Source organism: Bradyrhizobium sp. USDA 4510, from assembly GCF_054059095.1.
Window position 1 is genome coordinate 2,178,405 of the sequence record NZ_JBSSBT010000001.1, and the last position, 113,312, is coordinate 2,291,716.

General features: G+C 64.4%; 99 protein-coding genes (2 of these 99 cut by a window edge). 51 read left to right on the forward strand and 48 right to left on the reverse strand.

Going from position 1 to position 113,312, the window contains the following annotated elements:
- On the reverse strand, positions 1 to 180 hold the beginning of the coding sequence (locus ACVMDN_RS09615) for a methyl-accepting chemotaxis protein (protein ID WP_456815852.1). It extends 1,527 nt beyond the left edge of the window; 180 of the gene's 1,707 nt are visible here — the first part of the coding sequence; its start codon is at positions 178 to 180; its stop codon lies off the left edge, out of view.
- A 338-nt stretch (positions 181 to 518) separates the two neighbouring features.
- On the opposite strand from ACVMDN_RS09615, the gene ACVMDN_RS09620 reads away from it, so the two are divergent.
- The 4 genes from ACVMDN_RS09620 (at position 519) to ACVMDN_RS09635 (ending at position 6,998) form a co-directional block, all read left to right on the forward strand.
- Complete coding sequence (locus ACVMDN_RS09620) at positions 519 to 1,901, forward strand: ethanolamine ammonia-lyase subunit EutB (RefSeq protein WP_076833024.1); 1,383 nt, start codon at positions 519 to 521, stop codon at positions 1,899 to 1,901.
- Positions 1,902 to 2,030: 129 nt separating this feature from the next.
- The gene (locus ACVMDN_RS09625; RefSeq protein WP_076833026.1) at positions 2,031 to 3,617 is read left to right on the forward strand and encodes a B12-binding domain-containing radical SAM protein; all 1,587 of its coding nucleotides are present in this window, start codon (positions 2,031 to 2,033) and stop codon (positions 3,615 to 3,617) included.
- A 4-nt stretch (positions 3,618 to 3,621) separates the two neighbouring features.
- Positions 3,622 to 4,416, forward strand: a complete 795-nt coding sequence (gene eutC, locus ACVMDN_RS09630) for an ethanolamine ammonia-lyase subunit EutC (protein ID WP_076833029.1) — start codon at positions 3,622 to 3,624, stop codon at positions 4,414 to 4,416.
- A gap of 197 nt (positions 4,417 to 4,613) precedes the next feature.
- Positions 4,614 to 6,998 (forward strand): efflux RND transporter permease subunit, encoded by a 2,385-nt coding sequence (locus ACVMDN_RS09635; protein ID WP_076833031.1) that lies wholly within the window; start codon positions 4,614 to 4,616, stop codon positions 6,996 to 6,998.
- A gap of 95 nt (positions 6,999 to 7,093) precedes the next feature.
- On the opposite strand, the gene ACVMDN_RS09640 is transcribed toward ACVMDN_RS09635, so the two are convergent.
- A complete protein-coding gene (locus tag ACVMDN_RS09640; RefSeq protein WP_028331723.1) occupies positions 7,094 to 7,597 on the reverse strand; it encodes a hypothetical protein in 504 nt (167 codons plus the stop codon).
- A 406-nt stretch (positions 7,598 to 8,003) separates the two neighbouring features.
- Here ACVMDN_RS09640 and ACVMDN_RS09645 point away from each other — a divergent pair, with 406 nt between their 5' ends.
- The 11 genes from ACVMDN_RS09645 to ltrA all read left to right on the forward strand — a co-directional run bounded on the left by ACVMDN_RS09645 (position 8,004) and on the right by ltrA (position 21,219).
- On the forward strand, positions 8,004 to 8,240 hold the full coding sequence (locus tag ACVMDN_RS09645; protein WP_057015701.1) for a hypothetical protein: 237 nt from the start codon (positions 8,004 to 8,006) through the stop codon (positions 8,238 to 8,240).
- A gap of 194 nt (positions 8,241 to 8,434) precedes the next feature.
- Positions 8,435 to 9,313, forward strand: a complete 879-nt coding sequence (gene hpnC, locus ACVMDN_RS09650) for a squalene synthase HpnC (RefSeq protein ID WP_076833033.1) — start codon at positions 8,435 to 8,437, stop codon at positions 9,311 to 9,313.
- Positions 9,310 to 10,146, forward strand: coding sequence for a presqualene diphosphate synthase HpnD (gene hpnD, locus ACVMDN_RS09655; protein ID WP_076833035.1), 837 nt, complete (start codon positions 9,310 to 9,312; stop codon positions 10,144 to 10,146). The genes hpnC and hpnD overlap by 4 nt, the downstream gene beginning before the upstream one ends.
- Positions 10,146 to 11,396: a hydroxysqualene dehydroxylase HpnE gene (gene hpnE / locus ACVMDN_RS09660; RefSeq protein ID WP_076833038.1), complete on the forward strand. Its 1,251-nt coding sequence runs from the start codon at positions 10,146 to 10,148 to the stop codon at positions 11,394 to 11,396. Before hpnD ends, hpnE begins: the two co-directional genes overlap by 1 nt.
- A 164-nt stretch (positions 11,397 to 11,560) precedes the next feature.
- Positions 11,561 to 13,522 (forward strand): squalene--hopene cyclase, encoded by a 1,962-nt coding sequence (shc, locus tag ACVMDN_RS09665; protein WP_076833041.1) that lies wholly within the window; start codon positions 11,561 to 11,563, stop codon positions 13,520 to 13,522.
- Positions 13,519 to 14,277, forward strand: coding sequence for a phosphorylase (locus ACVMDN_RS09670; RefSeq protein WP_076833044.1), 759 nt, complete (start codon positions 13,519 to 13,521; stop codon positions 14,275 to 14,277). The genes shc and ACVMDN_RS09670 overlap by 4 nt, the downstream gene beginning before the upstream one ends.
- 351 nt (positions 14,278 to 14,628) lie before the next feature.
- Entirely contained in the window at positions 14,629 to 15,273 is a 645-nt protein-coding gene (locus tag ACVMDN_RS09675) for a TetR/AcrR family transcriptional regulator (protein ID WP_057015695.1), read from the forward strand.
- Complete coding sequence (locus ACVMDN_RS09680; RefSeq protein ID WP_076833046.1) at positions 15,270 to 16,958, forward strand: acyl-CoA dehydrogenase family protein; 1,689 nt, start codon at positions 15,270 to 15,272, stop codon at positions 16,956 to 16,958. The genes ACVMDN_RS09675 and ACVMDN_RS09680 overlap by 4 nt, the downstream gene beginning before the upstream one ends.
- A gap of 11 nt (positions 16,959 to 16,969) precedes the next feature.
- Positions 16,970 to 17,812, forward strand: a complete 843-nt coding sequence (locus ACVMDN_RS09685; protein ID WP_168856429.1) for a class II aldolase/adducin family protein — start codon at positions 16,970 to 16,972, stop codon at positions 17,810 to 17,812.
- Positions 17,809 to 18,711, forward strand: a complete 903-nt coding sequence (locus ACVMDN_RS09690) for a Rossmann-like and DUF2520 domain-containing protein (RefSeq protein WP_168856430.1) — start codon at positions 17,809 to 17,811, stop codon at positions 18,709 to 18,711. Before ACVMDN_RS09685 ends, ACVMDN_RS09690 begins: the two co-directional genes overlap by 4 nt.
- 1,125 nt (positions 18,712 to 19,836) lie before the next feature.
- The gene (gene ltrA, locus ACVMDN_RS09695; protein WP_456835857.1) at positions 19,837 to 21,219 is read left to right on the forward strand and encodes a group II intron reverse transcriptase/maturase; all 1,383 of its coding nucleotides are present in this window, start codon (positions 19,837 to 19,839) and stop codon (positions 21,217 to 21,219) included.
- A gap of 144 nt (positions 21,220 to 21,363) precedes the next feature.
- On the opposite strand, the gene hpnH is transcribed toward ltrA, so the two are convergent.
- Together hpnH and ispH are read right to left on the reverse strand one after the other, a co-directional pair.
- Entirely contained in the window at positions 21,364 to 22,524 is a 1,161-nt protein-coding gene (hpnH, locus tag ACVMDN_RS09700; protein WP_028331712.1) for an adenosyl-hopene transferase HpnH, read from the reverse strand.
- Positions 22,525 to 22,568: 44 nt separating this feature from the next.
- Positions 22,569 to 23,495 carry a 4-hydroxy-3-methylbut-2-enyl diphosphate reductase gene (gene ispH / locus ACVMDN_RS09705; RefSeq protein WP_076833051.1) on the reverse strand — a complete coding sequence of 309 codons (927 nt, stop codon included), beginning with the start codon at positions 23,493 to 23,495 and terminating at the stop codon, positions 22,569 to 22,571.
- 449 nt (positions 23,496 to 23,944) lie between these two features.
- On the opposite strand from ispH, the gene hpnN reads away from it, so the two are divergent.
- Entirely contained in the window at positions 23,945 to 26,557 is a 2,613-nt protein-coding gene (gene hpnN / locus ACVMDN_RS09710) for a hopanoid transporter HpnN (protein ID WP_057015691.1), read from the forward strand.
- Between the two features lie 86 nt (positions 26,558 to 26,643).
- Here the strand turns inward: hpnN and ACVMDN_RS09715 are convergent, their stop codons facing one another.
- The gene (locus ACVMDN_RS09715; protein ID WP_057015690.1) at positions 26,644 to 27,273 is read right to left on the reverse strand and encodes a DUF2147 domain-containing protein; all 630 of its coding nucleotides are present in this window, start codon (positions 27,271 to 27,273) and stop codon (positions 26,644 to 26,646) included.
- 102 nt (positions 27,274 to 27,375) lie between these two features.
- Between ACVMDN_RS09715 and hpnO the strand changes: the two genes are divergently transcribed.
- Positions 27,376 to 28,767: an aminobacteriohopanetriol synthase HpnO gene (gene hpnO, locus ACVMDN_RS09720; protein ID WP_057015689.1), complete on the forward strand. Its 1,392-nt coding sequence runs from the start codon at positions 27,376 to 27,378 to the stop codon at positions 28,765 to 28,767.
- Positions 28,768 to 28,869: 102 nt separating this feature from the next.
- On the opposite strand, the gene ACVMDN_RS09725 is transcribed toward hpnO, so the two are convergent.
- The 4 genes from ACVMDN_RS09725 to ACVMDN_RS09740 all read right to left on the reverse strand — a co-directional run bounded on the left by ACVMDN_RS09725 (position 28,870) and on the right by ACVMDN_RS09740 (position 31,551).
- Positions 28,870 to 29,640, reverse strand: a complete 771-nt coding sequence (locus tag ACVMDN_RS09725; RefSeq protein WP_168856431.1) for an anti-sigma factor family protein — start codon at positions 29,638 to 29,640, stop codon at positions 28,870 to 28,872.
- Positions 29,637 to 30,194 (reverse strand): sigma-70 family RNA polymerase sigma factor, encoded by a 558-nt coding sequence (locus ACVMDN_RS09730; RefSeq protein ID WP_168856432.1) that lies wholly within the window; start codon positions 30,192 to 30,194, stop codon positions 29,637 to 29,639. Before ACVMDN_RS09730 ends, ACVMDN_RS09725 begins: the two co-directional genes overlap by 4 nt.
- A gap of 94 nt (positions 30,195 to 30,288) precedes the next feature.
- Complete coding sequence (locus tag ACVMDN_RS09735) at positions 30,289 to 30,612, reverse strand: cupredoxin domain-containing protein (RefSeq protein WP_028331706.1); 324 nt, start codon at positions 30,610 to 30,612, stop codon at positions 30,289 to 30,291.
- A gap of 12 nt (positions 30,613 to 30,624) precedes the next feature.
- Positions 30,625 to 31,551 carry a metallophosphoesterase family protein gene (locus ACVMDN_RS09740; protein ID WP_456843635.1) on the reverse strand — a complete coding sequence of 309 codons (927 nt, stop codon included), beginning with the start codon at positions 31,549 to 31,551 and terminating at the stop codon, positions 30,625 to 30,627.
- Positions 31,552 to 31,828: 277 nt separating this feature from the next.
- Here ACVMDN_RS09740 and ACVMDN_RS09745 point away from each other — a divergent pair, with 277 nt between their 5' ends.
- The gene (locus tag ACVMDN_RS09745) at positions 31,829 to 32,236 is read left to right on the forward strand and encodes a GFA family protein (RefSeq protein ID WP_076833057.1); all 408 of its coding nucleotides are present in this window, start codon (positions 31,829 to 31,831) and stop codon (positions 32,234 to 32,236) included.
- A gap of 98 nt (positions 32,237 to 32,334) precedes the next feature.
- Here the strand turns inward: ACVMDN_RS09745 and ACVMDN_RS09750 are convergent, their stop codons facing one another.
- Positions 32,335 to 32,889: a Spy/CpxP family protein refolding chaperone gene (locus tag ACVMDN_RS09750; RefSeq protein WP_233475477.1), complete on the reverse strand. Its 555-nt coding sequence runs from the start codon at positions 32,887 to 32,889 to the stop codon at positions 32,335 to 32,337.
- 181 nt (positions 32,890 to 33,070) lie between these two features.
- Between ACVMDN_RS09750 and cax the strand changes: the two genes are divergently transcribed.
- A complete protein-coding gene (gene cax, locus ACVMDN_RS09755) occupies positions 33,071 to 34,174 on the forward strand; it encodes a calcium/proton exchanger (protein WP_076833060.1) in 1,104 nt (367 codons plus the stop codon).
- Between the two features lie 78 nt (positions 34,175 to 34,252).
- Here the strand turns inward: cax and ACVMDN_RS09760 are convergent, their stop codons facing one another.
- Positions 34,253 to 34,486 carry a hypothetical protein gene (locus ACVMDN_RS09760; RefSeq protein ID WP_028331701.1) on the reverse strand — a complete coding sequence of 78 codons (234 nt, stop codon included), beginning with the start codon at positions 34,484 to 34,486 and terminating at the stop codon, positions 34,253 to 34,255.
- Positions 34,487 to 34,652: 166 nt separating this feature from the next.
- Positions 34,653 to 35,099, reverse strand: coding sequence for a hypothetical protein (locus tag ACVMDN_RS09765; protein ID WP_076833062.1), 447 nt, complete (start codon positions 35,097 to 35,099; stop codon positions 34,653 to 34,655).
- Between the two features lie 14 nt (positions 35,100 to 35,113).
- Here ACVMDN_RS09765 and ACVMDN_RS09770 point away from each other — a divergent pair, with 14 nt between their 5' ends.
- Positions 35,114 to 35,605 (forward strand): hypothetical protein, encoded by a 492-nt coding sequence (locus tag ACVMDN_RS09770; protein ID WP_233475478.1) that lies wholly within the window; start codon positions 35,114 to 35,116, stop codon positions 35,603 to 35,605.
- A gap of 254 nt (positions 35,606 to 35,859) precedes the next feature.
- Here ACVMDN_RS09770 and ACVMDN_RS09775 read toward each other — a convergent pair whose 3' ends face one another.
- Both ACVMDN_RS09775 and ACVMDN_RS09780 read right to left on the reverse strand, forming a co-directional pair.
- Positions 35,860 to 36,726 (reverse strand): hypothetical protein, encoded by an 867-nt coding sequence (locus ACVMDN_RS09775; protein WP_456835882.1) that lies wholly within the window; start codon positions 36,724 to 36,726, stop codon positions 35,860 to 35,862.
- 62 nt (positions 36,727 to 36,788) lie between these two features.
- Positions 36,789 to 37,841 carry a helix-turn-helix domain-containing protein gene (locus ACVMDN_RS09780; protein WP_456835290.1) on the reverse strand — a complete coding sequence of 351 codons (1,053 nt, stop codon included), beginning with the start codon at positions 37,839 to 37,841 and terminating at the stop codon, positions 36,789 to 36,791.
- Between the two features lie 217 nt (positions 37,842 to 38,058).
- On the opposite strand from ACVMDN_RS09780, the gene ACVMDN_RS09785 reads away from it, so the two are divergent.
- The 6 genes from ACVMDN_RS09785 (at position 38,059) to ACVMDN_RS09810 (ending at position 43,037) form a co-directional block, all read left to right on the forward strand.
- The gene (locus ACVMDN_RS09785; RefSeq protein WP_076833065.1) at positions 38,059 to 38,445 is read left to right on the forward strand and encodes a helix-turn-helix domain-containing protein; all 387 of its coding nucleotides are present in this window, start codon (positions 38,059 to 38,061) and stop codon (positions 38,443 to 38,445) included.
- Positions 38,446 to 38,551: 106 nt separating this feature from the next.
- Positions 38,552 to 39,220 carry a hypothetical protein gene (locus tag ACVMDN_RS09790; RefSeq protein ID WP_225163358.1) on the forward strand — a complete coding sequence of 223 codons (669 nt, stop codon included), beginning with the start codon at positions 38,552 to 38,554 and terminating at the stop codon, positions 39,218 to 39,220.
- Between the two features lie 106 nt (positions 39,221 to 39,326).
- Positions 39,327 to 39,668: an HdeA/HdeB family chaperone gene (locus ACVMDN_RS09795; RefSeq protein WP_057015680.1), complete on the forward strand. Its 342-nt coding sequence runs from the start codon at positions 39,327 to 39,329 to the stop codon at positions 39,666 to 39,668.
- Positions 39,669 to 39,759: 91 nt separating this feature from the next.
- The gene (locus ACVMDN_RS09800; protein WP_456835289.1) at positions 39,760 to 41,193 is read left to right on the forward strand and encodes a DUF1254 domain-containing protein; all 1,434 of its coding nucleotides are present in this window, start codon (positions 39,760 to 39,762) and stop codon (positions 41,191 to 41,193) included.
- A 210-nt stretch (positions 41,194 to 41,403) separates the two neighbouring features.
- Entirely contained in the window at positions 41,404 to 42,405 is a 1,002-nt protein-coding gene (locus ACVMDN_RS09805) for a SphA family protein (RefSeq protein WP_456835288.1), read from the forward strand.
- Positions 42,406 to 42,641: 236 nt separating this feature from the next.
- Positions 42,642 to 43,037, forward strand: a complete 396-nt coding sequence (locus ACVMDN_RS09810) for a DUF2721 domain-containing protein (protein WP_456835287.1) — start codon at positions 42,642 to 42,644, stop codon at positions 43,035 to 43,037.
- 26 nt (positions 43,038 to 43,063) lie between these two features.
- Here ACVMDN_RS09810 and ACVMDN_RS09815 read toward each other — a convergent pair whose 3' ends face one another.
- The 5 genes from ACVMDN_RS09815 to ACVMDN_RS09835 all read right to left on the reverse strand — a co-directional run bounded on the left by ACVMDN_RS09815 (position 43,064) and on the right by ACVMDN_RS09835 (position 48,187).
- Positions 43,064 to 43,966 carry an alpha/beta fold hydrolase gene (locus tag ACVMDN_RS09815; RefSeq protein WP_456835286.1) on the reverse strand — a complete coding sequence of 301 codons (903 nt, stop codon included), beginning with the start codon at positions 43,964 to 43,966 and terminating at the stop codon, positions 43,064 to 43,066.
- Between the two features lie 7 nt (positions 43,967 to 43,973).
- Positions 43,974 to 45,593 carry a GMC family oxidoreductase gene (locus tag ACVMDN_RS09820; protein ID WP_456835285.1) on the reverse strand — a complete coding sequence of 540 codons (1,620 nt, stop codon included), beginning with the start codon at positions 45,591 to 45,593 and terminating at the stop codon, positions 43,974 to 43,976.
- A gap of 99 nt (positions 45,594 to 45,692) precedes the next feature.
- Positions 45,693 to 47,000 (reverse strand): MFS transporter, encoded by a 1,308-nt coding sequence (locus ACVMDN_RS09825; protein ID WP_456835284.1) that lies wholly within the window; start codon positions 46,998 to 47,000, stop codon positions 45,693 to 45,695.
- Positions 47,001 to 47,231: 231 nt separating this feature from the next.
- Complete coding sequence (locus ACVMDN_RS09830) at positions 47,232 to 47,684, reverse strand: MaoC family dehydratase (RefSeq protein ID WP_057015675.1); 453 nt, start codon at positions 47,682 to 47,684, stop codon at positions 47,232 to 47,234.
- Positions 47,685 to 47,695: 11 nt separating this feature from the next.
- On the reverse strand, positions 47,696 to 48,187 hold the full coding sequence (locus ACVMDN_RS09835) for a MaoC family dehydratase (RefSeq protein ID WP_028331684.1): 492 nt from the start codon (positions 48,185 to 48,187) through the stop codon (positions 47,696 to 47,698).
- A gap of 170 nt (positions 48,188 to 48,357) precedes the next feature.
- Between ACVMDN_RS09835 and ACVMDN_RS09840 the strand changes: the two genes are divergently transcribed.
- Both ACVMDN_RS09840 and ACVMDN_RS09845 read left to right on the forward strand, forming a co-directional pair.
- Positions 48,358 to 49,128, forward strand: coding sequence for an IclR family transcriptional regulator domain-containing protein (locus tag ACVMDN_RS09840; protein WP_076833082.1), 771 nt, complete (start codon positions 48,358 to 48,360; stop codon positions 49,126 to 49,128).
- A 164-nt stretch (positions 49,129 to 49,292) separates the two neighbouring features.
- On the forward strand, positions 49,293 to 49,919 hold the full coding sequence (locus ACVMDN_RS09845) for a pyridoxamine 5'-phosphate oxidase family protein (RefSeq protein WP_253587398.1): 627 nt from the start codon (positions 49,293 to 49,295) through the stop codon (positions 49,917 to 49,919).
- A 43-nt stretch (positions 49,920 to 49,962) separates the two neighbouring features.
- Here the strand turns inward: ACVMDN_RS09845 and ACVMDN_RS09850 are convergent, their stop codons facing one another.
- On the reverse strand, positions 49,963 to 50,388 hold the full coding sequence (locus tag ACVMDN_RS09850; protein ID WP_057015672.1) for a hypothetical protein: 426 nt from the start codon (positions 50,386 to 50,388) through the stop codon (positions 49,963 to 49,965).
- Between the two features lie 262 nt (positions 50,389 to 50,650).
- Here ACVMDN_RS09850 and ACVMDN_RS09855 point away from each other — a divergent pair, with 262 nt between their 5' ends.
- The gene (locus ACVMDN_RS09855; protein ID WP_057015671.1) at positions 50,651 to 51,823 is read left to right on the forward strand and encodes a M20 aminoacylase family protein; all 1,173 of its coding nucleotides are present in this window, start codon (positions 50,651 to 50,653) and stop codon (positions 51,821 to 51,823) included.
- Positions 51,824 to 51,826: 3 nt separating this feature from the next.
- On the opposite strand, the gene ACVMDN_RS09860 is transcribed toward ACVMDN_RS09855, so the two are convergent.
- Positions 51,827 to 53,008, reverse strand: a complete 1,182-nt coding sequence (locus tag ACVMDN_RS09860) for a cytochrome P450 (protein ID WP_456835283.1) — start codon at positions 53,006 to 53,008, stop codon at positions 51,827 to 51,829.
- Between the two features lie 139 nt (positions 53,009 to 53,147).
- Between ACVMDN_RS09860 and ACVMDN_RS09865 the strand changes: the two genes are divergently transcribed.
- Positions 53,148 to 54,056 (forward strand): LysR family transcriptional regulator, encoded by a 909-nt coding sequence (locus ACVMDN_RS09865; protein WP_057015750.1) that lies wholly within the window; start codon positions 53,148 to 53,150, stop codon positions 54,054 to 54,056.
- A 91-nt stretch (positions 54,057 to 54,147) separates the two neighbouring features.
- On the opposite strand, the gene ACVMDN_RS09870 is transcribed toward ACVMDN_RS09865, so the two are convergent.
- Together ACVMDN_RS09870 and ACVMDN_RS09875 are read right to left on the reverse strand one after the other, a co-directional pair.
- A complete protein-coding gene (locus ACVMDN_RS09870) occupies positions 54,148 to 55,770 on the reverse strand; it encodes an inorganic phosphate transporter (protein ID WP_057015669.1) in 1,623 nt (540 codons plus the stop codon).
- A 533-nt stretch (positions 55,771 to 56,303) separates the two neighbouring features.
- On the reverse strand, positions 56,304 to 57,752 hold the full coding sequence (locus ACVMDN_RS09875; protein WP_168856438.1) for a UdgX family uracil-DNA binding protein: 1,449 nt from the start codon (positions 57,750 to 57,752) through the stop codon (positions 56,304 to 56,306).
- 329 nt (positions 57,753 to 58,081) lie between these two features.
- Between ACVMDN_RS09875 and ACVMDN_RS09880 the strand changes: the two genes are divergently transcribed.
- From ACVMDN_RS09880 to ACVMDN_RS09890, 3 genes are read left to right on the forward strand one after another with little or no spacing between them, the layout of a single operon-like run.
- Entirely contained in the window at positions 58,082 to 58,915 is an 834-nt protein-coding gene (locus ACVMDN_RS09880; RefSeq protein ID WP_057015667.1) for an ImuA family protein, read from the forward strand.
- Positions 58,806 to 60,455, forward strand: a complete 1,650-nt coding sequence (locus ACVMDN_RS09885) for a Y-family DNA polymerase (RefSeq protein WP_168856439.1) — start codon at positions 58,806 to 58,808, stop codon at positions 60,453 to 60,455. Before ACVMDN_RS09880 ends, ACVMDN_RS09885 begins: the two co-directional genes overlap by 110 nt.
- Positions 60,452 to 63,889, forward strand: coding sequence for an error-prone DNA polymerase (locus tag ACVMDN_RS09890; protein WP_456815857.1), 3,438 nt, complete (start codon positions 60,452 to 60,454; stop codon positions 63,887 to 63,889). Before ACVMDN_RS09885 ends, ACVMDN_RS09890 begins: the two co-directional genes overlap by 4 nt.
- A 415-nt stretch (positions 63,890 to 64,304) precedes the next feature.
- Here ACVMDN_RS09890 and ACVMDN_RS09895 read toward each other — a convergent pair whose 3' ends face one another.
- Together ACVMDN_RS09895 and ACVMDN_RS09900 are read right to left on the reverse strand one after the other, a co-directional pair.
- Positions 64,305 to 65,390 (reverse strand): IS4 family transposase, encoded by a 1,086-nt coding sequence (locus ACVMDN_RS09895; protein WP_456835017.1) that lies wholly within the window; start codon positions 65,388 to 65,390, stop codon positions 64,305 to 64,307.
- A gap of 451 nt (positions 65,391 to 65,841) precedes the next feature.
- Positions 65,842 to 66,129, reverse strand: coding sequence for a hypothetical protein (locus tag ACVMDN_RS09900; RefSeq protein WP_018270628.1), 288 nt, complete (start codon positions 66,127 to 66,129; stop codon positions 65,842 to 65,844).
- Positions 66,130 to 66,251: 122 nt separating this feature from the next.
- Between ACVMDN_RS09900 and ACVMDN_RS09905 the strand changes: the two genes are divergently transcribed.
- From ACVMDN_RS09905 to ACVMDN_RS09915, 3 genes are all read left to right on the forward strand, one after another.
- On the forward strand, positions 66,252 to 67,658 hold the full coding sequence (locus ACVMDN_RS09905; RefSeq protein ID WP_168856441.1) for a CoA transferase: 1,407 nt from the start codon (positions 66,252 to 66,254) through the stop codon (positions 67,656 to 67,658).
- Between the two features lie 151 nt (positions 67,659 to 67,809).
- Positions 67,810 to 69,057: an efflux RND transporter periplasmic adaptor subunit gene (locus tag ACVMDN_RS09910; RefSeq protein ID WP_057015665.1), complete on the forward strand. Its 1,248-nt coding sequence runs from the start codon at positions 67,810 to 67,812 to the stop codon at positions 69,055 to 69,057.
- A 115-nt stretch (positions 69,058 to 69,172) separates the two neighbouring features.
- Positions 69,173 to 72,301, forward strand: a complete 3,129-nt coding sequence (locus ACVMDN_RS09915) for an efflux RND transporter permease subunit (RefSeq protein ID WP_456835282.1) — start codon at positions 69,173 to 69,175, stop codon at positions 72,299 to 72,301.
- 11 nt (positions 72,302 to 72,312) lie between these two features.
- On the opposite strand, the gene ACVMDN_RS09920 is transcribed toward ACVMDN_RS09915, so the two are convergent.
- Complete coding sequence (locus ACVMDN_RS09920; protein WP_456835281.1) at positions 72,313 to 73,281, reverse strand: amidohydrolase family protein; 969 nt, start codon at positions 73,279 to 73,281, stop codon at positions 72,313 to 72,315.
- Between the two features lie 138 nt (positions 73,282 to 73,419).
- Positions 73,420 to 74,838 carry a TolC family outer membrane protein gene (locus ACVMDN_RS09925; RefSeq protein ID WP_143271176.1) on the reverse strand — a complete coding sequence of 473 codons (1,419 nt, stop codon included), beginning with the start codon at positions 74,836 to 74,838 and terminating at the stop codon, positions 73,420 to 73,422.
- A 242-nt stretch (positions 74,839 to 75,080) separates the two neighbouring features.
- On the opposite strand from ACVMDN_RS09925, the gene ACVMDN_RS09930 reads away from it, so the two are divergent.
- Positions 75,081 to 76,952, forward strand: coding sequence for an acetyl-CoA hydrolase/transferase C-terminal domain-containing protein (locus ACVMDN_RS09930; protein WP_456835280.1), 1,872 nt, complete (start codon positions 75,081 to 75,083; stop codon positions 76,950 to 76,952).
- Between the two features lie 75 nt (positions 76,953 to 77,027).
- On the opposite strand, the gene ACVMDN_RS09935 is transcribed toward ACVMDN_RS09930, so the two are convergent.
- A complete protein-coding gene (locus ACVMDN_RS09935; RefSeq protein WP_016843234.1) occupies positions 77,028 to 77,807 on the reverse strand; it encodes an enoyl-CoA hydratase in 780 nt (259 codons plus the stop codon).
- Positions 77,808 to 77,931: 124 nt separating this feature from the next.
- Positions 77,932 to 78,891 carry a hypothetical protein gene (locus tag ACVMDN_RS09940; protein WP_456835279.1) on the reverse strand — a complete coding sequence of 320 codons (960 nt, stop codon included), beginning with the start codon at positions 78,889 to 78,891 and terminating at the stop codon, positions 77,932 to 77,934.
- Positions 78,892 to 78,940: 49 nt separating this feature from the next.
- Here ACVMDN_RS09940 and ACVMDN_RS09945 point away from each other — a divergent pair, with 49 nt between their 5' ends.
- Together ACVMDN_RS09945 and ACVMDN_RS09950 are read left to right on the forward strand one after the other, a co-directional pair.
- Positions 78,941 to 79,486, forward strand: a complete 546-nt coding sequence (locus tag ACVMDN_RS09945; protein ID WP_057015660.1) for a sigma-70 family RNA polymerase sigma factor — start codon at positions 78,941 to 78,943, stop codon at positions 79,484 to 79,486.
- A gap of 2 nt (positions 79,487 to 79,488) precedes the next feature.
- Entirely contained in the window at positions 79,489 to 80,127 is a 639-nt protein-coding gene (locus ACVMDN_RS09950) for an NrsF family protein (protein WP_456835278.1), read from the forward strand.
- On the opposite strand, the gene ACVMDN_RS09955 is transcribed toward ACVMDN_RS09950, so the two are convergent.
- Positions 80,124 to 81,230: a DUF2336 domain-containing protein gene (locus tag ACVMDN_RS09955; protein ID WP_028331661.1), complete on the reverse strand. Its 1,107-nt coding sequence runs from the start codon at positions 81,228 to 81,230 to the stop codon at positions 80,124 to 80,126. The genes ACVMDN_RS09950 and ACVMDN_RS09955 overlap by 4 nt on opposite strands.
- A 56-nt stretch (positions 81,231 to 81,286) precedes the next feature.
- On the reverse strand, positions 81,287 to 82,435 hold the full coding sequence (locus ACVMDN_RS09960) for a GGDEF domain-containing protein (RefSeq protein WP_057015657.1): 1,149 nt from the start codon (positions 82,433 to 82,435) through the stop codon (positions 81,287 to 81,289).
- Positions 82,436 to 82,852: 417 nt separating this feature from the next.
- Here ACVMDN_RS09960 and ACVMDN_RS09965 point away from each other — a divergent pair, with 417 nt between their 5' ends.
- From ACVMDN_RS09965 to ACVMDN_RS09980, 4 genes are all read left to right on the forward strand, one after another.
- Positions 82,853 to 83,422, forward strand: a complete 570-nt coding sequence (locus ACVMDN_RS09965; RefSeq protein ID WP_016843228.1) for a sigma-70 family RNA polymerase sigma factor — start codon at positions 82,853 to 82,855, stop codon at positions 83,420 to 83,422.
- Positions 83,419 to 84,138, forward strand: a complete 720-nt coding sequence (locus ACVMDN_RS09970) for a hypothetical protein (protein WP_050387103.1) — start codon at positions 83,419 to 83,421, stop codon at positions 84,136 to 84,138. Before ACVMDN_RS09965 ends, ACVMDN_RS09970 begins: the two co-directional genes overlap by 4 nt.
- 37 nt (positions 84,139 to 84,175) lie before the next feature.
- A complete protein-coding gene (locus tag ACVMDN_RS09975) occupies positions 84,176 to 85,858 on the forward strand; it encodes a S8 family serine peptidase (protein WP_456835277.1) in 1,683 nt (560 codons plus the stop codon).
- 553 nt (positions 85,859 to 86,411) lie between these two features.
- Positions 86,412 to 86,906 (forward strand): TIGR03809 family protein, encoded by a 495-nt coding sequence (locus ACVMDN_RS09980; RefSeq protein ID WP_456835276.1) that lies wholly within the window; start codon positions 86,412 to 86,414, stop codon positions 86,904 to 86,906.
- A 77-nt stretch (positions 86,907 to 86,983) separates the two neighbouring features.
- Here ACVMDN_RS09980 and ACVMDN_RS09985 read toward each other — a convergent pair whose 3' ends face one another.
- The gene (locus tag ACVMDN_RS09985; RefSeq protein WP_141339551.1) at positions 86,984 to 88,357 is read right to left on the reverse strand and encodes a TIGR03808 family TAT-translocated repetitive protein; all 1,374 of its coding nucleotides are present in this window, start codon (positions 88,355 to 88,357) and stop codon (positions 86,984 to 86,986) included.
- A 529-nt stretch (positions 88,358 to 88,886) separates the two neighbouring features.
- On the opposite strand from ACVMDN_RS09985, the gene ACVMDN_RS09990 reads away from it, so the two are divergent.
- The gene (locus ACVMDN_RS09990; RefSeq protein WP_456835275.1) at positions 88,887 to 89,177 is read left to right on the forward strand and encodes a hypothetical protein; all 291 of its coding nucleotides are present in this window, start codon (positions 88,887 to 88,889) and stop codon (positions 89,175 to 89,177) included.
- Between the two features lie 32 nt (positions 89,178 to 89,209).
- Here ACVMDN_RS09990 and ACVMDN_RS09995 read toward each other — a convergent pair whose 3' ends face one another.
- The 11 genes from ACVMDN_RS09995 to ACVMDN_RS10045 all read right to left on the reverse strand — a co-directional run bounded on the left by ACVMDN_RS09995 (position 89,210) and on the right by ACVMDN_RS10045 (position 99,313).
- The gene (locus tag ACVMDN_RS09995; RefSeq protein WP_456835274.1) at positions 89,210 to 89,857 is read right to left on the reverse strand and encodes a pyroglutamyl-peptidase I family protein; all 648 of its coding nucleotides are present in this window, start codon (positions 89,855 to 89,857) and stop codon (positions 89,210 to 89,212) included.
- A complete protein-coding gene (meaB, locus tag ACVMDN_RS10000; RefSeq protein WP_076833131.1) occupies positions 89,854 to 90,846 on the reverse strand; it encodes a methylmalonyl Co-A mutase-associated GTPase MeaB in 993 nt (330 codons plus the stop codon). The genes ACVMDN_RS09995 and meaB overlap by 4 nt, the downstream gene beginning before the upstream one ends.
- 319 nt (positions 90,847 to 91,165) lie before the next feature.
- Positions 91,166 to 91,930: an RsiV family protein gene (locus tag ACVMDN_RS10005; protein ID WP_141339584.1), complete on the reverse strand. Its 765-nt coding sequence runs from the start codon at positions 91,928 to 91,930 to the stop codon at positions 91,166 to 91,168.
- 73 nt (positions 91,931 to 92,003) lie between these two features.
- The gene (gene scpA, locus ACVMDN_RS10010; protein ID WP_141339555.1) at positions 92,004 to 94,160 is read right to left on the reverse strand and encodes a methylmalonyl-CoA mutase; all 2,157 of its coding nucleotides are present in this window, start codon (positions 94,158 to 94,160) and stop codon (positions 92,004 to 92,006) included.
- Positions 94,161 to 94,215: 55 nt separating this feature from the next.
- Complete coding sequence (locus tag ACVMDN_RS10015) at positions 94,216 to 94,686, reverse strand: GFA family protein (protein ID WP_057015646.1); 471 nt, start codon at positions 94,684 to 94,686, stop codon at positions 94,216 to 94,218.
- Complete coding sequence (locus tag ACVMDN_RS10020) at positions 94,683 to 96,557, reverse strand: methylmalonyl-CoA mutase family protein (RefSeq protein WP_456835273.1); 1,875 nt, start codon at positions 96,555 to 96,557, stop codon at positions 94,683 to 94,685. Before ACVMDN_RS10020 ends, ACVMDN_RS10015 begins: the two co-directional genes overlap by 4 nt.
- Before the next feature lie 105 nt (positions 96,558 to 96,662).
- Positions 96,663 to 97,154: a 2-amino-4-hydroxy-6-hydroxymethyldihydropteridine diphosphokinase gene (gene folK / locus ACVMDN_RS10025; RefSeq protein WP_028331647.1), complete on the reverse strand. Its 492-nt coding sequence runs from the start codon at positions 97,152 to 97,154 to the stop codon at positions 96,663 to 96,665.
- 6 nt (positions 97,155 to 97,160) lie between these two features.
- Positions 97,161 to 97,541 carry a dihydroneopterin aldolase gene (gene folB, locus ACVMDN_RS10030; protein WP_016842351.1) on the reverse strand — a complete coding sequence of 127 codons (381 nt, stop codon included), beginning with the start codon at positions 97,539 to 97,541 and terminating at the stop codon, positions 97,161 to 97,163.
- Entirely contained in the window at positions 97,538 to 98,395 is an 858-nt protein-coding gene (folP, locus tag ACVMDN_RS10035) for a dihydropteroate synthase (RefSeq protein WP_456835272.1), read from the reverse strand. Before folP ends, folB begins: the two co-directional genes overlap by 4 nt.
- An 87-nt stretch (positions 98,396 to 98,482) precedes the next feature.
- The gene (locus ACVMDN_RS10040; protein ID WP_018270650.1) at positions 98,483 to 98,890 is read right to left on the reverse strand and encodes a DUF4332 domain-containing protein; all 408 of its coding nucleotides are present in this window, start codon (positions 98,888 to 98,890) and stop codon (positions 98,483 to 98,485) included.
- A 57-nt stretch (positions 98,891 to 98,947) separates the two neighbouring features.
- Positions 98,948 to 99,313: a hypothetical protein gene (locus ACVMDN_RS10045; RefSeq protein WP_016841849.1), complete on the reverse strand. Its 366-nt coding sequence runs from the start codon at positions 99,311 to 99,313 to the stop codon at positions 98,948 to 98,950.
- A 352-nt stretch (positions 99,314 to 99,665) separates the two neighbouring features.
- Here ACVMDN_RS10045 and ACVMDN_RS10050 point away from each other — a divergent pair, with 352 nt between their 5' ends.
- Positions 99,666 to 101,288, forward strand: a complete 1,623-nt coding sequence (locus tag ACVMDN_RS10050; protein WP_076833148.1) for a helicase HerA-like domain-containing protein — start codon at positions 99,666 to 99,668, stop codon at positions 101,286 to 101,288.
- A gap of 95 nt (positions 101,289 to 101,383) precedes the next feature.
- Positions 101,384 to 102,784 carry a M20/M25/M40 family metallo-hydrolase gene (locus tag ACVMDN_RS10055; protein ID WP_253587382.1) on the forward strand — a complete coding sequence of 467 codons (1,401 nt, stop codon included), beginning with the start codon at positions 101,384 to 101,386 and terminating at the stop codon, positions 102,782 to 102,784.
- 103 nt (positions 102,785 to 102,887) lie between these two features.
- On the opposite strand, the gene ACVMDN_RS10060 is transcribed toward ACVMDN_RS10055, so the two are convergent.
- Both ACVMDN_RS10060 and ACVMDN_RS10065 read right to left on the reverse strand, forming a co-directional pair.
- The gene (locus tag ACVMDN_RS10060) at positions 102,888 to 103,667 is read right to left on the reverse strand and encodes a class II aldolase/adducin family protein (protein WP_456835271.1); all 780 of its coding nucleotides are present in this window, start codon (positions 103,665 to 103,667) and stop codon (positions 102,888 to 102,890) included.
- A gap of 147 nt (positions 103,668 to 103,814) precedes the next feature.
- Positions 103,815 to 105,464, reverse strand: coding sequence for a glycosyltransferase family 39 protein (locus tag ACVMDN_RS10065; RefSeq protein ID WP_076833154.1), 1,650 nt, complete (start codon positions 105,462 to 105,464; stop codon positions 103,815 to 103,817).
- Between the two features lie 339 nt (positions 105,465 to 105,803).
- Here ACVMDN_RS10065 and ACVMDN_RS10070 point away from each other — a divergent pair, with 339 nt between their 5' ends.
- Positions 105,804 to 106,694, forward strand: a complete 891-nt coding sequence (locus ACVMDN_RS10070) for a DUF308 domain-containing protein (RefSeq protein WP_316394547.1) — start codon at positions 105,804 to 105,806, stop codon at positions 106,692 to 106,694.
- A gap of 177 nt (positions 106,695 to 106,871) precedes the next feature.
- On the forward strand, positions 106,872 to 107,285 hold the full coding sequence (locus ACVMDN_RS10075; protein WP_057015640.1) for a MucR family transcriptional regulator: 414 nt from the start codon (positions 106,872 to 106,874) through the stop codon (positions 107,283 to 107,285).
- A 4-nt stretch (positions 107,286 to 107,289) separates the two neighbouring features.
- Here the strand turns inward: ACVMDN_RS10075 and ACVMDN_RS10080 are convergent, their stop codons facing one another.
- Together ACVMDN_RS10080 and ACVMDN_RS10085 are read right to left on the reverse strand one after the other, a co-directional pair.
- On the reverse strand, positions 107,290 to 107,721 hold the full coding sequence (locus tag ACVMDN_RS10080) for a SufE family protein (RefSeq protein ID WP_141343262.1): 432 nt from the start codon (positions 107,719 to 107,721) through the stop codon (positions 107,290 to 107,292).
- Positions 107,722 to 107,865: 144 nt separating this feature from the next.
- Positions 107,866 to 108,246, reverse strand: coding sequence for a DUF5330 domain-containing protein (locus ACVMDN_RS10085; RefSeq protein WP_168856462.1), 381 nt, complete (start codon positions 108,244 to 108,246; stop codon positions 107,866 to 107,868).
- A gap of 433 nt (positions 108,247 to 108,679) precedes the next feature.
- Between ACVMDN_RS10085 and ACVMDN_RS10090 the strand changes: the two genes are divergently transcribed.
- Positions 108,680 to 110,491 (forward strand): PAS domain-containing sensor histidine kinase, encoded by a 1,812-nt coding sequence (locus tag ACVMDN_RS10090; protein ID WP_200844492.1) that lies wholly within the window; start codon positions 108,680 to 108,682, stop codon positions 110,489 to 110,491.
- The gene (locus ACVMDN_RS10095) at positions 110,484 to 111,224 is read left to right on the forward strand and encodes a peptidoglycan-binding domain-containing protein (protein ID WP_199805192.1); all 741 of its coding nucleotides are present in this window, start codon (positions 110,484 to 110,486) and stop codon (positions 111,222 to 111,224) included. The genes ACVMDN_RS10090 and ACVMDN_RS10095 overlap by 8 nt, the downstream gene beginning before the upstream one ends.
- A 31-nt stretch (positions 111,225 to 111,255) precedes the next feature.
- On the opposite strand, the gene ACVMDN_RS10100 is transcribed toward ACVMDN_RS10095, so the two are convergent.
- Entirely contained in the window at positions 111,256 to 112,989 is a 1,734-nt protein-coding gene (locus tag ACVMDN_RS10100) for an ankyrin repeat domain-containing protein (RefSeq protein ID WP_456843636.1), read from the reverse strand.
- 225 nt (positions 112,990 to 113,214) lie between these two features.
- Here ACVMDN_RS10100 and ACVMDN_RS10105 point away from each other — a divergent pair, with 225 nt between their 5' ends.
- On the forward strand, positions 113,215 to 113,312 hold the beginning of the coding sequence (locus ACVMDN_RS10105) for a DUF1491 family protein (RefSeq protein WP_456784350.1). The gene runs 247 nt beyond the window's last position; only the first 98 of its 345 coding nucleotides appear in the window; it begins with the start codon at positions 113,215 to 113,217; its stop codon lies off the right edge, out of view.

Genomic DNA, 113,312 nt, shown 5'->3' on the forward strand with positions numbered 1-113,312 from the left:
GACCAGTGAATTGACCCGCTCGACATTGAGTGCGGCACGGCTTGCGAGGTCGACGGCCTCGGTCAGCTCGGCATTACGCCGCGCATTGTATTCGGACAGGAAGGTGATGGCCGCGGTCAGCGCCGCAATCAGCGCAAACGTCGAGTACAGCCTGGCAGCAAGCGAGAATCGGGATGCCATTGGAGGCCGGGACATGGAGATGGGGGATGTGACGGGGGCGGGCATTGCGGGGCACTCCAAGAGGCCGGGGAGTACCTTCGGCCGATTAAAGCTTATGCAAAATTTTCATGGACAATTTCTTAACGCGCGAGATTTGTGCAGCCGCAACCGTTAAAATCTGTAAATAATCCCAATGCCTTATGGGCCGCTTTGAGTCTGCCGGGTGCTCGCGGCTTGCAGTCGTGCCGAGGCTGCGCCGCCGTTACCGGCAAAGGCGCCAGCACGCGGGGCGAAGCCGATGGCACGCCTTTCGCAAAGAGGTGCTAGATTGCGCTGCCCCAGCCCGCGACGAACCCCTCATGCTCTATCGTCACACCATCGACGCCACCAATTACGCATTCGACGATCTGCGCATCCTGCTTGCCAAGGCCTCGCCGCCGCGTTCAGGCGACCGCTTGGCCGGCATCGCCGCCGACAGCGCGGAGGAGATGATCGCAGCGCGGCTTGCGCTGGCCAATGTTCCGCTCAAGCAATTCCTCGATGAGCCTGTCATCCCCTATGAGGCTGACGAAGTCACCCGCCTGATCCTCGACAGCCACGACGTTGCCGGCTTTCTGCCCGTGTCGTCGCTCACCGTCGGCGGATTCCGCGACTGGCTGCTGTCGGATGCCGCCAGCGGGGAAGCGATCAAGAAGATCTCGCGCGGCATCACGCCAGAGATGGTTGCGGCGGTGTCGAAGCTGATGCGCAACCAGGATCTGATCCTGGTCGCGAAGAAATGCGAGGTCACGACCCGCTTCCGCAACACCATCGGTTTGCGCGGGCGAATGAGCACGCGACTGCAGCCGAACCATCCTTTCGACGACCCCAAGGGCATCACCGCCTCGATTCTCGACGGGCTGCTGCTGGGAGCGGGCGATGCCTGCATCGGCATCAATCCGGCGAGCGACGACCCGAACGTCATCGGCACCCTGCTGCGGCTCCTGGACGACATCATCACGCGATTCGAGATTCCGACGCAGGGCTGCGTGCTGACCCATGTCACGACCACGCTCGGACTGATCGGGCAGGGGCTGCCGGTCGATCTCGTGTTCCAGTCGATCGCCGGCACCGAGGCGGCCAATCGCAGTTTCGGCGTCGACCTCTCGCTGTTGCGGGAGGCCCGGGAAGCCGGGCTGTCGCTGCGCCGCGGCACGGTCGGTGACAATGTGATGTATTTCGAGACCGGGCAGGGCTCGGCGCTGTCCGCCAATGCCCATCACCAGGTCGACCAGCAGACGTGCGAGGCGCGGGCCTATGCGGTGGCGCGCGCGTTCGATCCACTGCTCGTCAACAGCGTGGTCGGCTTCATCGGTCCTGAGTACCTCTATGACGGCAAGGAAATCATCCGCGCCGGGCTCGAGGACCACTTCTGCGGCAAGCTGCTCGGCCTGCCGCTCGGGATCGACGTCTGCTACACCAACCACGCCGAGGCGGATCAGGACGACATGGACAATCTCCTGACGCTGCTCGCGGCCGCCGGCGTGAACTTCATCATGGGCGTGCCAGGCGCGGATGACGTCATGCTGAACTATCAGTCGACATCGTTTCACGATGCGCTCTATGTCCGCGACTTGTTCGGCTTGAAGCGGGCTCCCGAATTCGACGACTGGCTCGCGCGCGTCGGCCTTGCCGGGCAGGACTTCCGCCTCGTGGCCGGTGCGGAGCGGCTGCCCGACCTCGCTGCCAGGCTGCTGACCTGAGGGGGATAGCGAAATTCTGCAGAGCAACTATCTCGTCGTTATGACGTTAAGTAGTGCCACAATGTTGAAGAATTTCTGGCCCAGCGTTCCGCGCCGTGGTTAGATTTGCCGGTGCTTCGGGGTCGTTTGATGAGAGCTGAGGGCATAAAGACAGTACGACGTATCCTCTGCGTTTTTCCGCGCTATACGTCGTCGTTTGGGACCTTCGAGCACGCCTACCCCCTCACTGACGGCGTCAAGGCGTTCATGCCGCCGCAGGGCCTGCTGCTGATCGCCGCATACCTTCCCGAGAACTGGCCGGTGCGTTTCGTCGACGAGAATCTGCGTCCGGCGACGGCGGAGGATTTCGAGTGGGCGGATGCCGTGTTCGTCAGCGGTATGCATATCCAGCGCCAGCAGATGAACGACATCTGCCATCGCGCGCATGACCATGACCTGGTGGTCGCGATCGGCGGCCCGTCGGTCAGTGCTTGCCCGGACTACTATCCTTCATTCGACTACCTCCACGTCGGCGAGCTCGGCGATGCGACCAATGAGCTGATCAAGCGTCTGGCTCATGATACCAGCCGTCCCGACGAGCAGGTGGTGCTTAAAACCATCGACCGGCTGCCGATGACGGAATTCCCGCTGCCAGCCTATGAGCTCGCCGAAACCAAGAAGTATTTCCTCGGCAGCATCCAGTTCTCCTCGGGCTGCCCCTATCAGTGCGAGTTCTGCGACATCCCCGGGCTCTATGGCCGCAATCCGCGCCTGAAGTCGCCGCAGCAGATCATCGCCGAGCTCGACAAGCTGCGCGCCTGTGGTGCCACCGACACCGTGTATTTCGTCGACGATAATTTCATCGGCAACCGCAAGGCGGCGAGCGAGCTGTTGCCGCACCTGATCGAGTGGCAGAAGCGGACCGGATATGTCACGCGCCTCGCTTGCGAGGCGACGCTCAACATCGCCAAGCGTCCCGAGATCCTGGAGAAGATGCGCGAAGCCTACTTCGTGACGATCTTCGTCGGCATCGAGACGCCCGATCCCGACGCGCTGAAGGCCATGCATAAGGATCAGAACATGATGGTTCCGATCCTCGAGGGCGTGCGCACCATCAACTCGTTCGGCATGGAGGTCGTCTCCGGCATCATCATGGGGCTCGATACCGACAAGCCCCAGACCGGCGACGCGTTGCTCTCCTTCGTCGAGGAGTCGCGGATTCCGCTGCTCACCATCAACCTGCTGCAGGCGCTGCCGAAGACGCCATTGTGGGATCGGCTCGAAAAAGCCGGGCGCCTGATCGATGACGAGGGCCGCGACTCCAATGTCGAGTTCCTGCTGCCCTACGAGGACGTGGTCAGTTCCTGGCGCAAATGCATGGAAGTTGCCTACGAGCCGAAGAAGCTGTTCGCGCGCTATTTGCATCAATGCAACTACACCTATGCCAATCGCATCAAGGTGCCGGTTAGCCCGGAGATGAAGAGCTGGGCCAACATCCGGCGCGGCCTGATCATGCTCCGCAACATCTTCTGGAAGGTCGGCGTGCTCGGCGACTACAAGCGCGTGTTCTGGAGGTTTGCGCTCGGCCGGCTCAAGCGCGGCGACATCGAGGGGTTGATCTCGGCGACACTGGTTGCGCATCATTTGATCACCTTTGCGCGTGCAGCCTCCAGCGGCCGGCAGAACGCCTCGAACTACTCGATCCGGCTGCGCGAGGCTTCCGTCCCCGCCGAATAACAGCATGACGACACCGCCGGCGCCCACGTCCCCTTCGCTCGCCGATCTGCGCGAGCTCACGCCGGCGCGCGTCGGCCTTGGCCGGTCCGGTGCCAGCCTGCCGACCGATGCGCTGCTGTCGTTCACGCTCGACCATGCCCGCGCCCGCGACGCCGTCCACGCCGCCTTCGATGTCAGCGGGATCGCGGCCGGTCTTGCCGGCCTCGGCATCACGCCGCTTGAGGTGTCGAGCCAGGCGCACAGCCGGCGCGACTATCTGCGGCGGCCCGATCTCGGGCGCATGCTGGATTCTGCGTCGCGGCGGTCGCTGGAGAAGTGTGGCATCACCGCATGCCCCTGCGCCATCGTGATTGGCGACGGCCTGTCGCCGACGGCGGTCAATGTGCATGCCGTCGAATTGATCCGGCATCTCGTGCCGCGCTTGGCGGCCGACAAGATCGAGGCCGGCGCGGTGATCGCAGCGTCCGGGGCGCGGGTCGCGCTCGGTGACGAGATCGGCGCCATCGTCGGCGCGCGCATGCTGGTGATGCTGATCGGCGAACGGCCGGGCCTGTCCGCTCCCGACAGCCTCGGCGCCTATCTCACCTTCGCGCCGCGAATCGGTCTCACCGACGCCGACCGCAACTGCATCTCCAACATCCACCATGCCGGGCTGAGCTATGCGGAGGCCGCATTCAGGATTTCGTGGCTTGTGCGCGAGGGCCTGGCACGCCAGATCACAGGGGTCGCCTTGAAAGATGAAAGCGGCGGTGGATCGTCGAGGAATGCGCTACCAGGGTGTGACAAATCAGATACTTAATGGCGGGGATCGGCGGTTCCCTGTCGATTTGGTCAGCCCCTCGCGCTTGCGAGCAAAGGGTCGGGCAGGTAAAACCGGCGCCGGTCAATATTCGCGTGTTTTCAAGGACTAGCGCCGATCAGTTGCGCTCACCCGCCTCATTCGCGCCCCTAGACCCAAGCTAGACAGATTGAGCCGTTTTCAGAACTGGACAGGGCATGCTCGAAAAGAATTCCGAAAGTCAGGTCCACGTCGAGAAGATCGAAGAGCCGCGGTCGGGCCTCAGCATCGCGTTCGGGATCGAGCGTCTCGGCCTGATCCCGATGCGGGCGCCGATCCTGTCCTGCATCGTCCTCGTTCTGTTGCTGATCGGCGCCGTGTTCGGCGTGCACCGGATCAAGATCGACGACTCGCTGTCGCAGCTGTTCCGTTCCGAATCCAAGGACTACAAGCAGTATGAGGCGGTGACCAAGCGCTTCCCGGCGACCGAGTTCGACGTGCTCGTCGTGGTCGAAGGCAAGACGCTGCTCGAGCGCGACAATCTCGGCAAGCTGCGTGACATGGTCACGGATCTGCAACTCGTCGAGGGCGTGCGCGGCCTGGTGTCGCTGTTCTCCGCGCGCCAGGCGCCGGAGCGAGGCAAGCTGCCGGCGGCGTTGTTCCCGAACGAGCTGCCCGAGGGCGCGGCCTACGACAAATTCGTCGAGACCGTCAAAAGCAACGAGATCATCCGCGGCAAGCTGCTGTCGGAGGACGGAACGCTCGCGCTGATCGTGCTATCGCTCGAGCCCGAGGTGGTCGGCAGCAACAAGCTCAGCAAGGTGGTCGGCGACATCAGGAAGATTATGGCCGACGACCTCGGCGGCAGCGGGCTCAATGCGCAATTGTCCGGTGTGCCGGTCATGCAGCTCGAGATCCGCAACGCGGTCGAGCGCGACGGCCTGACCTACAACATCCTCGGCATCCTCGCCGGTTGCATCATCGCGATCATCTTCTTCCGCAAGATATCCTTCATGGTGGCGGCGGCATTCCCGCCGATGATTGCGATCCTGCTCGCGCTCGGCGGCCTCGGCTGGGCCAATTTCAATCTCAACATGTTCCTCAACGTGATGACGCCGCTCATCATGGTGATCAGCTTCTCCGACTCGATGCAGCTGACATTCGCGGCGCGCGACCGGCTGATCGCCGGGCAGGACAAGTTCACCGCGTTCAAGAATGCGGTGCTGGTGGTCGGCCCGGCCTGCGTGCTGACGCACGGCACGGCCGGAATTTCCTTCATCGCGCTGCAGTTTTCGGATTCCGACCTGATCCGCAAGTTCGGCGAGGCCGGGCTGGCGGCGACCATCATCGCGCTGATCGCGGTGCTGTCGCTGGTGCCGGTGTTTGGCGTCCTGTTCGTGCGCAACGAGAAGATCTTTGCGGTCAAGTTCCAGAGCGCGGATGCCGGCGTACAGGCGCTGCGCAATTTCTGCTACTGGATCGCGGTGCGCATGGTCGGCCGTCCCGGGCTGTTCAGCCTGCTTGCGCTGATCGTGGTCGGCGGCCTCGGCATCATCTACGCCAATCTCGAGCCGCGCTACCGGCTCGCCGATCAGGTGCCGGACAAGCGGCAGGCGGTGGCGGCGTCGAGCCGGCTCGACGCCAAGCTGACCGGCGCCAATCCGGTCGATGTGCTGATCGAATTCCCCAAGGGGCAATCGCTGTACTCGCCGGAGACCTTGAAGACGATTGCCGATGTCCATGCAATGGTCGAGGACTCTGCCGGCGTCGGCAACGTCTGGTCGCTGGAGACCTTGCGGCGCTGGCTCGCCGAAAAGGCCGGCAGCAATGATGTCGCGACGCTGAAGGAATATGTCGACCTGATCCCCGAACACCTGGTGCGCCGGTTCATCGACAAGAATCAGGATGCTGTCGTGGTGTCGGGCCGCGTCCCGGATGTGGACTCGAGCCAGTTGCTTCCGGTGGTGAACAAGCTCGATCATTCGCTGGACAAGGTGCGCGCCGAGCATCCCGGCTACGAGATCGCGGTCACGGGTCTGTCGGTGATTGCCGCACGCAACAGCGCCAGCATGATCGAGAAGCTCAACCACGGCCTCACTATCGAATTCCTGCTGGTCGCGATCTTCATCGGGCTCGCATTCCGCTCGATCGTGGTGATGTTCTCCTGCATCCTGCCGGGCATCTTCCCGGTGGTGCTGTCGGGCACGGTGCTGTGGCTGCTCGGGGAGGGGCTGCAATTCGCCAGCGTGGTGGCTTTGACGGTGTCGTTCGGCCTCGGCCTCAGCGCCACCATCCACTTCCTCAATCGCCTGCGGCTCGAGACCAAGCCGGGTGTCACGCCGGAACTTGCGGTGGAGCGCGCCACCGTCCTGGTCGGCCCAGCGTTGATCCTGACCACGGTGGTGCTGGCCTGCGGTCTCGTCGTCACCGTGTTCTCCGACCTGCCGTCGCTGCGCCTGTTCGGCTGGCTCAGCGCGTTCTCGATGGTCGCAGCCCTGGTCGCGGACCTCTTCATCCTGCGGCCGACCTCGATGTTCCTGATCAACCTGTCGCAAAAGCTCCGCGGCAGGGGCGGCCAGCCCGCGCCGATCGAAAAGGCCTGATCGACGAGCGATCAAAAAGCTGCAGCAAAAAGGCCCGGTTCCGAAGCGTTCGGAACCGGGCCTTTGTGTCTTGTGGGCGCAATCGGCCGGGAGCGTCAGCTCTTCGTCATCGTGATCGAGACGCCGCGGATCTCGCCCTTGGAGTCGATCTGCACGACCTGCTTGGAGCCGTTGGTCTGCAGGTTCAGGTTCGCGGCAAAGCCGGACGCCTCGACGAACACGTCGATCCGCCCGCCGCCGGCGGTGCCCTGCAGATTGCCGAAGATGTTGCGGCTCGCCTCGCTCCAGTTGCCGGAGATCCGGTCGCCCTGGCTGGTGACGTCGCTGGAGAGGTCGAACTTGTAGCTGTCGCTGGCGCAATGCAGGGACTGTTTCAGGCTCATGCCCGAGGGTGCGACCTTGTAATCCGCCTTGCAACGAATCCGTTCAGTCGTGCCGTTGGACAGCGCCACCGTGCCCGTTCCGGTCCACGAGCCGGCAAAACCGGCAAACGGCCCGCTGGCCTGGGCGTGGACGGCGGAGGCAGAGAGCATCAGTGCGGCGCCGACGCCCACAGCCCTGAGAGCCTGACCATAAAGGCTGGAACCAAACCGTTTCATCGTGAATTTTCCCATCAAAATCAACGCTTCCTACGCAAGAAAGCGTCTCGCCGCATCGAAGGTTTAGTGTCACCGAAGAATGTTAGGTTCAAACGACAGAAACGGCGCGCGGCGCCCATATTGTCATCGAACAGAATCAGAAACCGTCGGCTTCGTGACGGCATGTAGCTTTGCGCAACTGCTATCCGCAATAGCCGAACGCGACAAAGTGATGGCACAAATCGTCATTGCGAATCAATAACTTATGTAGGGGTTTACAGCGCCGCAAATTTAGCCGCATTTAGCGGTGCTTGTCGTCAATCCGTTGCCGCGTTACGTGGCGTCTGCAAATCCCCAAAATCCGTCCCGGCCATGCCGAAGCGCTTTTCGGGAACAGATTTTCTGCTGTCGGAAATGAAGGAATACGATGCGTAAATTTCTCTTGGCTCTTGCCCTGTTGTCGATCCCGCTCTCCTCCAGCGCCTTCGCCCAGCAGCAGACGCGCGGGACACCCGATGAGCAGAAGGCCTGCACGCGCGACGTGCAGCGTCACTGCCGCGCCGTGATCGATCAGGGCGATTTCACCATTCTCGCCTGCCTGCAGCAGAACCGCAGCAAGATCAGCTCCGCCTGCGACCAGGTGCTGAAGACCCACGGCCAGTAAGGCCGGTTCGGGCCCCATGGATCGCCGCAAAGCCCGTGCTCGGCATGTGTGCCGGCCACGGGCTTGGTATGCTGGCGGTCACGGACAGCATTGGTTTTGGTGGCGTATTCCCCTATATGGGGCTCGCAAATCCCCCGCATGCGCTGACCTTTCGCGCCTGCGTCGTGCCATGACCAGTGTAGCCCAAATTTCCCATGACCACCGCGAGCGACCTGCGATCCGGAAAGACCCACCGCGACGAGAATTTCCCGGTCGCGTCGTGGATCATTCATCCGCGGCATCGTGCCCTGATCCTGGCCTTCTATAATTTCGTCCGCACCGCCGACGATATCGCCGATCACGCCACGCTGCCCGCCGAGGAGAAGCTGCGCTACCTCGACCTCATGGAGGCCGAGCTGCTTGGCAATGGCGACACCCAGAAGGAAGCGGTCAATCTGCGCCGCGCGTTCGCCGAGCGCAGCATGCCGCCGCGGCACGCGCTCGACGTGCTGGTGGCGTTCCGCCTCGACGTCACCAAGCTGCGTTACGAGAACTGGGACGATGTGATCGATTATTGCCGGTACTCGGCAATGCCGGTCGGGCGGTTCATGCTCGACGTGCACGGCGAGGATACCTCGACCTGGGCGGCGTCGGACGCGCTCTGCGCCGGGCTGCAGATCAACAACCATCTGCAGGACTGCGGCAAGGACTACCGCAACCTGAACCGTGTCTATTTGCCGCGCGATGCCCTGGCCGCCGCGGGCGCGACCGTCGAGATGCTCGGCGAGGCGAAATCGCAGCCGGCCCTGCTCAAATGCCTGCAGGCGCTCGCCGTGCGCACCGAGGCGCTGCTCGACCAGAGCAAGTCGCTCGCCGCCGAGGTGAAGGATTTCAGGCTGGGGCTCGAGATTTCCGTGATCCAGGCGTTCGCCGACAAGATCGTCAACATGCTGAAGGTGCGCGATCCGCTCAGCGAGCGCGTGCATTTGAGCCCGCTCGAACTGCTGCTGCAGAGCCTTGGCGGCGTGGCCGGCGAGACGGCGCGGCGTGCGACCGGACGGCGTGCGGTCTCCAAATCGGCGGCTGGCGCATGAGCGTGGAGGCGGCGGCCAACGCAAATTACGGAAGCACCGCGTCGGGCAGCTCGTTCTACGCCGCGATGCGCATTCTGCCGCGCGCGCAGCGCGAGGCGATGTTCCAGATCTACAGCTTCTGCCGGCAGGTCGACGACATCGCCGATTCCGACGGCCCGCGGCCGGAGCGGCTGGCCGCGCTGCAGCAGTGGCGCGACGATATCGACGCGCTCTATGCGGGGCATCCGCCGGAGCGGCTGAAGGACTATGTCGCCTCGGTGAAGACCTTCGGCCTGAAGCGCGAGGATTTTGTCGCGATCGTCGACGGCATGGAGATGGACGTGCCGCAGGACATCCGCGCGCCGGATCTCGCGACGCTCGATTTGTATTGCGATCGCGTCGCGAGCGCGGTCGGCCGGCTGTCGGTGCGCGTGTTCGGCCTGCCCGAGGACGACGGCATCCAGCTCGCCTATCACCTCGGCCGCGCGCTGCAGCTCACCAACATCCTGCGCGACATCGACGAGGATGCCGGCCTCGGCCGGCTCTATCTGCCGCGCGAATGGCTCTGGCACGCCGGCATCACCAATAACGATCCGGCCCGCGTCACCGCCGACCGCGCGCTGCCGAAGGTGTGCGCGCCGCTGGCCGAGCGGGCGAAGATGCATTTCCAGAAATCCGACGAGATCATGAAGCGCAATTCGCGCCGCGCCGTGCGCGCGCCGCGGATCATGTCGAAATACTACCGCGCGATTCTCGATCTTCTGATCGCGCGCGGCTTCACCGCGCCGCGCGCGCCGGTACGTGTGTCCAAGGCCGCCAAGATCGGCATCCTTCTTCGTTACGCGATCATCTGATGCAAAAGACCGTTCATATCATCGGTGCCGGCATTTCCGGCCTCTCCGCGGCCGTGCGCCTCGCCAATGGCGGCTACAAGGTGTTCGTCCATGAGGCAACGCAGCAGGCCGGCGGCCGCTGCCGCTCCTATTTCGACGCGGCCACCAGTCTCACCATCGACAATGGCAACCATCTGTTGCTGTCGGGCAATCGCCATGCGCTGAGCTACGCGCGCGCGATCGGCACCGAGGCCGGTCTCGTCGGGCCTGCGCGCGCGCAGTTTCCGTTCGTCGATCTTGCCAGCGGCCGGCGCTGGCAGCTCGACCTCGGCGATTCCCGCCTGCCGCTGTGGGTGTTCGACGAGGCGCGCCGCGTCCCGGACACTAGCCTGCGCGACTATCTCGCCTTGGCGCCGCTGGCTTGGGCCGGCACCGGTGCGCTGGTCGGCAACACTATTCCCTGCAAGGGCACGCTGTATGACCGCCTGGTGCAGCCGCTGCTGCTCGCCGCATTGAACGTCGATCCGCCGGAGGGCTCGGCCGGGCTCGCGGGCGCGATCGTGCGCGAGACGCTGCTCGCGGGCGGGCAGGCCTGCCGTCCGTTGATCGCGCGCGACGGCCTGAGCTCGGTCCTGATCGAGCCGGCCGTGAAGCTGCTGCAGGAGGGCGGCCACAGCGTCCAGTTCAGTCACGAATTGCGTGCGCTCGGCATGTCGGGTGATCGCATCAGTGAGCTCGATTTTGGCAATGGCGACAAGGTCGCGCTGGGAGCCGACGACGCCGTCGTGCTTGCGGTGCCGCCGCGGGCCGCGGCCGCGCTGCTGCCCGGCCTGAAAACCCCGACCAAATTCCGCGCCATCGTGAACGCGCATTTCCGCGTCGATCCGCCGCGCGACGCTGCGCCCATTCTCGGCGTGGTCGGCGGCCTCGTGGAGTGGCTGTTCGCGTTCCCGCAACGGCTGTCGGTGACGATCAGCAACGGCGACCGCCTGGTCGACATGCCGCGCGAGGAGCTCGCGCTGGCGATCTGGCAGGACATCTGCGAGGCCTCGGGGGTTTCCGGCGACCTGCCGCCCTGGCAGATCGTGCGTGAGCGCCGTGCCACATTTGAGGCGACGCCGGAACAGAATGCCCTGCGTCCGGGGCCCGCGACGGCGCAAAAAAACCTGTTCCTTGCCGGCGACTGGACTGCTACCGGGTTGCCGGCAACCATCGAGGGATCGGTGCGATCGGGGGATCGCGCCGCCGATCTGGTTCTGGCCAGACGTTAGATTCGACCTGTTGGCGCGTTTTCGAGCGAAGTGGCTACCGGTTCGCGTGAAGAAAACGCGACCAAACAGAAGGACAAGAACGTGATCCGAAGCAATCGGATCATGCTCTGGAGCGGCCGCGGCTTTCGATCAGCCGGCCCGCGATGAAGAGGATATCGAGCGAAATGCTTGCGAGAGATCACAGCGTTGCAGTCGACCCGGTCGCGCTGGAGAAGAGCATCTCCAAGGCAACCGAAGCGCTGCTCGGCTACCGTCAATCCGACGGGCACTGGGTGTTCGAGCTCGAGGCCGACAGCACCATTCCGGCCGAGTACATCCTGCTGCGTCACTACCTGGCCGAGCCGATCGATGCCGGGCTCGAGGCCAAGATCGGCAACTATCTGCGCCGCGTCCAGGGCGCCCATGGCGGCTGGCCGCTGGTGCATGACGGCCCGTTCGACATGAGCGCCAGCGTGAAGTCGTACTTCGCGCTGAAGATGATCGGCGATTCCGTCGACGCGCCGCACATGGCGCGGGCGCGCGAGGCGATCCGTTCGCGCGGCGGCGCTTCGGGCAGCAACGTGTTCACGCGATTCCTGCTCGCGCTCTATGGCGTCGTGACCTGGCGCGCGACGCCGGTGCTGCCGATCGAGATCATGCTGCTGCCGATGTGGTCGCCGTTCCACATCAACAAGATCTCCTACTGGGCGCGCACCACCATGGTGCCGCTGATGGTGCTTGCCGCGCTGAAGCCGCGTGCGAAGAATCCGAAGGGCGTCGGCATCGACGAACTGTTCCTGGAGGATCCGAAATCGGTCCGCATGGCGCCGAAGGCGCCGCATCAGAGCGCGAGCTGGTTCTATCTGTTCCGCTCGCTCGACGCCGTGCTGCGGGTAATCGAGCCGATGTTTCCGAAGAGCCTGCGCCAGCGCGCGATCGATGCCGCGCTCGCCTTCACCGAAGAGCGGCTGAACGGCGAAGACGGCATGGGCGCGATTTATCCGCCGATGGCCAACATCGTCATGATGTACGAGGCGCTCGGCAAGGACGAGAATTTCCCGCCGCGCGCCACCACCCGCCGCGGCATCGACAAGCTGCTCGTGATTAGCGAACACGAGGCCTATTGCCAGCCCTGCGTTTCGCCGGTGTGGGACACCGCGCTGGCCTGTCATGCGCTGCAGGAAGCGGGCGGCGACGACACCCTGGCCAAGGCCAGGCAGGGCCTCGACTGGCTGAAGCCGCGCCAGGTGCTGGACCTGAAGGGCGATTGGGCGGTCAAGGCGCCGGACGTCCGCCCGGGCGGCTGGGCGTTCCAGTACAACAACGACCATTATCCCGATCTCGACGACACCGCGGTGGTCGTGATGGCGATGGATCGCGTGCGGCGTCATACCGGAACCAGGGAATATGATGAGTCCATCGCGCGCGGCCGCGAGTGGATCGAGGGGCTGCAGAGCCGCGATGGCGGCTGGGCCGCATTCGACGTCAACAACCTCGAATATTACCTCAACAACATCCCGTTCTCCGATCATGGGGCATTGTTGGATCCGCCGACCGAGGATGTCACCGCGCGCTGCATCTCGATGCTGGGCCAGCTCGGCGAGACCGCCGAGAGCAACAAGGCGATGGCTGACGGCGTCGCTTATTTGCGCCGCACCCAGCTTGCCGAGGGCTCCTGGTACGGCCGCTGGGGCCTGAACTACATCTACGGCACCTGGTCGGTGCTCTCGGCGCTAAATGTCGCAGGGGTCGATCGCAACGACCCGATGATTCGGAAGGCGGTCGACTGGCTGGCGTCAGTCCAGAATCAGGACGGCGGCTGGGGCGAGGACGCCGTCAGTTACTGCCTGGATTACAAGGGTTATGAAGTTGCGCCTTCGACCTCCTCGCAAACGGCATGGGCTTTGCTTGGATTGATGGCGGCCGGAGAGGTCGAAAATCCCGCTGTTACGCGCGGGGTGGAGTACCTAAAGGCAACACAGACGGAAAAAGGGCTGTGGGACGAGCAGCGATACACAGCTACGGGGTTTCCGCGGGTATTTTACTTGCGATATCATGGCTACTCGAAGTTCTTTCCGCTCTGGGCGCTGGCGCGGTATCGAAATTTGAGAAGCACCAATAGCAGGGTGGTAGGGGTCGGGATGTGATTGTTGAGGCGGGGGCCGCCGAGACCGTGGGCAGTAGAATTGATCCTCGGCCGGTATTGATTGTGACTGGATTGGTGCAGGAGGCTCGCATCGCGGCAGGCCCCGGCATGATCGTAATCTGCAGTTCGAGCGATCCGCAGCAGCTGCGTGAGTTGCTGGCGACGCTGGATCCGAGCACCTTCCGTGGCGTGATTTCGTTCGGCGTGGCCGGCGGGCTCGATCCGTCGCTCAAGTCAGGCGACGTCGTGGTTGCGACCGAGGTGATGTCGGGCGATACCCGTTTCCTGGCCGCATCCGCGCTGAACGAAGAGATGATCGCCAGCGCCGCGCTGAAGCGCCGCAGGATCGTCCGCGGCAGTCTCGCCGGCGTGGAAGAGGTGATCGCGGCAAAGGCCTGCAAGGCCGCTCTGCGCTCGATGACGGGCGCAGCCGCAGTCGATATGGAGAGCCATATCGCGGCGGCCTATGCCGCCAAGGCCCGCATTCCGTTTGCCGCATTGCGCGTAATCAGCGATCCCGCGCACCGGGCGCTACCGGAACTTGCGAAATCCGCGGTGAAGCCGAACGGCGACATCGACCTGCGCAAGGTGCTGCGCGGCATCGCCCGCAATCCACGGACGCTGCGCGCGCTGGTGTCGACCGGAATTGACTTCAACCGCGCGCTGCGCTCGCTGCGCAGCTGCCGCGGCTTCCTGCTCGGCAACGAGGTGTTGATGCCGGTAGAAGACGTTCTGATCACGGCGAAGGCGGCCTGATCCGCTGCGCCGGGCAGGGACCGGGTTTCTCACCGCATCAAGCTCAACTCACAGGCCCGGTCGCATCGCGATCGGGCCTTTTGCTTTGATGCCCAAAGGTTTCGCTCGATGCCACGCTGTTCCGGTTCCACGCGGTCAGCGGACTTGCGCGTCGGCTGTGCGGTGAGAGACCCCGCATATCCGTGTCCCTCGGGCCGGTGGGGTCGCGCGGCCAGCCTCTGACGACTTGCCAGCAGCGCGCCGGCGCCCCGGGAAGGGCCCTACGCGGACCGCGCTGGGTCGACGCTTGACAGCTACGGCTATTCATCCGAAAATGAACTATGATCCTTTATTCATGAATTAAGGTTCACTATGGCAATCGCTGCCGTTCGCCTCAACCAACTGGTCGAAACCAAAGCGCGTATTCTCGATGCCGCCAGGGAGGCCGTGGCGCTGAGTGGCTGGAAGGACGCCCAGATCGCCCTGATCGCCTCACGGGCCGGCGTGGCCACGGGCAGCGTGTATCGCTACTTCGACTCCAAGGCGGACCTGTACGCGCAGGTGCTCGCCCTGGTGTCCGAGCGCGAGGTGGCTGTCGTCGCCGCGATCGTCGAGGCGGAAGGCTCGGCGTCCCAGTGCCTGGTCGACGCGATCTACACTTTCGCGGTCCGGGCGATGCGCGGCCGCCGCCTGGCGTACGCGTTGATCGCCGAACCCTGTGAACCCGAGATCGACGCGGCGCGCCTGAAATACCGGGCGGCCCTGGCCGATCAGATCGCAAGGCTGGTTCGGCGCGGTATCGCCGGCGGTGAGTTCGTCGAGATCGACGCGAACGTCGCGGCATCCTGCGTGACCGGCGCCTTCATGGAGGCGCTGGTCGGTCCCCTTGCGCCCGAAGCGGCCCCCGATTCCGACGCGGCGAAGGCGATCGCACAGTCGATCGCGGGGCTTTCCGCGCGCATGCTGTTTCGCCACGCCACGCCTGAACTCATCCCTGTATCGCGAGTCTCCGCATGAACGCGCGCGTCCAGCCGGTTGCCGTCGCTGAAGCGAAAGCCGCTCCGTTTGCGACCCATGAAGTACGCAATCAGGCGCGGCCGGCGCTCGGCTTCAATGCGTTCGATGACGACCGCGCGCTGAGTGGCCTGATCGCGACGATCGCGCCGTGGGCGAAAGACAAGCTTTCCGCACTCGGAGCTCATGCCGGCAGCGAATCCGTGCAGGAGGCGGCACGGCTGGCCAACGAGCACGAACCGAAGCTCCTGACCCATGACCGGTATGGCAACCGCAATGATTGGGTCGAATTTCATCCGGCCTGGCATCAATTGATGGCGCTGGCGTTCCGGAGCGAGGTGCATAGCCTCGCCTGGTCGACGCGCGAACCACACGGCCATCTGGCGCGCGCGGCGCTGAGCTATCTCTGGAACCAGATCGAGAACGGCGTCGGTTGCCCCACCGGGATGGCGTACGCCGCGATCGCCGGGTTCTCCGGCAAGCCGCAATTCAATTTGTGGCGGGAGCGAACGCTGGCGGCGGACTACGATCCGCGGCGGCTTCCGATCGAGGCCAAGCGCGCCGCGGTCATCGGTTACGCCATGACCGAAAAGCAGGGCGGCTCCGATCTGCGTGAGACCCAGACCACCGCGCGCTTTGTCGAGCGCGGCGCGCATGGCGAGATCTATGCGCTCACCGGCCACAAATGGTTCTTCTCGGTGCCGGTGGCCGACGGATTCTACACGCTGGCGCGCACCCAGTCCGGCGTCAGCTGCCTGTTCGTGCCGCGCCTGCTGCCCGATGGCAGTGCCAACCGCATCCACATTCAGCGTCTGAAGGACAAGTGCGGCAACCGGTCGAACGCGTCGAGCGAGATCGAGTACCACGATACGTGGTCGATCCTGGTTGGCGAAGAGGGCCGCGGCATCGCGGAAATCCTTTCGCATGCCCATCTGACGCGGCTGGATTTCGCGGTCGGCTCCGCCGGGCTGATGCGCCAGGCGCTGAGCCTCGCCCTCAACCACGCGCAAACGCGAACGGCGTTCGGCAAGCCGATGTCCGAGCTTCCGATGCAGCGCAACGCGCTCGCCGACCTCGCGCTCGAGAGCGAGGCGGCGATGCTCGGCGCGTTTCGGGTCGCGCGCGCGACCGACGGCCTGCAGACAAGCGAACACGAGCGATTGCTGGCGCGGGTCGCGACACCCGTGATGAAGTTCTGGAACTGCCAGCGCGCGCCGGCCTTCACCTATGAATGCCTGCAGGTGCATGGCGGCAACGGCTTCATCATGGAGAATCCGATGGCCCGGCTCTATCGCGAGGCGCCGTTGAATTCGATCTGGGAAGGTACCTCGAACATGATGTGCATGGACGTTTTGCGCGCCATGCAACGCGATGCGAATTGCCGGGACGCATTCGTCGACGAGTTGCGTGCGAGCAGGGGCCTCAATCCGGTCTATGACCGAAGCACGGACGATCTCGCCGATCGCTTGCGTGCTCGATACCCGGACGACGGGCATGCGAGAGCACTCGTCACCCGCATGGCGCATGCGCTGCAGGCCGCCGAGATGCTGAAGCATGGCGACGCCGCTGCCGCCGAACTGTTCGTGAAATCCAGGCTTGGCGCGGACGGGATGCAGGTATTCGGCGGGCTTCCATCGACGGAAGGTCTTGGCGCCATCGTCGAACGTGCCTCCGTCATCCATCACTGAGGGTCCAAGTCATGCGTCAGACCGAAGTTTGTGCCGTCAGCGATGTCAGGGCCGTCGTCGGAGACGAGGAGTGGGCAACCCGCGTCGACCTTGCGGCGTGCTACCGCCTGGTCGCGCTCTACGGAATGACCGACCTGATCTACAATCACATCAGTGCACAGGTCCCGGGGCATCACGATCAGTATCTGATCAATCCCTATGGCATGCTGTACGAGGAGATCACGGCGTCGAGCCTCGTCAAGATCGACATCGAGGGCCGGACCCTGCTGCAGCCCGACCACGGCTACAACGTCAACGTGGCCGGCTTCTATCTGCACGCCCCGATCCATCGCGCGCGGCCCGACGTGAACTGCGTTCTCCATACCCACACCAGGGCTGGCACCGCGGTCAGCGCGCTTGCCGAAGGGCTGTTGCCGCTGTCGCAGACGGCGATGCGGTTTCACGGTCGGATCGGTTATCACGATTTCGAGGGGCCGGCGATCGATCGGGAGGAATGCGACCGGGTCGTCGCTGATCTCGGTCGCAACAATGTGCTGGTGTTGCGCAATCATGGCCTCCTGGTGTGCGGCAACACGATTCCGCAGGCGTTCAACGCGATCTACTGGCTGGAGCAGGCCTGCCGGATCCAGGTCGACGCGCTCGGCTGTGGCCGGCCGCTGCATGCGCCGACCGAGATGGCGATCGGCAACACGGTGACCTGTTTTGCCGGCACCGAGATCACGCTGGACAATGAGCGCGACACCAATCCGGTGCTGAATGAAGCGGCGCAAAATCTGCAAGCCGGGTACGGCCTGCTGGAACGGCCGGCGCTGCGGCGCAGGCTCGACCGCATCGACGGGAGCTACGCGCAATGAGCACGGCGCTGGCGGCGTTGCGGATCGGCTTCATCGGCGCCGGCCGCGTGGCGCAGACGCTCGCGCCGGCCTTCGCCTGCGCGGGGCTGAACGTCGCGGCGTTCTACAACCGCGGTGCCGATGCCGCGCAGCGGCTCGGATCCCGCATCCCGTCGGCGCGGCCGATGACGGATGCGCAGCAGGTCGTCGACCGCTGCGACATGGTTTTCCTGACCGTGAGCGACGATGCGATCCTGCCGGTCTGCCGCGACTTGCGCTGGGAGCCGCGTCACCGCGTGGTTCATTGCAGCGGCGCGACCGAACTGGCCGCGCTCGATCATGCGAAATCCGCAGGCGCCGCGACCGGCGGATTTCATCCGATGCAGATGTTTGCCAATCCCGACGTCGCGCTCGAGGGGTTGCGCGGATGCACCGTCGGCATCGAGGCAGAGGGCGACTTCAGGCGTGACCTGGAATTGCTTGCGACCCGCATCGGGTGTGAACCGCTCGCGCTGCCGGCCGGTGCGCGGGCGCTCTATCATGCGTCCGCCTATTACGTCGGTCCGTTCCTGATCGCGCTGCTCAAGGAGGGCGTCGAGCTCTGGAAGAGCTTTGGCGCCAGCGAGACCGACGCGTTGCGCGCGATGATGCCGCTGCTGCGGGGGACGGTCGCGGCTGTTCTCGACGGTGGCCTCGCCAACGGCATGGGCGGCTGCGTGGCGCGCGGCGACGTCGGAACGATCCTCAAGCATCTCCGGGCGCTGGATGAGCGCTTTCCTCCCTCCGGCGCGCTGTATCGCGAGCTCGCCCTGCGCAACGTCCCGCTCGGGATCGAGCGCGGCACACTCAGTGCACCGCGCGCGGCAGAGATCGAGAGATTGCTTCTGCGCACGAGATCGGAAGAGCATGCGGCATCCTGATTCAAAGAAAAAAGCCCCGGTTCGCTGAACCGGGGCTTTCATGTGTGTGCCGAGCATGACCGGCAGCTTGGAGGTGGAAGTCCTCTATCCAACCTGATGACGGTGAAGGATTAGCGAAGCGCAAGGGCGTCATCGCGAGGTGGGGTCTGAAGGAAGCGTGGAGCAAAGCCGCGGCCCGATGGACAAAAACCGGATAACGAGGCCTACCCGGCCGGACGAGCGAGCACGTGATCGCGAAGTCCACGGTCATCAAGGGGCGGGGTGGTAAATCCGGCGGGCGTGCGGCGAAGGCGGTCGATCTTACCTCGGGAGATCTGCGCTGCGTCTCGGCAACGAGACTGAGGTCGTCGTAAGGCGATCTGACCGCAGTGCAGAAGTCAGCAGAGGGCATAGTAGGCGGAACGAGTTTCGCCGAAGGCCTGAACGCTGGAAGTGACGAGTAGATGCAGCGATATCGCATCGGCCATGCGACTGAATTCCGGGCAACTGGCCTCGGAACGGCGGGAAGGGGTGAAACCCTGACTGACGCTGATCAGAGGAGTCGAAGCTGGCGCGACGATTGCTGACACCCAAACTACGGCGGCAACAGAACAACTCTTGCCGCTTAATCCAGCGAACCGCCGTATACGGACCCGTATGTACGGTGGTGTGGGAGTTGCGCCTTGCAAGCGCGTTGAAGTCTGCCGTCTGAGATGACGGCCGCGGCAAAGCCTAGCGAGCAGCCGCGAACCGAGTCTTGCGTGGCGTCCGGTAACGGCCGTTGCGAAGCGTAGACAGGGAGGTTGTAGGCCGGAATGAAGTGAACGGGAAAATAGCCCCGAAATCGAACGTGATCGGAGTAGCCGACCCTGTCTCTCAAAGGGGAAGGCGGAACCGCAGGCCGCGACAACGCGAGCGGTCAGAGGTGCTCCCGGGGTTCGTACCGCCAGCATGCAATCAAAGGAAGCAGCGTGAACAAGGGAGATCCATCCGGTTCAAGCGCAAGCTTGTAAGACCTGCCAAGCCGCTGAGGTGAGAAGGGTCTGACGACCGGGTGGAAGTCAGACTGACCGATAGTACTCCGAGGACGGGAGAGCCGGCCACATGGGGAAGCGGTCAGCGGTAGTTGAATTGTTCTTGGGCGACATGGGCTCCATTCAACGGGAGTTACGGCCTTCTATGCAAAGAGAAGATCAGCTGACCATGGAAACGAAACTTGAACAAATAGCAGTGAAAGCTCGGCGCGAGACAAATCTTCGCTTCACCTCGTTGGCCCATCACATCACGCGCGACCGAGTGCAAAAGAATCTATTACAGATTCCGAAGCGCTCCGCCGCCGGGGTGGACGGACAGACGGTGGAGGCGGCGAAGGAGAGCTTCGAGGACTGGATAGGGCCAATGCTCCAATCCATCCATCGCCAGGGATATCGGGCGCCGAACATTCGGCGGGTCTATATCCCCAAGCCCGGTAAGACGGAGAAGCGCCCCCTCGGGGTTCCAACTGTCGCCGACCGGGCGCTCCAGCGCAGCACGGCTGAGGTGCTGGCCGCTATTTACGAGCAGGACTTCTTACCCTGCTCGTTCGGCGGCAGGCCGAAGCTCAGCGCCCATCATGCCTTGGCGACCCTCAATGAGGTGATCGCCGGCGGCATGATCAGCTGGGTGTTGGAGGCGGATTTGAAGAACTTCTTCGGGAGTCTCGATCATGATCGGGTCCTCCGGTTTGTCGAACATCGAGTCGGTGATCCGCGCCTGATCAGCTTGATCCGGCGCTGGTTGAAAGCGGGCATCCTGGAAGACGGAGCGGTGCACCCGAGCGAACAAGGAACGCCACAAGGCGGATCGATCAGTGTGCTTTTGAGCAACCTCTACCTTCATTACGTTCTCGACCTCTGGTTCGAACGCGTGGTGAAGGGTCGGTTGCGGGGCGAAGCCCGACTGGTGCGCTATATCGACGACTTTGTGATCTGCTTCCAATATCGATCGGACGCCACCCGCGTACAGGAGGCCTTGCGTCTTCGGTTGGGGAAGTTCGGCCTCACTCTAGAGCCGACCAAGACCAAGTTGGTCGAGTTTGGTCGGTTCGCGCAAAGACATGCGGGCAAACGCGGCAGAAACCGCCCGGAAACAATCTACTTTCTGGGGCTGACGCTCTATTGCACGCGAAACCAAAAAGGCAACTTCAAGGTTGGGATGCGCACCGAGAAATCTCGGCTAAAGCGCAGCCTTATGTCTCTGCAGGAGCTGATGCGGCAAATACGGCATTACAAGATCAGTGACCAGGCCGATGAAATCAACCTCGTCCTGCGCGGCCACTATGGCTATTACGGCGTCGCCGGAAATCTCCGGAGCCTCGTAAAAGTCTATCGGGCCGTGGAGCGTTACTGGCGCGGAATGCTGCGCAGCCGCAGCTGGGCAGGCCGACGCCTCACTTGGGACGCCTTCAACCAAATCAAAGAACGGACACCGTTGCTGAAGCCTAAGCTGCGCCTCCCTTATCGGGAGCTGCAAGCGCTTGCAGTGCTGTGAACCAACTGTCGAAGAGCGTCGGTGCGGGAAATCCGCACGCCACGTTCTGTGGGAACCGGGGGCGGGCGACCGCCTCCGGTGACCCGGTGGGAGGGCTGCGAGGCTCCCCCCTATCCCGATTTCTGCTTTCGCTCACATCGCGCGTCAGGCGGCGGTCGAGGCCTTCGCTTGCTGCTTGGCGGCGGCGGCCGCAGCCTCGTCGCGGCGGATCTCCGAGAGCTTCTTCTGCACCTGCTCGGCGAAGATGTACTGCGCCGGACGCTGCTTCGACATGTCGATCTCGGGCGCCATCGGGCCCGATGTCCTGATGCCGCGCAGCGCAACCCACATCGCCTTCAGCGGATTGTTGATCGCGGCGGTCGCCGCGGTCGGCTCGTAGCCGCAATGGGCCATACAGTCGGCGCACTTCTCGTACTTGCCGGTGCCGTAGGTGTCCCAGTCGGTGGTGTCCATCAGCTCCTTGAAGGTCTTGGCGTAGCCTTCACCGAGCAGATAGCAGGGCTTCTGCCAGCCGAAGATGTTGCGCGCCGGCATGCCCCAGGGCGTGCACTCGTATTCCTGGTTGCCGGCGAGGAAGTCGAGGAACAGGCCGGAATGCATGAAATTCCACTTCTTGCCCTTGCCGAGCGCAAAGACGTCGCGGAACAGCTTCTTGGTCTTGGTGCGGTTGAGGAAGTGCTCCTGGTCGGGCGCACGCTCATAGGCGTAACCCGGCGACATCGAGACGCCGACGCCGAGCTCGGTGGTGAAATCGAGGAACTTGGCGATCTCCTCGGCCGGATGACCATCAAAGATTGTGGCATTGACGTTGACCGTGAAGCCGCGCGCCTTCGCCGCCTTGATCGCCGAGACGGCGCGATCGAACACGCCCTTCTGCGACACCGCCTTGTCGTGATGATCCTTCAGGCCGTCGAGATGCACCGAGAAGAACAAATAGGGCGACGGCTCGAACAGATCGAGCTTCTTCTCGAGCAGCAGCGCATTGGTGCACAGCGAGACGAACTTCTTGCGGGCCACGAGGCCGCGCACGATCTCGCCGATTTCCTTGTGGATCAGCGGCTCGCCGCCGGGGATCGCCACCATCGGCGCGCCGCACTCATCGGCCGCATCCCAGCATTCCTGCGCCGTCATGCGGCGATTGAGGATCGCATCGGGATAGTCGATCTTGCCGCAGCCGACGCAGGCGAGGTTGCAACGGAACAAAGGTTCCAGCATCAGCACGAGCGGATAGCGTTTGCGGCCAAGCAGCTTCTGCTTGATCAGATAACCGCCGATACGCATTTCCTTGAAGAACGGTATAGCCATTAGACGATTTCTTTCTGCACTTATCAAAGGGATGTGGGTTCAGATCAGCCCGCAGTCAGTTCGGCTGGCAGCCGGAATTCGATATTCTCTTCTCGGCCCGGAACGACCGAGACCGACACCGGTCCGATCCGCCGCAGAGCCTCGATCACATCGTCGACCAAAACTTCGGGCGCAGAAGCGCCCGCGGTAATGCCGACGGCCTTCGCATCCTTGAGCCAATCCGGATTGAGTTCGCTCCCATCGGCAATGAGATAACTCGCGACGCCGACCTCGGTGCCGATTTCACGAAGCCTGTTCGAGTTGGAACTGTTGGCGGCCCCCACCACCAAAATGACGTCAACCAGTTTGCTGAGGTCCCTTACCGCAGATTGGCGGTTCTGTGTCGCATAGCAGATATCCCTGATATCCGGGCCTTGAATATCTGTAAATTTTGCCTGAAGGGCCGCGATGATGTCCCTGGTGTCGTCCACGGACAGGGTGGTCTGGGTGATGTAGGCGACCGGCGTATCGCTCGGCAGCCTCAGTTCCGCCACGTCCTGGACACTCTGGACTAGGAGGACCGGCCCCGGAACCTGGCCCATGGTTCCCTCGACCTCGGGATGGCCGGCGTGCCCGATCAGGATCAGGGCGCGGCCCTTCGAGATATAGCGCTTGCCCTGGTTGTGGACCTTGGTGACGAGCGGGCAGGTGGCATTGAGCACCGGCAGATCGCGGGCTTCCGCCTCCTCCTCGACGCTCCTAGCAACGCCATGGGCACTGAAGACGGTCACCGCCTTGGCCGGCACTTCCGAGAGGTCCTCGACGAAGATCGCGCCCTTCTTCTTCAGGCTCTCGACGACGTGTTTGTTATGCACGATCTCGTGGCGGACATAGACCGGCGGCCCATACTTCTCGAGCGCGCGTTCGACGATCTCGATCGCGCGCACAACGCCCGCGCAAAAGCCGCGCGGCTGAGCAAGAAACACTTCCATCTGACGTCCGTTACGCAAATTGCACCAATCTCGTTCAATGCCCTGCGGCCTTTTCGGCAACGCACTCCACAGGTCGGACGTCGCAACGTCAGTTGCAATGTCTGAGCCATCACAGTTCCTGGACGGGATCTGCGCCCCAAGCGCATGGAAATACAGCGATTTGTGGCAAAAAGGTAGCGGTTCGATGGGGGCGTGGTCACGGACGAGGGGTGTTAGAGGTAGTATGGTGTGGATTTCGACCCCTGCGACCGTCCGTCTCCCTCACTTGTTCGTCACTTTATCGCCCACTGATGCGGTTTATACCGGCCATTCGTGGCCGTTCCTGTGGTTTGGAACCTCCTCGCCGTCCCGTCGAGGAAGATAACCAAAACAACATTAGATCGGTCCCGGGAACTCCGCTACAGAGCGGGCGTTTTCGGCCATGCTTCCCCGAGATAGAAAGAAACGAAGTGCTGACAAATATTGTCGTCTCCGTTGTTAGAACCTGTACGCGTTTTGCCCTTCCGGTTGTGATTATCTCTGTCCTGTTGTCGATCGGCGCCGGCTTCTACACGGCCCGCAACTTCTCGATCAACACCGACATCAACAAGCTGATCTCGCCGGATCTCGATTGGCGCAAGCGCGACAACCAGTTCGAGGAAGCATTTGATCGCGAGCGGCTGATCCTGGCGGTGGTCGAGGCAGCGACGCCGGAGCTGACCAGCTCGGCCGCGAAGGCGCTCACCGCGAAGCTGCAGGCCGACAAGAAGAACTTCGAAGCGATCACCGCGCTCGGCTCCGGCGAATTCTTCGAGAAGAATGGCCTCTTGTTCCTGCCGACCGAAGAGGTCGGCAAGGTCGCGGGCCAGCTCGAATCGGCTGCACCGTTGATCGAGATCATGGCCGGCGATCCCTCGATACGCGGCCTGACCGGCGCGCTCGAGACCGGCCTTGCCGGCGTCAAGCGCGGGCAGGTCAAGCTCGACAATGCCGCGCCGCCCTTCAACCTGATCTCCGAGACGGTCGAGACCGTCCTCGCCAAGGGCAACGCGACCTTCTCGTGGCGCGAGCTCACCAGCGACAAGCCGCTGACCGATTCGGACAAGCGCGCCTTCATCGAGATCAAGCCGATCATCGACTATTCGGCGCTGGAGCCGGGCAAGGCCGCGACCGATGCGATCCGCCAGGCGGCGGCCGATCTGAAATTCCCGACTGAATATCACGCGCGCGTTCGCCTGACCGGACCGGTGCCGATCGCCAACGAGGAATACGCCACCGTGCAGGACGGCGCGATCACCAACGGCATCGGCACCGTGGTGATCGTGCTGGTCATCCTCTGGATGGCGCTGCATTCCGGCAAGATCATCTTCGCCGTGTTCGTGAACCTGTTCATCGGGCTTGCCATCACCACGGCGGTCGGCCTGATGATGGTCGGCTCGCTGAACCTGCTCTCGATTGCCTTCGCCGTGCTGTTCATCGGCCTCGGGGTCGACTTCGGCATCCAGTTCAGCGTCCGCTACCGCTCCGAGCGCTTCAAGAACGACAATCTGACGCTGGCGCTGGAAAACGCGGCGCGCCGCTCGGCGGTGCCGTTGTCGCTCGCCGCGATGGCGACCGCTGCCGGTTTCCTCTGCTTCCTGCCGACCGACTACAAGGGCATCTCGGAGCTCGGCAAGATCGCCGGCGCCGGCATGCTGGTGGCGTTCGTCACCAGCATCACGGTGCTGCCGGCGCTGCTCGATCTGCTCAATCCGCCCGGCGAGAAGGAGCCGGTCGGCTACGCCTTCCTGGCGCCGCTCGATAACTTCCTGGAGAAGCATCGCGTTCCGATCATCGTCGGCACGCTGCTGGTCACGGTCGCGGGCCTGCCGCTGCTCCATTACATGAAGTTCGACTTCAACCCGATCAATCTGCGCAATTCCAAGGTGGAATCGATCGCGACCTTCCTCGACCTGAGGAAGGATCCGAACACCGGCGCCAATGCCATCAATGTGATGACGCGCTCGGAAGCCGACGCCAAGAAGATCGAGGCCAAGCTCGAGAAGCTGCCGGAAGTGTCGCGCGTGATGTCGCTCGACAGCTTCGTGCCCGACGACCAGCCGGCCAAGCTGAAGCTGATCGCGCAGGCGGCCAAGACGCTCGGCCCCGCGCTCAACCCGGATTCGGTCGATCCGGCGCCGTCGGATCAGGAGAATGTCGAGTCGCTGAAGAGCTCGGTCGACGGCCTGCGCAAGACCGCGGGCGACGGCAAGGGGCCGGGTGCGCTGGCCGCGCGCCGGCTCGCCGACGCGCTGCAGAAGCTCGCCGATGCGAATGAGGCGACCCGCGACAAGGCGCAGGACGTATTCGTCGCGCCGATGAAGATCGTGTTCGATCAGCTCCGCAATACGCTGCAGGCCCAGACCGTCACGCTGCAGAACCTGCCGCCGGAACTCGTCGCCAGCTGGAAGACCAAGGACGGCCTGATGCGTGTCGAGGTGGAGCCGAAGGGCGATCCGAACGACAACGACAATCTGCGCCGCTTTGCCGACGCCGTGCTCGCCGCCGAGCCGACCGCGATCGGCGGACCGGTCTCGATCCTGAAGTCGGGCGACGTCATCGTGAAGGCGTTCATCCACGCCGGCATTCTGGCGCTGGTCACGATCAGCCTGCTGCTGTGGCTCACGCTGCGCCGCGTCGTCGACGTGCTGATGACGCTGGTGCCGCTCCTCGTCGCCGGCATCGTCACGCTGGAGATTTGCGTCTTGATCGGGCTGCCGCTCAACTTCGCCAACATCGTCGCGCTGCCGCTGCTGCTCGGCGTCGGCGTGGCGTTCAAGATCTACTATGTCACGGCGTGGCGCCAGGGCAGGACGAATCTGCTGCAGTCGAGCCTGACACGCGCGATCTTTTTCAGCGCGCTGACCACGGCGACCGCGTTCGGCAGCCTGTGGCTGTCGAGCCATCCCGGCACCGCCAGCATGGGCAAGCTGCTGGCGCTCTCGCTGGTCACCACGCTCGCGGCGGTGTTGCTGTTCCAGCCGGCGCTGATGGGCAAGCCGCGCGAGGTCAAGGAGGAGGACATCGCCAACGACGTCACCTGACGCGTTGGCGATTCGCTGTCGAACCGGCTTGGCGGCAGGCGCCGCCGAGCCGCGATGTCAGCGGACGGTGTTCCCGCAGGTTTCCGCTAATGCGTCGGTCGCGCGATGTCGGGGAGCAGGCAGATATCGCCCACGGCGTCAGCCTGCGCATTGGCATTGCCCGGGGCCTGCTTTTGCCCCGGCTTGGTGGCCGGCGCCACGGCACCGGTGGTTTTCTGCGGTGCTGTTGACTTGGGCTGGGTGCCCTTCGCCGCCGGGCTGCCGGCGGCGCTCACCGGAATCGGCGGACCGACGCGGGTCCAGGTCTCGCCGCCGCACAGGAAGCCGAGCACGCAGCCCTGGATTTCGAGCTGATCGGTGCCGACGGGCTTGATGGTCGAGCTGTAGAGCTGTCCGTCCTTGGCGTTGTAGACCTGACCTTCCCACGCATCCGCGCCGGCCTTCTTCTTCATGTCGATCAGGATCGGCATGCCGAGCGTCGGCCTGCTCTGCTTCGCAGGATCAGGATTGTTCTTATCCTTGCCGCCTGGGGTTTTTTCCCAAGACACCGCACCCCACATGTTGCCATTACACTGGGCGACGCGGATGGTGGCGACACCGTCAGCGACCTTCCAGTCGCCGGTCGGGTCCGCTGCAAGTGCCGGTGATAATACGGTGGCCAAAAATAAACCTGAAAAGGCTATTGTACGCGCGAAAGTTCTTGGGCAGTGCAACATGGTCCAAACCTGTGCTTAACTGGACGATCCGAGCGGGGGTCAAAACGCCGCTAGCGAGCGTTTTAAGTTGACGAGATGGCCATCAACCGACGTATGTAACGAATGGTAAGTTCCAATTTAGACGTTTCCGAGATTTTTGTGGAGCGCGAGGGGCAGCGCGGTGCCATGCACACGCGTCACCTCAACGAGCAGCTCGTTCGCGTTCTCAAGACCATCGGCTACGACGTCGGCTTCCAGAAGGGGCAAGGCCAATACCTCTTCGATCGTCAGGGGGCTCGTTACCTTGATCTATTGAGCGGATTTGGCGTTTTTGCGATTGGCCGCAATCATCCGGCCCTGCGCCAGGCGCTGAAGAGCGTGCTCGACGCCGATCTGCCCAATCTCGTGCAGCTCGATGTCTCGACGCTCGCCGGCGTGCTCGCTGAACGTCTTCTGGAACATGTTCCATACCTGGACAAGGTGTTTTTCGCCAATTCCGGCGCCGAAACCGTCGAAGCCGCGATCAAGTTCGCGCGTGGCGCGACCGGCCGCCCCGGTATCGTCTATTGCGGGCATTCGTTCCACGGCCTGTCCTACGGCGCGCTGTCGCTGACGGATGATTCGAATTTCCGCGGCGGATTCGAGCCGCTGCTGCCGGGCTGCACTCCGATTCCCTTCAACGATCTCGAAGCGCTGGAGAAGGCGCTGTCGTCGCGCCAGGTCGGCGCCTTCATCGTCGAGCCGATCCAGGGCAAGGGAGTCAACATGCCCACCGACGAGTTCCTGCCCGGCGCGCTGGCGCTGTGCCGCAAATACGGCACGCTGTTCATCGCCGACGAGATCCAGACTGGCATCGGCCGCACCGGAAAATTCCTCGCGATCGAGCATTGGGGCATCGAGCCGGACATGGTGCTGCTGGCGAAGGCGCTGTCCGGCGGTCACGTGCCGATCGGCGCGCTGCTGACGCGCAAGAACATCTTCGACAAGATCTTCAACCAGATGGACCGCGCGGTCGTGCATGGCTCGACCTTCGCCAAGAACGATCTCGCGATGGCCGCCGGCATTGCCACGCTCGACGTCATCAAGGCCGAGAAGCTCGTCGAGAACGCCGCCAAGCGCGGCGCCGAGCTCCGTCTTGCGCTGACGCGCATGGTGCCTGGCTATGAACTGATGAAGGAAGTTCGCGGCAAAGGCCTGATGATCGGCGTTGAGTTCGGTCCGCCGAAATCGCTGCGGCTCAAGGCGTCGTGGAATCTGCTGGAGACCGCCAACAAGGGCCTGTTCTGCCAGCTGATCACGGTGCCGCTGTTCAAGGATCACAAGATCCTGACCCAGGTCGCCGGCCACGGCCTCCACACCATCAAGCTGCTGCCGCCGCTCATGATCACCGAAGAGGACTGCACCTGGATCGAGAAGTCGTTCGACGACGTGATCGCCGGCAGCCACAAGGTGCCCGGCGCGATCTGGTCGCTCGGCAAGACGCTGGTCGACAACGCGGTGCGCAAGTCGGCGTAGTTTCGAACCTGTAGCCCGGATGGAGCGAAGCGAAATCCGGGATTCTCGCAACTGGCAAGACCGTTCCCGGATTGCGCTTCGCTGCATCCGGGCTACAAGATTTCACCCCTCCTTGTTGGCGCGCATTGCGCCCTCGAACTTGTCGCCGAACTCGGAGAGCTCGTCGGCGCCGAGATCGCTGACCGCCCAGTAGTTCAGGCCGCGGTCGCTCCAGCGGCGGATGTTGAAGCCCTGCAGTGTCGAGATCTTCGCCGCCTTGCGTTCGGTGTTCGCGGTCTGCGCCACGAACAGGTTGATGACGTGCTGGCGCCGCTTGTAGACCACGGCGCCGATCTCGCGGGCGTTGACGTAGTCGAGCCGGCCGCCGATCAGCGTGAAGCCCTGCGCGGTGAGATCGATCACCGGCGGCGAGACGTCGAGCTTGCCGTTGAACCAGGGCTTGACCGTATGCTGATCCGTCGAGATCACGTCGGTGAGGTGGCCGGCCTGCAGCGAACGCAGATGCGCCGACACCACCTCGTTCTCGATGCGCTGCTCGTCTTCGTTGCGCAGCACGATCGCGACAAGGCCGGTCGCTGCCATCGCCGACACCGCGGAGCCCAGCGCGAAGCCGCGCAGCACCGAGCGCCGGGTCGGCGCCGCCTGCGCTTGCGGTTGCGGCAGTGACTTCTCGATCTTGCGGCGCAGCTCGAGCGGCGCCTTGTAGCGCAAATCGCTCTCGGCGATCGCCTGGCGGATCTCCTGATACTCCTTCATGAGCGCGGCACAATGCGCGCACCCCTCGACATGGGCTTCCACTTCGCGCGCATGGCCGGCGTCGAGTTCGCCGTCGATCAGCGCGTGGATCAGCACTTCGGCTTCCTCGCAGGTCATTTCACTTGCTCCTGTTCCGCAAGCCAGGCCGATCGCAGCATGGCGCGGGCGCGCGCGAGGCGGGACATCACGGTACCGACCGGCACGGCGGCGACATCGGCGATCTCGCGGTATGAAAGATTCTGGATTTCCCTGAGCACGAAGGTCTCGCGGAACGGCTCGGCAAGCGCCGCGACCAGCTTGCGCACGGTCTCGCCGTCGAAGCGGCGCAGCAGCTGCTTTTCCGGGGTCTCCGGGGCTTCATTCCACAACGGGGTCTGCTCGCCGCCTTCGGGCAACTCCTCGACCGCGGTCGGGGCGGTCTTGCGCCTTGCATATTCGGCCCGGCAGACATTGCGCAGGATCGCGAACAGCCACGGCTTCATCGCAGGTCCGCGGTAGCTGTCGAAATGCTTGTAGGCGCGCAGATAGCATTCCTGCACCGCATCCTCGGCGTCGGCGGCGTCGCGCAGCAGATAGCGGGCCAGCGTATAGGCGTCGTCAAGGTACGGCAGCGCGGCCTCGCGGAAGCGCCGCGCCTTTTCGGGATCGTCTTGCGACGCGTTGACAACCATCGTGTCCTGCCCGGCATGTCGAGAGACGGCTCGTGCCCGGCCGGGGGCGGAGGGCCACCGGCCGGGCATGGTTGTGATTGTATGGGTTGTCACGTTAGCCAACCTTGACACTGCCTGTCATGTGCGGATGCAGCGAGCAGAAATACTTGTACTCGCCGGGCTCCGTGAAGGTGAACGAGAAGGTGCCGTCGGTATCCATGGTCTTGGAGCGGAATTTGCCCGCGCACACCACGGTGTGCGGGATGTCGTCGCGGTTGGTCCAGGTCACGGTCGTGCCGACCTTCACCTCGAGCTGGGGCGGGGTAAACGAGAAGTTGTCGATGTGAACCGCGGTATCTTCGGCGCGGGCCGCCGTGACCGGCAGCAGCATGGTCGCGACCACGGCGATCCCGAAGTCGCGTCGATTGATCGAACTCATCGGTCTTGTCCCTCAGCCTTGCAGCGGCGTGTCGATGATCGCCAGCGGCTGGCTGTTCTGCTTGAAGTTGATGCTGGCGACGCCGAGCATGCTGCGCAGCTTGGCATCCTCCACCTTCATCGGGCCGGGCGAGGGGGCGGAGCCCGGCGCCGGCTGCGGGAAGGCGGTCGAACGCGCGGTGTGGAAGGTGACGTTGCCCTCGACCTTCTGCATCACCTGGTGGATGTGGCCGTTAAGCACTGTGACCGAGCCGAAGCCCTTGACGTATTCCAGCGCACGGGCGCCGTCCTCGGTGCCCCAGCCCCATTGCGGATAGACCGTCCACAGCGGGATGTGAGCGAACAGCACGATCGGCGTCGACTTCGAGCGGCCCTTGAGGTCGTTCTCCAGCCATTCGAGCTGCTCGTTGCCGAGATTGCCGAGGCCGCCGCCCTTGAGGTCGACGACGTTGACGAGGCCGATGAAATGCACGCCGCCGGCATCGAACGAATAGTAGCCCGGACCCTTGGTGCCGCGGCCGTAGCGCTCCTTGTAGAGCTTGACCTCCTCGTCGATGAAATCGTGCTCGCCCGGCACGTAGTGCACGTCGAGCTTGGCCTGCGAGATGATGCGATCGGCGTCATCGAATTCGGATGCCTTCGACAGATGCGTGATGTCGCCGGTGTGGATCATGAAGGACGGCTTGACCTGCATCGCCCGGACCTTGTTGATGGCCTCTTCCAGCGTGCCGATGGCGTTCGGGTTGGCCGGCTTGTCGAAGCCGACATGACTGTCGCTGATCTGCATGAAGGTCATGCCGGGCGCAGCTTCCGCAGCCGCGGCCGAGCCGACGATGCCGAGCGAATGCGGCACGCCGCCGGTGACGGTCCACAGCACGCCGGTGCCGGCCCAGGTCATGCATTCCAGCACCTTGCGTCGGCTAACGCCTTTTTTCCTCATCGCGATGGTCGTGATCGTGTCCGCTCATGGCAAGTCTCCCGTGGGCCCAGGGATTGGGTTTCCGGGGAGATGATCGGCGGGGCCGGGGCTTTATTCCCGACGCTTTGGCGGGGCCGAGGGCAGGGATGACGATTTCGTGAGGTACGACGCCGGTCTGCATGATCGGTGGGCGCAGGGGACCGCGCGACAGCTCGACGCAAGGGCAAGATGCGCAATTGAAGCATTGCTGCTCGCCGCGTTATCGATCCGGCAAACCACTGATCCAGCGGAGGAAAACATGGCGGACGTCACCGGCGGCTGTCACTGCGGCGAGATCCGTTACGAGGTGACCGGCGAACCGGTCGTCCATGCTTTGTGCCACTGCACCGATTGCCGGCGCCACGCCGGCGCGCCGATGGTTGGCTGGATCATGGTTGCCGAGGACATGGTCAAGGTGACCAAGGGGCAGCCCAGGATCTACCGATCCTCGGAGCATGGCCGGCGGCACTTCTGCGCGAACTGCGGCAGCGGACTTTTCTATACCAATGGCAACATGCTGCCCGGGTTCATCGACATCCAGAGCGGCACCTATGACGATCCCGACGCGGTGCCGGCCACGATGCATATCCAGGTCGCGGAGCGGCTGCGCTGGATGGAGGATGCACACGAGCTGCCGACCTTCGATCGCTTTCCGCCGCCGGAATGACCGCCGGTTGATGAACGCGGCGCTGCCTCTGGCGAAGCGGCGATGCGCGCCGCGACATGGAATCGCCCCGCAACGTGGACGCCTGCGCCCGTTTGGCTTTACTCGTCCTCGTCTTCCGGACCGCCGCGCTGCTCGATCGCATTTCGCACGCTACGCATGACAGCGAACGACACGAACGCCATCCTTCTCTTCTGATCATCGCTCAATGTCTTGTAGAGCGGCTCCCAGGCATCGGCGAGCTTCTTGAGGTCGGTCCCGCGCTGAATCAGCCGATCCGCCCTGCGCTGCATGAATTCGACCGGATTGCCTTCATGCATTCCGTCCATCGGTCCGTTTTCGTGCAATTCGGCAATGCGCTCCAACCGAGCCTGCCGATTTTTCGCTCTGGTGCGGATCGCATCCTCGATGGCCGGCCAGTACTTCTCCTGATCCGGAGTCAGCTGCAAGGCGGCCTTGACGATGCCGACGCGCATGTCGGTCAGGCTCTTCAGGTCGGCGGCGCTGGGTGGCGCAACGCCGACAGTCGGGGATGTCTCCGCTGCGATGGCGAGAGACGAGGTTGTCATCAAAAGTGCAATCGCTGCGGCGGCTGCGTTCCTCGTCATTGCAAACTCCTGAGCTGCTTTTCTTGGACGTCCCGAGAAGGAAAACATAGCCGGATCGGCTGCCGGTTGATCTAGGTCAAAGGGGCAGGGAGCCGGAGGCAGGAACGCTCTTCTGACCGTTCGCAAAATACCGAGCGACGTCGGCTGTTTGCGGGTTGAGCTAGATCAAGCGCGGGCGGTCCATGGTGTTCAGAAATTGCTGTCCAACTCCCACCGACCGGGCGGTCCCATGCACCTTCTGCTCAAGGAAATTCGTCACAATCCATTATTCTGGATGCTTGTCTTCGTGCCGATTGTGCTGGTGGTCGAGACGGCAGCTCCGTCCGCCCACACCGCCCTGTTTGTGCTCGCCGTGCTGGCCATCGTGCCGTTGGCTGCCCTTCTCAGCCACGCGACGGAAAGCGTCGCGGAGAAAACGGGCGACGCAATCGGAGGCTTGCTCAACGCAACCCTGGGCAATCTGACCGAGCTGATTATCGCGATCGCTGCGCTGCATGCCGGCGAATACATGCTGGTGAAGGCATCGATCGCTGGTGCCATCGTCACCAATTCACTCTTCATGCTCGGCGCATCGTTCCTGCTCGGGGGGCTCCGCCATCACGTTCAGGAATATAACCGGGCCGGCGGGAGGATGTATGCAGCGCTGCTGCTGATGGCGACGATTGCGCTGCTTGCGCCCTCGGCTGTCGCCGACCTCGATCCGGCGCGCGGCGAGGCCATGGCGCTGGCTCTCAGTACGGGCCTCGCTGTGCTGCTGATATGCGCCTATGGGCTCGGCTTGCTGTTCTCGCTCAAGACACACAAGGAGCTGTTCGCAAGCGAGGAGCATGGCGAAACCGGCGGCGCCGGCTGGCCGATCGGACTTGCGTTAGGCACCCTTCTCGTCGTCACGGTGCTGGTTGCGCTGGTCAGCGAAATATTCGTCAGCTCGGTGCAGAAAGCGGGCGAGACGCTGGGATTGAGCCCGGCGTTCGTCGGTTTCATCATCGTCGCGCTGGTCGGCGCCGCGGCAGAAATGGCGGTCGCGTTTTCTGCGGCGCGCAAGAACCGTCTCGATATGAGCGTCAGCATTGCGCTCGGCAGCGCGTCTCAAATCGCCTTGTTTGTCGCGCCGGCACTGGTGCTTCTGAGCTACGTCGTCGGTCCGAAGCCGATGGATTTGCAGTTCTGGCCGGGCGCCGTGACGATGGTCATGATCGCCTCCGTGACGTCCTGCTTCATCACCAACAGCGGACGGTCGGCATGGTTTATCGGCGCCTTGCTCGTGCTCATCTACGTGATTTTCGCCATGACCCTGTACATGGTGCCACCTGGATCGCACGGCCCGGTTTGATCAACGGCGAGCGTTGCCGGCACCAATCCGGACGAGGGCGCGTGTTCTTCGTCGCGTTCACGCGGACCCCTGATGGCTTTAGAGCGGTAGCTCGCTCTGACCGCGCGTCCAGTCGATGATGTCGATCTGGAGCCCCCGTTTCAGAATCTCGGCCTCAAGATTGCTGGCATGCCGCTTCCATTCGGCCGTCGACCGGACCCGGAATTTTGGATCTTCACCGTTTGCCTCGAACTCATCGTCGGCTTCGAGCGCGCCGCGAACAGCCTCGTACATCATCTTAAGGCTCGCGTCGGTGAAGGCGTCGTACTCCATCGAGCCGTCTCCTTGGAAAAGCAAAATTCAAGGGACCGCCACGATGGCGATCATGGCGTCTCTTTGCGATCGATCCATTCAAAATGGACATGCCGATGCCTGACCGAAGCTCGACAGCGAGCCGGTGCGGTGCAACCGCACGTCCATCCATTGCAGCTCAGCCGGATCAATACTGCGGGCAGACCATTTGCCCGTATTCATTGTAGTAGCAGCTTTGGTTGCCGTAGTAGCCATAGGCGCCATACGCGCCGGCTGCGGCTGCAGCGCCGACGGCGGCAGCACCATAACCCCAGCCCGGCCGATAGTAGCCTCTGCCGTAGCCGGGATAGCCGGCGACCGGGCGGCCAGGGCGCCCTGCAATCGGTCGACCGGGATAGCCCGGACGCCCTGCAATCGGTCGGCCACCTGGACGGCCGGCAACGCGATATCCTCCACCGTGAACTCTTCCGCCGCCTACATGCATGCCACCGCCGCGCATCCCGCCGCCGTGAAAGCCGCCTCCGCCGCCGCGGAAGCCGCCGCCTCCTCCGCGACGGGCATAGGCGTCATCAGGAATCAGGCAGACAGCGACGAGAACCAGAGCCGCCAGAGCGGCGAGGATGCAACGAAGCATGGCGTGTCCTCCCTATGGGACAATTTGCGAACGGCGACACTGCGACAATTTCGCCTCGCGAGATTGACGTAGATCAACGGAATGCAGTAGGGCGCGCATTCCAAAAGGGTCAGGCAGCTGTCATCAACCCCAGGCACAATCTGTACTTTGCTGCCGAAGCATCTTGCCTGGAATGCGAACGTGAGTTCCATGGCATTTGCTTTTCGCCTCAGTCAGGCGACAGCCATCGTTTCATTGCCGAGTTCACCTGGTGTTTTTACGTCCTGCGGAACGCAGCCAAGAGGATCAACGTGCGCAAAGCGGATGTGACGTGCGCGTGCTGTGGCGCAGGTTTCCGGCGGTTGGAGCTATGGTCCGAACCTGGCGCCAAGGGTGAGTATCGCTGTCCCGTTTGCGACTACTTGCTCGAGGCCTTCGATGGCACCAACCTGATCGCCTATCGGCTGACGATCCAGCCGGTGCGCGCGCCGGCCTACTCGGTCAAACCGATCGACGATCAACAATAGCCGGACGATTGGTTGCCGCGAGCGCGCTTCGGTTTTTGAGGTAACGGCTGACGCCATGACTGTTTGGCCGTGTCACTGCACCGATTGGCGCAGCATCCCGGCGCGCCGATGGCCGACCCGGTGACGGCCGCAGAGGACGCAGTCAAAGTGACCGGGGCAGAACTACCTGTCGTAGGAGCACGGTCGGGGGCGGGTCGCTCGCACCCTCGTCGGATGGTCTCGGTGCTTGCTTGCTCGGGCGGCCGGGGCGCCGGCTAGTTCTTGACGGCATACAGAGGCGTTCTGAACGTCAGTTGATAGGCCGGTTTCGGCACCCACATGATTTCGGCTGTGACGCCAAACAGTCGGTTGTCATTATCGTCCACGCGGTCGAGATCGATCCGCACGATCGGTTGCGCAAAGGGCTGAATGGATGCGAGGTTCAGAAGCTGCGCGCCCTCGAAGGATTGCACGCCCACGCGGCCGGTAAATTTCCAATTGTTCGGCCATTGATAGTAGCCGCCGACATAGGCAATCGTGTTCGGGTTGATCCTTCCCAGCGCACCGTCGACGTCGGTTTGCGTGTATTGGAAACCGCCGAGGAAGCCTCTGGTCTCATCGGAATCGAGCGCATAGTCAAATTCGAGAATGTTGTTGAAGGAGGTTGTGCTCAGTGGACCATCGGGAATCGACTTTGTGATAGTCGACTGCAGCGTCACGGTAGGAAAGGTTCCACCGTTCTGCTCGTAAAGGTCGGCCTGGAAGCCGATGTTCCAGCTTGTGATTTGAAAGGACGAAAAGCCGGCGCTTCCAAAGCTCGTCGAACTACCGGAGACGCCGGCATAAAGCGAGGCGCTCTCGGTGACATCGACCGTCAGCGGAAAATCCATATTGAGAGATTTCGCTGCTGGCAGGCCGACCGGAAATGCCGCGCCGCCTGATGTCGCAAGCGTCTGCGTATTGAACAGCGTCGGATGGCCAAAGCCGAACGCGAGCGATCCTGCCGGAACCTGTGCGTAGATCGTCCTGAGGTCGAGATAGATCGTCGGCACCGAAGCATTGGCAAGGCCATCATCGTTTGCGGCAAAGGCCTGCGCAACCGGGACGGCGATAAGCAGCGCGCACAATGCCGCGCTCAAGATCGATCCGGGAGCCAGGAGCCCCGCGTTGTTACGTGGCGGCGCGTTCAAGGCGAGAACCTTCCCTAGGCGCGGCGATTGCCATTGGATCGGGAGGCAGGCCGATCGATCGTGGCTTGTCCGTTGCTCGACCTTTGCCGAAACTCCCGTGGGGTGCAGCCGGAAATCCGGCGGAAAGCCCGCGTGAAGTGGGCAGGGTCGGCATAGCCCGACGAGAATGCAACGTCGATGATCTTGATTTCTGTGCTGCCCAGAAGCTTGGCCGCATTGTTGAAGCGAGCCTGCTCAAGCAGACCCGAATATGTCAGACCAGCGAGCGAAAGTCTCCGCTGCAGACTCCTGGTGCTCACGCCCATCATCTCGGCGGCCTGCATGATCGTGAGGCCTCCTTGATCAAGGTAGGAGGGCAAGCTTAGCTTCAGTGCGCTGACGACGTCCTTTCCGAATGACTGCGGCTCGTGATCGGCGGGCGTCGGCCGAACGTCGTTTGCGGGATTTGCAAGACTGAGGAGTTCTGCCGGCACTTCGATCCATGACGCCTTTTGACCCGACATGAAGCGCGTGTTCGGCCAATGCGACTGGACCTCCGGGCTCGGCGTATAGAGTGCTTCAAACGCAATCACTCTCGGAGACCAACTGATCCCGGCGAACTGACGGACGATGTGCAGGACGAATATGTTCTGAAGCCACTGGGATATCTCAAGATGGGAAATGCCCTCCGTTCCAGTAAGCTTGCTGCAAATCTTCAAGCTCTCGCCGCTTGGCTCGAGCCATAGCTGGAGGATCGTATCTTCGCACGGCGCCCACCGGCAAATTTGCTGCAGGGCAACCAGAAGCGTTGGCGCATGGCGCACCCGCGCCCGCATGGCTTCGCTCAAATGTTCGAACGAGAGCCGCTGGGCTGCGCGAAAGGCGATTTCCGATAGGCCCTGCTTTTGCTGAGCGGTCGTCGCGAACCGAACCGCCGGCAGCAAAGGCACGTAATGATCCGCTTTTTCTTCAAAGGACGTCGGGAGTTGAAATCTGGCGAGAAGTGCTGCCGTCGGGCCGCCTATTTCAGAATGGAGCTCAGCGAACGGGATCAGAAATTGACAACGGGTCAATGGAATGACGGTCATTACTACCTACCCAAGAAGTTTTGCCGCGATCGCAGCTTAGCAGGCCGGAACTCGTCTTGCGTTGTCTTTATCGCGAAACCAGCTGCGACGACGCGTTCGACGAATTCCGGTTCGCGAAAGTTTTGGCGGCCGATGGCCAGATCGGTGGACGCAGCTGCTTTATCTTGAAGCGTCGTTTTTCTTGCAGGAGCACGGGCTTCACGCCTCAAACCAACCGATGAGAGCTGTCCGATTGCCTTCAGCCCAGGCGGTCCGCGCAGTCATTGTCGCGTCGCTGCGACACGGTGACGCAACTCTTGATAGCACCGCTCGCGCCCTCAAGATCAGCTCGCGCACGTTGCAGCGACACCTTGGTCGCCTGGGCACCAGCCACAGCGACATACTCGCGGAGGTTCGCTTGAACATCGCTTGCCGCTTGCTCGTAGACTCAAGCAAGCGGCTGTCGGAAATCGCGAAATTCGTCGGCTACAGCAACGCCAGCAGCTTCAGCCGCAGGTTCGTGCGTTTGATGAAAATCCAACCTATCGTTTACAGGCAGCGGCAACTTGCCGATCGGCAGGGCCAAGCGGGCCATCGCAAGAGATCCCACACCGCTGGGCCATGACAATTCCGATCATTGGCGCGAAATGGCAAGACGCGCGATTTGAATTGGCGCGAAATGCTTAGCGAAGCTGATTGCCGAGATAGCGCTCCCTAAAGGAATAACAAACATGACCCTTCGCTCAGCTCTGTTGGTATTTTGCGTCGCCGGATTGATTGCCGCTCCCCATAAGGTGCTTTCCCAAACTGCACCCGAGAACAAACCACACGTACCGCTCGAGAAGTCGATAGGTCAGGCAAAGCCGGAAGTCGTGCCATCGCTCTTCGTCCTCAACTCGCGCGGTGCGAGCTTGAAGGACGGGAAGCTTGTGCTGACGGGGGTTTCACCGAATGCGATCGTGTTCGCCGATCGGCCCGTGAGGGCAGCCGGTCATGATCTCACATCGCGCATTGTCGAGGATTGGGGCAATGGCAGTGACAATTTCGCAAAGGACCCTCCAAACGCCACGGTGTCCGGGTTCAGGAAAGACGGATCATCGGTAGCGGACGCCGTCGTCGTCTTGAAATCGCCCAAGCTCGAAGGCGACAGGCTGACTTTCGATGTCGATATGCTCGAAGGCGACCTTGCGGGGGCTGATGGACCGGCGTCGATCTTTATCGACATCATCGGTCGTCCATTCACGCCGCTGTCTTTTGCCGGCGTTGCCCGCCGCACCGCCTGGCGAGGTGCTTACTACCGCGGCGCTGCAGTCGCGGGTGCGGCCGCGCTTGGAGCTGCGGCAGCCTATCCGTACTACGCCCCCCGATGCGGATACTATCCTTATCCGCCTTGTTACTGAGCAACGCGACCGTCGCGTCGAAGCCGCCGGGCCGACAGGTGGAAGATCGGCCGCGATCTAAGCCGGGCACGCGAGCTCACAGGAGAGCATCATGAGACGAACCGCTATGATCGCAGCATCGCTGATCGTCGCCGGCATTCAGTCGGCCCACGCGCAGACAGACCTCAGCGCCTACGCCAACGCCGAAGGCTATCTGGACGTTCAGAAGCTGACCTGCGCGCAACTCGCCGGAACATGGCAGGGAGACGCCGACCTTCTCACTGCCTGGTACAGCGGTTGGTACAACGGGCTTGCGCGCAAGCACTACCTCGACATCAAGAAGTCCCGCGAGGCCGAGCACGAAGTAATCCAACATTGCAAGGCGCATCCTGATCAACTCATCATCGAGGCGATCGCGGCGGTCTTCAAGGATATGAGAGCGGCGCTCGGGATCAGGATGCAGCCCTGACCCGCGGGATCGGACACCTTTTACGGCAGGCCGACAGTCGGAGCAGCCTGACGATTGTTTGAAGACCATTCGATTTGCAAAGGAGAGAACAATGGAGATCACGCGTCGCAATCTTGCGCTCGGCGGAATGGGTCTGCTCACCGGAGCGGCGATAGGTCGACCAGCCGTCGCCGAGGAGGGAGCTTTCCTGGGTGTCGGTCAGGGCTTGGAGGACTTCTGGCTCGCGAGCGACGCCTATATATTCGGCTATCCGTTGGTGACGATGGAGATGACGCGGAGGATCATCACCAACGTCGCGGAGCCCGTGGGCACGCGGGGGCCGATGGGCCATATCATCAAGCTGCGTCAATATCCGGACGCGTCGTTCCGTGACGTCACTGCGCCCAACGCGGACACGCTCTACACCACGTCCTTCTTCGACGTCGGCAAAGAGCCGTGGGTCCTCAGCATCCCGGACATGAAGGGGCGCTATTTCCTGATGCCCATGCTTGATGGCTGGACGACGGTGTTCCAGGTGCCCGGAAAGCGCACCACCGGCACCGGTGCACAAACCTATGCCATCACCGGGCCCGGCTGGAAGGGCACGCTGCCGGACGGCGTGAAGGAGTACAAATCGCCCACCAATATCGTGTGGCTGCTCGGCCGCATCTATTGCACCGGAACGCCGGAGGACTACGCCGCCGTCCACAAGCTGCAGGATGAGTGCAAGCTCGTTCCGCTCAGTGCTTACGGCAAGCCGTACACACCGCCTCCAGGAAAGGTCGATCCTTCGATCGACATGAAGACGGCCGTCCGCGAACAGGTCAATCGCATGGACCCGGTGTCGTATTTCAAGCTGCTATGCGAGCTCATGAAAAGCAACCCGCCGAACGCGGCAGACGCGGCCCAGCTCGCCAAATTTGCCCGCATCGGCATCGTACCCGGGCGGGACTTTGACGAGACCAAGCTGAAGGCGGACTTCCTGAAGCGTGTGCCCGAGGTGTCATTCGACAGGATCATGCTTCAGTTCAAGGTCAACAAGGCCATCACGGATGAGAACGGCTTTGCGTTCACGACGAAAACCGGCATCTACGGGACGGACTACCCGATGCGGGCCCTGGTAACCGCGATCGGACTCGGCGCCAACCGCCCGCAGGATGCCGTCTATCCGACCTCGCAAAAGGATGCGGATGGCCGCAAGTACAATGGTGCGAACAAATACGTCATGCGGTTTCCCAAAGGCCACTTGCCTCCGGTCGAGGGATTCTGGTCGCTCACCATGTACGACAGCAGCTACTTCTTTGTGAACAATCCGCTCAACCGATATTCGATCAGCGCGCGGGAAAATCTGAAGGAAAATCCGGACGGCTCGACCGATCTCTATATTCAGAAAGACTCGCCCGGTAAAGACAAGGAATCGAACTGGCTTCCTGCGCCCGAGGGAGATTTCATACTCATGCTGCGGATGTATTGGCCGCAGGAAACCGACCCTTCGATCATCAACGGCACTTGGACGATTCCGGCCGCCAAGAAGATCGGGGCCTGAGAAACTGGATTCATGCCGGCTCCAACCGGGCCGGCATGAATCAATGTGACAATTTGCGCGGGCGAATCGTGCGCTTGAGCGAGCCGTACAGGTCGTTCCGCACCGCACCAAAGGGGGCGCGACATGCGGCTTCGCGGTCTTTCGATGAGGCGGCGACCAAACGGACGAGGCAAGACACTCAGGGATGTCGGCATCGCCATGATACTGGTCATGGCGTCAGTTTCGTCTGAGACCGCGCGTGCCGACGAGGCCGGCGTCTCATACTGGCTTACCGGCCGCTTCGGCAGCCTCGCTGCGACCCCGCAGGTCCCTGGCTGGTCGATGGCGGAGGTCTACTATCACACCAGCGTAAGTGCATTCGGCAATGCCGCGGCCGCCAGGGAGATCCAGGTCGGCAGAATCCCCGCCGCGGCTAACGTCAACCTAAACCTGCATCTCAACGCGCAGGCGGATCTCATCCTTCTCAATCCCACTTATACGTTCGCAACGCCGGTGCTGGGTGGCCAACTTGCCATCGGCGTGACCGGGCTGTTCGGACGGTCGAGCGCGGATCTTGCGGGGACGCTGACGGCGGCCGTCGGTCCGCTGGCGACAACCCGCACCGGCAGCTTCGGCGATTCGATCACATCGGTCGGCGACCTCTACCCGCAGGCGACGCTGAAGTGGAACGCCGGGGTGCACAATTTCATGAGCTATGTAACGGGAGACATCCCGGTCGGAGCATACAGCCCGAGCAGCCTTGCCAATCTCGGCATCGGTCACGCGGCCATCGATGCCGGCGGCGGCTACACCTACTTCAACCAGCAGGCGGGCCACGAATTTTCCGCGGTCGCGGGCTTCACCTACAATTTCAAGAATCCGGATACCCAGTACCAGAGCGGGGTCGACTTCCATCTGGATTGGGGCGCCTCCCAATTCCTGTCAAAGCAGGTTTTCGTTGGCCTGGTTGGATATGCCTATCAGCAGGTCACCGACGATTTCGGCCAGCACCCTGTCCTGGGAGGCTTCCGGTCCCGCGTGCTTGGCGTTGGTCCGCAGATCGGCTTCCTGTTTCCCGTAGGCGACATGCAGGGTTATCTGAATCTCAAAGGGTATGGAGAATTTGCAGCAGAGAATCGCCCGGCCGGCTGGAATACCTGGTTGACGTTCTCGATCTCTCCGATGGCGCCGACCAGCACCGTGACGCCGACCCGACGGGTCGTGACAAAATAGCAGCGCTGCTGGCGCCTTCGATTGTGCCGAGATCACGCCACTATGGGCCGCAACCGTGTCGATGCCCGCCGTTCGGACGCCGCCCGGCAATTTTAGCCGACGCCGGTTCGATACGCGGGCGTCGTGATTGTCAGCAGGGTCCACGCTGCCAATCCTCGGCCGATTGGTTTCAGCCGCGCCAACCCGAAAGTGGAGTCGATGTTACCGGATACGCCGTCGGTCAGTCAGTCTCTCAAGTGATTTCTCAAGCGGCCGCGCCCGCATTTCTGCTTGGCGCATTGGCGGCCTTTATCGCGGTGCTGATTTCCCGCCTGAACCGGATCATCGACAGGTCGATTTACCTGAACCAAATTTCGGATCAGGATCAGGCGAGATGCCGGCTCAAGGCAGACCTGCCGCGTCTTGCTCGGCGCGCCACCATGATCAATCGCGCGATCTTCTGGTCCATCATGGGAAGCATTTCGATCAGCGTTGTCATCGTCGTCGGCTTTGTGAGTGCGTTCCTTCACATCCAGCACGAGCGGGGCGTTGCCATTCTCTTCATTGTTGCCGTTGTGGCTTTCATCGTGTCGTTGGTCGATTTCGCGCGAGAGGTCCGAATTGCCCTGAGCGAGTTCGATCACTACGGCTAGACGCAACGCATTGATACGTGCATGCCTTAACGCGCACGCGCGGCAAATGTCGTGAGCGCTGCCACCATCAACTCCGGCGCTTCCTGCGCGACGCAATGTCCGACACCGTCGAACGTCCAGCGGCTCGCATGCGGGATCAGCGCCGCGGCGCGGTCGGCCATTTCCTTGTAGATTGGCCATGACTGCTCGGTGGTCGCGATGCAGACCGGGCAGGCAATGTCGGAGAACCAGGGGAACGGATTACCGCGGGCGTCGCCGGTGTAGATTTGCTCCATGGCCTGGAAGATCGGCCCGAGCAGGGCCGACTCGATTTCCGGCGTACAAAGCAGCCGCATGCGGCCGTCGCCGAGCCGCGCAAAGCCGTGATGGACATAGGCCCACAGCGACCGTTCGGTCCATGGTGCGAAGGCCGGCGCGGCGCGCAGCCGCTGGAACAGATCGTCGGCGCTGTCGAACTCGGCCCGGCGGCGCAGCACGCCCTGCACCGAGCCGTTCGCGATGTCGCTGAGGTCTCCGGCGCGCGGCGCGCGCGGATCCATCGCGGTCGGCTCCGTGACATGCAGGCGCGCGAAGCGACCGGGCATCAGTCTGGCTGCGAGCAGCAGGTCGGTTGCGCCGGCACTGTGACCGATGCCGTAGATGTCATGGAGGTCGAGGCGCTCCACCACCATGCGGACGTCTTCGGCAAAATCCTGGAAGTGATAGCGATCGGCCGGCGGCTTGTGGCTCAAGCCATGGCCGCGGCGGTCGAGCGCGTAGACCGTGTAATCGGCCGCCAGCGCCTCTGCGACCTCGGTCCACACCTCCGCGACAAAGCCTGTACCGTGCAGCAGCAGCGCCGGCGGCTTGTCCGAGGCCGGCTCGCCCCATTGCGCCACCGCAACCTGTGCACCGGCATCGCCAACCAGGAAGCGCTTCGGGGCGTTCATCGTCGCTCTATCGCGCATCCTGCAGGATCATCGCCGCCGCCTTCTCGGCGATCATCGCCGTCGGCGTATTGGTGTTGCCCGAGGTGATGGTCGGCATCACGGAGGCATCCGCGATACGCAGGCCGTGCAGGCCGTAGAAGCGCAGCCGCTCGTCGACCACGGCCATCGGATCGTTGGCCGTTCCCATCTTCGCGGTGCCGACGGGGTGGAAGATCGTGGTGCCGATGTCGCCGGCAGCCTTGGCAAGCGAGGCATCGTCGTCGCCAACCGAGGGGCCGGGCAGGAATTCCTCGGGATGATATTTCTCCAGCGCCTTTTGCTTCATCAGTCTGCGCGTGGTGCGGATTGCGTCGGCCGCGACCTGGCGGTCGTCGTCGGTCGACAGATAGTTCGGCGCGATCGACGGCTTGTCGTCGGGAACGGACGATTTGATGCGCACGGTGCCGCGCGAGCTCGGCTGCAGATTGCAGGCGCTCACCGTGATCGCGGGGAAGCGGTGCAGCGGATCGCCGAACTTGTCGAGCGACAGCGGCTGCACGTGGAACTGGATGTTGGCGCGCGAGCGCGTCACGTCCGAGCGCGTGAAGATGCCGAGCTGCGACGGCGCCATGGTCAGCGGCCCGCGGCGGCGAAATGCGTAGTCGAGGCCCATCAGGCCGCGGCGAACCAGATTGTAATAGGTCTCGTTCAGCGTGCGCACGCCGGAGACCTTGTAGATCGCGCGCTGCTGCAGATGGTCCTGCAGATTATGGCCGATGCCCTGCACGTCGAGCACGATGTCGATGCCGAGCGGCGACAGCCATTCTGACGGACCAATGCCGGAGCGCTGCAGCACCTGCGTGGTTCCGATCGAACCGGCGCAAAGGATCACTTCACCCCGGGCGCGCGCCTCCACCGTCTCATTGCCCTGCCGGAACAGCACGCCGGCGGCGCGGCCGCTCTCGATCACCAGGCGGTCAACCAGCACGTCGGTTTCGAGCCTGAGATTGCTGCGGTTCAGCACCGGCTTGAGGAAGCCGCGCGCCGACGACCAGCGCCGGCCGCGCTTCTGGTTGACGTGGAAGTAGCTGGTGCCCTCGTTGTTGCCGGTGTTGAAATCCGGGATGCGCTTGATGCCCATCTCCTCGGCGGCATCGCCGACCGCGTCGAGGATCTGCCACGACAGCCGCGGCGCCTCGATGCGCCAGCCGCCGCCGACACCATGATGCTCGCTTTCACCGAGGAAATGATCCTCCAGCCGCCTGAACGCCGGCAGCACGTCGCTGTAGCTCCAGCCGGTGAGGCCGAGCTGCCGCCAGTGGTCGTAATCCGCGGCCTGGCCGCGCATCGAGATCATGGCGTTGATGGCGGAGGAGCCGCCGATCACCTTGCCGCGCGGATAGGCGAGCGCGCGGCCGTTGAGGCCGGGCTCGGCCTCGGTCTTGAACATCCAGTCCGAGCGCGGGTTGCCGATCGCGAAGAGATAGCCGACCGGGATGTGAAACCAGATCCAGTTGTCCTTGCCGCCGGCTTCCAGCAGCAGCACGCGCTTCTTCGGATCGGCCGACAGGCGGTTGGCCATGATGCAGCCCGCCGTGCCTGCGCCGACGATAATGTAGTCGAAATCACCCTCGAGCCTTCGCGGCATGTCCTCGTTCCCGGCAAGCGTCTTTTGTTGGGTTCTTATTAGTCAGACGCAGCGGGCCGACACAAGCCCGGCAGTGGATGCCGGGCGTGCGCTGGATGATCAGGGGCGGCTCGGTTCGGCCAGTGTGACCTCATGGCTCGCGCGGGGAACACAGACGATCAGCGTCAGCATGCCGATGCCGAGCACGGCGCCGACGAGGGCGAGCGGTGCGTAGATGCTCCCGGTTGCGGCAGTCATCCAGCCGATCAGGGCAGGGCAGACCGCGCCGCCGAACGAGCCGATCGCCGAGATCAGCGCGATGCCGCCGGCCGCGGCGCTGCCCTCCAGCATCGCGTTCGGAATCGTCCAGAACAGCGACAGGATCGCGAAGATGCCGATCGAGGCGACGGCGAGCAGCGTGACGGTCAGGAGCACGCTGTCTTGCGCGGCCTGCAAGGCGATGAAGCAGGCCGCTGCGACGAGGCCGCAGCAGACCACGTGCCAGCGCCGTTCCCGTGTGCGGTCGGAGCTGTAGCCGATCAGCACCATGCCGATCGCGGACGCAACCGAGATCGCGCCGCTCAGCCAGCCGATCTCGGTGGTGGTCGCCACGCCGACGCGTTTCAGCAGCGTCGGAGTCCACAGCAGGATGGTGTTGAGCGAGCAGAAGAACGCGAAGTAGATGAAGGAGAGCAGATAGACGCGCGGCTCGCGCAGCGCCGCCGCGAAGCTCCGCGTGGTGCCGGGAACAGCGGCGCGGTCGCGGGCGAGGTCGCTTGCGACCTGCCGCCGCTCGTCGGCGCTCAGCCAGCTCGCGACCTGCGGTCCGTCGGCGAGGTAGAAATAGGCGCCGATGCCGAGCAGCACGGCCGGGCCGCCTTCGAGGATGAACAGCCACTGCCAGCCATGCAGGCCATGGACGCCCTGCATGTGATCCATGATCAGGCCCGACACGGGACCCGCGATGACGCCGCCGAGCGGCACCGCCATCACGAACAGGCTCGTCATGCGGCCGCGTACGCGATCCGGGAACCACAGCGTCAGATAATACAGGATGCCGGGGAAGAAGCCGCCCTCGGCGGCGCCGAGCAGGAAGCGCAGCAGATAGAGATGATACTGGTTCTGCACCAGCGCGAGCAGGATGGTGACAGCACCCCACAGCACCATGATCCGCAGCAGCGTCTTGCGGACACCGACCTTGACCAGCAGGAGATTGCTCGGCACTTCGAGCGCGACATAGCCGACCGAGAAGATGCCGGCAGCAAGCCCGAACACGGCGTCGTCGATCTGCAGGTCGTGCAGGAATTGCAGCTTGGCAAAGCCGATGTTGAAGCGGTCGATGATCGCAACCGTGTAGCAAGCCAGCAGGAACGGGATCAGGCGCCAGGCGATCCGTCCATAGAGCCGCGAATGGGCCGCATCCTGCATGAAAGTCTCCTCAAGTGATTATTTGATTGTTTGTTGGTGCCGCGACGGCGGTAGGCTCCCTCGCCCCGTTCTTAGGGGGAGAGGGTTGGGGTGAGGGACCGTCTCCCCATAGACGGTGACAGCAACCCTCGCGGAGGCTCGCCCTCACCCGGAATGCATCTAGCGATGCATTTCCGACCTGTCCCCGCAGGCGGGGCGAAAGAGCCCGTTGCTCCGATCGAGTGCGCGCGGCTAGCCTGCCTTCGCGTTCGGCGGGAACTCCAGCATCGCTTCGCCGGCCGCGACCGTCTCGCCGCGTTGGTTCTGTACGGCGACGTCGACCAGCACCCAGCGCGACTTCGCGGTCGTTTGCTTGGCTTTGATGGTGCCGGCCGGGCGGATGGTGTCGCCGGGCTTCACCGGCTTCAGCCAGCGCGTCTCGAGCCTGCGATGGATCGCGCCGGCAGGCGTTGCCCAGTCGGTCAGCATGCGCGAGATCAGGCCGAAATTGTTCATGCCGTGCATGATGATGCCGCCGAAATTGGTCTTGCCGAAATCGCCCTTCATGTAGTTGTCGTCGAGATGCAGCGGGTTGTAGTCGAGCGACGCGTCGCAGAACAGGCGGATCGATTCGCGCGAAACCGCAAATGCCGGGCCGTCGATGGTGTCGCCGGCCTTGAGAGATTCGAAATTCGCCGTGGTCATGGTGATCCTCCTTACATCGGACGGATGGTCTGGCCGCGACCCGAGCAGATCACGTCGCCATGCTGGTTGAAGAAGACATTGTCGTGCACCACGAACAACCGCTCACGCTTGATGAACTTGTCGAGCGCGCGCGCCTGCAGGGTGATGGTGTCGCCGGGGCGTGCCGGGATGTTGTAGCTCCACGACTGCCCGGCATTGACGGTGCCCGGCGAGCGCATCCAGTCGTCGGCCGGCGTGCAGGCGAACATCAGCAGGATATGGATCGCGGGCGGCGCGATCAGCCCGCCATAGGGCCCGGCCTTGGCGGCTGCTTCGTCAAGATAGAGCGGATTGGTCTCGCCGACTGCGCGGCAGTACAGCGCGATCGCTTCCTGCGTGAGCTTGTAGGGCAGCGTCTTGCGCGGCTCGCCGGGGACGATGTCGTCCCACACCTTGCGCAGCTTCGCGTCTTTCCAGAAATCGGTTTCGAACGGGGTGGCCGCAGAACTTTCTGCTTGCGCCATCGTGCATCCTCCTGCTATTGAGTTCGCCAGGCGAACAATTCATTCGCTATATGAATTCACGCTAGCGCGGTCGGGAGCCCCTGACAAGCGCGCAGGGCCGCGTCATGTGCAGGCAGCCATGCGGGCTGCGATGTCATGAGCGCGATGACGGAACCAGCTGGGCGCCCGCCATGAGCAAAGAGAGTGACGGCTTCGTGCGCGCGATTGCGCGCGGCTTCTCGATCATCGAGGCACTCGGCAAGCCGCCGGGGCGGCACACGCTGGCGGAGGCCGCCGATACTGCCGGCCTCAACCGCGCCACCGCGCGGCGTATCCTCGCGACCCTGATCGCGCTGAAATATTGCGCCTCCGACGGACGCTATTTCAGCCTGCGGCCGCGCGCGCTCGGGCTCGGCCTGTCGTATCTCAACGCGCTGCCATACTGGGGTCATGCGCAGCGCGCGCTGGAAAATCTGCGCAACGAGATCGGCGAGTCCTGCGCGATGGCGGTGCTCGACGAGGACGAGATCGTCTATGCGCTGCGCCTGCCTGCGCGGCGGATCCTCTCGGCCAATCTCGGCGTCGGCAGCCGGCTGCCCGCGCATCTGGTGTCGCTCGGCCGCGTCATGCTCGCGGCGCTGCCGCCCGGCACCCGCGAGGCTTATCTCGCGACCGGGGGCTTCAGGCAGGTCACGCCGCGCACGGTCACCGATCCGGAGCGTCTCGGCGAGTTGCTCGCACGGGTCGAGAGCGACGGCTATGCCTGGGTCGATGGCGAGCTCGATCCGGCGATCTGCGGCATCGCGGTGCCGTTGCGCGATCCCGCGGGCGCGGTGGTCGCCGCGCTCAGCGTCAACACGATCTCGGGAACGGTGAGCGAAGCCGGCGCGCGCAAGAAGTTCCTGCTGCCGCTGCGCCGCACCGCGCAGGAGATCCGCAGCCAGATGCTGACATCAGGGTAGGGGACGGCCGTTATCGACGCCTTTTCACCCGCTCCGGACCTGGATGGCTTTCCACGCCCATGCCGAATGAATAGTCTTTCGCCTTGCTGGCCGGGTGAACTGCCAAGGAAAATCGCGGCCACGTCAAAGTGCAGATCGATTGCTCAACTTGCCGGAGGATTGCCGTGGCCGACCCAGTCCGCGCCCCTTTCTATCACGACGGAATGCGTGAGTTGCAGGACCGCTTCGACGGTCGGCGTGTCGCCGACGGCCTCGAGAAGCATCGCCTCCACTTCGAGTTCTGGGAACAGGACCGCAAGCTCATCGAGGAGACGCGCTTCTTTTTCATCGCGACCAGCTATCAGGACAACGTCGATTGCTCGATGCGTTCCGGCGATCCCGGCTTCGTGAAGATCACCGGGCCTGATACGCTTGAATTCCCTGAGTACGACGGCAACAACATGTACCGCACGCTCGGCAATATTCACCGCAACCCGAACGTCGGATTGTTGTTTGTACGGCTCGACGGCAAGACGTTTCGCACGCGCATCCGAGGCAAGGCAACGATCCACGACAGCGCCGAAGTGCTTGCCGGGCATCACGGCGCGAAGGTCGTCGTGCGCGTCAAATGCGAGATCTTTCCAAATTGCCCGCGCTACGTTCCGGACCTGATGGGCGCCTCAGCGGACGTACCGGCGAATCTGTACGTGCCTCGGCCCGGGTACGAGCCGCCCGCCCCGGAATGGAAAAGCCGGGATTATCTCAAGGACGTGCTTTCGAAGTACGATCCGCATCGGAAACGTGACGCATAGCGGACAGCCGGGAACCGCATCCGGACGAGCGAGCAAACCGCGATCAGGGCAGCGGCGCCATGTAGGGAATGCTGCCGACCAGAGCGAACACCTGCACCGCGTTGCACAGCATGCCGCCCCAATGCAGCTGGCGCAGCCGCCGCACCGCGGTAGGATCACCCGAGTCTCGCGCGTCCGCCTCAGCATCGAGCCGCCGCAAGAACCATCGGCGCGCCAGCACCGCGAACGCCGCGATCAAGGCGATGCCAAGCGCAACGGCGAACCGGCCGGCCGTGGCAAAGGCGAGCGTGCCGATCACGCCCGAAACAGTGAGCACCAGGAAGTAGGCATTGAACATGCCGCGCAGCAGCCGTGTGACCGGCGGGACGTCGAGCTTCACGAGCAGGAACGCCGGCGCCGCCAGCAGGAAGTATCCCATCGGCACCAGCAGGATGATGGTGGAAAACAACACCGCCTGATCCGGCGTCATGCAGCCGCTCCCTGTTGGAAGGCGAGAGGATTTCGGTGCGGAAAACCTGGGGTAGTATCCGCGCCGGATATGTCCCGCACTATTAGGCTTTGGTCGGATGCGATGATATCAGGCCCGAGGTCTGCGCAAAGTCCAGCGAGGGACGGCCCGCATCCCGATTGCGAATGCAGGCCCCAGCCGCGAGCATGCCACATCCGTTTGGGTGGACCGGCTCTTGCATGCTAGAGATGACTTACGTCCAACCTTTGAGGCCAGAATTCTCATGCCCATCGTGAACCGCGTCGCCGATCTGCAACCCGATATCCAGGCCTGGCGCCGCGACATCCATGAAAACCCCGAGCTGCTCTACGATGTGCACCGCACTGCATCATTCGTCGCCGACCGGTTGCGCGAGTTCGGTTGCGACGAGGTCGCGACCGGGCTCGGCAAGACCGGCGTGGTCGGGGTCATCAAGGGCAAGAAGGGGCCGGCGAAGGGCGACGTCAAGGTGATCGGCCTGCGCGCCGACATGGATGCGCTGCCGATTCACGAACAGACCAATTTGCCCTACGCCTCGAAGACGCCGGGCAAGATGCACGCCTGCGGCCATGACGGCCACACCGCGATGCTGCTGGGGGCGGCGCGCTATCTCGCCGAGACGCGCAATTTCGCCGGCGAGGCGGTCGTGATCTTCCAGCCGGCCGAGGAGGGCGGAGCGGGTGCCGCCGCGATGATCAAGGACGGCCTGATGGACCGCTTCGGCATCGAGCAGGTCTACGGCATGCACAACGGTCCGGGGATTCCGATCGGCTCGTTCGCGATCCGCACCGGCCCGATCATGGCCGCGACCGATGCGATCGACATCAAGATCGAAGGGCTCGGCGGTCACGCCGCGCGTCCGCACAAATGCATCGATTCCGTGCTGGTCGGCGCGCAGCTCGTCACCGCCTTGCAGCAGATCGTCGCGCGCACCGTCGATCCGCTCGACTCCGCCGTGATCTCGATGTGCGAATTCCACGCCGGCAACGCCCGCAACGTGATCCCGCAGACCGCGGAGTTGCGCGGCACCGTGCGCACGCTGACCCGCGAGGTGCGCGACCTCATCGAGAAGCGCGTGCGCGAGGTGGTCGACGGCGTTGCGAAGATGACCGGCGCGAAGATCGATCTGACCTATGAGCGCGGCTACCCGGTCACCGTCAACCATGAGGCGCAGACCGAATTCGCGAGCCGCATCGCGCGCGAGGTCGCGGGCGCGTCCAACGTGCACGAGATGCCGCCGCTGATGGGCGCCGAGGATTTTTCCTACATGCTGGAAGCGCGGCCCGGCGCCTTCATCTTCTGCGGCAACGGCGACAGCGCCGGCCTGCATCACCCCGCCTACAATTTCAACGACGAGGCGATCGTCTTCGGCACGTCGTATTTCGTGAAGATCGTCGAGAACGCATTGGCGGCGTGAGGCTCACGCGTCCCATCGCACCGGCAGCGTCACCGGTCCGCGGAACACCCAGCCGCGCACGACCGGCGGCGCCTCCGCGCGGAGGCGCAGATTGCGCAGGCGCGCGAACAGCATCGGCGCCACGATCTTGCCGACGGTGAGCCGTGACACCCAGGTGCCGGCGCAGAAATGCGGTCCGGCGCCGAATGCCAGATGCGATTGCTTGGGCCGCGTCACGTCGAAGCGATCGGGCTCGACGAAGCGGCTGCCGTCGCGGTTGGCGGCGCCGACGCAGAGGCCGATCTGAAGGTCTTGCGGCAGCGTGGTGCCGGAGAGATCGACGTCGCGGGTGACGCGGCGCGGATACATGCCGATCGGCGAGATCCAGCGCTCCGCTTCCTCGAGCGCGGCCGGCCACAGATCCGGCTTTGCCAGCACGCTGTTCTTCTGCGGCGGGTTTTCCAGGAGGCCGAGCACGAGCGTCAGGATCGCGTCGCGCGGCTCGTTCAGGCCGCCGCCGATGATCACCTTGATGTTGGCGCGGATGGCCTCGATCGGCATCGGCGGATCGGCATTGATCATCGAGGACAGGACCGAAGGATTCGGCTGGCGGCGGTGATCGTCGAGCACCGCGTCGATCGCGGCATCGACCTCGGCGCTCGCCTGCATCGCCTTGCGCTCGATCTCGGCGTCGGCGGCGTAATTGCCCGCGCCGTCGATCAGCGCCTGCGACCACTCGGCGAGGGTTTGCCACGGCATCTTGCGAAACCCGATCATTGCCATCAGGCTGAGCGAGGCCATCGGCGCGGCAAGGGCGGAGAACAGATCGGCCTCTTCGGTCGCCAACAGATCATCGATCAGTTTTTCTGCGATCGCGGTGAATTGCGGCGCCCAATGCTCCTTGATTGTGGCCGGACGGAACGAGGGCTCGATCGCCTTGCGGCCGATCGCATGCTCGGCGCCGTCCTTGCGCATGAAGGTCGGCCCCATCACCTTGTTGACCAGCGAGGCCGGATTATCGGCCGAGTAGGTCGCGGGATCGCGCTCGATCCGCATGATGTCGTCGAAGCGCGTCACCAGCGTCAGCTTCGCGGGCGCGACGAAGACCGCCGGCGCGATCTCGCGCAGCCGGCGGAAGATCGGATAGGGGTCGTCGAGCAGATCCTGATACGCGATATCGGTAACGACAGGCACGGCGCTGGTCATTGGTCCTCCCGGAAGCGCTTTTTCGCCAAGGCTAGCTCCGGGTGCACGATCGCTCAATTCGATGGGATTGATCCGGACCATCGAAATATTCCATGACCTTGTGCTAGGCTGGGCCGCCAGCAATGCGGGAGGTGCAAGGGTGGCGGCCAATTCCTCGATCGATCCGATCGACATCGGGACTCTGCGGACCCTTGTGCTGGTCTATGACCTGCAGTCGTTCTCCGCCGCGGCCAAACGGCTCGACGTCAACCAGTCCACCATCAGCTATGCGATCGAGCGGCTGCGCGGCGCGCTGCATGACCCGCTGTTCGTTCGCAGCGGCAATGGCGTGACGGCGACCAAGCGCTGCGCGACGCTGGTTACCTGGGCGCGGGAGATGATCGGCGAGATCGACGGGCTTGCCTCACCGGCGGAATTCGATCCGGCGACGACGCAGGGCAGCGTGACGATCTCCTGCAACTATCACGAACGCCAGACCCTGATCCCGCAGTTCAGCACGCGGCTGCGCGCCGGCGCGCCGCAAGTCCGTCTCGTCCTGCTCGATGCCGCGGGCCACGGCGATGTCCATCTCAAGCAGAACCAGTGCGACATCGTGCTTGGTCCGGTCGGCATCGCCGGCGAAGGCTTCTTCCGGCGCCATATCCTCACCGACCACTACGTCTGCGTGATGGATCGGGCCAATCCGCTGGCGCGCGGCCGGATCGCGCTGTCGGCCTATGCCAGGGCCGAGCATGTCTTCATCACCCACAGCGGTGAGTGGCAGCCGCTCTATCTCGCGGCGCTGAGGGCGAGGAAGATCGAGATCGAGCCAGTGGTCAGCCTGCCCAACCACGACAGTCTGGAGCGCATCATCACAGGCACCAGGCTCGTCGCGACTATCCCGCATCATCTGGCGCGGGCGATGCGCGGCGGCCTCCATGTCGCTGCGCTGCCGTTCCGCGTGCCGATCTCGATCGACATGCACTGGGGCGCCAGGACGGCCAAATCCGGCTTGCACAAATGGGCGCGCGGCCTGCTGGCCGAGGTTGCGAAGGCCTGCGCCGCCTGAGCAAGGAGCCGGGCTGCAGGTCCAAAGCAAAAGGCCCGCACCGGAGTGCGGGCCTTTGTCCGGCGCGTTGCTGCGCCGAAAGCGTGGGGCGTCAGAACAGGTGGTAGAACACGTAGTACAGAACGCCCGAGATGATCATCGCGGCCGGCAGCGTCAGCACCCAGGCCATCGCGATGTTGCGGATCGTGGCCCATTGCAGGCCGGAGCCGTTGGCGGCCATGGTGCCGGCGATGCCTGACGACAGCACGTGCGTGGTCGAGACCGGCAGGCCGTAGCCGTCGGCCGCCGCGATCGTCGCGGCCGCCGTGATCTCGGCGCAGGCGCCCTGCGCGTAGGTCAGGTGGGTCTTGCCGATCTTCTCGCCGACGGTGACGACGATACGCTTCCAGCCGACCATGGTGCCGAGGCCGAGCGCGATGGCGACGGCGAACTTCACCCAGCTCGGGATGAACTTCGTCGCGGCATCGAGCGAGCCCTTGTACTGGTTCAGCGTGGCGATGTCGGCAGCGGTCAGCTCGGCTTCCTTGTCCTTCATCAGGAAACGGATCGCCTCGGACGCCAGGTACATGTCGTTACGGGTGTTGCCGACCGCGTCAGCGGGGAACTTGGCCAGCGATCCATACTGGGCAACCTGCTGGCCGATGTCGCGCACCAGCACCGCAAGCGACGGAAAGGTGCCTTCGTTGATCTGGTGCTGCGCGACATAGTTGGTCACAGCCGGGCGCGGGTTGCCGATCACGTTGTAACCGGCGGCCTTGCCTTCGATGACCTTGCTGGCCGCGGTCGAGTGCGCCGTGAACAGCTCGATCTGGCTCGAGGGCATTGCGCGGTTCAGCGCATAGGCGGTCGGCACGGTGCCGATCAGGATCAGCATGATCAGGCCCATGCCCTTCTGACCGTCATTGGAGCCGTGGAAGAAGCTGACCAGTGTGCAGGTCAGGATCAGGATGCCGCGGATCCACCACGGCGGCGGCTGGTCGCCGACCGGTTCGCCGAACAGCGCCGGCGTCGCGCGCTGCAGCGCGATCTTGAGGAGGTAGAGCAGGCCGGCGGCGAGCGCGAAGCCGAACAGCGGCGACAGCAGCAGCGCCTTCGCGATGTTGGTCGCCTGCGACCAGTCGACGCCCGAGGTGCCGTCACGGCCGCGCAGCAGCGCGTTGGTGATGCCGACGCCCATGATCGAACCGATCAGGGTGTGCGAGCTCGAGGCCGGCAGGCCGAGCCACCAGGTGCCGAGATTCCAGATGATGGCGGCGATCAAGAGCGCGAACACCATGGCAAAGCCGGCACTGCTGCCGACCTGCAGGATCAGTTCGACCGGAAGCAGCGAGACGATGCCGAACGCGACGGCGCCGCTGGAGAGCAGCACGCCGATCAGGTTGAACATGCCCGACCACACCACGGCGACATGCGCCGGCAGCGAGCGGGTGTAGATCACGGTGGCGACCGCGTTCGCGGTGTCATGGAAGCCGTTGACGAATTCGAAGCCGAGCGCGATCAGCAGCGCGACGAACAGCAGGATATACGGCAGGAACGAGGTGATGCGCGTGCCGGTGGCGTCGACATCGGCATAGATGCTGTAGGCAACGAACAGCAGCGCGGCCGCAACCACGCCCAAATAGATAACCCCGGTGAGAGGATGAAAGCCCTTGTCGAGGTCCGGACCCTTTTTCAGGGCGGGCTCGATCGAGCCGGGTAACGCCATATCGCTCATGGTAAACTCCTGTCCCAATGCTCCCGATTTTGATCGATGCATATGACAAGCAATTGAAATCCGGCCCGCGAGACGCGCGGTCTCCCGTGGCGGTGGACATCGAGCCGAAGTTTTGTGCAACGCATTGAGCGCGCACGTGGCTTCGCGGCCTCGTGGCAATCTTCAGCAAAAAGGGATTGCCGATCGCGACGGAAACCTCTGGCCTGCGTTTCGCGGGACGAGACAATGTGCGGAGGACATCACACCGGCATCCGGCCGGCCGGGCAGCCGGAGAATTCGGCGGGCGCCTGCGAGTGGAAGGTTGCGAAATGAGGGAGGGGGATTGAGAGATGAGGTGGCGCGCCGCACGATCGGGGCTAGCAAACCGCGCAGCGCGCCCGCCTCAGGGTACGTCATGGCGTGAACATGACGCCCGATACCTGCGGAACACGCTACCTTACCACGGATCAATTCAAGGTTGTAGGTATTTGTCCGCGTTTAGAACAATTTCTCGTTGCGATGTGGTTCCTCAGGTTCCGTCGGTTTTGCGGAACTCAGGCCGCATCGGCTGATCTGCGCAACTGGTGTGCGGCGATTTTCAGATCGTCGACAAAGCGCTGATATTCCAGCGCCTTGGCTTTTTCATCCGGCAGCCGCAACAGATAGGACGGGTGCACGGTGACGAGCACCTTGGTTCCGTCGCGGTCGATCAGATGGCCGCGGTTCTTGTTGATCGGCGTGATCTTGCCGAGCACGCTCTGCGCCGCGGTGGCGCCGAGCGCCATCACGAGGTCCGGCTTGATGGTGGCGAGCTCGCGCTCATACCACTGGCGGCAGGCGCGGATCTCCGGTGTGCTCGGCTTCTGGTGCAGCCGGATCTTGCCGCGCGGCACGAATTTGAAGTGCTTCACTGCATTGGTGACATAGACCTTGCGGCGATCGATGCCGGCTTCCTGCAGCGCTCGATCGAGCATCTGGCCGGCCGGTCCGACGAAGGGGTGGCCTGCGAGATCTTCCTTGTCGCCGGGCTGCTCGCCGACCAGCATCAGCGTTGCGCTTTGCGGTCCCTCGCCGAACACGGTCTGGGTTGCGTCTTTCCACAGCGGGCAGGCGCGGCAATCGGCGGCCTCCTCGCGCAAGGCCGCGATGATGTCGTGAGCTTGCCTGCCTTGAACTTGCTTGCCTTGAACTTGCTTGCGGGGCATCGGCGTATCCTGCCGCTTCTGCGGCTCGGCCGCCTTGCGTGCGATGAAGGGGCCGCTGGTCATGCGCATTGCGTCTTCGATCAGAGGCTTAATGATCGAGTCCTCGGGCAGGTTCCTCCAATAGGCTTGCGGCATCTCCATCACTTTCAGCCGTGCGGGATTGAAGCGGCCGTTGTCGTGACGCCGCCAGGCCTCCTCGAGCCGGTCCTCGGTCGGCACTTCGGATTTGGCGACGCCCGGCGTGATCGAGATCGCGTGCCCGTCCCAATGTGCGCAGACGTCGGGGGTCAGGATCGACCACGGCATGTCGGCGAAGCGGCCGGCGAAGAACGGCGCGGCAAGCTCGACGATGTGATGCTCCGGCTCGAACCAGGCGACGTAATGAGCCGTCCGCTCGCGGCCGATCTCGCGGAAGCGCAGATGCGCATGCATCCTGTCGATATCGACATAGATCGCGCGCGCCATCGCGTGGACCTCGGCGATATCGGGATCATCGGTCGCACTGAGCAGATCGTGACGGCTGCGCAGCCGCCACAGCAGGCGATAGAGCAGGGCAAAGCGTTCGTCACTGCGATGCAGGATCGCGGCCTTTGCGAGCTCGACGAATTTGGCCGACACATTGAACCGCGCCTGCGGCGTATCCGGCAATTCATTCACGCAGGATGCCGACGACAATTCGTCGTCGCTGCGTACGGTCCATGTGATCTCCGCGGGCTTCACATCGTTCAGCGCCAATCGCCGCGCGGCCTTGCGCCAGCCCTCGAAATCGGTGTCGTTGTCGAGCACGATGATGCGCATGCGATTGCTCCGTTTCCGTCACGCCGTCATTTTCGGGGCCTGCGTGCCTGACTTGCGGAAGATGAGGGCCTGTCCGGTTCGGCGGCTGCTGAATCCCATTGATTCCACTCATTAATCGATGATCTCACCAATCCGATTGACTCCGCGGGCCCTGTTAGCTTTATATTAGAACATATCATGAACAAATGAGCCAGTCCCTGGTTCTCTGTTCAGACCAGTGACGGCCTCAAATTTTGGTTGGAAGGAGCGGCGCATATGCCGGAGCGCGATCAGCAAAAGTGGTCGCCGGTTTTGCGTCCGATCGCGCTCCTCTTTTTTAAGAAAGGCGCATGATCTTGTCGCCAAACCGCTCACACTTTGGCGGATCATGCGCCGCCGCACGCATAGGTACGCTTGCGTCTCTGCGCGGCAGCATCGCGCGTATCGAGGCGTCATCGGATGCGGCGATGCCGAACCGCGTCGCGCTCGGCCATGCCGGCGCGGATGCGATGCTGCGCGGCGGGCTTGCGCCGGCGGCATTGCACGAGGTGTTCGCGGCCGGCCATCAAGGCGGCGCGGCGACCGGCTTCATTGCGGGGCTCGCCGGACGGCTGTCGGCACGCAAGCCGCTGGTCTGGGTGCGGCAGGATTTTTCCGATCGCGAAAACGGCGCGCTATCGATGCGCGGGCTTGCCGAGCTCGGCCTCGATCCGCGCCTCTTGGTCACGGTGCGCGCTGCCGATGTCGATAGCGGCCTGCGCGCCGCGGCCGACGCGCTCGCCTGCGATGCGCTCGGCGCGGTCGTGCTCGAGGTCTGGGGCCAGGCGCGCCAGCTCGATCTCGTCGCCAGCCGCAAATTGACCCTGGCCGCGCAGGCCTCCGGCGTCACCGCGCTGGTGCTGCGGATCGCGGCAACCCCGATCCCCTCGACCGCGGAGACGCGCTGGATCGTGCGCGCGGCGCATTCGCCGCCGGGCAATGCCGCGAGCGTGTGGGGCGCGCCGCGCTTCGAGGCCGAACTCGTGCGCAATCGTCATGGCCCTGTCGGGCGATGGATCATGGAATGGAAATGTGATGAGTGCCAATTCAGTGAACCGTCGGCGTATCCTCAGCCTGTGGCTGCCACGCCTGCCCATCGACCGCATCAAGCGCAAGCTCGCGCAGGACATCGCCTCGCAAGCTGATGCACGGGAGGTGGCAGGGCTCCCTCTCCCGCAAGCGGGAGAGGCGAAGAAAGCAGAACTCCCCAGCGTCGTCGTCGCAAAAGACCACAACGCCATCCTGCTGCACGCGATCGACGAGGCCGCGGTGCGCGCCGGGCTGTCGATCGGGCTGCCGCTCGCCAATGCGCGGGCGATCTGTCCGGAGCTCACGGTCTATGATGCCGATCCCGCCGCCGATCTGAAGACGCTGAACGACATCGCCGGCTGGTGCGACCGCTTCACGCCGCTGGTCGCGCTCGATCTGCCTTACGGTCTGTTTCTCGACATCACCGGCTGCGCGCATCTGTTCGGCGGCGAGCGAGCGCTGCTGCAGACCGTGACGGGGGCGCTGAGCCGGCGCGGCTTTGCCGTCAGCGCGGCCATTGCCGGCACCTCGATCGCGGCGCGTACGCTGACGCGCACCGCCTCGGGCAAGATTGTCCCCGATAGCGAGGAAGCGGCGGCGGTCGGCCCGCTGCCGGTGTCGGCGCTCGGTGCCGATGCCGCTGTCACCACCGGCCTGCGCCGCGCCGGCTTGAAGACCATCGGCGATGTCGCCTCGCGCGCGCCGCATGAAATCTCGGCGCGGTTCGGTGCGGCCTTCACCACCTTGCTCAGCCACGCGCTCGGGCAGGGCGATGCCCCGATCAGCCCGCGCAAGCCGCTGCCCGATTACATCGTCGAGAAGCGTTTCCCCGAGCCGATCGCGACCGACACCGTGATCGCGCTGACGCTCTCAAGCCTTGCCAAGATGCTGGTTGCGGCGATGGACAAGCAGGGCAAAGGTGCGCGGCAGCTGGAAGCGAGCTTCTTCCGCACTGACGGTGCGGTGCGCGCGATCATGGTCGAGACCGGGCGTCCGGTGACGCGGCCCGAGATGATCGATCGCCTATTCCGCGAGCGGCTCGATGCGCTGAATGATCCGCTCGATCCCGGCTTCGGCTTCGATCTCATTCGCCTCGCCGCAGGGCGTACCGAGATCGTGGTACAGCAGCAGCGCGATCTCGACGCCACCATACACGACAATGACGAGCTCTCGGCGCTGATCGACCGCATCGCCGCCCGCATCGGCGGAAAACGCGTCGTCGTGCATCTGCCGCTGGAGAGCCACATCCCCGAACGATCGGCGCTCGCGCTGCCGGCGCAGCATCATCTGGCCGCGGCCAGCGCCGCCGCCTGGCCGGAGCACGTTGCGAGCGAACCACCGCTGCGTCCCTTGCGGCTATTCGAGCAGCCCGAACCGATCAAGGTGCCGTTCGCGACCGTGCCCGACGGTCCGCCGCATCAATTCACCTGGCGGCGCGCGCAGCACGAGGTGGTGCGGGTCGAGGGCCCCGAGCGCATCGCGATGGAATGGTGGAAGCAGGACGGCGCGTCGCTGACGCGCGATTATTTCCGCGTCGAGGATGCCGAAGGCCAGCGCTTCTGGATCTTTCGCGACGGTCTCTACGAGAGCGAGCTGCGCGACGAGGAGGGCAAGCCCGTTCCGGCCAACTGGTATGTGCATGGGCTGTTCGCATGAGCGCACCTCCACCTGATTATGCCGAGATCGGCATCACCAGCAATTTCTCCTTCCTGCGCGGCGGTTCCGATCCGCGCGCCTATGTGCATCAGGCGAGCGAACTCGGGATTCCCGTGATCGGGCTCGCCGATCACAACACGCTGGCCGGCGTGGTGCGCGCCTGGAAGGAGCTCGACAGCGAGAAGGTTGCCCATCCGCCAAAGCTTTTGATCGGCGCCCGCATCGTCTTCATCGACTCTACGCCCGACATCCTGGTCTATCCGCGCGATCGCGCCGCCTATGGCCGGCTGTGCCTGCTCCTGACCCGCGGCAAGCGCGGCGACGACATCGTGCGGATCGAGAAAGGCGAGTGCCATCTGAAGCTCGCCGACCTCCTCGACTTCGTCGAGGGGCAGCTCCTGGTGCTGGCGCTGCCGCATCGCTTTGAGGAGGCAGGCACGCTCGATCTGCTTGCAAAGCTGAAGGCAAGCGCCGCCGACGGCGTCTGGCTCGCCGCAAGCCTGCTCTATCGCGGCGACGACAGGCGCCGCCTCGCGCGGCTGCATGGCCTCGCCACCGACGCCGGTGTGCCGCTCATCGCCACCAACGAGGTGCTCTATCACCATCCGGCGCGCCGCCCGCTGCAGGACGTGCTGACCTGCATCCGCGAAAAGACCACGATCGAGGCGGTCGGCCGCAGGCTCGAGGCCAATGCCGAGCGGCATCTCAAGCCGGCGCATGAAATGATCAGGCTGTTTCGCAATCTGCCGGACGCGATCGCGGAAACCATGCGCTTTGCTGCACGCATCTCTTTCTCGCTCGACCAGCTCAAATATCAGTATCCCGACGAGCCGGTGCCGCCGGGCAAGACCGCGCAGCAGCATCTGGAAGATTTGACCTGGGCCGGTGTCGACAAATATTTCGGCGGCGAGATCGACGAAAAGCTTCGCACCACCCTGAACAAGGAGCTCGCGCTGATCGCCGAGCTGAAATACGCGCATTACTTCCTCACCGTGCACGACATCGTGCACTATGCGCGCAGCCAGAACATCCTGTGCCAGGGACGCGGCTCGGCAGCCAATTCCGCGGTCTGCTTCGTGCTTGGCGTCACCTCGGTCGATCCGACCAAGGTCGATCTGTTGTTCGAGCGCTTCATCTCCAAGGAGCGGCTGGAGCCGCCCGACATCGACGTCGATTTCGAGCATTCGCGGCGCGAGGAGGTGATGCAATATGTCTACCGCCGCTACGGCCGCCACCGCGCCGCGATCATCGCCACCGTGATCCATTATCGCCCGCGCAGCGCGATCCGTGACGTCGGCAAGGCGCTCGGGCTGACCGAGGACGTCACCGCGGCGCTCGCCGACACCGTGTGGGGCAGCTGGGGCAAGGGCCTCAACGACATGCAGGTGCGACAGGCCGGGCTCGATCCCAAAAATGCGATGATCAACCTCGCGGTCGAGCTCGCCACCGAGCTGATCGAGTTTCCGCGTCATCTCTCGCAGCATGTCGGCGGCTATGTACTGACCCAGGACCGGCTCGACACCTATGTGCCGATCGGCAACGCCGCGATGGACGACCGCACTTTCATCGAATGGGATAAGGACGACGTCGACGCCCTTAGCATGATGAAGGTCGACGTGCTGGCGCTGGGCATGCTGACCTGCATCCGCAAATGTTTTGACCTGATCGCCGACCACAAGGGCGAGCACTGGGAGCTAGCTTCGGTCCCGCAGGACGACAAGAAAGTTTACGACATGCTGTGCCGCGGTGAATCGCTCGGCGTGTTCCAGGTCGAGAGCCGGGCGCAAATGAACATGCTGCCGCGGCTGAAGCCGCGTACCTTCTACGATCTCGTCATCGAGGTCGCGATCGTGCGCCCGGGGCCGATCCAGGGCGACATGGTGCATCCTTATCTGCGCCGGCGGAACGGCCAGGAAAAGGTCAGCTATCCATCGCCAGCGCCCGACCAGGGCGACAAGGACGAACTCTACAACGTGCTGCACAAGACGCTCGGCGTGCCGCTGTTCCAGGAGCAGGCGATGCGGATCGCGATCGAGGCGGCCCATTTCACCTCTGAGGAAGCCAATGGCCTGCGCCGCTCGATGGCGACCTTCCGCAATCTCGGCACCATCGGCAGCTACGAGGAGAAGCTGGTCGGCAACATGGTGGCGCGCGGCTACGATCCGGATTTCGCCCGCAGCTGCTTCGACCAGATCAAGGGCTTTGGCAGTTACGGCTTCCCGGAAAGCCATGCCGCGAGCTTTGCCCAACTCGTCTACATCTCCTCATGGCTTAAGCACCATCATCCGGATGCGTTCTGCTGCGGCCTGCTCAACTCGCAGCCGATGGGCTTCTATGCCCCGGCCCAGATCGTCGGCGACGCCCGCAAGAACGGCGTCACGGTGCGCGAAGTCGATGTCTCCCATAGCTTTGCGCAGAACACGCTCGAGGAGAAGGTCGGCGATCATTGCGCGGTGCGGCTCGGCTTTCGCCAGATCGACGGATTTCACTGGCTGGATGAGGACGAGGAGAGGCTGAAACAGCTTCAACTGTCATTCCGGGATGGTGCGCTAGCACCAGACCCGGAATCTCGAGATTCCGGGTTCTCGCTTCGCGATCCCCGGAATGACGGTGTTGAGACAGACTGGGCCGACCGCATCGTTGCCGCGCGCAACCGCCGGCCGTTCACCTCGCTGGAAGACTTCGCGCGCGACACCGGCCTGCCCAAGCGCGCGCTGATCCTGCTCGCCGACGCCGATGCGTTCCGCTCGCTCGGGCTCGACCGCCGCGAGGCGCTGTGGGCGGTGCGCCGGCTGCCCGACGACGTGCCGCTGCCGTTGTTCGAGGCCGCCACCGCACGCGAGCAGCCGGATGAGGGCGCCAAGCCGCTGCCGGAGATGCCGCGTCCGGAGCAGGTGGTCGCCGACTATCAGACCATCCGCCTGTCGCTGAAGGGCCATCCGATGGAGTTTTTGCGCGACACCTTTACGAAGGAGCGCGTCGTCGCCTGTCACACCATCAACCGGAGCAACGACCGCCGCCGCGTCCGCTGTGCCGGCGTCGTGCTGGTGCGGCAGCGGCCGGGCAGCGCCAAGGGCGTCGTGTTCATGACACTGGAGGACGAGACCGGCATCGCCAACATCGTGGTGTGGCCGAAGGTGATGGAGCAGTACCGCAAGGAGGTGATGGGCGCGCGCCTGATCCTGGTCGAGGGCTATATCCAGAGCAGCCCGGAGGGCGTGACGCATCTGGTGGCGCAGCGCATGACCGATCGCTCCCACGATCTGATCGGCCTCGCCAACGAATCCTTGAGCCGCAAACATCCGGTGCCGGCGGGCCCCGCGCTGATCGAGCCGCTCAACGACGACCGCCGCGATCACGGCGACAACTCGCCGCAAAAGATCCGCCACCCACGCAACGTCCGCATCCTGCCGCCGTCCCGCGATTTTCATTGAACCGCGTGCGACGGCTCTCTCACCGTCACCCTGAGGACACCTGTGGTCCTACCCCCGAGCTTTCTACCTATTGCTCGGGGCCCATGGGTGCGATCGGCACCCGGCTTTCCCTGCGCCCTCTGTTCAAAAGAGAGGGCGGAACGAGATGCAAAGCTCGGACAAAACATGTCGTGAGAACGCGGAAGCATGACTCACATACCGCGCCACACACTCATCGTCGTCCCGGCGTAGGCCCATAGGCGCTAAGATAGTTTGATCATAGTCTGATAGTGGCGCTTATGTCTGGGTGGCTCGCGTAGATGTCGCCGGAGAGCGTGACTGGCTCTGCAGAGTAGAGCGATTGCGGGCTGTGGAATGATCGCTTGCCGTAGCGAAGCGACGAGCTGGCGCAGCAGACGCCACGTCACTGGGTGGGTCAGGCGGCGTCGGCCAAGCGGGGAGAGTCTTCGAGTTCGTCGACGAGCGGCTCGAGCAATAGAATGATCAGCAGATGAGCGAGGATATGGGGTCTGGCGGACCGCTCGTCGGTTCCGGGAGGTCCCTTCAAGCCAATCAGGCTTTTCAGCCGCTTGAAGCCGAGCTCAATGCGCCATCGCAGCCGATAGAGGGCGAGGATATCTGCAGTCGTGAAGTCCTCTGGCCTGAGTGAGGTCACCAGGATCACCCAATCTGCGGCGTCAAGTGTTTGCCTGGAGAGCTGATGACCTCCCTTTTGTGCAGTCCGGCGCGCCTTGCGTCGCGCAGCCGCAGCAGCTTGCGCCGGCTTCTTCGCGGCAACCAGACGCACTGCGAGCGGCGGCGCACCTGACTTGCGCTTTATCCAAATCGGCCGATCGATCAGGCCACGCGCCGAGGCGTTGCGCAGTTCGGCAGTGAGGTCAACAAGATTACCTTCGGCATCGAGCCAGCGCGCGCTCTTCCAGCCGGCCCGGATCACGAAGTCTGCATCGGCATCGACGAGATGCGCCATGCGCTCCGGTTGCAGATAGGCGCGATCGGCAAGACGGATCTCACCGGCAACCGCCGGTATCCGATCCAGCGTCTCGCCCGCTCGCTGATCGGTCAGTTCGAAGTGACCAAAGCGCTCCTGCGGAAGATCGAACGCGCTATGGATACGCCACACTGCGTTCTTGTTCCTGCCGCTCGTCCCAGCCTTGGGGACCGTCGTGGCGTCAACAATACGGATCAGACGACCGCGGCTCGCCTTCGGCGCCGCGTCGGCAAGCGCCTGCTCGACCAAGATTGCCAGCCAATCTCCGCACTGACGTAAGCGATACAACAGAGCCACGTTGGAGATATCGACAAGCCCAACCGACGTGGCCCATGCCGCCGTCAACCGCAGCCCTTTCTCACCAAGGCAATAAGCCAAGATCAGGCGCAGCAAGTCGACCGCATTGCTGATCTCCCGCGGACGGACAAACGCCTTCGTCTTGCGCGCGCTAATGTTCAGAGCCTCGGCTCCGCCAAGTCGGGCGACAACGCGCGCCCAATCTTTGTTCACAAGCGATTCGTGTGCCATTCCATCTTGGAATCACAAACGAATCCAAGGCGCAAATCCTATTTTAGCGCCTATGGGCGAAGGCCGGGACCCACAACCACCGTTGCAAATGGTTACGCTCTGCTGGAACGACGAGTGCCATCCACAACATCCGCTGCGGCGTATGGGTCCCGGCCTTCGCCGGGACGACGCCTGGGACTTAACCACCGAAGCAAATTGCTATGCACTCTTGCAACGGCGAGTCCCGCCTACAACATTCGCCGCGGCGTATGGGTTCTCCGAGTTCATGCGGCGCGAACGCGCCATTGTCCATCCAACCAGTTCATCGACTGATGTCGCGCGAATGCGAACGTGTAACCTACACGCCAATGCTGACACGTAGCTTACGGCTGGTCCCTGTCGGGCGGGTCTCACCGTCGCATCGATGGCGGATGACTTCCTCAGCCGCTGCATGCTACTCCACCGCGGCGCCGACCGGCGGTCCGCCCGGCGGGCGGTGCAGGAAGGTGATCGATGCGTAGGCGCCGACCCACGAGCCGAGGGCGGCGAAGGCGACGTAGAGCCAGTTTTCGGTGTAGCTGATCACCGCATAGGAGGAGAGCACATACCAGACGCTGCTCCAGGTCGCCGCCGGCACGCGCTTGCGCGCCACGACCGCCGAGGTGAACATGACATAGACCGCGTCGGTCGCTGCGGTCGCGAGGAAGACAGCGCCGGCGGTGAGAGGATCGATGGCAGCCATTGCAACTCCTGTGTGGGTCGGGCAGAGCTGGATATAAGCAGGGCCGGAAATGATTGTTGGGATCGGGCACCGCCTTTTTGTCATCATGCTCGGGCATAGGATAATCGCAAACGGGTATTCGCATGCAGGACATTCGTGAAATCCTTTCCGATGTCTGGACCGGCGCCGGCGGCGCGCCGGCCGCGCTCGATGCGGTCACATTGACCGGCAGCGAGCCGCAGCTGCCGTCGTCGTTTCGGGTCGCAGCCGCAGCGCAGGCGCCGATCGCAGCAGCCGGCCTCGCCGCGGCCGAGATCTGGAAGGCCCGCAGCGGCGAGCAGCAGGACGTCGCGGTCGACATCCGCCATGCCGTCGTTGAATGCCGCAGCGAGCGCTATTTGCGCGTCGACGACAAGCCGCCGCCGCCGGCCTGGGACAAGATCGCCGGCGTCTATTGTGTCAAAGACAACCGCTTTGTCCGCCTGCACACCAATTTCCCGCATCATCGCGACGCCGTCTGCAGGGTGCTCGGCTGCAACGCTGAGCGCGACGAGGTCCAGGCCGCGCTGCTGCAATGGGACGGCGAGGCGTTCGAGACCGCGGCCTACGCCGCCGGCGGCGTCGTCGCCTTGATGCGCTCGCACGACGAATGGTCGGCGACGCCGCATGCCAAAGAACTGGCAAAACTGCCGTTGATCTCGATCGAGAAGATCGGCGAAGCCGCGCCGAAGCCGTGGCCCGCCGGCAGCCGGCCGCTGGCCGGCATCCGTGTGCTCGATCTGTCGCGCGTGATCGCCGGTCCCGTCGCTGGCCGCACGCTCGCGGCGCATGGTGCCGAGGTGCTGCTGATTTCCGGTCCCGATCTGCCGGCGATCCCCTGGCTCACCATCGACACCGGCCGCGGCAAGCTCACGAGCTTCCTCGAGCTGCGGAGCGAAGAGGGGCGGGGCGTGATGCAGGGTCTGGTGGCGCAGGCCGATATTCTCTCGCAGGGCTATCGGCCGCAGGCGATCGCGCGGCTCGGCTTCTCGCCGGAGGAAGCGGCGCGGATCAATCCCGGGATCGTCTATGTGACGCTGTCGGCCTATGGCCATGCCGGACCATGGGCCGGGCGCCGCGGCTTCGACTCGCTGGTGCAGACCACGACCGGCTTCAATCATGCCGAAGGGCAGGCGGCCGGCACGGACGGGCCGAAGGAATTGCCGGCCCAGATGCTCGACCACGCCACCGGATATTTCATGGCGTTCGGTGCCATGATGGCGAAGGCCCGCCAGGCCCGCGAAGGCGGCAGCTGGCACGTCCGGGTATCGCTGGCGCAGACCGGGCGCTGGCTGTGGAATCTTGGCCGCCTCGAAGGAGGCCTTGCGACCGGGGACCTGAAGGCGGATGCGGTGCAGCGCTTCATCGAACGGCTGCCGTCCGGCTTTGGTACGCTGAGCTCGGTCCGGCATGCCGCAGTGCTGTCCAGCACACCGGCCCATTGGTCCCGTCCGGCCATGCCGCTCGGCAGTCACCCTCCGGAGTTTCCTGCCCCGGAGTTTCCCGGATAAGACATTCAGCTGCCGTTCAGGCTATGCAAACTTTAACGACAGGCGTCGCCGAATGGCGATTTTTAGGTTGTTTGAGACGCCAATTCAGCACTATTAGCGCACCGCTGGGGCCGTCCCGCCGGATGCTGCAACGATCGACCCCGCGGACCGCATGGTGAAAGAGTTTACCAAGAGAATGCAGAGCTTTAGCCGTCCGCGCCTGGTCGTGGCCGCGGCGCTGCTGGCGGTTGCCTGCGCGGGTGCCTATGGCTACACGCGTTTCGGCTCGGAAAAGCAGACATCTTCGGAGGTCTCCAGCCAGTCCCGCAAGGGCGGCGCGCGCTATGCGCCGTCGGCGGCCGAGTGGGCCAGCCTGACCTTCCAGACCGTGAGCGAGCACACTTTCCGCTCCGAGCTGGTGACCGAGGGCAAGATCGGCATCGATGAGGATCGCTCCACCCCGGTCTATTCGCCCTATACCGGGCGTGTCACCCGCCTCATGGTGCGGCCGGGCGATGCCGTTGTGAAGGGCCAGCCGCTGTTCGTGATCGAGGCGGCCGACACCGTGCAGGCGCAGAACGATTACATCGCGGCGATGACCGGCCTCAACAAGGCGCAGTCGGCGCTCGACCTGGCGCAGATCCAGGAGAAGCGCGCCAAGGATCTGTCCGAGGGCAAGGCGATCCCGCTGAAGGATTATCAGCAGGCCCAGACCGCGCTGGTGCAAGCGCAGAACGATGCGCGCTCGGCGCAGACGCTTTTGGAAGCGGCGCAGAACAAGCTGCACATTCTCGGCTTCGGCGACGACGACATCACGACGCTGCGGCAGAAGGGCCGCCTCAATCCGGAGACGACGGTGTTCGCGCCGATCGGCGGCACCGTGGTCCAGCGCAAGGCCGGTCCCGGCCAGTATGTCTCGACCGGCGCCAGCGACCCGGTCTACGTGATCGGCGATCTGTCGACGGTCTGGCTGATCGCCTTTGTCCGCGAATCCGACGCAGACAATGTCGCGGTCGGCCAGGACCTTACCTTCAGCGTGATGGCGCTGCCGGGCAAGACGCTGAACGCCCGGGTCAACTATGTCGCCGCGGCGATCGACGCGACCTCGCGCCGGCTCCTGGTTCGCGCCACCATCGACAACGCCGACAAGCGGCTGAAGCCCGAGATGTTCGCCAATGTGACGCTGTATTCGAAGGGCGATCACCCGGCAGTCGGCGTGCCGAAGCAGGCGCTGATCTACGAGGGCGACCAGGTTCGGCTCTGGGTCGCGAGGGCCGACGACAAGACCATCGAGCTGCGTCAGATCAAGCCCGGCCTCATCAATGGCGACCTCGTCGAGGTGGCCGGCAACCTCAAGCCGGGCGAGCAGATCGTGACGAAGGGAAGCCTCTTCATCGACCGCGCCGCATCAGGCACCTAAGCGCATGATCCGGAAAAGTGGGAAGCGGTTTTCCCTCGCGACAAACGCAGAGCGCGTTTGCGCGGAGATCACGCTCAACAAGAAAATTCCCTTCCAGTTGAAAGCGCCGATCTGAATGGATCGCCTCGTCGCCCTTGCCGTCAATCGCCGCTACTTGATGGTGGCCATGTTCGTGGCCGTCTTGATCGGCGGCCTGCTCGCGTTCAAGCAGCTCAACATCGAGGCCTATCCCGATCCGACCCCGCCGATGGTCGATATCGTGACGCAGAGCCCGGGCCTCTCGGCCGAGGAGATCGAACGCTACATCACGATCCCGATCGAGACCCAGGTCGCCGGCATCAAGAACCTCAAGACCATCCGTACCATCTCGCTATACGGCCTTTCCGACGTCAAGCTGCAGTTCTCCTTCGACTACACCTATGACGAGGCGCTGCAACAGGTGCTCAACCGCCTGTCGCAGCTCGCGCCGCTGCCGGGCAACGTGCTGCCCGGCATCTCGCCGCTCAGCCCGATCGGCGAAATCTTCCGCTACCGCCTGAAGGGACCGCCTAACTACAGCGTGCTCGACCTCAAGACGCTGCAGGACTGGGTGCTGCAGCGCCGCTTCCGCGCGGTGCCCGGCGTGATCGACGTCACCGGCTGGGGCGGCAAGACCAAGACCTACGAGATCCAGGTCGACTTCAACAAGCTGGTCGCCAACGGACTGACGCTGCCGCAGGTGCTGCAGGCGGTGTCCAACGCAAACATCAATGTCGGTGGCAACACCGTGAACATCGGCTCGCAATCGGCCGTGGTGCGCGGCGTCGGCCTGATCCGCTCGATCGACGACCTCGCCAACACCATGGTCTCGCAGTCCGGCGGCAATCCGGTGCTGGTGCGCGACATCGCCCATGTCACGATCGGCGAGAAGCCGCGGCTCGGCATCGCCGGCCTCGACAATGACGACGACATCGTGCAGGGCATCGTCCTGATGCGCCGCGGCGAGCAGAGCTCGCCGACGATTACCCGCGTCGAGCAGCTGGTCCACGACATCAACCATTCCTCGATCCTGCCGCCCGGCGTGAAGATCGAGCGGATCTACGACCGCAAGGACCTGATCGAGCTCACCACCCACACCGTGCTGCACAACATGGTGGTCGGCATCCTCCTGATCGTGCTGTTGCAGTGGATATTCCTCGGCGACCTCCGCAGCGCGCTGATCGTCGGCGCGACGATCCCGTTCGCGCTGTTCTTCGCCGTGATCATCCTGGTGCTGCGCGGCGAATCCGCCAATCTGCTGTCGGTCGGCGCGATCGATTTCGGCTTGATCGTCGATGCCACCGTGATCATGGTGGAAGCGATCTTCCGCCGGCTGTCGCAGACCACCGCGCTGTCGGAAGACGAGCGAAGCCACATCTCCGAGGACACGGTGATGGGGATGAAGAGCCACGCGATCCTGTCGGCGGCCGCCGACGTGTCGCGCTCGATCTTCTTTGCCGCGGCGATCATCATCGCGGCGTTCCTGCCGCTGTTCACGCTGTCCGGCGTCGAGGGCAACATCTTCGGCCCGATGGCGCGCACCTATGCTTACGCGCTGGCCGGCGGGCTGCTGGCGACGTTCACGGTCACTCCGGCGTTCAGCGCGATCATCCTGCCGGCGCATATCCACGAGACCGAGACCTGGATCGTCAAGAAGCTCGATGCGATCTACCTGCCGGTGCTGAACTGGGCGATCGCCAACCGCAAGCTGGTGATGGCCGGCGCGGCCGGCCTCGTGGTCATGACCATCATCTTCGCGCGCTTCCTCGGCCTCGAATTCCTGCCCAAGCTGGAAGAGGGCAATCTGTGGATCCGCGCCACGCTGCCGCCGACGATCTCGCTGCAGGAGGGCAATGCCTATGTCAACGAGATGCGGAAGCTGATCCGCAGCCGTCCCGAGGTGGTATCGGTGGTGTCGCAGCACGGCCGTCCCGACGACGGCACCGATGCGGCCGGCCTGTTCAACGCCGAATTCTTCGCGCCGCTGAAGCCGGCCAGCGAATGGCCAAATACTCACGACAAGGACGTGCTGACCGCGCAATTGCTGGCGCAGTTGCAGGAGAAATTCCCGGGCGTCGAATTCAATTTCTCGCAGTATCTGCAGGACAACGTGTCGGAAGCGGTGTCCGGCGTGAAGGGCGAGAACTCGATCAAGCTCTACGGCAATGATCTGCAGGCGCTGACCGACACCGCCAACAAGATCAAGTCGGTGCTGTCGACGGTGCAGGGCGTCACCGATCTTGCGGTGTTCACCTCGCTCGGCCAGCCGACCATCCAGATCGACGTCGATCGCGCGCGCGCCGCGCGCTATGGCCTGTCGCCGGGCGACATCAACGCCACGATCCGGGTTGCGGTCGGCGGCGACAGCGCCGGCGACCTCTATGAGCCCGGCAGCGACCGGCACTTTCCGATTATCGTCCGCCTTGCGCCGGAATATCGCAAGAGCGCGGAGGCGATCCAGAACTTGCGGATCGGGGTGGCGAACGCCAACGGCGGCATCACGCAGATCCCGCTCTCCGAAGTGGCCTCGATCAACCTGATCTCCGGCGCTGCCTATATCTACCGCGAGCAGCAGGAGCGCTATTTGCCGATCAAGTTCTCGGTCCGCGAGCGTGACCTCGGCAGCGCGATCCGGGAGGCGCAGCAGAAGATCGACGAGCAGGTGCAGCTGCCGCCGGGATCGCGCGTCGAGTGGGTCGGCGAGTTCGGCAATCTGCAGGATGCGATCAGGCGGCTGTCGATCGTGGTGCCGATCAGCCTCGCGCTGATCGCGGTGCTGCTGTTCTTCAATTTCGGCTCGATGGTCGACACCATGCTCGCGATGAGCGTGATCCCGATGGCGATCTTCGGCGGTGTGCTCGGGCTTCTGATCTCGGGGATTCCGTTCAGCGTCTCGGCGGCGATCGGCTTCATCGCGCTGTTCGGCATCGCGGTGATGGACGGCATCATCATCCTGTCGCAGTTCAACCAGCTGATCGACGAGGGCTACGACCGGATGCGCGCGGTGATCCGCACCGGCGAGCTGCAGCTGCGTCCGGTGCTGATGACCTGCGTGGTGGCGGGCGTCGGCCTGTTGCCGGCGGCGATTTCGGAAGGCATCGGCTCGCAGGTGCAGAAGCCGCTCGCCATCGTCGTTGTCACCGGCATGATGCTGGCGCCGCTGGTGATCCTGATCACGCTGCCGGTCTTGATCTTCTATTTCTCGCGCCGGCCGCGCGAGCGCTAGCTCAGAAGGAATCAGGTGAAGCCGTAGAGCCGTGCCGGGTTGTCGACCAGGATCGCCTTGCGGACCGCGGCGTCCGGCGCCCAGACCGGAAGCTGGTTGAGGAGGCGGCCGTCGTCGATCTGAAACAGCGGCGTCACGTCGGTGACCTTCTTGCCTTGCGGCGTCACCGAATCCGGGTGCGGCCAGTCGGTGCCCCAGACGATACGCTCGGCATTGGCCGCGATCAGCGCCTGCGCCAGCGGCGTGGCGTCGGCATAATCGGGCGCGAGCTTGGAGGCGCGGTAGGCGCCGGAAATCTTGACATAGGCCTTGCCGGATTTGACCAGCGCGAGCAGGTCGGCAAATCCCGGCTGGTCCGTGCCGAGGGCGGCCTCGGCGCCGCCGAAATGGTCGAACACGACCGGCACCGGCGCTGTAGCGACGAGGTCCTTGATCGCGGAGATCATGGCGAGGCTGGTGAACAGCTGCACATGCCAGCCGCGCGCCTTCATCCGCTCGATCGCGGCCGAGAAGCGCTGCCGGCCGACATTGGGATCGTTGACGCCGCCGGTCGCGAGGTTGAGGCGGATGCCGCGGAAGCCGGCCTTGTTCATGGCATCGAGATCGCTCTCGCTGGTCTTGTCGTCGATCACGGCGACGCCGCGCGCGGTCGGCCCGCGGGCCGTGATGCCGAACAGGGTCGACGAATTGTCGGGGCCATAGACGCTCGGCGTCACGATCACCACGCGCTCGACATGGAGCGCCTTGTGCAGCGCGCTCATCTCCTCCGGCGAGGCCGGTTCCGGGGTGTAGACGCGGCCGGCGAAGAACGGGAATTTCTCGGGGTCGCCATGGATATGGGTGTGGCAGTCGCACGCCCCGGCGGGCATGTCGAAATTGACCGCGGTCGATGGCTGCGCTGCCTTGGAAAATGCGTTGCTGCTGGTCATGGTCACTCCGGCTGCGATGGAAGCCAGCATCATATCGCGTCGCGTCAGCATTGGACGTCTCCCTGCGTGCTCGGCTGTTATGCGCGTCATACGCGCGCCGGCATTATGGGTTGCCGGCGGGGGCGGAGGTTATCGGCGGAGAGAGCGGGCGGGAAGGGCCCGTTCGCGGTGCGAACGGTTCCACGATGCCTATTGTCCCGACGGCGTGCGCAGGCCGTGCCAGGCGTCGCGCACCTGATGGTAGTGCACCTCGGGCAGATAGTCCGGCGTCTTCAGGTTCAGCGTCTTGACGTCGAGGCGCCCGGTCGCGCTGAGCAGCGTGTAGGAGGCGATCACGCGGTCGCGCTGCGCACCGATCAGCCGTGCTCGCGCGGTGATCAGATCCTGCTGCGCGTTGAGCACGTCGACCGTGGTGCGCTGGCCGCCCGCGGCTTCTTTCTGCACGCCAGCCAGCGCAACCTCCGCGGCCTTCATCTCGGACTCGGAAGCCGACACCGCGATCTTGGCGCCCTCATTGGCGACCCACGCGCTGACCACGGCGGTCTTGGCCTGATTGCGGACCTGATCCAGCACCAGCCGGCTCTGCGCCGCGACCTCCTTGGTCTGCCGGGTCTGCGATGCGGCGGTGCCGCCGTCATAGATCGGCTGCGTCACCTGACCGATCACCGAGGCTTGATCGGTGCCGAAGCTGCCGAGCGTGGTGTCGGTGTCGCGGCTGCGGCTGACGCTGCCCTGCACGGAGACATTCGGCATCAGGCTGCTCTCGGCGACGCGAATCGAGGTCGAGGCGACGTCGACGTCGAAGCCTGCCGCGGTGACGGCGGGATGCTCGCGGAGCGAGAGCGCGATCGCATCCTCGCGGCTGCGCGGCAACAGCCGGTCGATGGTCTCGGCCGGGCGCAACTGGGATGGTGCGTTGCCGACCACCTGCGCATAGGTGGCCTGGCTGATCGCGTAATTGACCTCGGCGGCGTTGAGATCGGCAAGGCCGCGGTTGAGCCGCGCCTCGGCCTGGGCGGTATCGGTCGGCGTCACGTCGCCGGCATTAAGGCGCCGTTCGGTGATTGCCCGGGTCTCCTTCAGGAAGGCGACGTTGGCGCGCTGCGCCTCGACCAGGGTCTGGTTGGCCAGGACGTTGGTGTAGGCGGTGACCGCGTCGAGCAGCACACCCTGGCCGACATTGCGCAACGCCTCGCGGCCGGACTGCACCTGCAACTCGGCGACGCGGACGCTGTTGGCGGTCTTGAAGCCGTTGAACAGGGTCTGCGTCACCGTGACGCCGATCTGCCACGGCTTCAGCGTTGCGGTCTGGATCACATTGCCGGGCAGCTGGTCGCGCACCGCTTGCAGACCAACCGACAGGCCGGCGATGATCTGGGGACGGTAGCCGGCCAGCGCCTGCGGCACGTTCTCGTCGGTCGCACGCTGGCGCGCCCGCTCGGCGTTGAGTTGCGGATTGGTCTGATACGCCTTGACCAGGGCGTCCGGCAGGCTCTCGGCGCGTGCCGCGGTCTCCGTCAGCAGCGCACATGCCAGCGCGCCAAGGCCGATGCCCGACAAAAGCACGCGCCTCGCTACGTCGCCGACCCTCGCGGCACGCTCAACCATGTGATCCCGCAAACCAAAACTCCGGCAGTGCGCCCCCGCCGACGCCGCCGACACATCTACCTGTTTACGGGGCGGTGCCGCCACAGACAAACCGCCGCGCGACATCTGCACATCATTTCAGTTCTTGTCTGTTGCCGGTTCGTCACAGGCGCACGTATCGGTCATATGAAGTATAAGTTTGAACCGCCGGCCGTCGATTCAACGATGCCGGTTATCCACCGTCTCGTCCGGGTCCATTGCTGATGCCGATATTCTTCTCCGACCCCGAGGCGATCGCGGAGCACATCATTCGTGACGTCGGAACCGAACTGGTGGTCGGGCTGCCGCTCGGCCTCGGCAAGGCCAACCACATCGTCAACGCGCTGTATGCGCGAGCAGTGGCCGACCGCTCCATCAACCTGACGCTGTTCTCCGCGCTGACGCTGGAAAAGCCGAAGCCGAAGAGCCTGCTCGAACGGCGCTTCATCGGACCGGTGATCGATCGCCTGTTCGGCGGCTATCCAGATCTCGCCTACGCGGATGCGCTGCATCACGGCGCACTTCCGCCCAACATCAAGGTGATCGAGTTCTTCTTCCTCGCGGGGCAGTGGCTGCACCAGCCATTCGCGCAACAGCACTACATTTCCGCCAACTACACCCATGCGGCGTCATATTTGTTGTCGCGCGGACTGAATGTCGTGCCTCAGCTCGTTGCCAAGCGCATGGTCGACGGCGTGCCGCGCTACAGCCTGAGCTGCAACACCGACACCACGCTCGACGTGCTGCGCGCCCGTGCGCGGGGGCGGGCGTCGTTCAAGCTGATCGGCCAGGTCAATTCCGAGCTGCCCTTCATGCCCGGCGCCGGCGACCTGCCGGCGGATGAATTCGCCGCGGTGCTCGACAGTCCCGAGACCGATTTCCCGCTGTTCGCGCCGCCGTCCGAGCCGATCAGCGACACCAAATATGCGATCGGCTTGCACACCGCCGGTCTGGTCCGCGACGGCGGCACGTTGCAGATCGGCATCGGGCAGGTCGGCGACGCGCTGGCGCAGGGGCTCGTGGTCCGCCATCGCGACAACGCCCAATTCCACGGCATCATGCAGCGCCTTGCGCCCGGTACCGGGCAACTCGCCGCGGCCGAGACCGGGTCGTTCGAAAAGGGTCTCTACGGCGTCAGCGAGATGCTGTTCGAGGCGTTCCTCGGGTTGATCGACGCCGGCATCCTCAAGCGCGAGGTCGGCGGCGTGATCCTGCACGGCGCATTCTTCCTGGGCCCGCCATCATTCTACCGGGCGCTGCGCGAGATGGCACCGGAGCAGCTGGCGCGAATCCAGATGATGCCGGTTTCCTTCACCAACGAGATCTTCGGCGACGAGGACGGCAAGCGTCGCGCCCGGGTCGATGCGCGCTTCGTCAACAATGCGATGATGGCGACGCTGCTCGGCGCTGCGATCTCGGACGGTCTCGAGAACGGCCAGGTCGTGAGCGGGGTCGGCGGCCAGTACAATTTTGTGGCGCAAGCATTCGCGCTCGAGGGCGCACGTTCTGTGCTGGCGCTGGAGGCGACCCGTCAGTCCGGCAAGCAAGCGCAGTCGAACATCCGCTGGTCCTATGGACATGAGACCATCCCGCGGCATCTGCGCGATGTCTTTGTCACGGAATATGGCGTTGCCGACGTCAGGGGGAAATCCGATGCCGACGTGATCGCCGCGATGCTGCAGGTCTCGGACTCCCGCTTCCAGGGCGAATTGATGCGGCGGGCAAAGGATGCCGGCAAGCTGCAACGCAGCTACGAGATTCCTGCGGCGCATCGCGAAAATTATCCCGAGCGCATCGGCGATGCGCTGAGGCCCGCGCGCGATGCCGGGCTGCTGCCGTCATTCCCGTTCGGCAGCGACTTCACCGATGTCGAGCAGCGGTTGATTCCGGCCTTGCAGATCTTGCAGCAGGCGCAGCACACGCCGCTGCAACTCGCCGGCCTGCTGTGGCAGGGCATGCGACATCCGCCCGATGCCGCCGACCGCGAATGCCTGGCGCGGCTCGGTCTCGACAAGCCGACGCATTTCGCCGAGCGCGCCTATCGCGCGCTCGTCACCGCGGCATTGCAACGGAGCCGAATGGCTAAAGCGCGATGAGATCATCGCGCCTTAGCCTGTTGTCTGAGCATGATCTTGTCCGGAAAACCGCTTCGCACTTTTCCGGATCATGCTTTAGCGGTTCTTGTTGACCGGCTTGCGCTTCTCGATGAACGCCGCCATGCCCTCGGAGCGATCCTCGAGCGCGAAGGTCGAGTGGAACAGATTGCGCTCGACATTCATGCCCTCTGCGAGCGGCGTCTCGAACGCGCGGTTGACGGCTTCCTTGGCCATCGCGACCGCCGGGCGCGACATCGAGGCGATCTTCTCGGCTGCCGCGAGCGCCTCCTCGAGCAGCTTGTCGGCCGGCACGATCCGCGACACGAGGCCCGAGCGCTCGGCTTCCGCCGCATCCATCATCCGCCCGGTCAGGCAGAGGTCCATCGCCTTCGACTTACCGATCGCACGGGTCAGGCGCTGCGTGCCGCCGATGCCGGGAATGGTGCCGAGGGTGATTTCCGGCTGGCCGAACTTGGCGGTGTCGGCGGCGATGATGATGTCGCACATCATCGCGAGCTCGCAGCCGCCGCCGAGCGCATAACCCGCGACCGCGGCAATGGTCGGCTTGCGGCAACGGGCGACGCGGTCGCCGCCGATGGCGGTGAAATCGCTGTTGAACATGTCGATGAAGCCTTTCGGCTGCATCTCCTTGATGTCGGCGCCGGCCGCGAAGGCCTTCTCGCTGCCGGTGATCAGGATACAGCCGATCTTGTCGTCGGCCTCGAGATCGTCGACCGCCGCGGCGATCTCGCGGAACACGCCGAACGAGAGTGCATTCAGCATTTTCGGCCGGTTCAGCGTGATGACGCCGACCGGTCCCTTGCTTTCGACAATGATGAATTCGAACGTAGCCATGGACGCAAACCCCGTGCCTGATTTGCCGGGCAATGTGCCCGCTGACGGGATGCGCTTCAAGTGGCTGAAACGAGGCTTTGGGCTGCGGTGCGGCGCCCCCCGCGCCGCACCGCAGGTGCCTCCGCTAGGCCATGAACATGCGCGCGGCGGAGGCCACCGTGAGCAAAGCGCCGAACCCGATGAAGATCTTCCCGATCAGCGAGGTCTGGTCCCAGCTCGCGCTGTCGCTGCTCGCCAGAACCGGGGCCGGCTTGGGTGCAGCCACGGCAACCGTCGGCGGCGGCGCCGGCGATGCCTCCTGTTGAGCGGTCTGCGGCTGGGCCGGCTGCGGCTGTTCCGCCGGCTGCTCCTGCTGCAGGGCGCGGTCGACCTCGTTGAGCTGGTCGGATGCGACCACATTACCGTCGGACTGGTCTGCGGGCTTGTCGGCCGCGGCAATCAACACATTGGCTTTCACCGGCGTCGCCGCTGCATTGTCGTCGCCGGAGGTCAGCTCCGCATTGGCGTTGGCGACGGTGGCGGGAATGCCTGCCGAGGTGACCCTGCCGGCGTCGTTATTGGTGGCCTTCTTGCTGTCGGATTTGTCGGCGGTCTTGTCAGCGGTCCTGGAGGACCGGTGGCGTGCCGAGCGCCGGCCATGCCGCGAACTCTGCTCGGCAGACTTGTCGGTCGTTGCGCTGTCGGATTTCGATGCCGATGCGTCCGATCCGGCCGCATGCGCCGGCAACGGAGCCGCGAGACACACAAGAAGCCCTGTCAGTCCTGTCGCAACCATCAATGCCAAGCGCCCGCTGGCTTTGATCTTCATTTTGATGATCTCCCCATGTCGCCCGCCCAAGGGCGAAAAGAGACCCCGCTGCGTGTCCACACCGGGGCAGAAAAAGGGAATCTTCGGGCATCCGGGGGCAAAAGCTGGGCAATTTCTTCCCAGTGGCCCATCGACGGCAGCAGCACCGATGCTTGTCGGACCGATCGGTGTTATGAGCCGTGACGTCTGGAAACCCGCCGGAGCGATTCTTTGAGGCCGATCCTCGGCGCGGTCTTGCAGGAGGATAGAGATCACGAATTCGTGATCGTCTGGCATGCCGCGTAACGAACTGAAAGATCGGCCGAATTGCAATTCAGGAGCCTGCGTGCGCGAACGTGAGGATGAATGGACCGGCCTGATGCGGTCGGCCATTTCAGGCGATGATGCGGCGTACCATCGCCTGCTCAAGGCCATCACGCCGGTACTCCGTGCTGCGGCGCGCCGCGGCCTGGCGCGCGCGGGACAACCGGTCGATCAGTCCGAGGACATCGTGCAGGACATCTTGTTGGCGGTACATTTGAAGCGACAGACCTGGGACACCAGCGCGGCGTTCGCGCCGTGGCTGTTCGCGATCGCGCGCAACAAGCTGATCGACGCGCTGCGCCGCCGCGGCAAGCGGATCTTCGTCAACATCGATGATTTCGCCGAGACGCTGCCCGGGGAAACGCCGGAACCGACGGCCTCGCCGGGCGAGGTGAGCGCCCAGTTGCAGGCTTTGCCTGCGCGGCAGCGCGAGGTGCTGCAATCGATCGCGGTCGACAGCACCTCGATCAAGGACACCGCGGCGAAATTCTCGATGACCGAGGGCGCGGTGCGGGTCGCGCTGCATCGCGGGCTTGCGAGCCTCACTGCGAAATTACGGGATCGATGAGCATGGACACCGATCAACTCATTCGAACCCTTGCCGCCGACAATGCCTATCGCTCGCGTCCGATCGGTCTTGCGCTGATGCTGGCACTACTGGCGGCGGCGCCGGTCTCGCTTCTGATCTTCTTCGCCGAACTCGGCGTGCGGCCCGACGTGATGATCGCGATGCACAATCCGTTCTTCGACCTGAAATTCGCCGTGACGCTGGCGCTTGCCGCCTCGGCGATCGCGGTCAGCCTGCATCTGTCGCGCCCGGAGGCTTCGCTGCGCGGCTTCGGCTGGTGGCTGCTGATTCCCGCCGCCATCCTCGTCGCCGCCATCAGCGGCGAGATGATGATGCCACAGCGGACGCCGATGATGACGCGGCTGATCGGCAAGAATTCGATGGCCTGCATGACCGCGATCCCCGCGATGTCGCTGCCGCTGCTGGTCGGCGCGTTGTACGGGCTGCGGCAGGGCGCGCCGGCGCGGCCGGCGGTCGCCGGTGCGATAGCCGGCCTGCTCTCGGCAGGGCTGGCGGCAACCGTCTACGCGTCGCACTGCACGGATGACTCGCCGCTGTTCGTCGCCACCTGGTACACGCTGGCGACCGCGATCGTCGCGAGCGTCGGCGCACTGATGGGAAACCGGGCGCTACGCTACTAGGCCGCTGGCGCGGACTGCTGCATGCGATGGAAGCGCAGCACCTGCTGCGCGGTCGACGGCCGCAGCCGCTCATAGGTGTCCTTGCAGGCCTGCAGATCGGTCGGCTCGCCGCCCGAGATGTCGTCGCGCAGGTTGATGATCGCCCGCACCGTCGACCATGACAGGCCCGAGACCTTGGCCAGGATCATGACGCCCTCGGCGCGGGTTTCGATCATCATGTTCTCGGCGACGCTGACCGAGACGTTGGCGAGCGCGGCGAGCGAGGCATTGGTCTCGTCGAACTTGCCGGCCTCGGCGAAGGCCGCGAGCTGGAATTCGTCGAGCCGGCCGTCTTGGTAGAGCGACTTGACCAGCGCATGCGCGATCGTGGTGTCCGGCGTCACGGCGGCCGGCGCCGAGCGCGCGCGTCGCGTCGCTTCCTTCACCGCGATCGGAATCTCCTTGGCCTGCTGCGGATTGGCAGCCTCGAGCCGCTGCCTGACCGCGTCCGATGCCTTGGCGACCAGCTTGAGATAGAGATGCCGCGGGATGTTCGGGCGCAGCCCGACGCAGGTCGACAGATTGTCGTCGCCCTCGGCGCGGCTGACCAGGCGGGTGAAGCCGCGCTCGGTGAATTCCGCGCCGGGATTGTTGACCGCGCTCTGGATCACCTCGTCATTGCCGCGCAGCACCAGCACGTCGGTGACGGCGCCGCTCAGCGTCTTGCGGTTCGAGATCGCGAGCAGATGCGCCTGGCTCTTGCTGCGCGCCGTTTCGATCAGGGTGTCGTCGTCGAGCCGCGGCGACAGCGTCAGCACGGGGCCCGCGACCTCGATCAGGTCGTCGAAGGCAAGGGTGCGGATGGTCTGCGGCGGTGCGGTATCGATCGGGGCGAGGCGGTCGGCGAGCAGCGCCTTGGCCGAGTTTTCGATGTGCTCGAGCAGGCATTGGAAAACATCATCGAACAGCACGATCTGCTCGTTGGAATAGTTCACCGAGCCGTTGATGAAGAGGTCGGTCACGCGGCGCAGCGTCTCGACACGGCGTGCGACGGTGCCGTGTGCGAGCGTCGTCTGCAGCTCATCGAGCAGACTTTCGGGAGCGGTCTCGGGCTTCAAACTCATGACTCTGTCCTGGAGCGGTGGCGACGGCTTCTCCGGCGCCGAAGAGGAAAAGGATTTCAGGCGCTGGCGATGCGGTTGCGTCCCCTGGCCTTGGCTGCGTAAAGCGCGCCATCGGCGCGGGCGAGCAACGTATCGGAGTTTTCGCGCGGCTTGAGCGTCGTGACGCCCGCGGAGATCGTCACCCGCATGCCGGGCGAGAATGCGCTCCAGTCGAGATCGGCGATGATCGCGCGCAGCCGCTCGAGCGCGCGCATCGCCTGATCCTGCGACAGGTCGGGCAGCACAAGCAAAAATTCCTCGCCGCCGTAACGGCCGAAGCGATCGACGCTGCGGAGGTTGGCGAACATGCCGATGGCGAAGGTGCGCAGCGCCTCGTCGCCGATCGGATGGCCGTAGACGTCGTTGATGCGCTTGAAATGGTCGAGGTCGATCAGCGCGACCGCGCAGGAGCTGCCGTTGCGCGCGCAGCGCGCGATCTCCTCTTCGAGCGTGCGCATGATGCTGCGGCGATTGGAGGCGCCGGTCAGTTCATCGAGCTCCGCGAGCTCCTCGATGCGCCGGTAGGCTTCCTTCAGCTTCAGCCCGCTCTGGTACAGCGATTGCTGCATCGAACTGGAGAAGATGCCGAGGCACATGCAGCGCCCGATCGTCAGCGCGAACACCAGCATGGTGGCGAGGCGATCGATCCGGGTCGCGGTCGGCATCCCGATCGCCTTGTCGGTGCCGAGGAACAGAGCGGCGAGGCCCAGCACCATGACGGTCCAGACGATCGCAGTCTGCCGCGCCGAGGTGCGCAGCGCGCCGAAGCCGAACACCACGAACAGGTTGCAGAGAAACAGCACGCCGACTTCCGGCGCGATGTAGGTGAACACCAGCAGGTTCACCATGTTGATCGCCGATTGCGGCGCGACCAGATAGTGGTCGCGGAAGCGCTCGTGAAAGCCGCGCTCGGAGAGCACCACATAGACGGCGACCAAAGACAGACCGGTCAGCGCGTAGGCGGCCGCCACCCAAGCCGACGTGGTGCCGCCATGCGCGTAGATCAGCAGCACGACGGCGTCGAGCACGAAGCAGGCCGCGATCATCGACTGGATCTGGCGGCGCTGCTTGGCCCGGCGCGCCAGGCGCTCGGCCGTCAGCCTGGGACGGCCGCTTTCCGATGCGCCCGCGATCGGACTGGGAAGTGACGACGCAGCGCTGCCCATGGTCTCGCCATTGGTGAAGTCCGGCGAAAATCTACGTGGGAAAGCCTTTAGGTTTGGTATCTTTTGGAACCGAATCTACCCCGGTGTAGCCCGGTCATCGCCCTTGTTTCGTAAGGGGAATCCGTTCGCAGAGGCGAGACGGGAGCGATGTGCGGCAAGCCTGCGCTGTGGCGGACTTCGTGACGGTGCTGGCGTGCCGATAAAGCCTTGGTATGGTCGCGCCGGATGGTGCCTGCCCGCGAGAGTTTCCACTATTATGATACCCTTTATCGAGTCTCGGCTGATTTTTTCTCATTGGAAGCGCCGACTGTGGCATAGATCACACATGCAGTGCGGACATTGCCGTAATGTGAAGAATCTTGGCTCTCGCGTCGAACCACGCACCGCCCCCTTCAGACCAACTTTGCGAGACGGGCATTGAGCGCGACACAGGCGGCTTCAGACGACGTTCTGATCGCTCGGATCGCTCAAGGCGACCGGCTTGCCATGCAGGTGCTGTACGGGCGGCACCATGTCAGGGTGTACCGCTTCGGGCTTCGGCTCGTGCGGGACGAACAGGTGGCGGAAGATCTCATCAGCGAGGTCTTCCTGGACGTGTGGCGTCAGGCGGGCAAGTTTGAGGGACGATCCGCCGTTTCGACCTGGCTTCTGGCGATTACCCGGTTCAAGGCGTTGTCTTCGCTGCGGCGAAGGAAGGACGCCGAGCTGGACGATGAGGCCGCGAACGCGATCGAGGACACGTCCGACGATCCGGAAACGGTGGTGCAGAAGAAGGACACCGGTGACACGCTGCGTAGGTGCCTGACGGGACTATCGGCGGAACATCGGGAAATTGTCGATCTTGTCTACTATCACGAGAAATCCGTGGAAGACGTCGCTGAGATCGTGGGGATTCCGGAGAATACCGTGAAGACGCGCCTGTTCTATGCGCGCAAGAAACTTGCCGAGTTGCTGAAGGCAGCCGGTGTCGAGCGAGGTTGGCCATGATGGCTGCGAGAACAAAGGTGCAAGAGCCTGACGATATCGAGATGCTGCTGCCCTGGCACGCGGCCGGCACGCTGAACGCGCGTGACACGCGCCGCGTCGAGGACGCGCTTGCGAGCGATCCGGAGCTCGCTCGGCAATATGCCGTCATTCGCGAGGAATATGCCGAGACCATCGGCCTCAACGAGAGCCTCGGTGCGCCCTCGGCGCGCGCGATGCAGAAGCTGTTCGCCGCGATCGATGCCGAGCCGGAGCACAAGCCGTCGATGGGCGCGCGCATGTCGGCCTCTGTCTCGGAGTTCTTTTCGAAATTGTCGCCGCGGACGCTGGCGTGGTCGTCCGGCCTCGGTGCGGTCGTGGTGTTGTTGCAGGCGGGTGTGATCGGCGCGGTGCTGATGCGCAGCCAGCCGGCCTTGTTCCAGACGGCGTCGCTCGATGTCGCCGAGCGCAGTGCGCCGGTCGCGCCCAGTGCGCCGATCACGCGCGACCTCGGCGCCAGCGTGGCGGCGACGCCGACCCGGCTGCTGGTGCGCTTCACACCCGATGCCAGGGTCGCCGACATCACGTCGCTGCTCGACAATTACCAGGCCTCGATCCTCGACGGGAAGGGCGGGATGTTCCGGCTGCAGTTCCGCGCAATGGACAAGAGCAGCGTCGCTGCGCTGATTGCGCGTTTGCAGAAGGAGAAGATCGTCAGCCTCGCGGTCGAAACGCCGTAATCGGCGGCTGACGGTTCTGCGCCGAGTTGAGGTCACCATGGCCGCCAACGGCCGGACCAGATCGACGAACCACGCGATCGCCGCAGCCGCAGCATTGTTGCTGGTTTGTGTTGCCGGCTCCGCCTCCGCCCAGAATTTCATGCGATCGCCGACCGGTGGCGCGCCACAGGTCTCGTCCGGGATGCGGGCCAATCCCGGTATCGGAAGGCTTGGTGGCAATCCCGCCGGCGGGTTCGGCGGCTCAGTTGGCCGCATGCCGCCGCTATCGGTGGACCGTGGCCCGGCCTCGTCGTGGACCGACGATGGGCCGCGACCGCGCGTGCCGCCCCCTGTGCGCCCCGCGCCCCGTCTCTCCGCTAATTGCGATGACGGCGATCGAGGCCAATGTTCCGACCGGCCGGTCGCCGGCAACGGCGGCAAGGGCGCAACGCGGAAGGGCAGGGCCGGCGGTGGCGGCAGTTTGCGTGCACAGGATGCGTCGAGCGTGCGAACCGTGCCAAATGAGCTCGTGGCCGAAATCGACGGTGCATTGACGGAGGCGGAAGCAGATGCACTCGCACGCCGTCATGGGTTGAGGCGGATCGCCTCGCAGAATGTCGCGCTGCTGGGTGCGACGATCGGCCTGTTCCGCATCCTGGGCAATCGTTCGGCCGAAACGGCGAGCCGCGAGCTCGCAAGCGATGCCGGCGTCCGCTCCGTACAGCCCAACTACCGTTACGCGCTGCAGGACCAGAAGGCGTCGGGCGGCAGCGATCCGGCGCAATATGCCCAGACACAGCTGCATCTGCCCGCGGCTCACAAGCTGGCGCGCGGGATGAATGTCACCATTGCCGTGATCGACTCCGGCGTCGACGCCGCCCATCCGGAATTGGCGAACACGGTCGCCGATACGTTCGATGCGCTCGGCAGCAAGGATGCTCCAAACGCCCACGGCACCGCCATTGCCGGCGCGATTGCGGCGCGTGTCAGGCTCACGGGGAGCGCGCCGGAAGTGCGGATCCTGGCGATCCGCGCCTTCGGTGCGGTCGCGGGCGGCGCCGGGAGCACTTCCTATGTGATCCTCAGGAGCCTCGACTACGCGGTGGCGCATGGCGCGCAGATCGTGAACATGAGCTTCGCCGGACCGCAGGACGCACTTGTCGGACGCGCCGTGGCAGCCGCCGCGGCACGGGACGTCGTGCTGGTCGCCGCGGCCGGCAATGCCGGTCCGACATCGCCGCCGCTGTATCCGGCCGCCCATCCCGATGTGATCGCGGTGAGTGGCACCGATGCCGGCGACCGGCTGATGGCGGCCTCGAACCGCGGCAGCCATATCGCGCTGGCGGCCCCGGGCGCCGACCTCCTCGCGCCGGTGCCCGATGGCAAATACCAGCTGATGTCGGGCACCTCGTTTTCGGCCGCGTTCGTCAGCGGCATCGCGGCCTTGGTGCTGGAACGCAATCCGGCATTGAAGCCCGCCGAGGTGCGACGGGTCCTGGCCAGCACGGCGCGCGATCTCGGGACACCTGGACGTGACGATCTGTTCGGTGCAGGGGAGGCGGATGCGCTTGCCGCGGTGATGGCGGCCACCAGTGCTCCCGGTGCCTCTGCCGCGGACAAACCGTCGCAGCCTGCACAGCAGGCCGACGGCAATAACACTTCCGTGAGCCGCACGTCGAATGAACCCGCGCCGTCGATCGCATCGGAGGATTCCGCTGCAAATCGCCGTGCTGCGCGGTGATTTTCGACGCCGAACGCCGGCAACGGTGCGATGGAACCGCGGCGCGAGAAGGTTAAAAAAATCGCCGGCGATTTGAACGTCCGCCTTCCTCTCACGACTTATGTGTGTGGGAGCGGTTTATCCCTCCCCGGCTATATCAGGCGCGAGCGCCCATCCACCCCAAGCGCCCATATGGCTTTGACCCGTCCGGTTGTCCCCCCGGACGGGTCTTTCATTTTGGGGGTCCCTTGTGTGACGGACTCGACGGTGCGCGGCGCGATGGCGCCGACCGATCGCAACGGGATGGGCAAACGCGCGACGGCTGCGACGGTTTGCTGTGGATCATTCCGCCCCAGGAGCGGTGCGCATCGCCACCACGGCAAGTCGATGACTTGAGGCAGTTCGAGCGAGAAACTCCGTAGTAGAGCGGACTTCTTCGATCGCCCGTTCGCGACTAAGAATTTAGTTAGACTTTATTTACCTTTTCCACAGAATATCGGCGTCGCGTCCAGTTGATTCGGTTCGGTTCGTTCGGTTGCGTCTGCGTCCGTTTCTTTTCCTGCGGGCAATTTGAATGACACATCGGACCGACGTGGCCAGAGGCCAGGAGATCGTTGCACGCTGGTGCAACCTCGCCGAGCAAAGGCTGGAGCACCTTACCGAACTGTTCGATACCGGGCGCTGGCGGCGCTATCACAGCGAGCAGGCCTTTCTCGAGAACATCAGGGAAGCCCGCGCCGCGGTCGACATCTGGCGCGAATTGCTGACCCGCGAAGCCTCGCTCGACAATTCGCCGATCGATCTGTCTTGGCTCGGCCGCGGCAGGTCGAAACTGCCGCCGCCCCACATCTCGCCGCCGCCCGCGCGCCGGCCGGAGGCTGCGGTCCTGGCCGAGGCGGCGATGAAAGCGGTCGCGGCCGCGCTGGAAACGGCGGCCGAGGTGCTGGAGCAGCCGCCCACGGTCGCCGACGCGCCGCCGCTGGAAATGCCCGCTCCGGCTGCGCCGCCGCCGGTGCTCGATCTCGACACCATCCAGCGGCGCTATCCGCTGCTGCGCAACGCGCTGTAGGCGACCGCTCTCGCTTATTTTTTGAGCGTGATCTCCGTGCTTGTCGCGAGGAAAAACCGCTTCGCCCTTTCCCGGATCTAGCGCCGCACCGCGTTCGCGCCGACCACGAGCTGCGCATATTGCTGGGCGCCGCCTGCCGACAGATCCGGCGTGATCGGGCGGGCATGGTCGAGCCCGACCACCGCGCCGCGCGGGGTTTCCGAGATCATGTTGTTGTTGATCAGCGCGGTGCCGGCGCCCGGCACTACCGAGACGCCGATGCCGACGAAGGCGTTGCGGACCACGTTGCCTGATATTGCGACATCGCGCAGGTACTTGCCCCAGCCGGCGGCGATGCCGAAGGTCGGCGCGTTCTCGATCACATTGCCGGTCACGGTGCTGTCGGCCTCGACATAGATGCCGATGCCGGCGCCGTCGTTCGGGTCGGTGCCTGCAGGGCGCTTCGGCAGCAGGTTGCGGATGATGTTGCCCTGGACCACCGCAATGCGGCCGCCCTCGTTGAAATTGCACACGGAGACGCCGATCGCCGCGCCGTCGACGGTGTTGTTGGCGATCACCGCGGCCTCGAACGAGAACTCCGAATAGAGCGCGACCTCGCGGACATTGCTGACGCTGTTGTCGGTGATGTGGATGTTGGAGGCCGAATTGCCGCGCACCGCCGAGAAGTCGCAGTTCTTGATGCGGTTGCCGCGCACGATCACGTTGCCGGCGCGGAAGGCGTTGATGGCGTTGCCGTACTGCCCGGAGCCGCCGGGGCCGGCCTTGATGTCCTCGATGCGGTTGTCTGCGACGATCGAGCCGTCGTCGCCGATCGCGGTGCGCAGGATCTCGATGCCGTTGTCGTTGGTGCCCTTAATGGTGTTGCGCGACACCATCAGGCCCAGCGCGTCGAACGACACCAGCGCCGTGGTCGCGATCTCGGTGAAGACGTTGTTGCTGACGTCGCCCGACATCTGCTCGAACCAGATGCCGTTGCCGCCGCTGCCGGTGAACCGGCAATCGGTGATGCGGATGTCGCGGCCCGATAGGCAGTGCACGAGGCCGCGCCGGTTCGGCAGCGGGACGTTGCCGCCGTCGAAGGTGAGGCCCATCAGGACGACGCCGCCGGCGCCTTCGCCCTCCAGCAGCGAGGCGCCGCCGTTGAACACCAGCCGGCTGGCGCCGCGCACGCCGATTAGCTGGCTGCCGGGCGCAAGCCGCAACAGGCCGGTGCGGTAGACGCCGGGCGGGAACGCCAGCGGCACCTGCGCCCGCGCGGCGTCGTCGATCGCGCGCTGCAGATTGCGGGTCTGGTCGTCCGGGCTGCCGGGGTGCACGCCATATTGCGTGACGTCGCGGCCGAGCGAGCCGGTCGATGGCGCGGCGGCACGCGCGGCGTCCGGCGACATCGCAAGCGCGCCGGCTGCGCCGGCGGCGGTTACTCCGATCAGATGGCGGCGGTTGACGTCCATGGGCAAGGCCCTCGCAACATTCGCGAGCGGTGACGTTCGCGGGTCGAGTGGTAGCGCGAAAGGCGGCGCGGCATGGTGAACACGCCGAGGCAGCGCGGCGATTGTTGGCGGTAGGGTTAATCGCGGGTGCAACCGATTCACGTTGTCAAACAGTCGTTCCTCGGTGTCGTCACCCGCGCATGCGGGTAATCCAGAATTCCAGAGCCGCCGGTGCTTGAATCGAGAGGCCGCGGCGTACTGGATGCCCCGCCTTCGCGGGCCTGACACCGGGGAGAATGCGGGCCCACGACTCCTTCCCAGGCCGCCCCGGCGAAGACCGGGACCCATACGCCGCGGCTTGTGTTGTGAACGCGACTCATCATCGCAGCGACGATGATCTTTCGTGGTTATGGGTCCCGGCGTTCGCCGGGACGACACTGAATTCAACCCGTTGCAGACCTCGTCATTCGATCCAATTTTAGTATTTGCCGGGGTCTACGGTTGACGCGTCTGGAGTATTGCTCGCCCGCTGGCTTGAGAGGAGAGACCGGTGTTTGACGTAGGAGACCTGGTTGTCTGCATCGACAATGGCCCGAAGAAAGGAGCCATTGGGCCGGTAGTGCCCATCCATCATCTGCTGCACAAGGGGCGCATCTACCGTGTCAATTTCATCGGGACGACCTGGACGGGGAGTCTGACCGTCGGGCTAGCGGGCGTCGCGCTACCTCCTCCGATGATTGGGTTCGAGCCTTACAGATTCCGCAAGATCGATCCTGCGGAGCCTGAGTTCATTGAAATGATGCGCAGCTTGCCTACGCGTGAGTTGGAGGATGCCAACTAGGGACGTGTACTTACACCGCCCGATCCGCGCGCTCACGCGCGCGAGGCCTGCCGGGTCAGTTTCACCAGCTCCATCAGCATGGCCTCGCCGGCATCGACGAGCGCTTCCAGCGTGATCGATGATTTGCCGGGTGCAGCCGTGCCGTCATGGGCGAGCGGCGGGACGTGGACGAATTGCGCGAGGCGCAAGTCATTGTCGCCGTTGACGGCCTCGATCGCGCGCCAGCTCAGATAGTTGCAGAGATAGCTGCCGGCGTCGCGCGAGGCTCGCGCGTCGATCCCGGTCGCCAGCGCGGCGCGCAGTAATTTTTCAGTATGAGGCCCGAACATGCGCGCATCGGCGCCGCCCTCAATCAATCCCTTGCGTGCATGCTGGCGGCCGGCGTCGGGGAAGCGCGTGGTCACCGCGTTGCGGGCACGGCTTTCGATCCGCAGATAGTCGGTGCGGCCGGCGAGGCCGAACATCAAGAGCGCCTGCGGCCGATGTCGTACGATCAGCTCGGGCAATTCGCGATCGACGGCGGCGTAGGTGACGTCGAAGATGTGGCTCGACAGCGCGACGTCGTCGAAGGCCGGGCGGCGCAGGGCGGTCAGCCGCTTCACCAACGGCATGGTCGGGTTGAACGGCGCACCCGGAAACGGCCCGAAGCCGGTGACGAGGATGCGCAGTCTGCCGCTCAATGCAGCATCTCCGCGATCTGTTCGGCGGCGACCGCGGGCGAGATGCGGCCGCCGGCGACCTCGGCCTCCATCTTCTTCACTTTGGCGCGGATCGCGGCATCCGAGCGCAGCCGCGCCATCATCCGGCTCTCCAGCATCGACCACATCCACTTCACCTGCTGTTCCCGGCGGCGGCCGGCGAACTCGCCCGAGGCGTTCATCGCGGTACGGTGGTCGAGGATCTTCTGCCAGAGCCGGTCGAGCCCGGCGCCGGTCAGCGCGGAATAGGTCTCCACCGGCGGATGCCAGTGCTCGGAGCGCGGCGCCAGGATGTGCAGCGCGCTGCGATAGTCGGCGGCGGCGAGGTTGGCGCGCTTGAGGTTGTCGCCGTCGGCCTTGTTGATCGCGATCATGTCGGCGAGCTCGACAAGGCCCTTTTTTATGCCCTGCAGCTCGTCGCCGGCACCGGGCAGCATCAAGGCCAAGAAGAAATCGGTCATATCGCAGACCGCGGTCTCGGACTGGCCGATGCCGACGGTCTCGACCAGCACGACGTCGAAGCCGGCCGCCTCGCACAGCAGCATCGCCTCGCGGGTCTTCGCCGCGACACCGCCGAGCGTACCCGAGGAGGGCGAGGGACGGATAAAGGCCTGGTCGGAGACGGCGAGCCGCGCCATCCGGGTCTTATCGCCGAGGATCGAGCCGCCGGTGCGCGCCGAGGAGGGATCGACCGCCAGCACCGCGACCTTGTGGCCGCGCTCGATCAGGAACATGCCGAGCGCATCGATGGTGGTCGATTTGCCGACGCCGGGCGAGCCGGTGATGCCGACCCGCACCGCCTTGCCGGTGTCGGGCAATAGCGCCTGCACCAGCTCGCGCGCCGCCGCCTGGTGGTCGCTGCGCCGGCTCTCGACCAGCGTGATCGCCCGCGCCAGCGCGGCACGGTGGCCGGCACGGAGGTCCTTGGCGAGGGCGCGGATGTCGGGAGCGGCAGGCTTCGGTGAGGTCATGGTGTTGGTTTACAACGGCTGGCCATGGCAGGCGAGGGGAACGCGGATCGGCACGTCGCAGGGGCGCACTGCCAAAATGTCGAAAACAACCCCATGCAAAGGAGCCGGCGGCTGGCAGCCGGCGTGCGACAAGGCACGTGCGACAAGGCTACTTGACACGTCGGGCAACTCAGCGGCATTCTTCCATTATCCAGAAATCGTGCAGACACCCGTAGCCCGGGTGAGCCAACGGGTCGCGCGAACGCGCGCCCGATGACAGGCTCCGCGATGTCAGGGGAAACCGGCCCCGCATATCGCTTCAGCTCATGCGGGCTACGAACTATTGCTGCTCGTCCGCATCGCCCTTCGGCCGTGCGCCGGCGAAGATCTTTGCGCCTTCCGGTGTCAGATAGGGTTTCAGCGTCTCCCACGGCACGAAGATCACGTATTGGCCCTCGGCGTAGGGGCCGACGGCATAGGGCGGGTAGTGGAAGGTGAGGCCGGAGCTCTTGCCCGCTTCGGTCGACGGCGCCAGCGTCACGGCGCCGATCTTGAGCAGGGTCGGCTTCATCTCCTTGTACCACTCGGCGGTTGCGGTCTCGCCGGCATCGCGCCGCTTCTTCTCGGCGTTGAGCGCGGCGATGACCGCCTTGCGCATCGCCGTCAGGGTTGGGCCGTTGTCTGCGGTCTCGGTGAAGAACGGGCGGATGCTGATGCGCTTCTTCGCGGTGGTGTCCCACAGGATGGTGTTGACGTCGGAGTTCGGATGCGCGCCGTGGGTGTCCATGTAGTCATCGCGCAGCACGCTCACATAGCGGCCGTCGACGACGGAGCGCTCCGAGTATTTGCGTTCGAACGAGTAGCCACCACGATCCTTGAAGAGGTCAGGCTCCTGCTTGCGGTCGGCCGCAGCCTCGGCGGCATTCTTGTCGATCCACGTCTTGCCTTCGGCGAGGCAATCGGCCGCCAGCGCGCTATCTGCCTTGATCCTGTCGTCGAGATAGACGCTCGCCTCGATGCTCGCATTCTTGATCGACGCGTCGGGCTTCGGATCGGCGGCGATGGCGGGCAGGCAGAGGCAGGCCAGCAGGCCGGTAAAAGCCATGATGCGGGCAGGCGTCATCAAGCGATCGGCGCGCATGAAAAACTCCAGGTGGCAGGGGGCAAGCGCGGCAGCGTTACTCCGCTGCAGCGCTATGGCCGAGCCGGGCGTTGAGCTTGTGGATCAGCTCCTCGGCGGCATCCGAGATCACCGTGCCGGGCGGGAAGATCGCCTCGGCGCCGGCGGCATACAGCGCGTCGTAATCCTGCGGCGGCACCACGCCGCCGATGATGATCATGATGTCGTCGCGGCCGTGTTTCTTCAGCGCGGCCTTCAGTTCGGGCACCGCGGTGAGATGTGCCGCGGCGAGCGAGGAGACGCCGAGAATGTGGACGTCGTTCTCGACCGCCTGACGGGCGGCTTCATCGGCGGTTGCGAACAGCGGTCCGATATCGACGTCGAAGCCGACATCGGCGAACGCCGATGCGATCACCTTCTGGCCGCGGTCATGGCCGTCCTGGCCGATTTTCGCCACCAGGATGCGCGGACGGCGGCCTTCGGCCTCCTCGAACGCATCGATCAGGGCCTGCACTTTTTCGACCTTGTTGGACATCGCCGCTGCCTCTCGCTTGTAGACGCCGGTGATGGACTTGATCTCGGCGCGGTGGCGGCCGAACACCTTTTCCATGGCGTCCGAAATTTCGCCGACGGTGGCTTTGGCGCGAGCGGCGTCGATCGCCAGCGCCAGCAAATTGCCGTTGCCTTCGCCCGCCGAGCGGGTAAGCGCGGCGAGCGCCGCATCGACGTCCTTCTGGTTGCGCTCCTTCTTGAGCCGCGCCAGCTTGTCGATCTGCAGCCGACGCACGGTGGAGTTCTCCACCTTCAAGACGTCGATCGGCTTCTCGTTCTCGGGCTTGAACTTGTTGACGCCGATCACCGCCTGGCGGCCGGCATCGATCCGCGCCTGGGTCTTGGCGGAGGCTTCCTCGATCCTGAGCTTCGGCACGCCGGCCTCGATCGCCTTGGCCATGCCGCCGAGCGCCTCGACCTCCTGGATGTGCCCCCAGGCCTTCTGCGCGAGATCGCGGGTCAGCCGCTCGACATAGTAGGAGCCGCCCCAGGGATCGATGATGCGGTTGGTGCCGCTCTCCTGCTGCAGGAACAGCTGGGTGTTGCGGGCGATGCGCGCCGAGAAGTCGGTCGGCAGCGCCAGGGCCTCGTCGAGCGCGTTGGTGTGCAGCGACTGGGTGTGGCCTTGGGTTGCCGCCATCGCCTCGATCGTGGTGCGCATCACGTTGTTGAAGACGTCCTGCGCGGTCAGCGACCAGCCCGAGGTCTGGCAATGGGTGCGCAGCGACAGCGAGCGCGGATCCTTCGGATTGAACTGCTTGAGCAGCTTGGCCCACAACAGCCGCGCGGCGCGCATCTTGGCGACTTCCATGAAGAAGTTCATGCCGATCGCCCAGAAGAAAGAGAGGCGGGGGGCAAAACGATCGACGTCGAGGCCCGCGGCAAGCCCGGCGCGCAGATATTCGACGCCGTCGGCCAAGGTATAGGCGAGCTCGAGGTCCTGCGTCGCGCCGGCTTCCTGCATGTGGTAGCCGGAAATGGAAATGGAATTGTATTTCGGCATCCGCTGCGAGGTGTAGGCGAAGATGTCGGAGATGATCCGCATCGAGGGGCTAGGTGGATAGATGTAGGTGTTGCGCACCATGAACTCTTTCAGAATGTCGTTCTGAATGGTGCCCGACAGTTTCTCCGGCGGCACGCCCTGTTCCTCGGCAGCCGCGACGAACAGCGCGAGGATCGGCAGCACCGCGCCGTTCATGGTCATCGACACGCTCATCTGGTCGAGCGGGATGCCGGCGAACAGCGTGCGCATGTCGTAGATGGAATCGATCGCAACGCCGGCCATGCCGACGTCGCCGGAGACGCGCGGATGATCCGAGTCATAGCCGCGATGGGTGGCGAGGTCGAAGGCGACCGACAGGCCCTTCTGTCCGGCCGCGAGGTTACGGCGATAGAACGCGTTGGAGTCCTCTGCCGTGGAGAAGCCGGCATATTGCCGGATGGTCCAGGGCTGGTTGACATACATGGTCGGGTAGGGGCCGCGCAGATAGGGCGCGATGCCCGGCCAGGTCTCGAGGAAGTCGATGCCTTCGAGATCGGCCTCGCCGTAGACGGATTTCACCGGGATGCCCTCGGGCGTCAGCCACGGCTCGGCGCTCGCAGCCGGGGCCGTACTGGCCACGGGCTGGAAGGCGACATCGGCGAAATTGGGAATGCGGGTCATCCCTGGGCTTCCTCAAACTGGCGATTGCGTTCGATCAATCGCTGTAGCTTCTAACTCAATCGTGGTCCGGATGCTGATGGCTGACGATGGTCGCCATCTTGTCCGGTCCGTAATTCTGCATCGTGGTCTGGCTCGGCAGGTTGGCGATGCCGACCACCCAGCCGTGGCGGGACTCGGTTCCGAATTGTTGCGTCGGTATCACCCGGTCGGGCCGGTCGAAGGCGCCGGTCATGATCTCGATGCGGGGCCCGTCGATGCGGCGGAAGCTCAGGGGCGTTCCGCAGGCGGCGCAGAAGTCGCGCTCGGCGATCGAGGAGGATCTGAACGCGGCGGGCTTGCCGCGGGTCCATCTGAAGTCGTTGCGATCGATGTCGGCGAAAGAGGCAAATGGCGCCCCGGACGCTTTCTGGCACATCCGGCAGTGGCAGATGCTGATCCGGGTCGGTGCCGCCGAGACGGCAAACCGGACGGCGCCGCACTGGCAGCCGCCGGTCAGAACGGGTGTCGATGGTGCCTCTGCGCTCATGTCTGCTCCATCCGCCGATAGGCGTCGCGCAATGTCGCCAGCGCATCACCGCCGGCGAAGACGAACTCGCCGATGCCGGCCGCCCGCAGCGCCGCTTCCTGGTCGCCGGGCCGCCCTGCCAGATAGATATGCCTTGCACCGGCGCCTTGAAGGGCCCTGGCGGCCTCACTGGCGCTGGCGGCATAGACCTTATCCGAGGAACAAATGCACGCCAGCGTGGCGCCCGAGGCCTTGTAGGCCGCGGCCAGCGCCGCCGCGTCGGCAAAACCCTCGCTGTCGATAGCCTCGATCCCGCCGGTTTCGAAGAAGCTCTTGGCGAAGGTCGCGCGGGCCGTGAAGTCCGCGGCGGTGCCGAGATTGGCCAGGAATATCTTCGGCCGTGCGCCATGCGCCTTCAGCGCGGCATCCGACTTGTCGCGCAGCGCCTCGAACGGTTCGGCAAGCCGCATCGGCGCGAGGGCGTCGAACTTCACCTTGGCGCCGGCGAGGGACGCCGGCGCTGATGGTTTCACATCCAGCACCGCGGGGGCGGCCTCGCGCAGATCCGGAAATTCGCTGGCGCCGGTCAGCACGTCGCGGCGCTTCGCCACATTGGTCTCGCGCAGCAATCGCGTCGCGGTGACCTTGTTTTGCAGCAGTCCCTGCTCGAGTGCGGCGAAGATGCCGCCGGCCTTCTCGATCTCCTGGAACAGCATCCACGCCGCCTCGCAGAGCTGCGAGGTCAGCGTCTCGATGCCGCCGGCGCCGGCCGCGGGATCGGAGACCTTGGCGAGGTTGGACTCATCGAGCAGCACGAGTTGCGTGTTGCGCGCCACGCGCCGGGCGAAGTCATCAGGCAGGCCGAGCGCCAGCGTGTGCGGCAGCACCGTGATCGCATTGGCGCCGCCGAGCCCGGCCGCAAAGGTCGCGATCGTCGCGCGCAGCATGTTCACATTGGGATCGCGCTGGGTCAGCATCCGCCAGGCGGTTTGCGCGTTGACGAAGATCGGCTTCGGCGCAAGTCCGCAGGCTTGCTCGACACGTGCCCACAGCAGCCGCAGCGCGCGAAATTTCGCCATCGTCAGGAACTGGTCGGCGTCGGCGCTGAGGCGGAACGAGATCGCCGCGCGCGCCGCGTCGAGCTCGATGCCGGCGCCCTCCAGCATGCGCAGATAGGCGAGGCCAAGCGCGAGCGTGAACGCGAGTTCCTGCACCTCGGAGCCGCCGGCATCATGGACCGGCCGGCCGTCGGCCAGCACGAACGGCCCCTTGAAGCCGCGCTTGATGAGGCCATTGACGACCTGGCCGAACGACTTTTCGTAGTCGGGCCAGGCGATGGCCGCAGCACCGCGCACGGCCATGGTGCTGAGCGCCTGATAATTGAAATGCAGATCGAGCTTGGCCGGGTCGAGCTTGCGGGCCTCGACCATGTCGGCAAAGGTCTCGCCGGCGTTCTCGCGGCCGATCACCGGATTGAGCGCGATCATGATGCCGGCATCGAGATGGACGCCGCCGCAGGCGCGCGCCAGCGTCTTCTTGCTGGCGTCGGCAAGACCGAAGCCGCGCGCACCGGGACCCCCGGCGAACTCGAATTCGAGGCCGGTCGCCCCGTTCTCGAGATCCTGCAGCGCTTGCGCATTGGCCTGTGCGGCATCGGGATGATCGACCCGCTGCAGGATCTGCCAGGGTGCAGCGGCGGCGCGGCCGGCAAGCGGGCTTGAATTGGCGGCGCGGCGGTAGATCGGATCGATCTTCAGGCCGTCATAGGTCTTGCCGACCAGCTTCTCGAACGGGGCGCCCTTCAGCACGCCGTCGACCAGCTTGCGCCAGTCGTCATAGGTCGCAGGTCGAAAATCCGAAGCCAGAGCCAAATCGTCAGTCGAGGTCGTCATCCGCCCAAATCGTCCTTCACCGGCCCCGCGCGGGGCCCCTTGATTTGGCCGGAAATTGCCACGGGCGGGCGGCCAAGCCAAACGGTTGTTTGCGGTGGTTTCGCTTTAATCGAGGTCCGCTAGACGGAAAATACCGTCTGTAGAGACCTTCGCCAGCGCATCGGCGACGCGGCGCCCGGCGATGACGCGGTCAGGAACGATCTCGGCGAGCGGCACCAAGACGAAGGCGCGTTCGAACAAACGCGGGTGCGGCAGCGTCAGTTCCGGCTTGTTCAGTGTGACGTCGTCATAGGCGATCAGGTCGAGGTCGAGGGTGCGCGGCCCCCAGCGCTGCTCATTGGCACGGTCGCGGCCGAATTTGGCTTCGATCTTGTGCAGCGTGAACAGCAGCGCATGCGGATCGAGACTGGTCTCGATCTCGATGCAGGCGTTGATGAAGCTGTCCTGCTGCTGCTCGCCCCAGGGCGGCGTCGAATAATCCGACGAGCGTGCGATAAGCGCGGCCTGGGTCATGCCGCAGATATTGGCGATCGCCTTGCGAAACGTGGTGCGGACGTCGCCGACATTGCCGCCGAGGGCGATCAGGACGTCAGCCATCTGCGTTCAACCCTGGGGCGGTTGATGGCGCGAGCGGGTCAGCACGACGCCGACATCGTCGAAGATCGCGGCGATCGGCGCGTGCGGCTTGTGCACCGTGACCTTGACCGCCCGGATGCGCGGGAAGCTCGCCAGGATGTCCTCGGCCACCGCGCCGGCGGCGCGCTCCAGCAGCTTGTAGTTGGTGTTCTTGAATGCCGATGTCGCGGTCGCCACCACGTTGGAATAGGAGACCGTATCTGAAAGGCGGTCGGTGCGCGAGGATTCCGAGAGGTCGGTATAGAGCTCGAGATCGATGACGAAGCGCTGCCCGACCTCCGTTTCATGTTCCATCACGCCATGACGGGCATGGATGACGATCCCGGTGATGAAGATCGTATCGGTCATTGCTGTCCCTCGATTGCTGCGGCCACGCGCAGCGCCTGAACGGTTTCGGCGACGTCATGCGCGCGGATGATACGGGCGCCATTCTGCGCGGCGATCAGATGCGCCGCGATCGAGCCGCCGATCCGCTGTTGCGGCTCCGACGGCGCGACCGTGCTGATGAAGCGCTTGCGCGAGGCGCCGACCAGCAGCGGCAGGTGGAACGCGTCGAGCTCGGCAAGCCGCGCCAGCGCGATCATGCTCTGCTCCGGGGTCTTGCCGAAGCCGATGCCGGGATCGAGCACGATCCGGTCGGGCGAAATGCCGGCGCTTGCGGCGATCGCGAGTGAGCGCTCGAAGAAGGCGGCGATGTCCTGCATGATGTCGATCGCCGGATCGGCCTGCTCGCGATTGTGCATGATGATCACGGGCACGCCGCGTGCGGCGACCAGCGGCGCTATGCCGGCATCGCGCTGCAGGCCCCAGACGTCATTGGCGATGACAGCGCCGTGGTCGAGCGCCCAGGCCACGACCTCCGATTTCATGCTGTCGATCGAGACCGGCACGCCAAGCGCGATCACGTCGGCAAGCACGGGCTTCAGCCGCGCCATCTCGGCCTCGGCGGTGATCGGCTGCGAGCCGTAGGGACGGGTGGATTCCGCGCCAATGTCGATGATATCGGCGCCCTCGGCGACCAGCTTGCGGGCCTGCGCCAGCGCCTCTTCGGGTGCGGCGAACTGGCCGCCGTCGGAGAACGAGTCCGGCGTCACGTTCAGGATGCCCATCACGGCCGGATAGGGCCGCGACAACAGCGCCGGCAGCAGCGCCGATACGGCCGGGCCGGTCACCGTCGATGCTATGGGCTTGCTCGCCATCATGCGGTGGCTTTGCGCTGACCGCAGCGGCAAGTCAAGGTGTGGCGATGGCGGGTGACGCGGCCGGCGGCCGAATGCCGTTAAGACAGGCTAATAGGTGATCTTGGGAGGCAGCTTGCGTGCCTCTTCGATCAGCAGCTCGACCGACTTCTCCGACGGCATCACGCGGACGAGCTTACGCCGCACATTGGCGTCCTTCATGCTCTGCGCGAGCCGCGACGGGTTGCGGTGCGCGAGCTCGCGCACGGTGGTGACGCCGGCGGCGCGGACCAGACCGACCTTCGCCTTGCCCATGCCGGGAATCCGCATGTAGTCGGAGATGTTGGCCCATTCGAGCAATTGTTGTTCGCTGATCCCGGTCTTGGCGGCGAGCGCCTTGCGTCCCTTGACGGTGCGGGCGGCTTCAAGCAGTGCGTCGGTCGTGCGGATACCCTGCGATTTCAGTTTGGTGGCGCAATAGGCGGACAGGCCTTCGATCTCGGAGAGGGGGTATGTCATGATACTCGTATGCAGGTAGAAGGGAGCGCACGTGCAATGGCGTTTTGGGAGAATGCTTCAGGCAAACTGGCTGAGGCCCGGCGTCCCCGAGATGATCTCGCCCATTTGATCCGCTCCGATTTTGTCGCGGCCGAACCTGAAAAGTTCACGCGCGACGTTCTGAATCTCACTCATGCTCAATCCGAGCGCCATCAGCCGGGTGCCGACAGCCATCAGACCGCCACCCATCAACCGCGATAGGCCACCGCTGTTGTTGGAGGCGGCGATTGCCGCTTCGGCGCCGGGGATTTGGTCGATCAGAGCCTGAACTTTGTCGGAAGGTCCCTCGTTACGGAGGAAACCCAGAACGATGCCGATGGTTTTTTCAGCGACAGCACCGTCGATGCCGGCCTTCGCGGCCAGCTGCCCAACCAATTCGTCCATATTGCCCCGCCTCAACCGGTTTTTGCCGGATCATTCTTGAAGATTTATCTTGAGCGCCTGTGTCACGAAATACAAGCGATCCGCGCATTTCAGTTCGTTTTCTTTTTCGATCGCGTCGGGAGTGTTGCACCTCTGCAAGATTGAGCGGCGGATTCACACCATCTTGTCGCAATGCGCAATGCCTTTCGTCACTTGGCCCGGAATCTTGGCCGGGAATAAAGTATGAGGAACTGGTGCAGCGACAATATACATCAGTGCGCGCCGATGGTTTCAATCGACCTGCAAGATGCAATATGATGTCATCGGTTCGAATGGATCGAGCCGATTTAAAATCGCGTTAAGAGGCGAAGCGATGGCGACGTCCGACACCAAGTTGGCCGATACCGATGAGAAGATCTTTATCGGCAAGGGCGAGGAAACAGCCTGGCTGACGCTTGCGCTGGCCAACCGCCACGGCCTTGTGACCGGTGCGACCGGAACCGGCAAGACCGTCACGCTGCAGGTCATGGCTGAAGGATTTGCGCGCGCCGGCGTTCCGGTTTTCGCAGCCGACATCAAGGGCGATCTTTCCGGTATCTCCGAAGTCGGCGAGGCTAAGGACTTTATCCTGAAGCGCGCCAAGGAGATGGGCCTGACCTTCCAGCCGGATCAGTTCTCGACCGTATTCTGGGACGTGTTCGGCGAGCAGGGCCATCCGGTGCGCGCCACCGTCACCGAGATGGGACCGCTGTTGCTCTCGCGGATGCTCGATCTGAACGACGTGCAGGAGGGCGTGCTTAATGTTGCCTTCCGTGTCGCCGATGAGAACGGCCTCACGTTGATCGACATGAAGGACCTTCGGGCGCTGCTGGATGCGATCGCCCCGGACGGCAGCAAGAAGGCTGCCGACGACGAGGAAGATCCGCTGGCGCCGATCCGTAAGGCCGCGCAAGGCTACGGCAATGTATCCAAGGCGACCGTCGGAACGATCCAGCGTCAGCTCCTGGTGCTCGAGAACCAGGGCGGCGCCAAGTTCTTCGGCGAGCCGGCGCTGACGCTGAAGGATTTCATGCGCACCGACCGCGACGGCCGCGGCATCGTCAATATCCTGGTCGCCGACAAGCTGATGCAGAGCCCGCGGCTTTACGCCACCTTCCTGCTCTGGATGCTTTCGGAATTGTTCGAGGAATTGCCGGAGGCCGGCGACCTGCCGAAGCCGAAGCTGGTGTTCTTCTTCGACGAGGCGCATCTCTTGTTCACCGACGCGCCGAAGGCGCTGATGGACAAGATCGAGCAGGTGGTGCGGCTGATCCGCTCCAAGGGAGTCGGCGTCTATTTCGTCACGCAGAATCCGATCGACGTGCCGGACAAGGTACTGGCGCAGCTCGGCAACCGCGTGCAGCACGCGCTGCGCGCCTTCACGCCGCGCGATCAGAAGGCGGTTGCCGCGGCCGCACAGACCTTCCGGCCCAATCCGAAGCTCGACACCGCGCGGGTGATCATGGAGCTCGGCAAGGGCGAGGCGCTGGTGTCGTTCCTCGAGGGCGGCGGCACGCCGTCGATGGTCGAGCGCGTCATGGTGCGCCCGCCGTCGGCGCGGATCGGGCCGATCACGCCGGAGGAGCGCAAGGCGATCATGGATGCGAGCCCGGTCAAGGGCAAATACGACACCGCGGTCGATGCCGAATCCGCCTACGAGATCATCCAGAAGCGGCTCGCCGGGACGGCGGCGCCGGCGGACGGCAGCGCTGGCGGCGAGGGTGGCGGCATCCTCGGCCAGCTCGGTTCGATCGCGTCCACGATCTTCGGCACCAACGTCAAGCGCGGCCGCATGTCGACCGGACAGGTGATCGCGCGCAGCGTCACGCGCTCGGTGACCGACAAGGTGATCGGCGGCGTGGCCGCCGATCTCGGCAAATCGCTCGGCGGTTCGGTTGGCGGCTCGATCGGCCGGGCGCTGGTGCGCGGCGCGCTCGGCGGATTGCTGCGCAGATAGCACCGCGCCGGTCGGCCGAAGCGGGAGACCGGCTTTGCCTCCCGCGGCCGGCGCGCTACAACCTGGCGCAACGTCCAACAAAAAGGATATCCGCGATGTCCAACGCCAAGCTGCAGCCCGTCCTCGACCGTATCGACGCCGATTTCGACAACAGTCTCGAGCGGCTGTTCACGCTGCTGCGGATCAAATCGATCTCGGCCGATCCGGCCTTCGCTGATGACTGCAAGGCGGCTGCCGATCATCTCGCCAAGGATATCGCGACAGTCGGCTTCAAGACCGAAGTGCGGCCGACTGCCGGCCATCCGGCCGTGGTCGGCAAGCTGAACGGCTCGGCCGACGGACGCCCGCACGTGCTGTTCTACGGCCACTACGACGTGCAGCCGGTCGATCCGTTGAATCTCTGGCACCGTCCGCCGTTCGAGCCTGTCGTGACCGACCATGCCGACGGGCGCAAGATTATCGTCGCGCGCGGCGCCGAGGACGACAAGGGACAGTTGATGACCTTCGTCGAGGCGTGCCGTGCCTGGAAGACGGTGACGGGATCGCTGCCGGTCGACATCACGATCGTCATCGAGGGTGAAGAGGAGATCGGTTCGAAGAATTTCGTGCCGTTCCTCGAGGCGAACAAGGACGACCTCAAGGCCGACTTCGCGCTGGTCTGCGACACCGGCATGTGGGACCCGAATACGCCGGCGATCACCACCTCATTGCGCGGCCTGGTCTATGACGAGGTCAAGATCAAGGCCGCCAATCGCGATCTGCATTCCGGCGTGTTCGGCGGCGGCGCGCAGAACCCGATCCGCGTGCTGACGCGGATCCTCGGCGGCCTGCATGACGAGAACGGCCACATCACCATCCCCGGTTTCTATGACGGCGTGAAGGATTTGCCGCCGGATATTCTGGCCCAGTGGAAGCAGCTCAATCTGACGCCGGAGAGCTTCCTCAAGCCGATCGGCCTCTCGGTGCCCGCCGGCGAAAAGGACCGGCTCCTGATCGAGCAGGTCTCCTCGCGCCCGACCTGCGACATCAACGGCATCGTCGGCGGCTATACCGGCGAGGGCTCCAAGACGGTGATCGCGGCCGAGGCGTCAGCGAAGGTCTCGTTCCGCCTGGTCGAGGGACAGGATCCCGAGAAGATCCGAAAGGCGTTCCGCGACTATGTGAAGGCGCGCCTGCCGGCCGACTGCAAGGCCGAGTTCACCGACCATTCCAGCGCGCCGGCGATCGCGCTCGACTGGAACATGAAGCCGCTGGCAGCCGCGCGCCGCGCGCTGACCGACGAATGGGGCAAGGAGGCGCTGCTGATCGGCTCCGGCGCCTCGATCCCGATCGTCGCCGATTTCAAGCACACGCTCGGCCTCGACAGCGTGCTGATCGGCTTCGGGCTCGACGACGACAACATCCATTCGCCGAACGAGAAGTACGACCTCAAGAGCTACCACAAGGGCATCCGCTCCTGGGCGCGGATCCTGGCGGCGTTCGGCGACGCCAAATAGCGCAACGGCAATTCACGTAAAAACGCCGCCCGGAATTGGGCGGCGTTTTGATTCGGTAGTGCAGAGGGTGTTGGCCGTTAGCCTACCCGAAGATTATGAAATTTCAATCACGGTAGCCGGGATTGACCCGGTCGAGCTTGCGCAGCAGCGGCGGCCAGACCAGCTGGGTCGAGCGCAGCTCGGCGCGGTCCGGGTTGGAGAGCAGCTCGGTGTTCTTGTCGATCGCATGCTGGTCGACCGGATAGGCGATCGGTCCGAGCGCGCGGGTCGCCACCTGCATCGAGCAGGCGCGCTCCAGATGGTACATCCGCTCGAACGCGGAGGCGACCGAGCGGCCGACCGTCAGGGTGCCGTGATTGCGCAGCAGCATGTGGTTCTTGTTGCCGAGATCGCGCTGCAGGCGCGGGCGCTCGTCATGATCGAGCGCGATGCCTTCATAGTCGTGATAGGCGAGGTCGTGGGTGACGAGCTGCGCGGTCTGGTTCAGCGGCAGCAGCCCGTCGGGGCCGCTCGATACCGCAGTGCCGTCGACGGTGTGCAGATGGAGCACGCAGCCGGCGTCCTCGCGCACCTCGTGGATCGCCGAATGGATGGTGAAGCCGGCCGGGTTGATGCTGTAGTCGCTCTTCGAAAGCTGGTTGCCGTCGAGGTCGACCTTGACGAGGCTCGACGCGGTGATCTCGTCGAACATCAGCCCGTAGGGGTTGATCAGGAAGTGATGCTCGGGCCCCGGCACGCGGGCGGAGATGTGGGTATCGACCAGATCGTCCCAGCCATAGAGCGCGACCAGCCGGTAGCAGGCAGCAAGATTGATCCGCTGCTCCCATTCCGCCGCACTCATATCCGACGGCACTTCCTTCAGGCGCACTTCCGCTGGCGACATGGCCGATTGCTCCATTGATGGCGTTATTGCTTGGTCCAAGCGTAGCGCCGCCGCCGGACCGCAGCAAGGCAGGGTAACGGCGTGACAGTCATGTCGGCATGCGGCCCACGATCCGAACGGCGATCGTCAGTGGGCCAGTCTGATGCGTTACGGCGCCGGGATCGCCAGCAGGCTCGAGATGCTGCGGCCGCGGATGTCATAGACGCGGGCGAACACGACGTCGTCGCGCTTGATCTCGACCATGACCGGCGCGGCCAGGCCCTTGCAGTAGAATTCGCCGAGCGTCATCGCGAAGTCGGCGGCATTGCTGTCCCATCCGATCGTGAAATCGGGGCCGAGCGCGACCTGCGCGGGGCGCTGCGGTCCGCACACCGCGACCTTCCACTTGCGGTTCTGCGGCGGCACTTCCTGCCGCTCCGCCAGCTGCTCGCGCAGCCCGTCGGATGCCTGCTTCAGCGCCAGGCCCCAATAGTCCAGCATGAAGAAGTTGTCCGCGGTCCGCACCGTGCCGGCGATGTGGTTGAAGTGCGTGTACTGATACGGATGCAGGCGGATCATTTCGCTGAGCGGCAGCAAGAGGCCGAATGCGAACATGGCGAGCGCCGCGGGCTGCCAGGCGCGGCGGTTCTCGCCGAGCCAGTCCATGCCGCGCGCGAATGCGACGCCGGCCAGCACCGTCATCGGCGGAATCACGAAGATGAAGTGGCGGATGCCGTTATAGAGCGCCGGCCGCTTCACCATCGCGATCACCAGCGGCAGCGTCGCCGCCAGCGTCAGCATCAGCATGATCGACTTGCGCTTCGCGGTGACGTCATAGCGCGACAGCGACATCAAGGTGATGACGACGGCGGCGGCCAGCAGCACCAGCAGCACTTCGGGAAGCTGCAGCGCGAACAAGGTGGGCAGATAGGACCACGGCATGTCCGGCACCGACACCAGCGCGCCGTCGAACATCTCCTTCCACGGTTTCTCGAAGAAGTGCGAGAAATAGGTCACCGCTTCGAGCGGATGTCCGGGCTCCATGATCGACCACGGCCAGATCAGGCCCATCACGAGATAGCCCAGCAGAAGTCCCGGCAGCAGCACATAGACGACATGGGCAAAGCGGTGGGTCGCCTCGCGCGGGCCCTGCTTGCGGAATTCCTCGATCAGGAGCGGGACGAAGCCGACCACGGCGTAGATCAATGCGAGCCCGCCAAGCACGCGGCAGCCGATCGACAGGCCGGCCCCCAGGCCGACGATCAGGATGGTGCGCGGCGAGGGCGCCGGATATTCCTCGATCAGGCGGACCAGGCCCATGATCAGGACCACCATCGCCACGGCGAACGGCGCATCCTTCGGATTCATGAACATGTGGCCGTAGAAGGTCGGGCACAGCGCCAGCAGCAGCAGCGCCGCCAGTCCCGCCAGCGGGCCGCCGACACGGCGTGCCAGGCGCCAGGTTACGGCAAGGCCGATGACGCCGACGATCGCGCCGAGCAGGCGGCGCGTCTCGAACAGTTCGAGCGGAATGAGCTTGTGCAGCAAGGCCGCGGCCATGTCGAAGCCGCCGCCGTACATATACAGATTGGCAAACGACAGCGCGCCGGTGTCCTTGAACCCGGACTCGTACATGCGCAGCAGGAGGTCGGCATATTCAGCGTGGGTGTAATCGTCCCAGCCCAGACCGTAATCGCGGAACGTCAAGCCGGCGACCACGGCGACCACGCCGAGGACGAGGACAGCGAGATCGTCGCAGGTCTTCTCCACCGAGCGCCGCGCAGGCGCCTCGAGGGCAGACGTCGTAATCGATGACATAGCTAGTGATACCGGCGTGCCTGTGGCCCAGATTGGCGCTTTAGGGCCTCATTCCCCGGCATCCATAGCGCAGTTCCGTTTCCGAGTAATTGGTAATTGTGGCGTAATTTCCCAGATGCGTTGCAATAAATTGGCAGCAATTCGTAGCCAGTAGATCTACGGGAGCTGGCTGCCCGACAGCCACTGCGGCCGCGGTGAAGCAACGCATCGCGGCTTGGTTAAGCGGGATTTTAGGGAACTCTGTCTACAATTGGCGGTTGGCGGTGTGGGCAATATGACGGTATCGTGGCGTTGGTGGCCCGCGCCGATTTTCGGATGGGTCTCCCGGGGGTTAGTTCGATGAAGGTTGGTCTGTTGGTCGTCGGCGCGGGCCTGGTCGTGGCGGGCCTGGCGGCGATCGGCCTCGGAATTCCAAACAAGGAATTCAGCGTCGGCGGCACGTTGATCGCAACAGGCGTGACCGGCGCATGTACCGGCGTGATTGTTCTCGCCCTTGCCGCCATCCTTCGCGAACTCCAGGCCATGGGCGACCGGCTCGATGCCGTCGTGGCAGTGGGTCTGCGGTCCGGGTCGCCGTCTGCAACTTCCCCGCGCGGCACTCCCGACGATCCGGTGTTCCCGCCGCCTGAGCCGAAGGTCTCGGCGCCTCCGCCGCTGGCTCCAGCGTTCCCGCCATCCGCTCCCGCGGCGCCGCCCTGGCACGACGAGATCGCCTCGCGCGGCGCATCAGGCGAGGTGCCGCCGCCCGCACCGGCGGCCGCGCCCGCGGATGGCGCTGCGCCGCCCAAGCGGCGCAATCTGCTGTTTTCCTCCTCGCGCAAGGAGCGCGAGCGGAGCCAGGGGCGTGCCGCCGAACCGCTCACGCCGGATCTGTTGTCGCCGGAACTGCGTCCGAATCCGGGTGGTTCGGCCGAACCGGCGTCGGCAACCTTCGACGATGCCTGGCCGAAGGCCGACCGGCCGCGGCCGGTCGACGTCGCCCCGCGGCGCGGCCCCCGGACGCCATCCACCTTCGGCGAGGCCCAGTCGGCCGCCGCCGCCTCGCCGTCGTCGGGCCATCCGCCGCCGCCGCAGGAGCAGCCGCCGGTGACCGTGCTCAAATCCGGCGTCGTCGACGGCATGGCCTATTCGCTCTATTCGGACGGATCAATCGAGGCGCAGATGCCGGAGGGCATGATGCGATTTGCCTCGATCGACGAGCTCAGGTCGCATCTGGAGCAGCGGCCTTAAGATCCGGGCCAATACTTGCGCGCGGCCGGCCCGTAGCCGGAAACGCGGCCGTTGTTGTCAGATTTGCTGCAATTCGTGCATATTCGCAAAGTAGTACGCGATTCCATTAATGTATTGCTGCGCATGGATACTGTCCGGTGGGCGCCGGGCTGCCGAGAGCACGGGGAAGATTGAGCCATGTCCGATACGTCAGGCAAAACGCCGGTCGAGCTGACCGCCAACATCGTTTCGGCCTATCTCAGCAACAATCCGACGCCGGCCTCGGACATTCCGAACCTGATCAGCCAGGTCCACTCCGCTTTGCTGCGGGTGTCGAGCGGACGCAACGACACGCCGAGCGAGCCGGCCAAGCCTGCGGTGTCGATGAAGAAGTCGATCACGCCCGAATATCTGGTGTGCCTCGAGGACGGCAAGCGCTTCAAGTCGCTGAAGCGCCATCTGCGCACCCAGTACAACATGACCCCGGAGCAGTATCGCGACAAATGGGGCCTGCCGGCCGACTATCCGATGGTGGCGCCGAACTATGCGGTGGCGCGATCGCAGCTCGCCAAGAAGATGGGTCTCGGTCAGCAGGCGCGGAAGCGGAAGTAAAGATCTACGCGGCGGACGCCAGCGCCTCGCGCGCATCGTTGCGGATGCGGTCGACCATCGAGCGCAGGCCGTTGGAGCGCTGCGGCGTCAGATGGTCGCGGAAGCCGAATTCGTCGAACAGCGCGAGCGCGTCGGTGCCGAGGATTTCCTTGGGCGTTTGCCCAGAAAACAGCGTCAGCACGATCGCGACCAGGCCGCGCACGATGTGGGCGTCGCTGTCGCCGATATAGATCAGGCGCGGTTCGCCGTTGGCATCGCGCTCGATCCGCTTCGACAGCCAGACCTGGCTGACGCAGCCCTGCACCTTGTTCTCGGCCGAGTGCTCCGCCTCCGACAACGGTTCGAGCGTGCGGCCGAGCTCGATGACATAGCGGTAACGGTCGTCCCACTCGTCCAGCAGCGCAAAATTGTCCCTGATTTCGTCGATCGTCGTCATCGTGGCCCGCTTCCTGTCCTTGACGGCTTATATAGGAAGGCGGGCCGCGAAAGCGATGAAAATGGAACCGGTTCCCGGCTGTTTTGACGCGTTTTCTTCACGCGAACCGGTGCCTGCCTCGCTCGACAGCGCTTTGGTTTCCGCTCACGGCGTCGGCGGCAGGCGGAATTCGATCGACTGATCCTCCGCGGTCAGCGTGTCGCGGAACGCGGTGGCTGAATCGGTCTCGTCCTGGCCGATCGAGCCGGTGTGGTCGGGTGGCTTCTTGTCGGTGATGATCTGGTAGAGCTTGCGCGCCCCGTCGGTCGCGCGCTGGCCGATCGCGGTCGCGGCCTGGCCGCCGACCTCGCAGGCAGACGGCTGGCGCTTGCAGAACTGACCCATGTCGTTGATCGTCGCGGTCGCGGCCGACACCGCGTCCGACGCGCTGATCTGCGGCGCCTTGTCCGCTTCGGGTGTTTTGTCTCTCGGCAGCAGCACGAGCACAAGCCCGAGCCAGAATGCCAAACGCAGCAGGAAGAACATGGCGCGATCCCGGTCGTCTGTCTTGTTTTGCTTCTTGCGCGGTCGATGCCGCTATTGGCCTTGAGGGTTAGCATCGGTCGATAAATCGGAAGTATCTGCATTGAAGTAAATCCGCCGAAAAATCGCGGAAAATTCGCCTGAATTGATTCGCCGTAAATTTTCGATTGATGGCGGCCGACGCGCGCCGGATACGCAGGATTCGCCCCGTCCACCATTTCGAAACCATAGAATGTCGCATCCGGAAACCAGCCGTTCACCATCCCCGACAAATGGCCGGTGAATAGCGGGTCAAGCCCGCTCCAATGCACGGTGTTTGGCGGCAGGCCGCCCAGCCTTAGCGTTCGCTTAAGTTCGCTCTGACACGTTGACCTGCAATCACGAAGGAGGCGTTCCGGCGCGTCTGTGTTGACGATTGAGCCGAAGCGCGAGTGCTGTGAGTAGTTTGAGTCTGATCCGCGATTGCCTGGATGCGCTGCTGCATCCGTCGGCGCAATATGATGCGCTGACGCGTGCGCGCCATCGTGCCTTCATGGCGCCGCGGCTGCTCGGCAGCCTGGCGGCGCTTGCCTCGTTCCCTGCCTTTCTTGCGATGCGCGGTGCGCCGACGGCGATCGAGGTCGCGGCATTCGCCTGGCTGATCGCGCCGATCCTGCTGTCGTGGTTCCTGTCGCGCACCGGCCGCTATGAAGGCGCGCATGTGCTGTCGTCGCTGGCGCTCGCCGGTCTCGTGATGATGATCGCGGCGACGACCGGCGGCCTCGCCTCGTTCGCCGCCGTGTGGCTCGTCGTCATTCCGATCGAGGCGGCGCTGTCGGCCTCCCGGCGCGTGGTGGCGTTTGCGTTCGCGCTGGCGATGATCTGCGCGGCGCTGCTGAGCGTGCTCGGCCATTATCATGTACTGCCGGTCGTCGATCCCGCGGTTGCTTCGAACAGCACGCTGGTCGGCTTCGGCGTCGTGTCGGCGATCTTCTACGCCGCCGGGCTCGCCTTCGGTGCGGAGTCGCTGGCGCGCACCAGCGTGGCGCTGCTCTATGTCGAGGAAGAGCGCTACCGCCTGCTCGCGCATAACATGAGCGACGTGCTGTCGCGGCACAGCCGCAACGGCGCGGTGCGCTTCATTTCGCCCGCGGCCGAGAACATGCTCGGCGTGCCGGCATCGCGGCTGTTGGGCCACGGCCTGTTCGACCGCGTTCATGTCGCCGATCGCCCGGCCTATCTCACGGCGCTGTCGGACGCCGCGCGCGGTGACTCCCGCAGCGTCGAGTTCCGCGTGCGCCGTGACGGTGCGCGGGGCGAAGCCGTCGCCGAATTCATCTGGGCCGAGATGCGCTGCCGCCCGCTCGATCAGGCCGCCGCCGATGCCGAGGTCGTCGCCGTGATCCGCGACGTGACCGATCGCAAGGTGCAGGAGCAGGCGCTCGAACAGGCGCGCAATGTGGCCGAGCAGGCCGATGCGTCGAAGACGCGCTTCCTGGCCACCATGAGCCACGAACTGCGCACCCCGCTCAACGCCATCATCGGCTTCTCCGAGATGATCGCGCAGGAAGACGTGCTCGGCCTCGACGTGGCCCGCCGCAAGGAATACGCGCAGCTGATCAACGATTCCGGCCAGCATCTGCTGTCGGTCGTCAACGGCATCCTCGACATGTCGAAGATGGAGTCCGGCAATTTCGAGATTTCGCCGGAGCCGTTTGCGCCGCGGCCTGCGCTGCTCAATTGCTGCAATCTTGTGGCGTTGAAGGCGCGCGAGAGCGGCGTCGATCTCGTCACCCGCGTGCCCGACGATCTGCCGATCGTGAACGGCGATCCGCGCGCGTTCAAGCAGATCGTGCTCAATCTGGTCTCGAACGCCATCAAGTTCACCGAGCGCGGCGGCAAGGTCACCGTGTCGGCCGGTGTCGAGGGATCGCGGCTGGTGCTGCGTGTCTCGGACACTGGCGTCGGCATCGCCGCCGATGATCTCAAGCGGATCGGCGATCCGTTCTTCCAGGCCGGCAAGACTTATCAGCGCCGCCACGAGGGCACCGGTCTTGGTCTTTCCATCGTGAAGGGGCTGGTCGGCCTGCACCACGGCGAAATCAATGTGGAGAGCAAGGTGGGCGAGGGCACCATTGTATCGGTCGCGCTGCCGCTGGCGTTCACCCCGCCCGCCGCCGTCGAGCCGTCCAGCAATGTCTCGACCCTGAAGCCCGCGCTGCGTTCCGGACTACAAGAGCAAACCCATCAGGTGAAGAAGAGTGCCTAGACAGACTTTGGATGACGATGAAACGCCGCGCCGTCGCCGCGGCGCCAAGGCAGTGGCCATCGCGGCCGAGGAGGAACGTGGCCTCGTCCTGCGCCTGCTGCTGCACAGTCCGAAGGATCTGGTCGCCGGCGTGCTGGCGACGTCTGCCATCGTTGCGATCCTGATCAATGCGCTGTTCCTGCAGGCGGGCCGTCATCCGTCGCCGATGTTCGGCGGTTCGGTTGTGACGCTGCCGCCGCCGGCCCCGGTTGCCGCGGCCACCAGCCCGATACCGCGCCCGCGTCCGGCCGAGGCGGCTGCCCGATCGGCCGAGCCCGTCGACGTGAAGCCGGTGGAGACCAAGCCGGCCGAGACCAGGTCCGTCGAAGCCAAGCCGGCAGAACCCAAGGTCGAGGCCAAGCCGGTCGATCCGATGGCCAATCTGGTGCTGAAATCGACCACTGCGCCACCGGCCGCAGCACCGTCCCCGGCCGCCGCGCCGTCCAGCGTCATTCGTCCGCCGGCGTCGATTCCGACACAGCATCTGAGCCCGGCCGGAAAACGCATCGCCGCGGTCCAGCGTACACTGACCGAGTATGGCTACGGCCAGCTCAAGCCGACCGGCACGATCGGCGCCGACACCCAGCACGCGATCGCGAAGTTCGAGCGCGCCCGCAAGCTGCCGGTGACCGGACAGATGTCCGATCGCCTGGTGCGCGAGCTCGGCGCGATGATCGGCCATTCGATCGAGTAGTCTCTCTGCGAAGGCATTGAATATGTATTCGTCATGCCCGGGCTTGTCCCGGGCATTGACGTCTTTGAGACTTGTTGCAGCCAAGACGTGGGTGGCCGGGACAAGCCCGGCCATGACGAGTTAAGGCGCGTCGCCCAGCAGAACGTCCCTGACCTCGTCGGAGAACAGCTTCCTGCGGCCGGCCACCAGCACCCATTCCGGATCGTCGCGATCCGGAATAGCGCGCGGCATGCCGTGATCGAGCAGGGCCTGCGCGCAGGCCACCCAGTCGCCGCCCCTGACCGGCTCGTTGCAGGAGGCCCATGACAAGGAGCGCGGACACGTTGTCGCCGAAGCCGTGCTGCTCGGTCCACTCCGCGCCGTGCTCGAGCAGGAATCGCGTCAGGCCGGCATTGCCGCGGAACACCGCGTGATTGAGTGCCGACGCATCCCAATCGCCGCCGCGCACCGTGATCGGCCAGCCGAGCTCGACCATCAGCCGCACCGCATCGTCGCCGCCTGCCGCGGCGAGCTCCGGGAGCAACCGCAATTGCCGCGGTGAAAGTGAACCTGGAAGATCGGGCCGACCGGCCTGGATTCGCCGCGCCTCGCTCTCGTCACCGCTGCTGCACGCCGCGACGAACCGCTCATCATCGGCAAGCGTCTCGTCGCCGGTACGCTCGCGGAGCAACTCGGCGACCTCGGTCAGTCCGAACTGCAGCGCGTACCTGTAGGCGCTGAGCCCGCCTGGTGTCGTGATGCGCGGATCCGCGCCGGCGTCGAGCAGTATCGCGATGCAGGTTCGCGACCGCCGCCGGCGGATCGCCCACAGCAACGGCGAGCCGCATTCGGTCAGCGGCGCGTTGCCGGCGGGTTCGTTTGGATTGCCGCCGTGCCGCAGCAGCAGGTCGAGCGCCGCCACGTTCTCGTCATCGAGCACCTTGTACATCGCGTTGGTGCCGGCGATCCGTGCGCCATGCTCGAGCAGCAGGCCAGTCGTCACCGAGCCTTCGAGCGAGTGGTAGAGCGATTCATTGTCGTTCGGGTTGGCGCCCGCTTCGAGCAACAGTTTGGTCAGTTCGAGATCGTGGTTGCGGCCGGCGGCGCCGTACAGCGCTGACAGCGGATTGCTGTCATCGGGTGCGTCGAGCGTTCCGGGCGGCCAGCGGCTGCTGATGTGCTGGTCGGGATCGGCGCCGGCCTGCAGCAGCAGGCGTGCGCAGCGATGCAGCCGCGCTTCAAATTCCGGAATCTGCAGCAGGCTGGAATGCGTCACGGCGACCAGCGGCGGCAGTTTGAACGGACCGCCGGCACGGTTGACCCATGTGGGATCGTCGTTGGCGGTGCGTTGCACTGTCTCCTCGTCACCGATGGCGCAGGCGAGATAGGGATCGTCGGCGACAAGACTGGAATCCTCGGTGAGCATCCGCGCCGCAACGCGCGGATTGGCGCGGTCGGTGGTGCCGGCGACGTCCGCGGCATAGACCAGCTGCAGCCATCGCCGCACGCGATCGGCCTTGCTTTTACCGGACGGCAATTGTGCGTCGACATAGCGCCGCAGGTCCGGCCAGGAGGCGAAGCCGAGATCGCGCGCCACGCAGGACTGCGCATCGTGCAGCTGCAGATTGAGCGCGGCGATTTGAGCGTCGCTGCGCCCGGCCGCAGCCGGAAGCGCATGCCGGAAACGCGCGTAGGCCTCTGGCGCCTGCCGCCGATAAAGGCGAATGAGCTCCTTGGCCTGCTTCTTCAGATGATCGAGATTCAATCGCCCGGGCGATCGGTCCATGGAAACCTCCGTGCATCATCGCCGATGGTCCACAAAACCGGCTGCACAAAGGCTTGGTTGGCCGCTCAATTGGTGCAAGTGGGTTCAACCCTTCCCGTGGACCCGGGCGCGGCTTGCACCGCAGATGCAAGGATATGGGTGACGATTGGTTCGGTCAACCCGCCGCGGCGTGACGACATCTGTGACAATTGGACGTGACCGCGCCGCTGGCCTATAGCTCGGCGCATGCGATTGAAAACAAGCATTTGGGTCGCGGCGTATCTGCGCCGCTGCCAGACCGAGGGCGTGTTCGGCGCAGTCCGCAAGAAGGGCGCTGAGGAAGC

Excerpts from the sequence above, each read along its gene's own strand:
- hpnE (WP_076833038.1), top strand. The coding sequence starts at position 10,146 with ATGCAAAAGACCGTTCATATCATCGGTGCCGGCATTTCCGGCCTCTCC.
- ACVMDN_RS09855 (WP_057015671.1), top strand. The coding sequence starts at position 50,651 with ATGCCCATCGTGAACCGCGTCGCCGATCTGCAACCCGATATCCAGGCC.
- scpA (WP_141339555.1), bottom strand. The coding sequence starts at position 94,160 with ATGACCCGCATTCCCAATTTCGCCGATGTCGCCTTCCAGCCCGTGGCC.
- ACVMDN_RS09675 (WP_057015695.1), top strand. The coding sequence starts at position 14,629 with ATGGCAATCGCTGCCGTTCGCCTCAACCAACTGGTCGAAACCAAAGCG.
- ACVMDN_RS10015 (WP_057015646.1), bottom strand. The coding sequence starts at position 94,686 with ATGAGCGCAGAGGCACCATCGACACCCGTTCTGACCGGCGGCTGCCAG.
- ACVMDN_RS09875 (WP_168856438.1), bottom strand. The coding sequence starts at position 57,752 with ATGCGCATCATCGTGCTCGACAACGACACCGATTTCGAGGGCTGGCGC.
- ACVMDN_RS10060 (WP_456835271.1), bottom strand. The coding sequence starts at position 103,667 with ATGTCGCCAGCGGAAGTGCGCCTGAAGGAAGTGCCGTCGGATATGAGT.
- ACVMDN_RS09785 (WP_076833065.1), top strand. The coding sequence starts at position 38,059 with ATGAGAGCTGTCCGATTGCCTTCAGCCCAGGCGGTCCGCGCAGTCATT.
- ACVMDN_RS09830 (WP_057015675.1), bottom strand. The coding sequence starts at position 47,684 with ATGACCACGGCGAATTTCGAATCTCTCAAGGCCGGCGACACCATCGAC.
- ACVMDN_RS09915 (WP_456835282.1), top strand. The coding sequence starts at position 69,173 with ATGGATCGCCTCGTCGCCCTTGCCGTCAATCGCCGCTACTTGATGGTG.
- hpnD (WP_076833035.1), top strand. The coding sequence starts at position 9,310 with ATGAGCGTGGAGGCGGCGGCCAACGCAAATTACGGAAGCACCGCGTCG.
- meaB (WP_076833131.1), bottom strand. The coding sequence starts at position 90,846 with ATGACCTCACCGAAGCCTGCCGCTCCCGACATCCGCGCCCTCGCCAAG.
- hpnC (WP_076833033.1), top strand. The coding sequence starts at position 8,435 with ATGACCACCGCGAGCGACCTGCGATCCGGAAAGACCCACCGCGACGAG.
- ACVMDN_RS10045 (WP_016841849.1), bottom strand. The coding sequence starts at position 99,313 with ATGGACGAATTGGTTGGGCAGCTGGCCGCGAAGGCCGGCATCGACGGT.
- ACVMDN_RS09970 (WP_050387103.1), top strand. The coding sequence starts at position 83,419 with ATGATGGCTGCGAGAACAAAGGTGCAAGAGCCTGACGATATCGAGATG.
- ACVMDN_RS09835 (WP_028331684.1), bottom strand. The coding sequence starts at position 48,187 with ATGGCGCAAGCAGAAAGTTCTGCGGCCACCCCGTTCGAAACCGATTTC.
- ACVMDN_RS09880 (WP_057015667.1), top strand. The coding sequence starts at position 58,082 with ATGATCTTGTCGCCAAACCGCTCACACTTTGGCGGATCATGCGCCGCC.
- ACVMDN_RS10040 (WP_018270650.1), bottom strand. The coding sequence starts at position 98,890 with ATGACATACCCCCTCTCCGAGATCGAAGGCCTGTCCGCCTATTGCGCC.
- ACVMDN_RS09985 (WP_141339551.1), bottom strand. The coding sequence starts at position 88,357 with ATGGACGTCAACCGCCGCCATCTGATCGGAGTAACCGCCGCCGGCGCA.
- ACVMDN_RS09640 (WP_028331723.1), bottom strand. The coding sequence starts at position 7,597 with ATGAAACGGTTTGGTTCCAGCCTTTATGGTCAGGCTCTCAGGGCTGTG.
- ACVMDN_RS09760 (WP_028331701.1), bottom strand. The coding sequence starts at position 34,486 with ATGGAGTACGACGCCTTCACCGACGCGAGCCTTAAGATGATGTACGAG.
- ACVMDN_RS09620 (WP_076833024.1), top strand. The coding sequence starts at position 519 with ATGCTCTATCGTCACACCATCGACGCCACCAATTACGCATTCGACGAT.
- ispH (WP_076833051.1), bottom strand. The coding sequence starts at position 23,495 with ATGGAAGTGTTTCTTGCTCAGCCGCGCGGCTTTTGCGCGGGCGTTGTG.
- ACVMDN_RS09980 (WP_456835276.1), top strand. The coding sequence starts at position 86,412 with ATGACACATCGGACCGACGTGGCCAGAGGCCAGGAGATCGTTGCACGC.
- ACVMDN_RS09805 (WP_456835288.1), top strand. The coding sequence starts at position 41,404 with ATGGCGTCAGTTTCGTCTGAGACCGCGCGTGCCGACGAGGCCGGCGTC.
- ACVMDN_RS09925 (WP_143271176.1), bottom strand. The coding sequence starts at position 74,838 with ATGGTTGAGCGTGCCGCGAGGGTCGGCGACGTAGCGAGGCGCGTGCTT.
- ACVMDN_RS09765 (WP_076833062.1), bottom strand. The coding sequence starts at position 35,099 with ATGCTTCGTTGCATCCTCGCCGCTCTGGCGGCTCTGGTTCTCGTCGCT.
- ACVMDN_RS10075 (WP_057015640.1), top strand. The coding sequence starts at position 106,872 with ATGTCCGATACGTCAGGCAAAACGCCGGTCGAGCTGACCGCCAACATC.
- folK (WP_028331647.1), bottom strand. The coding sequence starts at position 97,154 with ATGGCTGACGTCCTGATCGCCCTCGGCGGCAATGTCGGCGACGTCCGC.
- folP (WP_456835272.1), bottom strand. The coding sequence starts at position 98,395 with ATGATGGCGAGCAAGCCCATAGCATCGACGGTGACCGGCCCGGCCGTA.
- ACVMDN_RS09740 (WP_456843635.1), bottom strand. The coding sequence starts at position 31,551 with ATGAGGAAAAAAGGCGTTAGCCGACGCAAGGTGCTGGAATGCATGACC.
- ltrA (WP_456835857.1), top strand. The coding sequence starts at position 19,837 with ATGGGCTCCATTCAACGGGAGTTACGGCCTTCTATGCAAAGAGAAGAT.
- ACVMDN_RS09910 (WP_057015665.1), top strand. The coding sequence starts at position 67,810 with ATGGTGAAAGAGTTTACCAAGAGAATGCAGAGCTTTAGCCGTCCGCGC.
- ACVMDN_RS09635 (WP_076833031.1), top strand. The coding sequence starts at position 4,614 with ATGCTCGAAAAGAATTCCGAAAGTCAGGTCCACGTCGAGAAGATCGAA.
- ACVMDN_RS10070 (WP_316394547.1), top strand. The coding sequence starts at position 105,804 with ATGAAGGTTGGTCTGTTGGTCGTCGGCGCGGGCCTGGTCGTGGCGGGC.
- ACVMDN_RS09860 (WP_456835283.1), bottom strand. The coding sequence starts at position 53,008 with ATGACCAGCGCCGTGCCTGTCGTTACCGATATCGCGTATCAGGATCTG.
- ACVMDN_RS09680 (WP_076833046.1), top strand. The coding sequence starts at position 15,270 with ATGAACGCGCGCGTCCAGCCGGTTGCCGTCGCTGAAGCGAAAGCCGCT.
- ACVMDN_RS09725 (WP_168856431.1), bottom strand. The coding sequence starts at position 29,640 with ATGACCTGCGAGGAAGCCGAAGTGCTGATCCACGCGCTGATCGACGGC.
- ACVMDN_RS09645 (WP_057015701.1), top strand. The coding sequence starts at position 8,004 with ATGCGTAAATTTCTCTTGGCTCTTGCCCTGTTGTCGATCCCGCTCTCC.
- ACVMDN_RS09815 (WP_456835286.1), bottom strand. The coding sequence starts at position 43,966 with ATGAACGCCCCGAAGCGCTTCCTGGTTGGCGATGCCGGTGCACAGGTT.
- ACVMDN_RS09900 (WP_018270628.1), bottom strand. The coding sequence starts at position 66,129 with ATGGCTGCCATCGATCCTCTCACCGCCGGCGCTGTCTTCCTCGCGACC.
- ACVMDN_RS09735 (WP_028331706.1), bottom strand. The coding sequence starts at position 30,612 with ATGAGTTCGATCAATCGACGCGACTTCGGGATCGCCGTGGTCGCGACC.
- ACVMDN_RS09770 (WP_233475478.1), top strand. The coding sequence starts at position 35,114 with ATGGGACAATTTGCGAACGGCGACACTGCGACAATTTCGCCTCGCGAG.
- shc (WP_076833041.1), top strand. The coding sequence starts at position 11,561 with ATGCTTGCGAGAGATCACAGCGTTGCAGTCGACCCGGTCGCGCTGGAG.
- ACVMDN_RS10085 (WP_168856462.1), bottom strand. The coding sequence starts at position 108,246 with ATGTTCTTCCTGCTGCGTTTGGCATTCTGGCTCGGGCTTGTGCTCGTG.
- cax (WP_076833060.1), top strand. The coding sequence starts at position 33,071 with ATGCACCTTCTGCTCAAGGAAATTCGTCACAATCCATTATTCTGGATG.
- ACVMDN_RS09825 (WP_456835284.1), bottom strand. The coding sequence starts at position 47,000 with ATGCAGGATGCGGCCCATTCGCGGCTCTATGGACGGATCGCCTGGCGC.
- ACVMDN_RS09885 (WP_168856439.1), top strand. The coding sequence starts at position 58,806 with ATGAGTGCCAATTCAGTGAACCGTCGGCGTATCCTCAGCCTGTGGCTG.
- ACVMDN_RS09780 (WP_456835290.1), bottom strand. The coding sequence starts at position 37,841 with ATGACCGTCATTCCATTGACCCGTTGTCAATTTCTGATCCCGTTCGCT.
- ACVMDN_RS09795 (WP_057015680.1), top strand. The coding sequence starts at position 39,327 with ATGATCGCAGCATCGCTGATCGTCGCCGGCATTCAGTCGGCCCACGCG.
- ACVMDN_RS09920 (WP_456835281.1), bottom strand. The coding sequence starts at position 73,281 with ATGCTGACGCGACGCGATATGATGCTGGCTTCCATCGCAGCCGGAGTG.
- ACVMDN_RS10065 (WP_076833154.1), bottom strand. The coding sequence starts at position 105,464 with ATGTCATCGATTACGACGTCTGCCCTCGAGGCGCCTGCGCGGCGCTCG.
- ACVMDN_RS10055 (WP_253587382.1), top strand. The coding sequence starts at position 101,384 with ATGTCCAACGCCAAGCTGCAGCCCGTCCTCGACCGTATCGACGCCGAT.
- ACVMDN_RS09840 (WP_076833082.1), top strand. The coding sequence starts at position 48,358 with ATGAGCAAAGAGAGTGACGGCTTCGTGCGCGCGATTGCGCGCGGCTTC.
- ACVMDN_RS10005 (WP_141339584.1), bottom strand. The coding sequence starts at position 91,930 with ATGGCTTTTACCGGCCTGCTGGCCTGCCTCTGCCTGCCCGCCATCGCC.
- hpnO (WP_057015689.1), top strand. The coding sequence starts at position 27,376 with ATGGTAAGTTCCAATTTAGACGTTTCCGAGATTTTTGTGGAGCGCGAG.
- ACVMDN_RS09745 (WP_076833057.1), top strand. The coding sequence starts at position 31,829 with ATGGCGGACGTCACCGGCGGCTGTCACTGCGGCGAGATCCGTTACGAG.
- ACVMDN_RS09930 (WP_456835280.1), top strand. The coding sequence starts at position 75,081 with ATGCCGATATTCTTCTCCGACCCCGAGGCGATCGCGGAGCACATCATT.
- ACVMDN_RS10020 (WP_456835273.1), bottom strand. The coding sequence starts at position 96,557 with ATGACGACCTCGACTGACGATTTGGCTCTGGCTTCGGATTTTCGACCT.
- ACVMDN_RS09730 (WP_168856432.1), bottom strand. The coding sequence starts at position 30,194 with ATGGTTGTCAACGCGTCGCAAGACGATCCCGAAAAGGCGCGGCGCTTC.
- ACVMDN_RS09850 (WP_057015672.1), bottom strand. The coding sequence starts at position 50,388 with ATGACGCCGGATCAGGCGGTGTTGTTTTCCACCATCATCCTGCTGGTG.
- ACVMDN_RS09715 (WP_057015690.1), bottom strand. The coding sequence starts at position 27,273 with ATGTTGCACTGCCCAAGAACTTTCGCGCGTACAATAGCCTTTTCAGGT.
- ACVMDN_RS09955 (WP_028331661.1), bottom strand. The coding sequence starts at position 81,230 with ATGAGTTTGAAGCCCGAGACCGCTCCCGAAAGTCTGCTCGATGAGCTG.
- ACVMDN_RS09935 (WP_016843234.1), bottom strand. The coding sequence starts at position 77,807 with ATGGCTACGTTCGAATTCATCATTGTCGAAAGCAAGGGACCGGTCGGC.
- ACVMDN_RS09905 (WP_168856441.1), top strand. The coding sequence starts at position 66,252 with ATGCAGGACATTCGTGAAATCCTTTCCGATGTCTGGACCGGCGCCGGC.
- ACVMDN_RS10100 (WP_456843636.1), bottom strand. The coding sequence starts at position 112,989 with ATGGACCGATCGCCCGGGCGATTGAATCTCGATCATCTGAAGAAGCAG.
- folB (WP_016842351.1), bottom strand. The coding sequence starts at position 97,541 with ATGACCGATACGATCTTCATCACCGGGATCGTCATCCATGCCCGTCAT.
- ACVMDN_RS09685 (WP_168856429.1), top strand. The coding sequence starts at position 16,970 with ATGCGTCAGACCGAAGTTTGTGCCGTCAGCGATGTCAGGGCCGTCGTC.
- ACVMDN_RS09870 (WP_057015669.1), bottom strand. The coding sequence starts at position 55,770 with ATGAGCGATATGGCGTTACCCGGCTCGATCGAGCCCGCCCTGAAAAAG.
- ACVMDN_RS09625 (WP_076833026.1), top strand. The coding sequence starts at position 2,031 with ATGAGAGCTGAGGGCATAAAGACAGTACGACGTATCCTCTGCGTTTTT.
- ACVMDN_RS09940 (WP_456835279.1), bottom strand. The coding sequence starts at position 78,891 with ATGCCAGACGATCACGAATTCGTGATCTCTATCCTCCTGCAAGACCGC.
- ACVMDN_RS09975 (WP_456835277.1), top strand. The coding sequence starts at position 84,176 with ATGGCCGCCAACGGCCGGACCAGATCGACGAACCACGCGATCGCCGCA.
- ACVMDN_RS10080 (WP_141343262.1), bottom strand. The coding sequence starts at position 107,721 with ATGACGACGATCGACGAAATCAGGGACAATTTTGCGCTGCTGGACGAG.
- ACVMDN_RS09790 (WP_225163358.1), top strand. The coding sequence starts at position 38,552 with ATGACCCTTCGCTCAGCTCTGTTGGTATTTTGCGTCGCCGGATTGATT.
- ACVMDN_RS09820 (WP_456835285.1), bottom strand. The coding sequence starts at position 45,593 with ATGCCGCGAAGGCTCGAGGGTGATTTCGACTACATTATCGTCGGCGCA.
- ACVMDN_RS09890 (WP_456815857.1), top strand. The coding sequence starts at position 60,452 with ATGAGCGCACCTCCACCTGATTATGCCGAGATCGGCATCACCAGCAAT.
- ACVMDN_RS10050 (WP_076833148.1), top strand. The coding sequence starts at position 99,666 with ATGGCGACGTCCGACACCAAGTTGGCCGATACCGATGAGAAGATCTTT.
- ACVMDN_RS09800 (WP_456835289.1), top strand. The coding sequence starts at position 39,760 with ATGGAGATCACGCGTCGCAATCTTGCGCTCGGCGGAATGGGTCTGCTC.
- ACVMDN_RS09690 (WP_168856430.1), top strand. The coding sequence starts at position 17,809 with ATGAGCACGGCGCTGGCGGCGTTGCGGATCGGCTTCATCGGCGCCGGC.
- ACVMDN_RS09950 (WP_456835278.1), top strand. The coding sequence starts at position 79,489 with ATGGACACCGATCAACTCATTCGAACCCTTGCCGCCGACAATGCCTAT.
- ACVMDN_RS09750 (WP_233475477.1), bottom strand. The coding sequence starts at position 32,889 with ATGTTTTCCTTCTCGGGACGTCCAAGAAAAGCAGCTCAGGAGTTTGCA.
- ACVMDN_RS09960 (WP_057015657.1), bottom strand. The coding sequence starts at position 82,435 with ATGGGCAGCGCTGCGTCGTCACTTCCCAGTCCGATCGCGGGCGCATCG.
- hpnH (WP_028331712.1), bottom strand. The coding sequence starts at position 22,524 with ATGGCTATACCGTTCTTCAAGGAAATGCGTATCGGCGGTTATCTGATC.
- eutC (WP_076833029.1), top strand. The coding sequence starts at position 3,622 with ATGACGACACCGCCGGCGCCCACGTCCCCTTCGCTCGCCGATCTGCGC.